At 66.4% G+C, this 110878-nt stretch carries 118 protein-coding genes, 1 tRNA gene and 1 other RNA gene (2 of these 120 running past the window's edge); 42 read left to right on the top strand and 78 right to left on the bottom strand.

Translation table 11 applies throughout. From position 1 onward, the window contains the following. Nucleotides 1-1009, top strand: the 3' portion of a protein-coding gene (locus AC07TU_RS08480; protein ID WP_495187462.1) for a LacI family DNA-binding transcriptional regulator. It extends 44 nt beyond the left edge of the window; only the last 1009 of its 1053 coding nucleotides appear in the window; its start codon lies beyond the left edge, outside the window; it ends in the stop codon at nucleotides 1007-1009. Nucleotides 1010-1032: 23 nt separating this feature from the next. Here the strand turns inward: AC07TU_RS08480 and AC07TU_RS08475 are convergent, their stop codons facing one another. From AC07TU_RS08475 to AC07TU_RS08450, 6 genes are read right to left on the bottom strand one after another with little or no spacing between them, the layout of a single operon-like run. Continuing rightward, nucleotides 1033-1806, bottom strand: a complete 774-nt coding sequence (locus AC07TU_RS08475) for an SDR family NAD(P)-dependent oxidoreductase (RefSeq protein ID WP_495187461.1) — start codon at nucleotides 1804-1806, stop codon at nucleotides 1033-1035. A gap of 22 nt (nucleotides 1807-1828) precedes the next feature. Next, on the bottom strand, nucleotides 1829-3325 hold the full coding sequence (locus AC07TU_RS08470) for a class I adenylate-forming enzyme family protein (protein ID WP_495187460.1): 1497 nt from the start codon (nucleotides 3323-3325) through the stop codon (nucleotides 1829-1831). Further along, nucleotides 3318-4112, bottom strand: a complete 795-nt coding sequence (locus AC07TU_RS08465; RefSeq protein WP_495187459.1) for an SDR family NAD(P)-dependent oxidoreductase — start codon at nucleotides 4110-4112, stop codon at nucleotides 3318-3320. Before AC07TU_RS08465 ends, AC07TU_RS08470 begins: the two co-directional genes overlap by 8 nt. After that, nucleotides 4105-4443: an EthD domain-containing protein gene (locus AC07TU_RS08460; RefSeq protein ID WP_495187458.1), complete on the bottom strand. Its 339-nt coding sequence runs from the start codon at nucleotides 4441-4443 to the stop codon at nucleotides 4105-4107. Before AC07TU_RS08460 ends, AC07TU_RS08465 begins: the two co-directional genes overlap by 8 nt. Before the next feature lie 4 nt (nucleotides 4444-4447). Then, on the bottom strand, nucleotides 4448-5245 hold the full coding sequence (locus tag AC07TU_RS08455) for an enoyl-CoA hydratase/isomerase family protein (RefSeq protein ID WP_495187457.1): 798 nt from the start codon (nucleotides 5243-5245) through the stop codon (nucleotides 4448-4450). A 23-nt stretch (nucleotides 5246-5268) separates the two neighbouring features. Next, nucleotides 5269-5982 carry a carboxymuconolactone decarboxylase family protein gene (locus tag AC07TU_RS08450; RefSeq protein WP_495187456.1) on the bottom strand — a complete coding sequence of 238 codons (714 nt, stop codon included), beginning with the start codon at nucleotides 5980-5982 and terminating at the stop codon, nucleotides 5269-5271. 161 nt (nucleotides 5983-6143) lie between these two features. On the opposite strand from AC07TU_RS08450, the gene AC07TU_RS08445 reads away from it, so the two are divergent. Genes AC07TU_RS08445 through AC07TU_RS08410 form a run of 8 tightly spaced genes read left to right on the top strand, consistent with a single transcriptional unit; the run spans nucleotide 6144 to nucleotide 17186 of the window. Further along, nucleotides 6144-7382 carry an acyl-CoA dehydrogenase family protein gene (locus tag AC07TU_RS08445; RefSeq protein ID WP_495187455.1) on the top strand — a complete coding sequence of 413 codons (1239 nt, stop codon included), beginning with the start codon at nucleotides 6144-6146 and terminating at the stop codon, nucleotides 7380-7382. Next, a complete protein-coding gene (locus AC07TU_RS08440; protein ID WP_495187454.1) occupies nucleotides 7379-8458 on the top strand; it encodes a phosphotransferase family protein in 1080 nt (359 codons plus the stop codon). Before AC07TU_RS08445 ends, AC07TU_RS08440 begins: the two co-directional genes overlap by 4 nt. A 48-nt stretch (nucleotides 8459-8506) precedes the next feature. Further along, nucleotides 8507-10948 (top strand): TonB-dependent receptor, encoded by a 2442-nt coding sequence (locus AC07TU_RS08435; protein ID WP_495187453.1) that lies wholly within the window; start codon nucleotides 8507-8509, stop codon nucleotides 10946-10948. 1 nt (nucleotide 10949) lies between these two features. Beyond that, nucleotides 10950-12293, top strand: coding sequence for an FAD-dependent oxidoreductase (locus AC07TU_RS08430; protein ID WP_495187452.1), 1344 nt, complete (start codon nucleotides 10950-10952; stop codon nucleotides 12291-12293). Further along, a complete protein-coding gene (locus AC07TU_RS08425; RefSeq protein WP_495187451.1) occupies nucleotides 12290-13609 on the top strand; it encodes a spinster family MFS transporter in 1320 nt (439 codons plus the stop codon). Before AC07TU_RS08430 ends, AC07TU_RS08425 begins: the two co-directional genes overlap by 4 nt. Further along, complete coding sequence (locus tag AC07TU_RS08420) at nucleotides 13602-14489, top strand: SDR family NAD(P)-dependent oxidoreductase (RefSeq protein ID WP_495187450.1); 888 nt, start codon at nucleotides 13602-13604, stop codon at nucleotides 14487-14489. The genes AC07TU_RS08425 and AC07TU_RS08420 overlap by 8 nt, the downstream gene beginning before the upstream one ends. Then, nucleotides 14486-15238, top strand: coding sequence for an SDR family NAD(P)-dependent oxidoreductase (locus AC07TU_RS08415; protein ID WP_495187449.1), 753 nt, complete (start codon nucleotides 14486-14488; stop codon nucleotides 15236-15238). Before AC07TU_RS08420 ends, AC07TU_RS08415 begins: the two co-directional genes overlap by 4 nt. A gap of 10 nt (nucleotides 15239-15248) precedes the next feature. Then, the gene (locus AC07TU_RS08410) at nucleotides 15249-17186 is read left to right on the top strand and encodes an oxidoreductase (protein WP_495187448.1); all 1938 of its coding nucleotides are present in this window, start codon (nucleotides 15249-15251) and stop codon (nucleotides 17184-17186) included. Here the strand turns inward: AC07TU_RS08410 and AC07TU_RS08405 are convergent, their stop codons facing one another. From AC07TU_RS08405 to AC07TU_RS08365, 9 genes are all read right to left on the bottom strand, one after another. Beyond that, the gene (locus AC07TU_RS08405) at nucleotides 17187-18206 is read right to left on the bottom strand and encodes an NADP-dependent oxidoreductase (protein ID WP_495187447.1); all 1020 of its coding nucleotides are present in this window, start codon (nucleotides 18204-18206) and stop codon (nucleotides 17187-17189) included. Beyond that, the gene (locus AC07TU_RS08400; protein ID WP_495187446.1) at nucleotides 18203-19195 is read right to left on the bottom strand and encodes an acyl-CoA dehydrogenase family protein; all 993 of its coding nucleotides are present in this window, start codon (nucleotides 19193-19195) and stop codon (nucleotides 18203-18205) included. Before AC07TU_RS08400 ends, AC07TU_RS08405 begins: the two co-directional genes overlap by 4 nt. A 1-nt stretch (nucleotide 19196) precedes the next feature. Continuing rightward, a complete protein-coding gene (locus AC07TU_RS08395) occupies nucleotides 19197-20372 on the bottom strand; it encodes an acetyl-CoA C-acetyltransferase (RefSeq protein WP_495187445.1) in 1176 nt (391 codons plus the stop codon). A 27-nt stretch (nucleotides 20373-20399) separates the two neighbouring features. After that, nucleotides 20400-21581, bottom strand: a complete 1182-nt coding sequence (locus tag AC07TU_RS08390) for an acyl-CoA dehydrogenase family protein (protein WP_495187444.1) — start codon at nucleotides 21579-21581, stop codon at nucleotides 20400-20402. Next, nucleotides 21581-22732: a thiolase family protein gene (locus AC07TU_RS08385; RefSeq protein ID WP_495187443.1), complete on the bottom strand. Its 1152-nt coding sequence runs from the start codon at nucleotides 22730-22732 to the stop codon at nucleotides 21581-21583. Before AC07TU_RS08385 ends, AC07TU_RS08390 begins: the two co-directional genes overlap by 1 nt. After that, nucleotides 22729-23151 (bottom strand): Zn-ribbon domain-containing OB-fold protein, encoded by a 423-nt coding sequence (locus AC07TU_RS08380; RefSeq protein ID WP_495187442.1) that lies wholly within the window; start codon nucleotides 23149-23151, stop codon nucleotides 22729-22731. The genes AC07TU_RS08385 and AC07TU_RS08380 overlap by 4 nt, the downstream gene beginning before the upstream one ends. Nucleotides 23152-23396: 245 nt before the next feature. After that, nucleotides 23397-24170, bottom strand: coding sequence for a helix-turn-helix transcriptional regulator (locus AC07TU_RS08375; RefSeq protein ID WP_495187441.1), 774 nt, complete (start codon nucleotides 24168-24170; stop codon nucleotides 23397-23399). A 1-nt stretch (nucleotide 24171) separates the two neighbouring features. Beyond that, nucleotides 24172-24780: a TetR/AcrR family transcriptional regulator gene (locus AC07TU_RS08370; RefSeq protein WP_495187440.1), complete on the bottom strand. Its 609-nt coding sequence runs from the start codon at nucleotides 24778-24780 to the stop codon at nucleotides 24172-24174. Nucleotides 24781-24848: 68 nt separating this feature from the next. Beyond that, the gene (locus AC07TU_RS08365) at nucleotides 24849-25553 is read right to left on the bottom strand and encodes a carboxymuconolactone decarboxylase family protein (protein WP_495187439.1); all 705 of its coding nucleotides are present in this window, start codon (nucleotides 25551-25553) and stop codon (nucleotides 24849-24851) included. Between the two features lie 119 nt (nucleotides 25554-25672). Between AC07TU_RS08365 and AC07TU_RS08360 the strand changes: the two genes are divergently transcribed. The 3 genes from AC07TU_RS08360 to AC07TU_RS08350 are packed head-to-tail and all read left to right on the top strand — an operon-like array spanning nucleotide 25673 to nucleotide 28736. Next, entirely contained in the window at nucleotides 25673-26425 is a 753-nt protein-coding gene (locus AC07TU_RS08360; RefSeq protein ID WP_495187438.1) for an SDR family NAD(P)-dependent oxidoreductase, read from the top strand. A gap of 59 nt (nucleotides 26426-26484) precedes the next feature. Beyond that, nucleotides 26485-27636 carry an acyl-CoA dehydrogenase family protein gene (locus AC07TU_RS08355; protein ID WP_495187437.1) on the top strand — a complete coding sequence of 384 codons (1152 nt, stop codon included), beginning with the start codon at nucleotides 26485-26487 and terminating at the stop codon, nucleotides 27634-27636. Continuing rightward, entirely contained in the window at nucleotides 27633-28736 is a 1104-nt protein-coding gene (locus AC07TU_RS08350) for a phosphotransferase (RefSeq protein WP_495187436.1), read from the top strand. Before AC07TU_RS08355 ends, AC07TU_RS08350 begins: the two co-directional genes overlap by 4 nt. A gap of 142 nt (nucleotides 28737-28878) precedes the next feature. Here AC07TU_RS08350 and AC07TU_RS08345 read toward each other — a convergent pair. Both AC07TU_RS08345 and AC07TU_RS08340 read right to left on the bottom strand, forming a co-directional pair. Then, nucleotides 28879-28953: transfer RNA gene (locus AC07TU_RS08345), tRNA-Gln, on the bottom strand. Nucleotides 28954-29005: 52 nt separating this feature from the next. Next, nucleotides 29006-30082, bottom strand: a complete 1077-nt coding sequence (locus tag AC07TU_RS08340) for a branched-chain amino acid aminotransferase (protein WP_495187671.1) — start codon at nucleotides 30080-30082, stop codon at nucleotides 29006-29008. A gap of 108 nt (nucleotides 30083-30190) precedes the next feature. Here AC07TU_RS08340 and AC07TU_RS08335 point away from each other — a divergent pair, with 108 nt between their 5' ends. Then, complete coding sequence (locus tag AC07TU_RS08335) at nucleotides 30191-30673, top strand: MarR family winged helix-turn-helix transcriptional regulator (protein ID WP_495187435.1); 483 nt, start codon at nucleotides 30191-30193, stop codon at nucleotides 30671-30673. On the opposite strand, the gene proC is transcribed toward AC07TU_RS08335, so the two are convergent. Next, nucleotides 30670-31473: a pyrroline-5-carboxylate reductase gene (gene proC, locus AC07TU_RS08330; protein ID WP_495187434.1), complete on the bottom strand. Its 804-nt coding sequence runs from the start codon at nucleotides 31471-31473 to the stop codon at nucleotides 30670-30672. The genes AC07TU_RS08335 and proC overlap by 4 nt on opposite strands. 167 nt (nucleotides 31474-31640) lie before the next feature. Here proC and AC07TU_RS08325 point away from each other — a divergent pair, with 167 nt between their 5' ends. Beyond that, nucleotides 31641-32141: a hypothetical protein gene (locus AC07TU_RS08325; protein WP_495187433.1), complete on the top strand. Its 501-nt coding sequence runs from the start codon at nucleotides 31641-31643 to the stop codon at nucleotides 32139-32141. A gap of 17 nt (nucleotides 32142-32158) precedes the next feature. Here AC07TU_RS08325 and AC07TU_RS08320 read toward each other — a convergent pair whose 3' ends face one another. The 5 genes from AC07TU_RS08320 to AC07TU_RS08300 form a co-directional block, all read right to left on the bottom strand. Continuing rightward, entirely contained in the window at nucleotides 32159-32677 is a 519-nt protein-coding gene (locus AC07TU_RS08320; protein WP_495187432.1) for a type III secretion system chaperone family protein, read from the bottom strand. Between the two features lie 111 nt (nucleotides 32678-32788). Then, complete coding sequence (locus tag AC07TU_RS08315) at nucleotides 32789-33097, bottom strand: accessory factor UbiK family protein (RefSeq protein ID WP_495187431.1); 309 nt, start codon at nucleotides 33095-33097, stop codon at nucleotides 32789-32791. A 26-nt stretch (nucleotides 33098-33123) separates the two neighbouring features. Further along, a complete protein-coding gene (locus tag AC07TU_RS08310) occupies nucleotides 33124-33675 on the bottom strand; it encodes a TspO/MBR family protein (protein WP_495187430.1) in 552 nt (183 codons plus the stop codon). Between the two features lie 61 nt (nucleotides 33676-33736). Further along, complete coding sequence (locus tag AC07TU_RS08305; protein WP_495187429.1) at nucleotides 33737-36832, bottom strand: efflux RND transporter permease subunit; 3096 nt, start codon at nucleotides 36830-36832, stop codon at nucleotides 33737-33739. Then, nucleotides 36832-37923: an efflux RND transporter periplasmic adaptor subunit gene (locus AC07TU_RS08300; RefSeq protein ID WP_495187428.1), complete on the bottom strand. Its 1092-nt coding sequence runs from the start codon at nucleotides 37921-37923 to the stop codon at nucleotides 36832-36834. The genes AC07TU_RS08305 and AC07TU_RS08300 overlap by 1 nt, the downstream gene beginning before the upstream one ends. A gap of 212 nt (nucleotides 37924-38135) precedes the next feature. Here AC07TU_RS08300 and AC07TU_RS08295 point away from each other — a divergent pair, with 212 nt between their 5' ends. From AC07TU_RS08295 to AC07TU_RS08275, 5 genes are all read left to right on the top strand, one after another. After that, nucleotides 38136-39242, top strand: a complete 1107-nt coding sequence (locus tag AC07TU_RS08295) for a DUF47 family protein (RefSeq protein WP_495187427.1) — start codon at nucleotides 38136-38138, stop codon at nucleotides 39240-39242. Between the two features lie 8 nt (nucleotides 39243-39250). Next, on the top strand, nucleotides 39251-40264 hold the full coding sequence (locus AC07TU_RS08290) for an inorganic phosphate transporter (RefSeq protein ID WP_495187426.1): 1014 nt from the start codon (nucleotides 39251-39253) through the stop codon (nucleotides 40262-40264). A 37-nt stretch (nucleotides 40265-40301) separates the two neighbouring features. Further along, nucleotides 40302-41168 carry a ThuA domain-containing protein gene (locus AC07TU_RS08285; protein ID WP_495187425.1) on the top strand — a complete coding sequence of 289 codons (867 nt, stop codon included), beginning with the start codon at nucleotides 40302-40304 and terminating at the stop codon, nucleotides 41166-41168. Nucleotides 41169-41268: 100 nt separating this feature from the next. Then, nucleotides 41269-42447, top strand: coding sequence for a GGDEF domain-containing protein (locus AC07TU_RS08280; RefSeq protein ID WP_495187424.1), 1179 nt, complete (start codon nucleotides 41269-41271; stop codon nucleotides 42445-42447). A gap of 286 nt (nucleotides 42448-42733) precedes the next feature. After that, nucleotides 42734-43240 carry a helix-turn-helix domain-containing protein gene (locus AC07TU_RS08275; protein ID WP_495187423.1) on the top strand — a complete coding sequence of 169 codons (507 nt, stop codon included), beginning with the start codon at nucleotides 42734-42736 and terminating at the stop codon, nucleotides 43238-43240. 314 nt (nucleotides 43241-43554) lie between these two features. Here AC07TU_RS08275 and AC07TU_RS08270 read toward each other — a convergent pair whose 3' ends face one another. After that, a complete protein-coding gene (locus tag AC07TU_RS08270) occupies nucleotides 43555-44943 on the bottom strand; it encodes a helix-turn-helix domain-containing protein (protein WP_495187422.1) in 1389 nt (462 codons plus the stop codon). Nucleotides 44944-45134: 191 nt separating this feature from the next. Here AC07TU_RS08270 and AC07TU_RS08265 point away from each other — a divergent pair, with 191 nt between their 5' ends. Next, nucleotides 45135-45293 (top strand): hypothetical protein, encoded by a 159-nt coding sequence (locus AC07TU_RS08265; RefSeq protein ID WP_164513740.1) that lies wholly within the window; start codon nucleotides 45135-45137, stop codon nucleotides 45291-45293. 50 nt (nucleotides 45294-45343) lie between these two features. On the opposite strand, the gene AC07TU_RS08260 is transcribed toward AC07TU_RS08265, so the two are convergent. Further along, entirely contained in the window at nucleotides 45344-46783 is a 1440-nt protein-coding gene (locus AC07TU_RS08260; RefSeq protein WP_495187421.1) for an MFS transporter, read from the bottom strand. Nucleotides 46784-46950: 167 nt separating this feature from the next. On the opposite strand from AC07TU_RS08260, the gene AC07TU_RS08255 reads away from it, so the two are divergent. Both AC07TU_RS08255 and AC07TU_RS08250 read left to right on the top strand, forming a co-directional pair. Beyond that, nucleotides 46951-48111 (top strand): acyl-CoA dehydrogenase family protein, encoded by a 1161-nt coding sequence (locus tag AC07TU_RS08255; protein WP_495187420.1) that lies wholly within the window; start codon nucleotides 46951-46953, stop codon nucleotides 48109-48111. A 65-nt stretch (nucleotides 48112-48176) separates the two neighbouring features. After that, a complete protein-coding gene (locus tag AC07TU_RS08250) occupies nucleotides 48177-48965 on the top strand; it encodes an SDR family oxidoreductase (protein ID WP_495187419.1) in 789 nt (262 codons plus the stop codon). Here AC07TU_RS08250 and AC07TU_RS08245 read toward each other — a convergent pair. The 4 genes from AC07TU_RS08245 to AC07TU_RS08230 all read right to left on the bottom strand — a co-directional run bounded on the left by AC07TU_RS08245 (nucleotide 48962) and on the right by AC07TU_RS08230 (nucleotide 51755). Then, the gene (locus AC07TU_RS08245; RefSeq protein WP_495187418.1) at nucleotides 48962-49285 is read right to left on the bottom strand and encodes a UrcA family protein; all 324 of its coding nucleotides are present in this window, start codon (nucleotides 49283-49285) and stop codon (nucleotides 48962-48964) included. The two genes, AC07TU_RS08250 and AC07TU_RS08245, sit on opposite strands and share 4 nt — an antisense overlap. A 97-nt stretch (nucleotides 49286-49382) precedes the next feature. After that, on the bottom strand, nucleotides 49383-50888 hold the full coding sequence (locus tag AC07TU_RS08240) for a M56 family metallopeptidase (RefSeq protein WP_495187417.1): 1506 nt from the start codon (nucleotides 50886-50888) through the stop codon (nucleotides 49383-49385). Next, entirely contained in the window at nucleotides 50885-51259 is a 375-nt protein-coding gene (locus tag AC07TU_RS08235; RefSeq protein WP_495187416.1) for a BlaI/MecI/CopY family transcriptional regulator, read from the bottom strand. Before AC07TU_RS08235 ends, AC07TU_RS08240 begins: the two co-directional genes overlap by 4 nt. Before the next feature lie 58 nt (nucleotides 51260-51317). Beyond that, a complete protein-coding gene (locus AC07TU_RS08230) occupies nucleotides 51318-51755 on the bottom strand; it encodes a helix-turn-helix domain-containing protein (RefSeq protein ID WP_495187415.1) in 438 nt (145 codons plus the stop codon). Nucleotides 51756-51828: 73 nt separating this feature from the next. Here AC07TU_RS08230 and AC07TU_RS08225 point away from each other — a divergent pair, with 73 nt between their 5' ends. Then, nucleotides 51829-52674, top strand: coding sequence for a class I SAM-dependent methyltransferase (locus tag AC07TU_RS08225; protein WP_495187414.1), 846 nt, complete (start codon nucleotides 51829-51831; stop codon nucleotides 52672-52674). A gap of 7 nt (nucleotides 52675-52681) precedes the next feature. Here the strand turns inward: AC07TU_RS08225 and AC07TU_RS08220 are convergent, their stop codons facing one another. Continuing rightward, complete coding sequence (locus AC07TU_RS08220; protein WP_495187413.1) at nucleotides 52682-54940, bottom strand: NADP-dependent malic enzyme; 2259 nt, start codon at nucleotides 54938-54940, stop codon at nucleotides 52682-52684. 188 nt (nucleotides 54941-55128) lie between these two features. Here AC07TU_RS08220 and AC07TU_RS08215 point away from each other — a divergent pair, with 188 nt between their 5' ends. The 3 genes from AC07TU_RS08215 (at nucleotide 55129) to AC07TU_RS08205 (ending at nucleotide 58642) form a co-directional block, all read left to right on the top strand. Further along, nucleotides 55129-55812 (top strand): hypothetical protein, encoded by a 684-nt coding sequence (locus tag AC07TU_RS08215; RefSeq protein WP_495187412.1) that lies wholly within the window; start codon nucleotides 55129-55131, stop codon nucleotides 55810-55812. Nucleotides 55813-55901: 89 nt separating this feature from the next. Further along, entirely contained in the window at nucleotides 55902-58475 is a 2574-nt protein-coding gene (gene mutS / locus AC07TU_RS08210) for a DNA mismatch repair protein MutS (RefSeq protein ID WP_495187670.1), read from the top strand. Then, complete coding sequence (locus tag AC07TU_RS08205) at nucleotides 58475-58642, top strand: hypothetical protein (protein ID WP_495187411.1); 168 nt, start codon at nucleotides 58475-58477, stop codon at nucleotides 58640-58642. Before mutS ends, AC07TU_RS08205 begins: the two co-directional genes overlap by 1 nt. Here the strand turns inward: AC07TU_RS08205 and AC07TU_RS08200 are convergent. The 4 genes from AC07TU_RS08200 to AC07TU_RS08185 all read right to left on the bottom strand — a co-directional run bounded on the left by AC07TU_RS08200 (nucleotide 58639) and on the right by AC07TU_RS08185 (nucleotide 63455). Continuing rightward, nucleotides 58639-59220 carry an NADPH-dependent FMN reductase gene (locus AC07TU_RS08200; RefSeq protein ID WP_495187410.1) on the bottom strand — a complete coding sequence of 194 codons (582 nt, stop codon included), beginning with the start codon at nucleotides 59218-59220 and terminating at the stop codon, nucleotides 58639-58641. The two genes, AC07TU_RS08205 and AC07TU_RS08200, sit on opposite strands and share 4 nt — an antisense overlap. Before the next feature lie 419 nt (nucleotides 59221-59639). After that, a complete protein-coding gene (locus AC07TU_RS08195) occupies nucleotides 59640-60158 on the bottom strand; it encodes a hypothetical protein (RefSeq protein ID WP_495187409.1) in 519 nt (172 codons plus the stop codon). 49 nt (nucleotides 60159-60207) lie between these two features. After that, nucleotides 60208-62397, bottom strand: a complete 2190-nt coding sequence (gene uvrB / locus AC07TU_RS08190; protein WP_495187408.1) for an excinuclease ABC subunit UvrB — start codon at nucleotides 62395-62397, stop codon at nucleotides 60208-60210. Nucleotides 62398-62744: 347 nt separating this feature from the next. Next, nucleotides 62745-63455 (bottom strand): hypothetical protein, encoded by a 711-nt coding sequence (locus AC07TU_RS08185; protein ID WP_495187407.1) that lies wholly within the window; start codon nucleotides 63453-63455, stop codon nucleotides 62745-62747. A 257-nt stretch (nucleotides 63456-63712) separates the two neighbouring features. Here AC07TU_RS08185 and AC07TU_RS08180 point away from each other — a divergent pair, with 257 nt between their 5' ends. After that, nucleotides 63713-64270 (top strand): DUF3617 domain-containing protein, encoded by a 558-nt coding sequence (locus AC07TU_RS08180; protein WP_495187406.1) that lies wholly within the window; start codon nucleotides 63713-63715, stop codon nucleotides 64268-64270. A gap of 13 nt (nucleotides 64271-64283) precedes the next feature. On the opposite strand, the gene AC07TU_RS08175 is transcribed toward AC07TU_RS08180, so the two are convergent. Next, the gene (locus tag AC07TU_RS08175) at nucleotides 64284-64757 is read right to left on the bottom strand and encodes a hypothetical protein (RefSeq protein ID WP_495187405.1); all 474 of its coding nucleotides are present in this window, start codon (nucleotides 64755-64757) and stop codon (nucleotides 64284-64286) included. 94 nt (nucleotides 64758-64851) lie between these two features. Next, nucleotides 64852-66504 carry a M28 family metallopeptidase gene (locus AC07TU_RS08170; RefSeq protein ID WP_495187404.1) on the bottom strand — a complete coding sequence of 551 codons (1653 nt, stop codon included), beginning with the start codon at nucleotides 66502-66504 and terminating at the stop codon, nucleotides 64852-64854. 124 nt (nucleotides 66505-66628) lie between these two features. Here AC07TU_RS08170 and AC07TU_RS08165 point away from each other — a divergent pair, with 124 nt between their 5' ends. From AC07TU_RS08165 to AC07TU_RS08155, 3 genes are all read left to right on the top strand, one after another. Further along, complete coding sequence (locus AC07TU_RS08165; protein WP_495187403.1) at nucleotides 66629-68749, top strand: S9 family peptidase; 2121 nt, start codon at nucleotides 66629-66631, stop codon at nucleotides 68747-68749. Between the two features lie 177 nt (nucleotides 68750-68926). Further along, nucleotides 68927-71059 carry an NAD-dependent DNA ligase LigA gene (gene ligA, locus AC07TU_RS08160; protein WP_495187402.1) on the top strand — a complete coding sequence of 711 codons (2133 nt, stop codon included), beginning with the start codon at nucleotides 68927-68929 and terminating at the stop codon, nucleotides 71057-71059. Nucleotides 71060-71200: 141 nt separating this feature from the next. Next, nucleotides 71201-74659, top strand: coding sequence for a TonB-dependent receptor (locus AC07TU_RS08155; protein WP_495187401.1), 3459 nt, complete (start codon nucleotides 71201-71203; stop codon nucleotides 74657-74659). Nucleotides 74660-74836: 177 nt separating this feature from the next. Here the strand turns inward: AC07TU_RS08155 and ffs are convergent. The 5 genes from ffs to AC07TU_RS08130 form a co-directional block, all read right to left on the bottom strand. After that, nucleotides 74837-74933, bottom strand: an RNA gene (ffs, locus tag AC07TU_RS08150) — signal recognition particle sRNA small type. A 52-nt stretch (nucleotides 74934-74985) separates the two neighbouring features. Beyond that, on the bottom strand, nucleotides 74986-75852 hold the full coding sequence (bla, locus tag AC07TU_RS08145) for a class A beta-lactamase (protein ID WP_495187400.1): 867 nt from the start codon (nucleotides 75850-75852) through the stop codon (nucleotides 74986-74988). Then, complete coding sequence (locus tag AC07TU_RS08140; RefSeq protein ID WP_495187399.1) at nucleotides 75849-76184, bottom strand: 2Fe-2S iron-sulfur cluster-binding protein; 336 nt, start codon at nucleotides 76182-76184, stop codon at nucleotides 75849-75851. The genes bla and AC07TU_RS08140 overlap by 4 nt, the downstream gene beginning before the upstream one ends. After that, nucleotides 76181-77275, bottom strand: a complete 1095-nt coding sequence (locus AC07TU_RS08135) for a cysteine desulfurase family protein (protein ID WP_495187398.1) — start codon at nucleotides 77273-77275, stop codon at nucleotides 76181-76183. Before AC07TU_RS08135 ends, AC07TU_RS08140 begins: the two co-directional genes overlap by 4 nt. Continuing rightward, on the bottom strand, nucleotides 77272-78342 hold the full coding sequence (locus AC07TU_RS08130) for a cysteine desulfurase family protein (RefSeq protein WP_495187669.1): 1071 nt from the start codon (nucleotides 78340-78342) through the stop codon (nucleotides 77272-77274). Before AC07TU_RS08130 ends, AC07TU_RS08135 begins: the two co-directional genes overlap by 4 nt. Before the next feature lie 114 nt (nucleotides 78343-78456). Here AC07TU_RS08130 and AC07TU_RS08125 point away from each other — a divergent pair, with 114 nt between their 5' ends. Both AC07TU_RS08125 and AC07TU_RS08120 read left to right on the top strand, forming a co-directional pair. Beyond that, nucleotides 78457-79113 (top strand): alpha/beta hydrolase, encoded by a 657-nt coding sequence (locus AC07TU_RS08125; RefSeq protein WP_066574346.1) that lies wholly within the window; start codon nucleotides 78457-78459, stop codon nucleotides 79111-79113. 169 nt (nucleotides 79114-79282) lie between these two features. Then, a complete protein-coding gene (locus AC07TU_RS08120) occupies nucleotides 79283-79843 on the top strand; it encodes a lipocalin family protein (RefSeq protein ID WP_495187397.1) in 561 nt (186 codons plus the stop codon). Between the two features lie 4 nt (nucleotides 79844-79847). Here AC07TU_RS08120 and AC07TU_RS08115 read toward each other — a convergent pair whose 3' ends face one another. Beyond that, nucleotides 79848-80702 (bottom strand): alpha/beta hydrolase, encoded by an 855-nt coding sequence (locus AC07TU_RS08115; protein WP_495187396.1) that lies wholly within the window; start codon nucleotides 80700-80702, stop codon nucleotides 79848-79850. Between the two features lie 90 nt (nucleotides 80703-80792). Between AC07TU_RS08115 and AC07TU_RS08110 the strand changes: the two genes are divergently transcribed. Beyond that, the gene (locus tag AC07TU_RS08110) at nucleotides 80793-81260 is read left to right on the top strand and encodes a GFA family protein (RefSeq protein ID WP_495187395.1); all 468 of its coding nucleotides are present in this window, start codon (nucleotides 80793-80795) and stop codon (nucleotides 81258-81260) included. A 7-nt stretch (nucleotides 81261-81267) separates the two neighbouring features. Here AC07TU_RS08110 and AC07TU_RS08105 read toward each other — a convergent pair whose 3' ends face one another. Together AC07TU_RS08105 and AC07TU_RS08100 are read right to left on the bottom strand one after the other, a co-directional pair. After that, nucleotides 81268-82173, bottom strand: a complete 906-nt coding sequence (locus AC07TU_RS08105) for an ATP-grasp domain-containing protein (protein ID WP_495187394.1) — start codon at nucleotides 82171-82173, stop codon at nucleotides 81268-81270. 23 nt (nucleotides 82174-82196) lie between these two features. Then, on the bottom strand, nucleotides 82197-82370 hold the full coding sequence (locus tag AC07TU_RS08100) for a hypothetical protein (protein ID WP_495187393.1): 174 nt from the start codon (nucleotides 82368-82370) through the stop codon (nucleotides 82197-82199). A 131-nt stretch (nucleotides 82371-82501) separates the two neighbouring features. Between AC07TU_RS08100 and AC07TU_RS08095 the strand changes: the two genes are divergently transcribed. The 3 genes from AC07TU_RS08095 to AC07TU_RS08085 all read left to right on the top strand — a co-directional run bounded on the left by AC07TU_RS08095 (nucleotide 82502) and on the right by AC07TU_RS08085 (nucleotide 84259). After that, a complete protein-coding gene (locus tag AC07TU_RS08095) occupies nucleotides 82502-82933 on the top strand; it encodes a hypothetical protein (RefSeq protein ID WP_495187392.1) in 432 nt (143 codons plus the stop codon). A 4-nt stretch (nucleotides 82934-82937) separates the two neighbouring features. Next, nucleotides 82938-83747, top strand: a complete 810-nt coding sequence (locus AC07TU_RS08090) for a ferredoxin--NADP reductase (RefSeq protein ID WP_495187391.1) — start codon at nucleotides 82938-82940, stop codon at nucleotides 83745-83747. A gap of 74 nt (nucleotides 83748-83821) precedes the next feature. Next, nucleotides 83822-84259, top strand: a complete 438-nt coding sequence (locus tag AC07TU_RS08085) for a hypothetical protein (protein ID WP_495187390.1) — start codon at nucleotides 83822-83824, stop codon at nucleotides 84257-84259. A gap of 24 nt (nucleotides 84260-84283) precedes the next feature. On the opposite strand, the gene AC07TU_RS08080 is transcribed toward AC07TU_RS08085, so the two are convergent. Next, on the bottom strand, nucleotides 84284-84628 hold the full coding sequence (locus tag AC07TU_RS08080) for a hypothetical protein (RefSeq protein WP_495187389.1): 345 nt from the start codon (nucleotides 84626-84628) through the stop codon (nucleotides 84284-84286). Between the two features lie 86 nt (nucleotides 84629-84714). Beyond that, the gene (locus tag AC07TU_RS08075; RefSeq protein ID WP_495187388.1) at nucleotides 84715-85683 is read right to left on the bottom strand and encodes a threonine ammonia-lyase; all 969 of its coding nucleotides are present in this window, start codon (nucleotides 85681-85683) and stop codon (nucleotides 84715-84717) included. A gap of 147 nt (nucleotides 85684-85830) precedes the next feature. Between AC07TU_RS08075 and AC07TU_RS08070 the strand changes: the two genes are divergently transcribed. Together AC07TU_RS08070 and AC07TU_RS08065 are read left to right on the top strand one after the other, a co-directional pair. Continuing rightward, a complete protein-coding gene (locus tag AC07TU_RS08070) occupies nucleotides 85831-87039 on the top strand; it encodes a type III PLP-dependent enzyme (protein ID WP_495187387.1) in 1209 nt (402 codons plus the stop codon). A gap of 152 nt (nucleotides 87040-87191) precedes the next feature. Then, the gene (locus AC07TU_RS08065; RefSeq protein ID WP_495187386.1) at nucleotides 87192-87635 is read left to right on the top strand and encodes a VOC family protein; all 444 of its coding nucleotides are present in this window, start codon (nucleotides 87192-87194) and stop codon (nucleotides 87633-87635) included. A 45-nt stretch (nucleotides 87636-87680) separates the two neighbouring features. Here AC07TU_RS08065 and AC07TU_RS08060 read toward each other — a convergent pair whose 3' ends face one another. Continuing rightward, nucleotides 87681-88649, bottom strand: a complete 969-nt coding sequence (locus tag AC07TU_RS08060; protein ID WP_495187385.1) for a DMT family transporter — start codon at nucleotides 88647-88649, stop codon at nucleotides 87681-87683. 84 nt (nucleotides 88650-88733) lie between these two features. Between AC07TU_RS08060 and AC07TU_RS08055 the strand changes: the two genes are divergently transcribed. Together AC07TU_RS08055 and AC07TU_RS08050 are read left to right on the top strand one after the other, a co-directional pair. Then, the gene (locus AC07TU_RS08055) at nucleotides 88734-89219 is read left to right on the top strand and encodes an Lrp/AsnC family transcriptional regulator (protein ID WP_495187384.1); all 486 of its coding nucleotides are present in this window, start codon (nucleotides 88734-88736) and stop codon (nucleotides 89217-89219) included. A 277-nt stretch (nucleotides 89220-89496) separates the two neighbouring features. Beyond that, a complete protein-coding gene (locus AC07TU_RS08050; RefSeq protein WP_495187383.1) occupies nucleotides 89497-89661 on the top strand; it encodes a hypothetical protein in 165 nt (54 codons plus the stop codon). Between the two features lie 91 nt (nucleotides 89662-89752). Here AC07TU_RS08050 and AC07TU_RS08045 read toward each other — a convergent pair whose 3' ends face one another. The 28 genes from AC07TU_RS08045 to rpsL all read right to left on the bottom strand — a co-directional run bounded on the left by AC07TU_RS08045 (nucleotide 89753) and on the right by rpsL (nucleotide 107408). Further along, nucleotides 89753-90403: an adenylate kinase gene (locus AC07TU_RS08045; protein WP_495187382.1), complete on the bottom strand. Its 651-nt coding sequence runs from the start codon at nucleotides 90401-90403 to the stop codon at nucleotides 89753-89755. Nucleotides 90404-90434: 31 nt separating this feature from the next. Then, nucleotides 90435-91799: a preprotein translocase subunit SecY gene (secY, locus tag AC07TU_RS08040; protein WP_495187381.1), complete on the bottom strand. Its 1365-nt coding sequence runs from the start codon at nucleotides 91797-91799 to the stop codon at nucleotides 90435-90437. Nucleotides 91800-91912: 113 nt separating this feature from the next. After that, a complete protein-coding gene (gene rplO, locus AC07TU_RS08035; RefSeq protein ID WP_495187380.1) occupies nucleotides 91913-92449 on the bottom strand; it encodes a 50S ribosomal protein L15 in 537 nt (178 codons plus the stop codon). 114 nt (nucleotides 92450-92563) lie between these two features. Continuing rightward, a complete protein-coding gene (gene rpmD, locus AC07TU_RS08030) occupies nucleotides 92564-92761 on the bottom strand; it encodes a 50S ribosomal protein L30 (RefSeq protein WP_066574399.1) in 198 nt (65 codons plus the stop codon). A 5-nt stretch (nucleotides 92762-92766) separates the two neighbouring features. Beyond that, nucleotides 92767-93480 (bottom strand): 30S ribosomal protein S5, encoded by a 714-nt coding sequence (gene rpsE, locus AC07TU_RS08025; protein ID WP_495187379.1) that lies wholly within the window; start codon nucleotides 93478-93480, stop codon nucleotides 92767-92769. A gap of 2 nt (nucleotides 93481-93482) precedes the next feature. Next, nucleotides 93483-93839, bottom strand: a complete 357-nt coding sequence (gene rplR / locus AC07TU_RS08020; protein WP_447723956.1) for a 50S ribosomal protein L18 — start codon at nucleotides 93837-93839, stop codon at nucleotides 93483-93485. Further along, the gene (gene rplF, locus AC07TU_RS08015; protein WP_495187378.1) at nucleotides 93839-94372 is read right to left on the bottom strand and encodes a 50S ribosomal protein L6; all 534 of its coding nucleotides are present in this window, start codon (nucleotides 94370-94372) and stop codon (nucleotides 93839-93841) included. The genes rplR and rplF overlap by 1 nt, the downstream gene beginning before the upstream one ends. Then, a complete protein-coding gene (gene rpsH, locus AC07TU_RS08010) occupies nucleotides 94372-94767 on the bottom strand; it encodes a 30S ribosomal protein S8 (RefSeq protein ID WP_495161828.1) in 396 nt (131 codons plus the stop codon). The genes rplF and rpsH overlap by 1 nt, the downstream gene beginning before the upstream one ends. A gap of 10 nt (nucleotides 94768-94777) precedes the next feature. After that, complete coding sequence (gene rpsN, locus AC07TU_RS08005) at nucleotides 94778-95083, bottom strand: 30S ribosomal protein S14 (protein ID WP_066574416.1); 306 nt, start codon at nucleotides 95081-95083, stop codon at nucleotides 94778-94780. A 19-nt stretch (nucleotides 95084-95102) separates the two neighbouring features. Beyond that, nucleotides 95103-95687 carry a 50S ribosomal protein L5 gene (gene rplE / locus AC07TU_RS08000; protein ID WP_495187377.1) on the bottom strand — a complete coding sequence of 195 codons (585 nt, stop codon included), beginning with the start codon at nucleotides 95685-95687 and terminating at the stop codon, nucleotides 95103-95105. After that, the gene (gene rplX / locus AC07TU_RS07995; protein WP_495187376.1) at nucleotides 95680-95997 is read right to left on the bottom strand and encodes a 50S ribosomal protein L24; all 318 of its coding nucleotides are present in this window, start codon (nucleotides 95995-95997) and stop codon (nucleotides 95680-95682) included. Before rplX ends, rplE begins: the two co-directional genes overlap by 8 nt. Continuing rightward, nucleotides 95997-96365 (bottom strand): 50S ribosomal protein L14, encoded by a 369-nt coding sequence (gene rplN, locus AC07TU_RS07990; RefSeq protein WP_066574426.1) that lies wholly within the window; start codon nucleotides 96363-96365, stop codon nucleotides 95997-95999. Before rplN ends, rplX begins: the two co-directional genes overlap by 1 nt. A gap of 78 nt (nucleotides 96366-96443) precedes the next feature. Next, the gene (rpsQ, locus tag AC07TU_RS07985; protein ID WP_066574429.1) at nucleotides 96444-96713 is read right to left on the bottom strand and encodes a 30S ribosomal protein S17; all 270 of its coding nucleotides are present in this window, start codon (nucleotides 96711-96713) and stop codon (nucleotides 96444-96446) included. A 13-nt stretch (nucleotides 96714-96726) separates the two neighbouring features. Further along, complete coding sequence (gene rpmC / locus AC07TU_RS07980; RefSeq protein ID WP_254294779.1) at nucleotides 96727-96930, bottom strand: 50S ribosomal protein L29; 204 nt, start codon at nucleotides 96928-96930, stop codon at nucleotides 96727-96729. Between the two features lie 5 nt (nucleotides 96931-96935). Continuing rightward, a complete protein-coding gene (rplP, locus tag AC07TU_RS07975; RefSeq protein ID WP_066574435.1) occupies nucleotides 96936-97367 on the bottom strand; it encodes a 50S ribosomal protein L16 in 432 nt (143 codons plus the stop codon). Between the two features lie 12 nt (nucleotides 97368-97379). Continuing rightward, on the bottom strand, nucleotides 97380-98087 hold the full coding sequence (gene rpsC, locus AC07TU_RS07970) for a 30S ribosomal protein S3 (RefSeq protein WP_495187375.1): 708 nt from the start codon (nucleotides 98085-98087) through the stop codon (nucleotides 97380-97382). After that, entirely contained in the window at nucleotides 98087-98467 is a 381-nt protein-coding gene (rplV, locus tag AC07TU_RS07965) for a 50S ribosomal protein L22 (RefSeq protein ID WP_066574444.1), read from the bottom strand. Before rplV ends, rpsC begins: the two co-directional genes overlap by 1 nt. Then, nucleotides 98467-98745, bottom strand: coding sequence for a 30S ribosomal protein S19 (gene rpsS, locus AC07TU_RS07960; protein ID WP_331029835.1), 279 nt, complete (start codon nucleotides 98743-98745; stop codon nucleotides 98467-98469). Before rpsS ends, rplV begins: the two co-directional genes overlap by 1 nt. A 3-nt stretch (nucleotides 98746-98748) precedes the next feature. Beyond that, nucleotides 98749-99600, bottom strand: a complete 852-nt coding sequence (rplB, locus tag AC07TU_RS07955) for a 50S ribosomal protein L2 (RefSeq protein WP_066574454.1) — start codon at nucleotides 99598-99600, stop codon at nucleotides 98749-98751. Between the two features lies 1 nt (nucleotide 99601). Next, nucleotides 99602-99916: a 50S ribosomal protein L23 gene (locus tag AC07TU_RS07950; RefSeq protein WP_066574460.1), complete on the bottom strand. Its 315-nt coding sequence runs from the start codon at nucleotides 99914-99916 to the stop codon at nucleotides 99602-99604. Continuing rightward, nucleotides 99909-100523 carry a 50S ribosomal protein L4 gene (gene rplD, locus AC07TU_RS07945; RefSeq protein WP_495187374.1) on the bottom strand — a complete coding sequence of 205 codons (615 nt, stop codon included), beginning with the start codon at nucleotides 100521-100523 and terminating at the stop codon, nucleotides 99909-99911. The genes AC07TU_RS07950 and rplD overlap by 8 nt, the downstream gene beginning before the upstream one ends. A 2-nt stretch (nucleotides 100524-100525) precedes the next feature. Continuing rightward, nucleotides 100526-101284: a 50S ribosomal protein L3 gene (rplC, locus tag AC07TU_RS07940; RefSeq protein WP_495161818.1), complete on the bottom strand. Its 759-nt coding sequence runs from the start codon at nucleotides 101282-101284 to the stop codon at nucleotides 100526-100528. Nucleotides 101285-101649: 365 nt separating this feature from the next. Beyond that, a complete protein-coding gene (gene rpsJ, locus AC07TU_RS07935) occupies nucleotides 101650-101958 on the bottom strand; it encodes a 30S ribosomal protein S10 (protein ID WP_066574470.1) in 309 nt (102 codons plus the stop codon). 96 nt (nucleotides 101959-102054) lie between these two features. After that, a complete protein-coding gene (locus AC07TU_RS07930) occupies nucleotides 102055-102921 on the bottom strand; it encodes a hypothetical protein (protein WP_495187373.1) in 867 nt (288 codons plus the stop codon). A gap of 97 nt (nucleotides 102922-103018) precedes the next feature. Beyond that, entirely contained in the window at nucleotides 103019-104215 is a 1197-nt protein-coding gene (gene tuf / locus AC07TU_RS07925) for an elongation factor Tu (protein WP_495187372.1), read from the bottom strand. Nucleotides 104216-104306: 91 nt separating this feature from the next. Next, complete coding sequence (fusA, locus tag AC07TU_RS07920) at nucleotides 104307-106400, bottom strand: elongation factor G (RefSeq protein ID WP_495187371.1); 2094 nt, start codon at nucleotides 106398-106400, stop codon at nucleotides 104307-104309. 106 nt (nucleotides 106401-106506) lie between these two features. Continuing rightward, nucleotides 106507-106977 (bottom strand): 30S ribosomal protein S7, encoded by a 471-nt coding sequence (gene rpsG, locus AC07TU_RS07915; protein WP_488277729.1) that lies wholly within the window; start codon nucleotides 106975-106977, stop codon nucleotides 106507-106509. A 59-nt stretch (nucleotides 106978-107036) separates the two neighbouring features. Beyond that, a complete protein-coding gene (gene rpsL / locus AC07TU_RS07910; protein WP_346248215.1) occupies nucleotides 107037-107408 on the bottom strand; it encodes a 30S ribosomal protein S12 in 372 nt (123 codons plus the stop codon). On the opposite strand from rpsL, the gene AC07TU_RS07905 reads away from it, so the two are divergent. Both AC07TU_RS07905 and AC07TU_RS07900 read left to right on the top strand, forming a co-directional pair. Continuing rightward, nucleotides 107407-108624 (top strand): hypothetical protein, encoded by a 1218-nt coding sequence (locus tag AC07TU_RS07905; protein WP_495187370.1) that lies wholly within the window; start codon nucleotides 107407-107409, stop codon nucleotides 108622-108624. The genes rpsL and AC07TU_RS07905 overlap by 2 nt on opposite strands. 5 nt (nucleotides 108625-108629) lie before the next feature. Next, on the top strand, nucleotides 108630-109097 hold the full coding sequence (locus tag AC07TU_RS07900) for a bactofilin family protein (protein WP_495187369.1): 468 nt from the start codon (nucleotides 108630-108632) through the stop codon (nucleotides 109095-109097). Here the strand turns inward: AC07TU_RS07900 and AC07TU_RS07895 are convergent. The 3 genes in view from AC07TU_RS07895 to AC07TU_RS07885 are tightly spaced (at most 54 nt apart) and all read right to left on the bottom strand, a layout consistent with a single transcriptional unit that may run on beyond the window. Further along, entirely contained in the window at nucleotides 109094-110371 is a 1278-nt protein-coding gene (locus AC07TU_RS07895) for a Xaa-Pro dipeptidase (protein WP_495187368.1), read from the bottom strand. The two genes, AC07TU_RS07900 and AC07TU_RS07895, sit on opposite strands and share 4 nt — an antisense overlap. 54 nt (nucleotides 110372-110425) lie before the next feature. Continuing rightward, nucleotides 110426-110764, bottom strand: coding sequence for a DUF3140 domain-containing protein (locus tag AC07TU_RS07890; RefSeq protein ID WP_495187367.1), 339 nt, complete (start codon nucleotides 110762-110764; stop codon nucleotides 110426-110428). 13 nt (nucleotides 110765-110777) lie between these two features. After that, a protein-coding gene (locus AC07TU_RS07885) for an MAPEG family protein (RefSeq protein ID WP_495187366.1) crosses the window boundary here: on the bottom strand, nucleotides 110778-110878 show its final stretch. It continues 364 nt past the right edge of the window; only the last 101 of its 465 coding nucleotides appear in the window; its start codon lies beyond the right edge, outside the window; the stop codon is at nucleotides 110778-110780.

Raw genomic sequence — 110878 nt, 5'->3', positions numbered from 1 at the left:
CAGCGACGTGGCAGCGCTGGCGGGGGTTTCGGCCATGACGGTCTCGAATGTGCTGAACGGCCGGAAGAAGGTGCAGGACGCCACCCGCGAAGCGGTCGAAGCCGCGGTCCGCGAGCTTGGCTACACGCCCAACGCGGCGGCACAGGCGCTCGCCAGCGCGGCCCAGCTGCGTGTTGGCCTGATCTACCGCAATCCGCAGAGCGCGTTCCTGAGCGCGGTGCTGGTCGGAGCGCTCAACGCCGCGACCCAATTGGGCGCGCAATTGCTGATCCGCTATTGCGACGACGAGAGCGAGCAGGCGACGCTGGAAACGCTGAACGGGCTGATCCGCAGCGGTGCCGGCGCGCTGCTGCTCCCTCCGCCCTATTGCGAGATCGTCGACCGCTCCCCCGAATTATTCGATCTGGGCGTGCCGATGATGGCGATGTCGTCCGGCCGCGAATTGTCCCGGCTGCCCGGCGTGCGGATCGACGACTATGGTGCAGCGCTCGCGATGACGGAACGGCTGATCGCGCTCGGTCACAAGCGGGTGGCGCTGATCGGCGGACCGAGCCAGCATTATGCAAGCGCAAGCCGGCTCGCCGGCTATCGTTCGGCATTGGACATCGCCGGGATCGCGTTTGACCCCTCATTGGTCGCGGACGGCGACTTCACCTATGATTCAGGCCTGGCAGCCGCCAGCCAGCTGCTCACACTTCCCTCGCCGCCGACCGCAATCTTCGCGACGAACGACGACATGGCGGCCGCGGTCGTCTCCGAAGCGCATCGGCGCGGTCTCGATGTTCCCGGCAACGTGGCAATCGCCGGGTTCGACGATACGCCGATCGCCGTGAAGATCTGGCCGCGCCTCACGACCGTACGCCAGCCCATTGCGGACATTTCAGAACTCGCAACCCGGCGTGCGATCGAAGCGATCCGCAATACAAACCGGCCGGATCCGGAATCCCCCGGAACCACCCATGTCGACTTCGAGATTATCGAACGTGAATCGACCGCTCGAGTAAGCTGACAAGACGGTCATGCTGCCATGCCCTATAGTGTCTGCCCGTCGTCAGCGGTGATGACTGACCCGGTGATCTGGCCGCTGGAATCGGAGGAGAGATACAGGATCATCGGGTCGAGCGCGTCTTCGTCCATGACCCGGCCGCGCGGGAAACCGGCGAGCAACGATTGTCCCGCCGGCGTATCCCAGATCGCGTTGTTCATCTCCGTGGCGACATAGCCGGGGCAGAGGATGTTGACGTTGATCCCCTTCATCGCCCAGTCGCGCGCCAGCGACCTGCCCATCTGTGCCACCGCCGCCTTGGTCGCGCTGTACGGCGCGATGCCGGATGCCGGTTGATGCGCAGTGATCGACGAGATGATCGTGATCCGTCCGTGCCTGCGTTCCACCGAGCCAGCTGCGATCATCCGCCGCGCGCCTTCGCGCACGGTAAGGAACACCCCCCGCAGATTGACCGCGACCATGTGGTCGAACGAGTCTGCTGCAATTCCGAGCGCGCTGCCGGCGATATTCAATCCCGCATTGGCGATCACCGTATCGACCGGCCCGAACCGCGCGTCGGCGGCGTCATAGGCGGCGATGATCGATTCCTCGTCGGTGACATCGAGCGCGACGGGCAGCGCTTCGCCGCCCGCTGCTGCAATCTCGCCGGCGAGATCCTCCAGCATCGCGATGCGGCGCGCGCCGATCACGACCTTCGCCCCGCTCGCTGCCAGAATCAGCGCGAACCGCCGCCCGAGTCCCGATGAAGCGCCTGTGACGAGCGCGACGCGCCCGTTCAGGTTGAACGAAAAGCCGGTCATCATTCCCCTTTCGGTTGCTCGCTCACCCGCGGCCGAGCGTCGCGGCGGCGCGCGCCGCCATTGCCCGCTTGTCGAGCTTGCCCGTTGCTCCCACCGCCATCGCCTCGACGAACAGCAGATGCTCAGGCCATTTCTTGCGCGAGAGTCCCTGGGCGGCGAGGTGCGCGACCATCACCTCGAACGCGATCGGCGCCGCGCCCTCGCGCGCGCGGCAAACTGCGCAGGCTTGCTCGCCGAGCTTGCGATCGGGCACGCCGACCACCGCGACCTCGGCGATCGCCGGATGACGCAGCAGCGCAGCCTCGATTTCGGCAGGATCAATGTTGAGGCCGCCGCGGATGATCTGGTCCTTGATCCGCCCGACCACCGTCACGAACCCCTCTGCGTCGCGCACGATCTCGTCGCCGGTCAGATAGAAGCCGTCGCTGGTCATCCGCTCCTGCCCCGCGCCCAGTCCTTCGGCATAGCCGAGGAACAGCGATGGCCCGCGGACACCGGCCTGGCCCCGCGCGCCGCGCGGAAGCGCGGCGCTCTGCGCATCGAACGCCTCCTCCTCCGTGCCGGGAAAGGGCAAGCCGTCGGTGGCCTGCCGCCTGGCGAGTAGGTCCGACGGCCGCGTGGAGCAATGGCCCATGCATTCGGACATGCCGAACATCCGCAGCGCCTTGAGCCCCAGCAGCGTATCGGCGTCTGCGATGAGCTCAGCGGTCATCGCGCTCCCGCCGACGGCCGCCGCGCGCAGGGGCATCCGGCCGGACCAGGCGCCGGTACGCGCAGCCTCGACCATCGTGTAGAGGTGAGTCGGCACCATGATCGTCCAGCCGCACTGGTGATCGGCCGCGCGGCGCATCGCCGCGACCGGATCCCACGGATCGACCAGGACCAACGTCCGCCCCTGCGACAGCGCGAAATGCGCGGTGAAGGTGAAGCCCGGCGCGCTGTCGAGCGGAACGATGCCGAGGATCGAGTCCGCATCGTCGAGCCCCGCGATCGCGGCGCAGGTACGCGTGGCATAGTTGAGCGCGGCGGCCCCGTGCATCACGCCCTTGGGCACGCCGGTCGACCCGGAGGTGAACCCGATCAGCACCGTATCCGCATCGCGCGGATCAGCGGAGCGGCGATCCCCCGGCGCGGCGATGATTTCCGCGCCGCCCCCGGCATCGGCTACCACTCGCGCAACATGGCCGAGGCGATCCTCGAGCACGCCAAGCTCCGCCTCGGCCAGCTTTGGCGAATAGGGACAGAACACCGCCTCACAGGCTGAAACGGCAAGCGCTACTGCCAGGGTTCCGGCATGCTTGCTCCCCGCGACGAGCACCCGCGCGCCCGCGACGATGCCCGCCGTCTGCAACCGCGCAGCGTGTTCCAGCGCCAGTGCACGAAGCTCGCCCCGCGACCAGCGCCGGTCGTCGCAGTCGATCAGCGCGGTCGCGTCCGGATCGGCCTCGGCCAGCGCCGCGAATTGCAGCCATAGCCGCTCGCCGGTCCAGCGCACACCGTCAGCTTCGAAGCTAGCCAAGCGACTGACCTCCATCGACCAGAAAGGTCTGGCCGGTGATGAAGCTGCCCGCATCCGACGCCAGCAGCGCGAGCGTGCCGCTCACCTCCTCGGGCCGGCCGAACCGGCCGAGCAGGATGCCGGCACGCGTCTTTTCCTGGATCGCCGGATCGAGCGTCTCGGTCATCCCGGTCTCGATCGATCCGGGCGCGATCGCGTTCACGCGGATACCATGCTCGGCCCATTGCGCGGCGAGGTCGCTGGTCAAATGGACGATCGCCGCCTTGCTCGTCGTATAGGGCACCACCTGCCCGTCGGCCGGGCGATAGGAGATGAAGGCACCGACCGACGCGATGTTGACGATCGCGCCGCCGCCCTGCGCGATCATGTGGCGCGCGGCATGGCGGCAGGCAAGGAAGGTGCCGGTGACGTTCACCTCCATCACCTTGCGCCAGCCCTTGACCGGGATGTCCTGCGGCAGCCCCCACCAGGAGGCGCCGGCATTGTTGACCAGAATGTCGAGCCCGCCCAGACGCGCCACGGTCTCGGCAACCGCAGCCTCGACCGACTCCTCGTCGCTGATATCGCAGGCCAGGCCGATCGCGGGCACGCCGAACCGTTCGGCGATGCCCGCCGCCGTCGCCGCGCATTCCTCGCCATTGCGCGACGCGAGCGCGACCGCGCAGCCAAGATCGGCGAGCGTCGCCGCCATCGCCTCGGCGAGCGCGCCGCGCCCCCCGGTGATCAGCGCGCGCTTCCCGTCGAGGCGGAAGCCCGCGGTCGCAAAGCCGGGTGAAAGCTCAGCCATTCGTGCCGCCTGCCAGCAAGTCCATTTCCTCCGTCACCAGGATGATGCGGCGCCCGCCCATCCCCTTGGTCTGCGCGGTCGCCGCCGCCCATTCGGGCGAGGCGAACGCTGCGTCGAGCGCCGCCTGATCGGCAAAGGTCAGCACGGCATGCCCGTCCCATCCCGGCGCGTCGGGACTGTCATAGTCCTTGGTGACGGCGCCGTGCCGGTAAGCGATCAGCCCGGGCACTCGCTTCGCCGCATCGGCATGCGGCCCGCGCCACCAGTCGGTGAAGCGCGCCTGCGTCCAGTCTCCGGGACGGCTGGCGAGAACGACCAGGCTGATCGCCATGACCTTACTTGCCCGTCCAGACCGGCTGACGCTTCTCGAGGAACGCGGCGACGCCTTCCTTCGCATCGGCCGAATGGTGAACGACGTTGCAGGTCATCGTCTCGAGCGTGATCAGCGAATTGGTGTCGGCGTCCATGCCGCGGTTGACCGCCATCTTGGTCATCCACATGCAGAACGGGCTCTTGTCGATCAGCGGCGCGCAGAAATCCTGGATCAGCTGCTCGAGCTGGTCGCTGGGCGCCGAGGCGTTGCACAGGCCCCATTCGACGCATTCGATGCCCGACAGCAGCTTGCCGGTCAGCATCAGCTCCTTGGACTTGCGCATGCCGATATAGCGCGGCAGGCGATAGATCGGGCCGGCGCCGCCGAACAGCGCGCGGCGGATATGGAAATCGCCGATCTTCGCGTCATCGGCGGCGATCCCGAAGTCGCACGAGATGAACAGCTCGAACCCGCCGGCGACGGCATAGCCCTCGACACAGGCGATGGTCGGCTTCTTCATGTTGTAGATCTTGTCGTAGGTGCGGGCCGAATCGATCGCCAGCTGGAGCGAGGTGCTGGTCTCGTGCAGCACCGGTCCGACCAGCTGCCCCAGATCCGCACCGGCGCAGAAGGTGTTGCCGCGGCCGCGGAACACCACCGCCAGCACCGTATTGTCCTCGGCCGCGCGATCGACCGCCGCTTCCAGGTCGCGCAGAAGCTGCGGGCTGACGCAGTTCTTCACATGCGGGCGGTTGAGCCAGATCGTGCAGATGCCGTTGTCTGCAACCTCATACTGGATGACGTCCTTCTCGGGTTCCATTCTGTGTCTCCTTGATTGATCGGTTAGCTGGTGGGTGTGTCGCCGGGCGGAGCCAGCATCGCGCCGACTCCCATCCAGGCGGCGATTCCTGCGGCCGGGACGGCGCACAGCACCGCCTCGGCAATCTCTTCGTCGCTCGCCCCGGCCATCCGCGCGCCGCGGACATGGGTGGCAGCCATCGGGCTGTAGCCCGCGGCAAGGATCGCCAGCAGCAACAGCTCGCCATGCTTGGGCGACAGGGGGTTCGCGTCGATGCTGCCGCGGCGCATCAGATAATAGGCGTCAGCCGCCTCCGGGCTCAGCCGCATCAACTGGGCGAGCGGCACGGGGATCGTGCCGAAATAGGCGGTGAAATTGGCCTCGGCTTCGCCCGGCTGCGCCTCGGGCAGATCCTGGGGCGGCGGCGCGGCGATATCGGTAAAGCTCGCGGCGATCACCTCGGCGAATTCGAGCGCAGCGCCCTCGCCGCGCAGGCTGCTGAGCACGATGAGGCCTGCGGTCGCGTCGCGAACGGTAAGGCCCAGCGCCACGCCCCGGGCAAGCTCGCGCCGCGCCAGGTCGGGATAGCGGCGATCGATCGCCGCGACCGCGGCGAACAGCGCCTTGAGTCGCGCCGGCACCGCGCCATCGCTATCGATTACGGCGCGAAAACGCGCATATCCGGCAAGCGTATAGGGCGCATGGCCGCGCAACAGCGCCACCTCGCCCAACGGCCCGATCTGTCCCGGTGTCGTCATTAGGCCTCTCCTGCCTTTCAATCTGTCGACCGACTGGTCGGACGTCAACCGTTCAGGGCACTGACCAATTTGACAGCCGACCGGTCGGTCGAATAGCGATATACACTCGACCGACCGGACGAACGAATCCGGCGACCAAGAGGATGGAGGGCGTCAACGCTATGGCTTTCGAGCAATCGCCGCGGTCGCGAGAATGGCTTGAACGGGTGCGCGCCTTCATGGACGAGCATATCGTCCCCGCCATCCCCGTCTACCATCGCGAACTCGCCGCAATCGACCGCTGGCGCGAGATTCCGCCCGTGTTCGAAGCGCTCAAGGCAAGGGCCCGCGCCGAGGGGCTATGGAATTTCTTCATGCCGCCATCGGAGCATGACGATGGCTATTTCACCAGCCCGGGGCTCACCAACCTGGACTATGCCCCGATCGCCGAACTGATGGGCCGCGTCTCGTTCGCGAGCGAGGTGTTCAACTGCATGGCGCCCGACACCGGCAATTTCGAGGTGCTTCACCGTTACGGCACGCCCGCGCAGAAGGAGCGCTTCATGGTGCCCCTGCGCGACGGCCTCACCCGCTCGGCCTTCCTGATGACCGAGCCGGCGGTGGCCTCGTCCGACGCGCGCAACATCCAGACCGAGATCCGCCGCGACGGCGGCGACTACGTCATCAACGGCCGCAAATGGTGGTCGTCGGGCGCGGGCCATCCCAAGTGCGACTTCTTCATCCTGATGGGAAAGACCGACCCGGACGCCCCTGCCTACAATCAGCAGTCGATGATCCTGGTCCCGCGCGACACGCCGGGGATCACGCTGCTCCGCCATTTGCCGGTGTTCGGCTACGACCACGCCCCGCACGGCCATTTCGAGGTGCTGCTGGAGGACGTCCGCGTCCCCGCCGAAAACCTTCTGCTCGGCGAGGGGCGCGGGTTCGAGATCGCCCAGGGCCGGCTGGGGCCCGGCCGCATCCACCACACCATGCGCAACATCGCGACGATGGAGGTTGCGCTCGAGAAGATGTGCCGCCGCCTGATCGAACGCCGCGCCTTCGGCAAGACGATCGCCGAACATTCGGTGTGGGAGCAGCGCATCGCTCGCGCCCGCTGCGAGATCGAGATGGCGCGCCTGCTCTGTTTCAAGGCGGCGCACATGATGGACACCGTCGGCAACAAGGCGGCGCGCGCCGAGATCGCGATGATCAAGATCGCCGCGCCGAAGATGGCGCAGCAGATCGTCGACGATGCGATCCAGGCGCATGGCGGTGGCGGGGTGTCGGACGATTTCGGGCTCGCCGAACTCTGGGCGAACACCCGGATCGTCCGGCTGACCGACGGCCCCGACGAAGTCCATGAGCGCCAGCTTGCCCGCATGGAGCTCGACAAATACCGGATGGAGGCCGCGGCATGAGCGCCGCCCCCGCCGCGATGATCGGCCAGACCGAAGCGGTCGCGCCCGGCACCCAGTTCGACGAGGACCGGCTCGCCCGCTACCTTGGCGGCGTCATACCCGGCATGACGGGCGGCATCGCGCTCCACCAGTTCCAGGGAGGGCAGTCCAACCCGACCTTCCTGCTTGAGACCAATGTCGGCAAGCTGGTGCTGCGCCGCAAACCCGCTGGCGTGCTGCTCGCCTCGGCGCATGCGGTCGACCGCGAGTACCGGATCACCCGCGCCTTGTTCGAAGCCGGGTTGCCCGTCCCCGAACCGCTCGTGCTGTGCGAGGACACCGGCGTCATCGGCACGATCTTCTACGTGATGCGCCACGTGCCCGGACGCGCCTTCTGGGATCCGCGCATGCCGGGCCTGTCGCGGGAGGACCGCGCGGCGATCTACGATTCCGCCAACGCTACGCTGGCGCAGCTGCATCGCGTCGACTTCGCGGCACTCGGCCTTGCGGACTATGGCCGTCCGGGCAATTATTTCGCGCGGCAGATCGCGCGCTGGTCACGCCAGTACGACGCGTCGCGCACCCGCGACATTCCCGAGATGGACCGGCTGATCGAATGGCTGCCGGGCGCGATCCCCGAAACGGGCGAGCGCACGACGATCATCCATGGCGACTATTCGTTCCACAATCTGCTGATCCACCCGGACGAGCCGCGCGTCGCGGCGATGATCGACTGGGAGCTTTCGACGCTGGGCGACCCGCTCGGCGACCTCACCTACCACATGATGGAATGGACCCGGCCCGAGGGAGTCGATGTCCGCGGCACGCTGATGGGCAAGGATCTCGGCGCGCTCGGCATCCCCAGCGCCGAGGATTATGCGCGCGCCTGGCGCGACCGCACCGGGTTCGACGTCGATCCGACGCATCCTTTCTACACCGCGTTCAACCTGTTTCGCGTTGCGGCGATTCTTCAGGGGATCGCCGGGCGCGCGCAGAGCGGCGTGCAGACCGCCGCGAACGCGAACGAAGTCATCCAGCGTATCGGTCCGCTCGCCAGTGCGGCGTGGCGATCGGCACAGGAGGCAGGTGCAGCGTAACCAACGACACGTGACCTGGCGCAAAGCTAGGCGCAAGGGAGAGGCGAGATGAAGAACGGCACATTCTATTTGAGCGGCGCGTGCGGCGCGCTGGCCATCGCACTTTCGACCCCTGCAGTTGCGCAGGAACAAGCCGCTCCGGAGACGCCGGCGCAGCAGGCGCCCGCCGCAGGCGAGCCTCCTGCACAGGAAGCTGCGCCCGCCACCGGCAACGACATCGTCATCACCGCCCGCCGGCGCGAGGAGCGTCTTCAGGACGTGCCGGTCGCGGCGTCGGTGGTCGGCGAGGAGCAGATCCGGCTGCATGATCTGACCTCGGTCGCGAACATCCGCATCGCCGCGCCCGAGATCACGCTCGATCGCGGCTTCACCGGCTCGGCCACCTCGATCTCGCTGCGCGGCGTCAGCTCGTCGGCGATCGATGCGGGCGTCGAGCAGTCGGTGCTGCTCGATTTCGACGGCATGGCGATCAGCCGCGGCCGCATCCTCAACGACGCGCTGTTCGATATCGAGAGCCTGACCGTGCTCAAGGGCCCGCAGGCGGTGTTCTTCGGCAAGAACTCGCCCGGCGGCGTGGTCTCGGTCCGCTCGGCCGCGCCGGGGAAGCGGCTCAACGGCTATATCCGCGCGGGCTATGAGTTCACCACCGACAACAAGCAGGTGGAAGCCGCGGTCGGCGGTCCGATCGGCGCCGGCGCCGGCGCGCGTCTCGCGGTCTTCGTGAGCGACAGCGAGGGCTATATCCGCAACCAGAACACCGGCGTCCCCGACCTCGTCTTCGGCGCCAACACGGGCAACGTCATCATGCCGCCTGCGCAGTCGCGGTTGGGCGCAGAGCGCAAGATCGCGGTGCGCGGCACGCTCACCTATGAGGCAGGCGACGTGTTCGACGCGTCGCTCCGGGTCCTCGCCAGCCGCTATGAAGGCCAGGGTCTGCAGAGCTTCAGCGAAGTGATGGGCTGTCCGCCTTCGCGGACCAAGCCGGGCACGGTCGGCGGCCTGATCGATCCCACCGGCGACTGCAAACTCGACGATCGCTCGTCACAGGGCTGGGCCGCTCCCCAGATCCTGGCCAATTGGCCCCAGGTGATGCGCAACAACGACGGCAAGCCCTATTCGCGCAACGACTCCTTCATGCCGGTCCTGACGCTGAACTATAAGGCCGGATCGATCGCGCTGACCTCGGTGACCGGCTATTACGGCTATGACTATGTCAGCCAGGGCAATGCCGATGCGACCTCCTATGCCTATTTCTGGTCGTACAGCAACGAGCAGAACAGCAGCTTCTACCAGGAGCTCCGCGCAACCTCCTCGTTCGACGGTCCGCTCAACTTCGCGGCCGGCGGGCACTTCGAGAGCAACCAGCGCACGCTGTTCGTCGGCGGCATCAACGGCTCGCAACCCCGCGACCCGGCGACCGGCCGCTATCACACCTATGACAATGAGCAGCACAACAAGTCGAAGGCCTGGTCTGTGTTCGGCCAGCTCGTCTTCGACATCACGCCCCAGCTCGAGCTGGCCGGTGGCGCGCGCTATACGCGCCAGACCAACGAGCTCGATTCCTTCACCACCTATCTGAATGCGGCCGTGACCACCCAGTCGCCGGTCGGACGCCACATTGTCGGCCGGAAGACCCAGGACAATGTGTCGCCCGAAGCGACGCTGACCTGGCGGCCGTCCTCCGAACTCACGATCTACGGCGCCTACAAGACCGGCTTCCTGGCTGGCGGATACTCCAATCCGGGCATTTTGAGCTCGATCGCCACGATCGATACGCTGAGCTTCGAGGAGGAGACCGTCACCGGCGGGGAAATCGGCATCAAGACCAGCCTCGGGCGGTTCAACGCGTCGCTCACCGGTTATCGCTACGTCTATGAGGGGTTGCCGCTCACCTCGCTGGTCGCGATCAATGCCACTACGATCACCTATGTGACGCAGAACGCCGCCAATACCGTGGTGAAGGGGCTGGAGTTCGAAGGCTCCTATCGCGGCCCAGGCGGGCTCACGCTGCGCGCGACCGCAGCCTATAATGATGCGAAGTTCGAGAGCTTCGACCGGGCACAATGCTGGACCGGCCAGACGCTGGCGCAAGGCTGTCTCGTCGATCCGGTGACGCGCGGCACCTACCAGAACCTGACCGGGCAGACGGTCTATCGTGCGCCCAAATGGATCGCGACGGCGGGTGCCGTCCAGACCTTCGACCTCGGCAATGCCTATGAGGCGACATTCAACGCCGATGTCCGCTATTCGTCGAGCTATTATACCGGGGTCAACCTCAACCCCTATTCGTATCAGAAGGGCTATCTGCTGCTGAACGCGGGCGCCAAGCTGACCTCGGGCGACGGCTGGTCGCTCGCACTCATCGGCCGCAACTTGACCAATCGCCGCTATGGTACGCTCGGCATCGACAAGCCGGGCGGCGTCGGCGAGGTCTTCACCGTGGCGGGCGAGCCCCGCGCGGTGGTCCTGCAGGCGGAAATGAAGTTCTGACATGACCATGGACGACGACAGCACGATTACCTGCGATCTCCTTGTCATCGGCGGCGGCATGGCCGGCATGTCCGCCGCCGGCTGGGCGGCCGAACGCGGCGCGCGCGTCATCGTCGTCGAGAAGGCGGCGGCGCTCGGCGGATCCGCAGTGCTTTCGGGCGGCGTGTTCTGGACCGGATCGTCGCTCGACAAGATTTTGCTCTATGGCGGCGGCGATCCGGCACTCGCCCGGGTCGTGTTCGAGACCTATCCCGACGCCGTCGCGTGGCTGCGGCGCCGGGATATCCAGATCTCTCCGCGGATCGACGTGTTGCACGGTCAAGGCTATCAGATCGACATCCACGAACACATCCGCGGCTGCGCGGCGCTCGTCGAGCAGCATGGCGGCTTCGTGATCCTCGAAACCGAAACGACCGCCCTCCTCCTTGACGATGCGGGCACGGTGACCGGTGCACGCACCCGGCACGCCGATGGCGACGTGACGATCCGCGCAGCCGCCACGGTGCTGGCGACAGGCGGCTATCAAGCCTCGCCGGCGCTGCGCGCGCGCCATATCCATCCCCAGGCCGAAACGATGCTGTTGCGCTCCAACCCGGTCAGCGACGGCGCCGGCCTCCGGCTCGGCGCGGAGGCCGGGGGCGAGGTCGCGGGTACCAATGCCGGCTTCTACGGCCACCTCGTCAGCGAGCCGCGCGTCTGGGACGACGAGCGGCTCTATGTCGCGCTCTCGCAATATCACAGCGACCATGCGCTGCTGCTCAACGAAGCCGGCCAGCGCTTCTGCGATGAAAGCTATGGCGACCACGCCAATACCCAGGAGGTGGTCCGCCAGCCGGGCGCGCGCGCACTCTGCTTCTGGGATTCCCGCGCGCACGCCGCCTATGCCACCGTCCCGGTCGTGTCGGTGGGCGTGCCGATCGACAAGATGCAGGTTGCGCTGGACAATGGCGGCAAGGGAATCGTCGCGCAGACCCTCGACGAGGTCGCCGCATTTGCCGACGCGCAGGGATTCGACGGGGTCGCGGCGCATCGCACGATCGACGCATTCAACCATGCCGCGCGCCAGGGCTGGGAGCGGATGACGCCACCGCGGACCGAGGACTTCGCTGCGCTCGACAAACCGCCTTTCTATGCGCTGGTGGTGCATCCCGCGATCACCTTCACCTTTGGCGGGCTGACGATCGATCCGCAGGCCCGCGTGCTGCGCGCTGACGGAACGCCGGTCGCCGGGCTGTTCGCCGCGGGAAGCGATGCCGGCGGCGCCTTCGGACGCGGCTATGCCGGCGGCCTCGCGCTCGCCATGACCTTCGGCATCGCCGCTGCGCGAACCGCCGGCTGGGCATGACGACGATGGGTCCGCTCGACGCCGCCAGGGGCGCTTCGGCCGGGACGCGGCGCATGGCGCTGTTCGCGCTCTTCCTGGTCTCCGCATTCAACTATATCGACCGCACCATCGTCTCGCTGCTGCAGATTCCGATCAAGGCCGAGCTTCACCTGACCGATGGCCAGCTCGGCGCGCTGACCGGCCTCGCCTTCGCCTTGTTCTACGCGACGCTCTCGCTGCCGATCGCACGGCTCGCCGACCGGTTCAGCCGGCGCTGGCTGATCGTCATCTCGCTCGCATTATGGAGCGCGATGACGGCATTGTGCGGTCTCGCCACCAGCTTCGCGATACTCGTCCTGTTCCGGATCGGAGTCGCGATCGGCGAGGCCGGGAGCGTGCCGGCCAGCGTATCGCTGATCGCCGACTATTACCCCCCGCAACGCCGCGCGACCGCGATGTCGACCTGGGGGCTCGCGCTGCCCGCCGGACTGATGGCGGGCTATGCCGGAAGCGGCTGGCTTGCCGAGATGCTGGGCTGGCGGCTCACCTTCGTCGTAGTCGGCGGGGCCGGCCTCGTCCTTGCACCGCTGGTATTGTGGATGCTGGCCGAACCACGGCGCGGCGCGTTCGAGGCGCGCAGCGAGCCCCCGCCCGCCGCGCCGCCTTTGCTCGACTCGCTCCGCCTGCTCTGGCGCACCCGCGCGTTCCGCTACGTCGTCATCGCCGGCATGCTGCATGGGTTCAGCCAATATTCGATGATGACCTGGAACGCGCCCTTCTTCGCGCGGACCCACGGCCTGTCGCTCGGCACGGTGGCGCTGCTGATGGCGTTGCTCAGCGGCGGTGCCGGCGCGGTCGGCATGTTCGCCAGCGGCTGGCTCACCGATCGCCTTGCGGCGCGCGACGCGCGCTGGCGGGTGTGGATCATGGCCCTGGTCGTCGGCCTCACCGTTCCGCTCGCACTCGTGCAGTATCTCACCAGTTCGACGCTGGTCGCGATCGGCGCCGCGACGATCGCTGCGGCGACGATGATCGCCTATTACGGGCCGATCCTCGCCGCGACCCAGTCGGCGACGCCGCCGACGATGCGCGCGTTCGGCAATGCCGTGCTGCTGCTGTGCTTCAACCTGTTCGGCCTCGGCCTCGGCCCCTGGCTTACCGGCCTGCTCAGCGATGCACTGGTCCCGCAGGCGGGCGCCGATGCGCTGCGCTTCGCGCTGGCGATCATGCTCGTGCCCTCGGCGCTGGCGGCATTGCTGTTCCTCTACGCCGCGCGCTTCTTCACCCCGGCCGGGCAGTTGCGTGAAACCCATGATGGAGCTGGACGAGATGCGTGAACTCAGGGGCCGGACCGCGGTCATCACCGGAGCAGGCAGCGGCATCGGCGCGGCGCTGGCGCGGCGTGCTGCGGCCGAGGGGATGAATGTCGTCCTCGCCGACATCCAACTCGCCGATGCCGCTCAGCTTGCCGGGGAGATCGGCGCCGATCGCGCGCTCGCGGTGCGTTGCGATGTCGCCGATGAGGCGAGCGTGACCGCGCTCGCCGACGCCGCCTATGCCCGGTTCGGCTCGGTCGACCTGCTGTGCAACAATGCCGGGATCGTGCCCGGCGGACGGCATCGCCGCGTCTGGGAATATACGCCGGGCGACTGGCACTGGTCGATCGGGGTCAATCTCTACGGCGTCGTCCACGGCCTGCGCGTCTTCGTGCCGCGGATGATCGCGCAGGGCACGCCCGCGCATATCCTCAACACCGCCTCCGTCGCCGGCATGGTCAGTGGTTCGGGATCGGCCTGCTACGGTGCCGCGAAGCACGCCGTGGTCCGCGCCACCGAAGCCCTCTACGCCGGCCTGCGCGAAGAGGGAGCACCGATCGGCGTCACGATGCTCTGTCCCGGGCTCGTCCGCACGCGCATCTATGATGCCGAGCGGCTGCGCCCGGCCGAGTTCGCCGATGCAGCCCCTCAAGCCGAGTCCGCCGAGCTCGAGGCGATGCGCGAGGATCTCTACCGCAACGCCACTACGCCGGAGGAAGCCGCCGACATGGCGTTCCGCGGCATTCTCGACGACCGCTTCTACGTTTTCACCACCATTGCCTTCGACGAGGCGATCGCAGCGCGTGCCGACGCGATCCTCGCTCGCCGCAACCCCGAGTTCGAAAGCATCGTCGCGATGAGCCGCAAGGACGCCGATCTGCACGCCGGGTCCGCGGCATGACTCGTTTCACCGGTCGCTGCGCGGTGGTCACTGGCGCCGCGTCGGGAATCGGGCTCGAGACCGCGCGGCGCTTCGCCGCCGAGGGTGCGCGCGTCGCGCTGATCGACCGCGACGGCGAAGCGGTATCGCGGGCGCATGCGGAGCTTGCCGGGGACGACCATCTCGCGATCGTGATGGACGTGACCGATGAAGCCGGCTGGACCAGCCTCGCCGAAACAATCGAGGAGAGCTGGGGCCAGCTCGACGTCCTGGTCAACAATGCCGGCACCGCCCCGTTCCGCGCGATCACCGACACCACGCTCGCCCAGTGGCGCGACACGATCGCAGTCAACCTCGACTCGACCTTTCTCGGCACGCGCGCGCTGCTGCCGTTGCTCGCCCGGTCGGGACGCGGCGCGATCGTCAACGTCTCGTCGATCCGCGGCATCATCGGCGGGGTCGACATCTCGGCCTATTGCGCCGCCAAGGGCGGGGTGCGGATGTTCACCAAGGCGACCGCGCTCGAATGCGCCGCGCTCGGCAATGGAGTGCGCGCCAATTCGGTGCATCCGGGACTGATCGCGACTCCGCTCGCCGCCGCAGCGCTCGCCGACCCCGACGTCGCGGCACGCCGCATGGCCAGCTTGCCGGTGGGACGCGCCGGCGAGCCCGGCGACATCGCCGCCGCGATCCTCTTCGCCGCGAGTGACGACGCATCCTATATGACCGGCGCCGAACTCGTCATCGACGGCGGAACCATCGCCCAATGACCCCCGCCCGATGAGCACGGCGTTCCCGCACCTGTTCAGCCCGTTTACGATCGGCGGGCACCGGCTGCGCAACCGGATCGTGATGCTGCCGCACGGCACCAGCATGGTGGTGCGCGGCGCGCCGACCGAGGACGATATCGCCTATTATGTCCGCCGCGCTGCCGCCGGGCCGGGGCTGATGGTGACCGGCGCCTCGGTGACCTCGCTCGATTCGGCGCGGCGCGGCCGCAAGCTGATCGAGACCTTCAACGAGGAGGCCCTGCCGATGCTCGCGCGCCGCGCCGCCGCGGTTCGTGCGGAGGGCGCGGCGATCGTGGGACAGATCGTCCATCTCGGCCGCGAGGCGATCGGCATGGAGAGCGACTGGCCGCTGCTCGCCCCCTCCCCGGTCCGCTCCCCGCGCGACCTCCAGGCGCCGCGCGAGATGGACGATGCGGACATCCGCCGTGTCATCGCGGACTTCGCCGCCTGCGCGCGCAACCTCGAAGCCACCGGGCATGACGGTGTCGAGATCCACGGCGCGCATGGCTATCTCGTCGGCCAGTTCCTGTCGCCCGCGACCAACCGGCGCGACGACCGCTGGGGCGGCGATCCCGAGCGCCGGCTGCGCTTTCTCGTCGAGGTGATCGAGGCGATCCGCGGCGCGTGCGGCCCGGATTTCATCCTCGGCCTCCGCCTCAGTGCGGACGAGGAGATTGCCGACGGCCTCGAACTTGCCGACAACCGGCGGATCGTCGAGGCGCTCGCCGCGCAGCAACCGGTCGACTATCTCAGCGTCACGCTCGGAACGCGCGGAAGCTACGTCAAGGACGCCACCCAGCCAGGCGCCACCGCCGCCCGCGCCGCGGCGATGCTGCGCGCGGCATCGGGCTTCGTCACCATCGCCGGGCAGCGCTTCACCTCGCCTTCGCTCGCCGAAGCCGCGCTCGACGCCGGTCAGGCCGATGCGATCGGCTTCGCCCGTGCCTTCGTCGCCGACGCTCGCTGGGTCGCCAAGGCGGCCAGCGACACGCCGGAGCGCATCCGCCCATGTATCGGATTGAACCAGGATTGCCGGGCGTTCGCACCGCATCTCCACTGCGCGGTGAACCCGCGCGCCGGTCGCGAGAATGATCCGCGGTTCAAGGACGACGTTCGTACCTCCCGTCCCCGAACGGTGGCGATCATCGGCGGCGGCCCGGCCGGGCTTGAGGCTGCGTGCACCGCCGCCGCGCGGGGGCATGAGGTGACGCTCTATGAAGCAGGCGACGGCCTTGGCGGGCAGTTCCTCTACGCCGCCTCGATCCTGGGACGTGGCGAACTGTCGCGGCTCATCGATCACTTGCGCGGTGAGGCGGTGCGCCTCGGCGTATCGATCCGCCTCAATCACCGCGTCCATGGCCTGGACGACCTCGCCGGGCCGGCGGACGTCGTGATCCTGGCAACCGGCGCGCAACCGCAGCCGCTTCCGGCGCATCTCGATCCGCAGGTGGCGATCGGATGGCTCGACATCCTGCGCGACGGCGCGCCGGAACCGCGGGGCGGCGGCCACGCGCTCGTACAGGATGACGGCACGGGTTTCTGGTGGACCTATGGTGTCGCGAATGCGCTGGTCGATGCCGGGTGGCGCATCACTATCGCGACGCCTGCCAGCGCGATCGCGGCGGCGATCCCGGCCGAGAGCCTGATGCCGCTGCTCGTCCGGCTCGGCGGCCTGGAAACGCAATACCGGCCGCTCACCGCGCTGCTCGATGTTCGCGACGGCGAAGCCCATCTCGCCGATATCGCCAGCGGTGCCGAAACCACACTGCCCTGCGACCTCGTCGTCGTGCAGACCGGGCGCCGGTCCGTCGACCTCGGCGCCGAGCGCTTTCCGGGCGTCCAGTTCCACCGCATCGGCGATTGCGTCGCACCGCGACGCATCTCGAACGCATTGTTCGAGGCACGGCTGGCCGCCGCCGCGCTCTGATCACTCATTCGCGACGATCAGCGTGCCTGCATTTCTGCCCGCGAACAGGTCGACAAACGCCGCCGGAATGGCGGCAAAGCCGTGGCGCAGGTCAATGCGCAGCTTGAGCGCGCCGCTTTCGAGCCAGCCCCTGAGCGCCGTCCGCGCTTCATCCGCCCGATCGACGAAATCGCCGACCACGAATCCTTCCATACGGATCCGGCCATAGACAAGCTTCATCATGTCGCTCGGGCCGGGTGCAGTACCTTCCCGGTCATAGGCGGCAATCTGGCCGCACAGCACGATCCGTCCGTGCGCCGCCATCCGGTCGATCGCGGCGTCGAGGATCGCCCCGCCGACATTGTCGAAGAACAGGTCGATCCCGGCGGGGCACAGCTGGGCGAGGCGCGTTGCAACATCCTCAGCACGATAGTCGATCGCGGCGTCGACCCCGCATTCCTCGCGCAGCCAGGCACATTTGGCCGCACCGCCGGCGATGCCGATGACGCGTGCACCAGCGATGCGCGCGATCTGGCACGCGACCGACCCCACCGATCCCGCCGCGCCCGAGACCAGCACGGTCTCGCCCGCCACGACCCTGCCCACGTCGCGCATGCCGAAATAGGCGGTCAGGCTGTTGAGCGAGAGCGGCCCCAGTGCGTCGGCGAAGTCCATCTCCGCAGGAAGCCGGAATGCGGGCACCGGTGCCGTCTCCGGAGCGATCACGCTCCAGTCCTCCCAGCGTGCCATCGCGATCATCCGCGCACCCGCCGGCCAGTCATCGTGGCGCGAGGCAACCACCTCGCAGCCCGCCATCCCGGCAATCGTGCCGCCGACCGCGATCGCCCCGCGCTGGCGTTGCCCCGACACCTCCAGCCAATTGCGGATCGTTGGTGCGATCGCAAACATCCGGTTCCGCACCAGAATCTCACCCTCGTGCAGTTCAGGCACCGCAAACGGCGCATCGACTGCCGCGAAATCTTCGATCGAAACCCGCCCCACCGGCCGCCGCGCCAGCGTCCACTGGCGGTTGCCAGTCACGCCGCAAGCCTCGCCCGCGCCTCACCCGCGCCGCCGAACAGCCGCGCCAGCACCATCACGCGCCGTAACGCGCGTCCCACCGCAAGCTCGTCGGTGACGCCGATCCCGCCATGGAGTTGCACGGCCTCTTCGGCCAGGCGCTGGGCCGCATCGGCCACATAGGCCTTGGCGGCCCGGGTGGCACGTACGAAGCCCGGATCGTCGCGGCCCAGCGCCGCCGCCCTGATCGTCAGCGACCGCGCCTGCTCAAGCGCGATGAACATCCGTGCGCGCTTGTGCTGCACCACCTGAAAGCTGCCGATCGTCACACCGAACTGACTGCGAGTGCCCACATAGTCGGCGGTAAGCGCACAGAGCTGCGCCATCGCGCCGGTCATCTCCGCTGCGTGCGCCAGATCGACCATCGCAAGCACGGTCTCGGCAGCACCCGGCGGCAACGGGATCGTGGTCGCAGGGACGTCAGAGAGCGTGACGGTCGCGGCGGGCGTCCCGTCGGCGAGGCGATGAGGCGTCATGGCCACACCTTCGGCATCCGTCGGGACGATATGCGCAGCCCCCGCGTCCAGCACGACGATCGCCGCCGCTTGCGGTGCCCAGCGAACAAAGTCGAGTCGGCCCGATATGCCGCTTGCCCCCTCCCGCACCGAACCCGCCGCCAGAGCGAGCAGCGACTCCCCCGCCAGCAGAGGCGCAACAAACCGCTCGATCGACGCAGCACCGCCATGACGCGCGATCAGGCCGCCTGCCCCGATCACCCCCTCCCCCAAAGGCGTGATCGCAAGCGCGCGGCCAAAGGCTTCGGCGGCGATCAAGGCATCGTCGGCGGCACCTTCCACGAGAAATGCAAGCAGCCCGAGCTCGGCAATGCCCTGCCAGTCCGCCGGCGCCATCGCCCCCGCGCCGATCGAGCCGGCGTCGGTCCGATCGGCGAGGAACCGCGACACCATATCGCGCAGCAGAACCTGCTCCTCGCTGGGTGCCAGCAGCATATCAGAGCCGCTCGACGATCGTGACGTTGGCGATGCCGCCCCCTTCGCACATCGTCTGGAGGCCGTAGCGGCCGCCGCGCACGCGCAAGGCGTGCACCAATGTCGCCATCAGCTTGGTTCCCGTCGCACCGAGCGGGTGGCCGAGCGCAATCGCGCCGCCATTGACGTTAAGCCGCGCCGGATCGGCACCCAGTGCCTTCACCCAGGCGAGCGGGATCGAGGCGAACGCCTCGTTGACCTCGAACAGGTCGATGTCCGGCAGCGACAACCCGGCGCGCTCCAGCGCGCGGCGCGTGGCCGGGATCGGCTCCTCCAGCATGATCACAGGATCGCCGGCAGTGACGGTGAGGTTGTGAATCCGCGCGAGCGGCGTCAGCCCGTGCGTGCGCACCGCCGCCTCGGACGCCACCAGCACGCCGCTCGCCCCGTCGCAGATCTGGCTGGCGGTCGCCGCGCTCAGCGTCCCGCCCTCGCTCAGCAGCTTCACCGAAGCGATCCCGTCGAGCGTCGCATCGGCCCGGACGCCCTCGTCGCAATCGTGCAGGTGATGTGTGCCGTCCGGCGCGGTCACCTCAATCGCCACAATCTCAGCGGCGAAGGCGCCTGCCGCCGCCGCGGCGGCGGCCTTGCGATGGCTCTCCAGCGCGAAGCGATCGAGCGCGTCGCGATCGAGGCCATATTTGTCGGCGACCATCTGCGCGCCGGTGAACTGGCTGAATGCCTCGACGCCATAGCGCCGCTGGATGCTCCTCGCGAACGGCCCTTCGCCCATTCCCGCCTGCGCCGCGAGCAGCACCGGCGAGCCCATATGGACGCGCGACATGCTCTCGACGCCGCCTGCGATCACCAGATCCTGCGTGCCCGACATCACCGCCTGCGCCGCAAAATGCAGCGCCTGCTGGGATGAGCCGCACTGGCGGTCGATCGTCACCGCGGGTACGCTGTCGGGCAGCGAGGAGGCGAGCACGACGTTGCGGCCGAGCGCGAAGGTCTGCTCGCCGACCTGGCTGACACAACCGATGATGACGTCGTCGATCGCGGCGGGATCGACCCCGGCCTCCGCCACGATCGCATCGAGCACGGCGGCGCCGAGATCGGCGGGATGGACCCCCGCGAGCCGTCCGTTGCGGCGGCCGCCGGCGGTGCGGCGGGCGGAGACGATATAGGCTTCAGGCACGGGCAGGATCCTTGTCAGATGAACGGGTCATGGCGCGGTGGGTGCCGCGCGGGCGATGAGGTTGAGCTGGATCTCGCTCGTCCCGCCGAAGATCGACCAGGCGCGCGCATTGAGATAGCGCGCGCTGGCAAGGCCCGCTTCGGGCGGCCCGGCGAGGGCTGGCGCATCGTCCGCATGGAATGGGCGCTCGGCGGGAAGCTGGAGCCCGGTGAGTCCGAAGGCATCGACCGCCAGCGCCTCGATTCCCTGACGGATTTCCGACGCGATCAGCTTGACCGCCAGACTGCGCGGATGCGGCGCCTCGCCGGCCTCGATTTCAAGCAAGGTGCGCAATTCGGTCATCTCAAGCGCCTCAGCCTCGAGCCTCAGCCGGACGGCGCGATCGGCCAGCATCGCATCCAGCGCTCCCGTCGCGGCGATCAGCCGGTCGAGATCGGCGAGCAGTTGCGGCGCATAGCCGGTCCCGCCGCGCTCATTCTCGAGCAGGAACTTGGCGATGCCCCATCCCTCGCCCTCTCCGCCGATCCGGTTGACGGCCGGCACGCGCACCGCTTCGAGGAACACCTCGTTGAGCTCATGGTCGCCCGATGCGCTCAAGATCGGCCGGACGGTCACGCCCGGCGATGCCATGTCGATCAGCAGGAACGAGATGCCGGCCTGCGGCTTCACGTCGGGATCGGTCCGCACCAGTGCGAACAGCCAGTTGGCGAACTGCGCCTGCGTCGTCCAGATTTTCTGCCCGGTCACGACATAGTCGTCGCCCTCACGGACGGCGCGCGTGCGCAGGCTGGCGAGATCGGAACCGGCGCCGGGCTCGGAAAAGCCTTGCGCCCAGACATGCGCGCCGGTGCGCAATGCAGGCAGGAACCGCGCTTTCTGCGCTTCGGTGCCATAGGTGTAGAGCACCGGTCCCACGAGCTTCAGCCCCATGCCCGGGATCAGCGGCGCGCCCGCGCGCGCGCATTCGGTTTCGAAGATCCAGCGCTCCACCGCACCCCAGCCGGGGCCGCCCGCACTTGCCGGCCAGAAATAGGTGAGCCAGCCCTTGGCTTCGAGCGCAGCCTGCCAGGGGAGATAGACGTCGGGCTCCGCGAACACACCCGAAGTGAGCGCCGCGCCGCGCCGCATCGCCGGGGTCAGCCCGGCATCGAGAAAGGCGCGGACCTCGTCGCGGAACGCGGCCTGTCCGGGCGAGAGCGCCAAGTCCATCACGCGCGCTCCACGATTGCCACCGCCGACACGCCGGGCGCGCCATAGACGTGACTATAGCCCATCCGCGGATCGCCCGGCACTTGCCGCGCACCCGCCTGGCCCGTCAGCTGGACATAGTTCTCATAAACCTGGCGCAGCCCCGACGCACCGATCGGCTCGCCACAGGCAAGGCATCCGCCATCGGTGTTGACCGGCAGCTCCCCGTCGATCCGCGTCAACCCTTCCGCGATCCACCGCTCCTGCTCGCCATCCGCGCAGAAGCCGTTCTCGGCCATGTGCATGATTTCAGCCCCGCTCTCGGTATCCTGAAGCTGCGCCACATCGATGTCGTCCGGACCGACGCCGGCCATCGCATAGGCCGCGCGCGAGGCGATCACCGTAGGCGAGACGCCACGCTCCATGTCGAGCGCGGGCGCGAACACCTCGAACGATCCTGGCGGGCGGCTGCGCACTGCCGCCGCACGCAGCCGCACCGCCGGCAGGCCGAGTTCGCGCGCCTTGGCCTCACTGGCGAAGATCAGTGCGACCGCGCCTTCGCCGGGCGAGCAGAACATGAACTTGGTCAGCGGGTCGCTGACCATTGCCGATGCGAGGATCGTCTCGGCATCGACGACTTCGCGCCGCCAGGCATGGTCGGTGAGCACGCCGTTCGCGAACGCCTTCTCGGCGACCGCCGCCAGCGTGCCGGAAGTGATCCCGTACATCGCCATGTAGCGCTGGATCTTCATCGCAAAGAACTGCGTGGTGAGCATCAGGCCGGTTTCGCCATACCAGTCAGGAAGGCCCCATTCGGCAGGCTTCGGGTCGAACGCGCCGCGCGGATGCTTGTCGAAACCGACGGCAATGCCGAGGTCGAACTCGCCCGACTTGATCGTCGAATAGGCGCCGAACATCGCCGAGCCGCCGGTCGCGCAGCCATTGGTGACGTTGATGAACGGAAGCCCGGTCAGCCCCAGCTCCGAGACCATCGTGTCGGCCTTGCCCGCCGCATCGGACCCGCCATAGGCGAACTGGATATCGCGCCATTCGAGCCCCGCACGCTGCAACGCCTGCCGCACCGCGAACACGCCCTGCTGAAGACCGGTGCGTTCCGGCGTCCGGCCAAAGGGGTGGATGCCCGCGCCGATGATGTAGACGTCGCCCATCACTGCGCTCCCGCGGCGGGCGCAAAGGCGAAGGTCGTGCGCCGTTCGCCGCTCGCCAGGGTGAAGGGCTCGGCAACGAGCGCCATCGGCATGCCAATCGCGAACCCGTCGAGCGGCGCGCCGGTCAGCCGTCCCTCGACGATGAGCGCCGTGCCCAGCGCGACATAGCCCACGGCATAGGGCTCGAATGACTCGGGCCCGGCATAGGGCGGCGACTTGGGCCGGAAACGCTGGACCGTCCAGGACCATAGCCGCCCGGTCCGCGGCAGCGTCACCGCCTCGAACCGCGCGGGATCGGCATCACCGGGCGCCGGGAACACCAGCCGGCCGTCGCCGCGATCGCGCGCGGCGAGCAGCGTCACCGCCCCATCGGAATCGAGGTGCAGCAGGCGATCGTCCATCGGCGGCGGCAAGTCAGGCATATCCCATCTCCTGCCGCTCAACCTAGATGCACAGCAAAGCGGGCGCCTCTGTCCAATGGGTTAGCCGTGGAGCGCACCGCGGAAATTTGAGCCGCCACCCGTCACCCCGGACTTGTTTCGGGGGCCACGGTGCAACGAGGCGAAGGTCTCGATGTTTCGGCAGAAGCCTCAACCGCAGCCCTTGTGGAGACGCGGATGCCGGAACAAGTCCGGCATGACGATTCAGGTTGTTGGACCGTTCGGGATCAGCGCAGCGTGCTCAGGAATCCGAGCTGCGCAGCCTTGAACAGTGCCTGATCGCGATTGACCGCGTCGAGCTTTTCCGCCGCGACACGGATATGGAAGCGGATCGTGGTGCGCTTGAGCCCGACGATCATCGCGATCTCGTCATTGGTCTTGCCGGCCGCGGCCCAGCGCAGGCACTCGACCTCGCGCTTCGACAGAGTCACATGCGCGATCCGCGCCGAGCGCCGCTCGGTGACCTTGACGTAGCTCGCCACGAACACCCGGGCGAGCAGCGCCAGCGTCTCGCCGACCTCCTCATAGGGCCGGGACAGATCGTGAACCGCGGGATCGGGCGAAAGGAAGCTCGCCGCCGCGATCTGACCGAACGGCAGATGGATCGGCGCAACGATCGCTGCGCTGGTGAGGGCGCGTTCGCGGAAGTTCGAGAGGTCGAGCTCGGCGAGCAGCGCGTTCGGTGTGCGCGTGCGGATGCCATCCGCATTGCACCAGAAGGGCTCGCTCTCGAACCGGCACGCCATCGGGAGGGGGGAGGTCAGCGCCAGCTGCGGGAAGCGCCACCAGCGCGAATCATCGCCAGAGAAACCGAACACGTCACTGGCGAGGATCGCGCCGTCGGCGTCCTTCATGGGTTCGGCGGCGGCGATGTTGTGCGTCGCCGCGACCTTCAGCCCGGCGAGTGCCCACACCGCGTCGCGCAGCGCTTCGGCCGCCGCGCGAATCCCGGCCGGAGAGCCGATCCGCACCGCGGCGAGCGAGGCCTCGCTGACCAGCATGTCAGCCGGCCTTGAGTCCGTCGAAGAAGGGCATGCACAGCGCGTCCGCCACCTCCTCGGGCGAGCGCGTCGCCGCCATCGGCGGGTACCATTTATACGCCCAGTTGCACATGCCGAAGAAGCCATAGGTGGTGATCACCGGATCGACGGCGCGGAAACGCCCGCTCTCGATTCCCTCGACGATGATCGCCTTGACGCCCTCGAAATATGCGTACCGGCGCGCCCGGATCGCCTCGCGCATCTCGCCTTCGAGATCCCCGTAATTGTCCATGAATGCACGAACATAGCCCGGATGGGTGGCGATCTGGCCGAGAATGTCGACACAGGCCGATCGCAATGCCGCGATCGGATCCGTCCCGGCCTGGCGCTTCAACCCGTCGAGCAGCGCACCGATATGCGTGTCGTGGATCGCGTAGAGGATCGACAGCTTGCTCGGGAAATAATGGTACAGTGTCGGCTTGCCCAGTCCGACCTCGTCAGCAAGCATCTGCATCGAGGTATTGTGAAACCCGACCTTGTCGAACAGCGTCGCGCAATGCTGGATAATCTCGATACGCTTGCCGTCATGCGCTTCGGTGGTCAGGCGCTTCCTAGCGGTCTTGGCGGCCATCGATCATCCTCTCTCACCCTGCCTTGCTCTGCCTTGGGCAGGCAGCAAACTCAAGCAGTTGCTCATGGTCAATTCTTGCCTGCATCCATCGCGGTAGCGCCGACCACCCAGGCCGACAGGCCGGCGACCGGCACCGCGCACAGCACGGCCTCGGCGATCTCGGCCTCGCTCGCGCCGGCGCGCCGCGCGCCGTCCATATGGACCGAAGCCCAGTTGCTATAGTCCGCCGCCAGCACGGTCACGAGCAGCAGCTCGGCATGATGCGGCGCAAGCGCGGTGCCCGACAGCGTGCCCTCACGCATCAGATAATAGGCGTCGCCACCCGTCGGCACCAGTTCGAGAAGCTTGCCGAGCGACGGCGGCATCGTGTTGAAATAGGCAAGGAAGTTGGCTTCGGCCTCGCCGGGCGCGACCGTCAGCGGCTGCTCCTCCGCATCGATGCGGGCGATCCCGGGATAGACGTGCGCGAAGATCGCCTCGAACCGCAGCGCGGCCCCTTCGCCCCGCGAGCTCGCCAGGATGGCGATCGCCGCGCCGGCATGCTCGGCATCGAGCCCGGCCGCCGCCGCCGCGCGCAGCTCGCGCTCGGCCATCTCGGCATAGTTTTTCACGCAAGCGGCCGCCGCCACGAACAAATGCTTCAGCGGCGCTGGAAGCGCGCCGTCCTGCTCGATCACCGCACGGAATCGGCGATAGCCGGCCAGCGTCTTGGGCGCCCGGGCGCGGACCCTGCCGATGGCGCCGAGCGTCTCGATGCGTCCGCCTGCTTCCATATCGCGCCCTCTCCTTTTTGATAGACCAACCGGTCGGACGGTTATGCTAACGAAGCAAAGACGAGCACGTCAATCGGCGGCTTTACGATGGACGAGGACGAACGGAAGGAAGCGCGGAAATGGCGAATTTGACGGGCAAGCTGGCGGTGATCACCGGCGCCGCGTCCGGGATCGGGCTCGCCACGGCGCATCGATTCGCCGCGGCGGGCGGGCGCCTCATTCTCGTCGATCGCAATGCCGAAGGGCTGGCACGCGCAATGACCGCGCTCGGCGAGCATGGCCATCGCAGCGTCCCCATGGACGTGACCGACGAAACCGCCTGGGCATCGCTCGCCGCCGGGATCGGGGATGGCAGCGGCATGCTCAATATCCTCGTCAACAATGCCGGATTCGGCGTCTTCCGTTCGATCGCAGACACGACGCTGGAGCATTGGCGCGCGGTCATGGCGGTCAATCTCGACAGCGTGTTCCTGGCGACCAAATATCTGCTGCCGCTACTCGCGCGCTCCGGCAACGGCGCGATCGTCAACATGTCGTCGATCCGCGGCATCGCCGCCTCTGCCAACGCCGGCAGCTATTGCGCCGCGAAGGGCGCGGTGCGGATGTTCACCAAGGCGACCGCGCTCGAATGCGCCGCGCTGCGGAACGGCGTGCGTGCCAACTCGATCCACCCCGGCCATATCGAGACACCGCTCACCGCGGGCGCGCATGCCGACCCGGCGATCGCAGCGCGCCTGCTCGCGGACACGCCGATCGGCCGCACCGGAACGCCTGAGGAGATCGCCGACGCGATCCTGTTCCTCGCGAGCGACGCCTCCCGCTACATGACCGGGGCGGAGTTGGTGGTCGATGGCGGCTCGACCGCGCAATAGTGAGAGAGGATCAGATTCATGCAGATCAACGACATCGGCACGATCCGGAGCACTCCGCAGTGACGGCGGTGGAGATCGCCGGCCGGGTCGAGGCGTTCGTGCGAACGGTAGTAGCGCCCTATGAGCGCGACCCGCGTTGTGGTGCGCATGGCCCCTCTGCCGACCTTGTGCGCGAGCTGCGCGCAAGGGCCCGGGAAGCCGGCGTGCTGACGCCACACATCCTTTCCGATGGCGCCCACCTCCCGCACCGCGATGTCGCGATCGTGCTGCGCGCGGCCGGCCTGTCGCCGCTGGGGCCAGTCGCGGTCAACGTCGCCGCCCCGGACGAGGGCAATATGTTCCTGCTCGGTGCGCGGGCCAATGCCGGGCAGAAGGCGCGTTTCCTGGCGCCGATGATCGCGGGCGAGGCACGGTCGGCGTTCTTCATGACCGAACCCGCCGAGGAAGGCGGCGCAGGCTCGGACCCGTCGATGCTGCGCACCACCGCGGTGCGCGACGGCGATCACTGGCGGATCGACGGCCGCAAGGCGTTCATCACGGGTGCGGAGGGCGCTGCCGTCGGGATCGTGATGGCGAAAGCGGATGAGGGCGCCTGCCTGTTCCTCGTCGACCTTCCCGATCCTGCGATCCGCATCGAGCGGGTGCTCGACACGATCGACAGCTCGATGCCGGGCGGGCATGCGATCGTTGCGATCGACGGGTTGCGCGTTCCAGCCTCCCAGATGCTGGGCGAGCCGGGAGAAGGCTTCAAGCTCGCCCAGATCCGGCTTGCCCCGGCACGGCTGACGCATTGCATGCGCTGGCTCGGCGCCTGTACCCGCGCGAACGAGATCGCCACCGACTATGCCAACCGCCGCCACGCGTTCGGCAAGCCGTTGATCGACCATGAGGGCGTCGGCTTCATGCTCGCCGAGAATCTGATCGACCTGAAGCAGGCCGAACTGATGATCGACTGGTGTGCGGGTGTGCTGGATGCGGGCGCGCCGGGAACGGCGGAAAGCTCGATGACCAAGGTCGCGGTGTCCGAGGCGCTGATGCGGATCGCCGACCGGAGCGTTCAGGTGATGGGCGGCACCGGCGTCAGCGGCGATACGATCGTCGAGCAGGTGTTTCGCGAGGTACGCGCCTTCCGCATCTACGACGGCCCGACCGAGGTCCATAAATGGAGCCTGGCCAAGAAGATCAAGCGCGACTGGATCGCCACGCAATGAGCGGGCCGTCCTTTGCCGGCGTCGGCGAAGTCCGCGCGGCGCATCGCTTCGACCCCGCCCGGCTTGCCGCATGGATGGCGGCGCATGTCGACGGGTTCGAAGGCCCGCTGACGGTCGAGCAGTTCAAGGGGGGCCAGTCCAACCCGACCTACCGGCTATCCACCCCGGCGCGGCGATATGTGCTACGCCGCAAGCCGCCGGGCGTTTTGCTGCCCGGCGCCCACGCGATCGAGCGCGAGGCGCGGGTGATCGCCGCGGTCGAGACGGCGGGCTTTCCGGTACCGCATGTGCATGCGCTGTGCGATGACGATAATGTCATCGGCACGCCCTTCTACGTCATGGCGATGCTCGAAGGGCGGATCTTCTGGGACGCCACGCTTCCTGGCGAGACACCCTCCACGCGCGCAGCGATCTACGATTCGATGAACGCCGCCATGGCGCAGCTTCACCGGATCGATCACGTCGCGATCGGCCTTGGCGATTTTGGCCGCACCGGCAACTATCTCGAGCGCCAGATCGCGCGCTGGTCGCGCCAGTATCTCGAGGACGAGGCGGCGGGCCGCGATCCGCATATGGACCGGCTGATCGAATGGCTTCCCGCGCACCTGCCCGCAAGCGATGAGACGACCCTGGTTCATGGCGATTTCCGGATCGACAACATCGTCTTCGCAAGCGACGCGCCGGACATCATCGGCGTACTCGACTGGGAGCTCTCGACGCTCGGGCACACGCTCGCCGATTTCGCCTACCATTTGATGATGTACCGGATGCCGCCGCTGACCATTCCCGGCCTTGCCGGCGCGGATCTCGCCGCGCTCGGCATTCCTGGCGAGGCGGAGTATGTCGCCGCTTATTGCCGGCGGACCGGGCGCGACGGCATCCCGGACCTTGATTACTATCTGACCTTCAACCTCTTCCGTTTCGCTGCCATCTGCCATGGCATCAAGGGGCGAATCGCGCGCGGCACCGCAGCGTCCAGCGAAGCCAGTCGCCTCGCCTCCGATTTTACCGTGCTCGCGCAGCTTGCATGGGAGCAGACGGTCGGGATGAACGGCTCACCGGGGCGTCATGATCGACTCCAGTCGCCCCCCGCAGCATGAAAGACGGTATACAAATCGGGTTACAATAGAGGTCTGGCGCAGCCATGCGCGGGCGGGCCGAGTCCAACCGGCCAAGACATTCGATTGCGACGATCTGATAGATTTCCGACGCATCAGAGCCGACTCCACAAAGGGATTCGACTGGCTGGGGCGGCTGGATTCGAACCAGCGCATGGCGGTACCAAAAACCGCTGCCTTACCGCTTGGCTACGCCCCAGCATTCGCGGAAGGCACGCCCTTAGAGCGCGCCTTCCGCAAAGAAAAGGGGGTCAGCCGAAACGATGCACCCAGCCATGGCTGTCCGGCGCGTGACCGCGCTGGATCGCGGTGAGCTTCGCCTTGAGCGCTTCGGTCACCTGACCCGGACCGCCCGAACCGATCGTGAACTCGCCGTCGCGGCTCTTCACCTTGCCGACCGGGGTCACCACCGCGGCGGTGCCGCAGGCAAAGGTCTCGACCAGCTTGCCGCTTTCCGCATCGGCCTTCCACTGATCGATCGCGTAGGGGGCCTCGCGCACTGCAATCCCCTGCTCGCGCGCCAGCGTGAGGATCGATTCGCGCGTGATACCGGGCAGGATCGTGCCGCCCAGCGGCGGGGTCGCGATGCTGCCGTCGTCGAACACGAAGAACAGGTTCATGCCGCCCAGTTCCTCGACCCAGCGGCGCTCGGCCGCGTCGAGGAACACCACCTGATCGCAACCCTCACGGATCGCCTCGGCCTGCGCGACCAGGCTCGACGCATAATTGCCGCCGCACTTGGCCGCGCCCGTGCCGCCCGGCGCTGCGCGGGTGTAATGGTCGGAGACCCAGATCGTCACCGCCGGCGCGCCGCCCTTGAAATAGGCGCCCGCGGGCGACGCGATGACGAGGTAGAGATATTCCGCGGCAGGCTTCACGCCCAGGAACACCTCGCTCGCGAACATGAAGGGGCGCAGGTAGAGCGAGCCGCCCTCGATCTGCGGGATCCACTCGCGATCGGCCTTCACCAGCGCCTCGATCGATCCGACGAACAGGTCGTCGGGCAGCTCGGGCATCGCCATGCGCTGCGCCGATTCGCGGAAGCGGCGGGCATTTTCGAGCGGACGGAACAGCGCAGTACCGCCGTCTTCCATGCGATAGGCCTTGAGGCCCTCGAAAATCTCCTGCGCGTAATGGAGCACGGCGGTCGCGGGATCGAGGCTCAGCGGGCCGCGTGCGATAACCTTCGCGTCGTGCCAGCCCTTGGTATCGCTCCAGCGTACCATCGCCATGTGATCGGTGAACAGCTTGCCGAAACCGGGGTTCTCCAGAAGCGCCGTACGCTCGCTGGCGGGAACCGGATTGGGGTTGGCTTCGAACTCGAACATTGCGCTGCTCACGTCACTCTCTCCTGTTCAAGGCGTCAGCACCATCACGCCAGAGGCATCCAAGATGCCGGTTGCGCACGCCTAAGCCCGATGGCAAAACAGGTCAACATGGCTGTCCCAACTGCCTCTCCCCTGTTCCTCCGCGAAGCCGAGATCCGGCGCGGCGTAGAGCTGCTCTATTTCGGCTACAGCCATTTGACGCGCTCGATCGATGAGGGGCTGGCGGCGCAGGGGCTCGGCCGCGCGCATCACCGCGCGCTCTATTTCATCGCGCGCCAGCCCGACCTGACGGTGGGCGAGCTGATCGCGCTGCTCGCCATCACCAAACAGTCGCTCGGCCGCGTCCTCGCCGACCTCACCGAACGCGGCCTGATCGAAACCCGTCCGGGCCGCGAAGACCGCCGCCAGCGCCTGTTGCGCCTCACGCCTGAGGGAACGGCGCTCGAGGCCCAGCTGTTCGAAGCCCTGCGCGACAAGCTCGCCGCTGCCTATTCAAGCGCTGGCCAGGGCGCGGTCGGCGGCTTCTGGGCCGTGCTTGAGGGCCTGATCCCCGAGGCCGAACGCAAGCGCGTCTCCGCGCTGGGCCGCTAACCCGCGCGCGCCGCCGCTGCCATTTCCGCGTCGCGCCGCACCGAAGCCGCCAGCGTCTCCGCAACCAGCCGCTTGAGCGCGTCGTCCGCGTCGAGCACATTGAGCCCCGCACGCGTCGACCCACCCGGGCTCGCCACCTTGTCGGCCAGAGTCGCGGGCGAATCCGCCGACTGCGCCGCCAGCAGCGCTCCGCCCTCGGCCGTCGCCAGCGCCAGCCGCAACGCCTGCTCCGCGCTCAGCCCAAGCGCCGCGCCGCCTGCCGCAAGCGCGTCGACAAAGCGATAGACGAACGCCGGCCCGCTCCCCGCCAGCGCGCCCACCACGTTGAATTGCGAGGCCGCGACCCATTCGACCAGCCCGAGCGGCGTCATCAACGCCTCGGCCGCCGCACGCGCCTCTGCGCTCGCGCCGTCCGAATGCAGCGCCACCACGCCCTTGCCGATCTCGACGGGAAGGTTGGGCATCGCGCGCACGATCGCCTGCGCGTCGAACCGCGCCGCCAGCGCGGCCTCGTCGGCACCGGCAAGGATCGAGACGAGCAGCTTCACCCCGGCAATCCGGCTCGCCATCTGCCCGGCGACCTCATCGATCTGCTGCGGCTTCACCCCCAGCATCACCGCATCGGGCAGCGGCCCATCGGGCAGCACCCGCCCCTGCCGCACGCCTTCGGGCGGGTCCTGCTCGCGCCGGTTGAGCACGAACACGTCCGCGCCCCGCACCGTCCCCGCCGCAACCCAGCGCCGCAGCATGGCGCCCGCCATATTGCCGCAACCGATCAGCCAGAGGGTCTTGGGAGTCATCGCGTCAAATCCCAGCCGTCACCCCGGCCCTGTGCCGGGATCCACCGCGCGTCAGGTGATGCCGCCCGAACCGCAAGCGCAGCCCTTGCGGCAAGCTGGACCCCGGCACAAGGCCGGGGTGACGAGGTGCCAAGAGAGATTACGGCCCGATTGCGGGCATCGACAGGATGCTTCATCCTGCATGGATGAAAAGCTGCGCGATCTTCCCAACATTCGATCTGGAGCAGAATGACGAACGCTCGCGCCTGTGCATCGAGGTCATGACTACGATCGTTGTCGAAGCCCTGCGACAGGGAGGGGATCACTTCCACTATGCCGTAGATTGGCTTGATCCCGGCGCCGCGCCCGATCGCGGCATATTTGATCCCGGCATCGCTCAGCCGCATGTTCGACAGCTCGCCGATGCTGACGCGCTCTATGAGCGCATCAGGAAATCCGTTGATCCGTACAACGCATTGGGTTCAACGGTGCGGTCGATAGCGACATGCCGCTCAGCAACATTCGGCTATGACGGGCAAGCCTTCCTCTGCTTGCGGCTCGAAGACAAGCTGCCGACCACGCCGGACCCATCGCTGGTGGTGGTTGAGGAACGGTGCGAGTACATTACTCAAACCGATTATTTCGATGGTTGGGTGCCAGGCGACGCCGCACTCACGGACGGCAGCTGATCACCCATAGCGATCCCCTACGCCTCGCCCTGCGTCTCGATCAGCGCCGCGGCGATCGCGTCGCGCGGCGATTTCCCGCCCCACAGCACGAACTGGAACACGGGGTAGAAGCGCTCGCATTCGTCGATCGCGCTTTCGACCAGCAACTCGGTCTGGGCGAGCGTCATTGACGCGCCGCTCGTATCGCCGTCGCTCTCGCCCGGGATCATCGCGGCGTGGCGGAACAGCAAGATGCCGCTCGACGACCACAGCTCGAAATGGCCGATCCACAGCTGCTCGTTGACCAGCCCGATCGTCTCGTAGATGTCGCCGCGCCGCTCCTCGGGCACGCGAACGTCGGGGAAGCCCAGGAACTGGAGCACGCCATCGTCCTCGCGCCAGATCGCGCGCAGCTCATATTCGGTCCAGCTCCCCTTTACGCGGGCGACGATCTCGTCATCCTCGCGCTCATGGCTCCAGCCATGCGCTGCGTAATAGGTTTCCAGCATATCGATCGGCGCGGCATCGTCGCGCTCATATTCGCTCTCATCGAGCATCCGGTCGTCCCTCCGCCCGGCCCTTGCCTGTGCGCATGGGTGCCTTGCGGCGCTGCGCCGCACAAGCGGGTTATGGTTACCTACGCCTAAATAGGTGTGGAAAAGCGCGGCTTACGCGCCCGCCGCACCCTTTTTCGGCTTTGCGGTCTTCGGGGCTGCCTTCGGCGCTGCAGCACCGGCGAGCTTCGCCTCGAGCGCGTCGATCCGCGCCTTCAGCGCCTCATTCTCGTCGCGCGCCGCCGCGGCCATTGCCTTCACCGCCTCGAACTCGTCGCGCGCGACGAAGTCCATGCCGCCGACGAAGCCCTTGAAGCGCTCGCGCGCCGCCGATTCACCCTCGCGGGCCATGCCCGCCATGGTGCCGGCCGCGCCGTTCACGAACTTCACGAAATCGTCGAAAATGCGGTTGTCGCTCTGCATCTCAGTCCAGGCCCAAATAAAACAGTTCAGATACTCATTTGGGATGTCGAGGACCCCGGCACAAGAGTTTCCGCATTCGGGTTGAGCTGGTCGATCTGGTAGTTGAGCACGCCCGCGAAGCAGAGCCACGCCAGATACGGTACCATCAACCACGCCGCGCCCTTGCGGATCCGCGCGAATACGAGCGTCGTCGCCAGCGCCAGCACGAAGATCACAGCCAGCAGCAGCAATGCCGCCGACACCTGATGATAGCCGAAGAACAGCGGCGACCAGGCGAGGTTCGCGACCATCTGCACTGCGAACAGAATCAAGGCGGGCCGCCGCAGCCGCGATCCGCGTGCGTTGACGATCATCGCCAGCGCCAGCCCGAGCAGCACATAGATCGCCGCCCACGCCACCGGGAACACCCAGCCCTCCGGAGTCCCCTCGGGCTTGATGAGCATCCGGTACCAGGCGTTCTCATCCCCGCTCGGGAACAGGCGTCCCGACGCGAAGCCCAGCAGCAGGATGAACGGAACCGTGACGATCGCCCAGCGCAGGAAGGCGAGGCGCAACTGACCCTTGGACGCTATCTCCATCGCACCCCTCTACCGGGCGAATTTTACCCGGACGTTACGCGACCGTATCTATTTGCGGCCGTCACTCGGCAGCCTGGGGTTCGCCCATTGCCGCTTCCAGCTCGCGGCTCACTGCTTGGGGCGATCCGGTCCACTTCGCAAGCCTGCTGTAGAGGATCGGGATCAGGAACAAGGTGATCATCGTCGCCAGGATCACGCCGAACACAATGACGACGCCGATCGCCTGCCGCGCCGCCGCACCGGCGCCGCTCGCGACCATCAGCGGCACCGCGCCCGCCGCCGTCGCGATCGAAGTCATCAGGATCGCGCGCAAACGCCGGGCGGAAGCCATGCGGATCGCCTCGGCAATCTCCTTGCCCTCGTCACGCAACTGGTTGGCGAATTCGACGATCAGGATGCCGTTCTTGGCCGCCAGCCCCACCAGCATCACGATGCCGATCTGGCTGTAGAGGTTCAGCGTCTTGCCCATCACCGCAAGGCCCAGCATGCCGCCCGCCACCGCCAGGGGCACGGTCATGATGATCACTCCGGGGTGGACGAAGCTCTCGAACTGCGCGGCCAGCACCAGATAGACGATCAGGATGGTCAGGCCGAACACCAACAGGATCGATCCGCCGGTCTCGACGAACGCCTGGCTCTCGCCGCGATAGCCCACCGCGATCACCTCGGGCGATGCCGCCGCCTGAGCCTGCAGGAAGGCCAGCGCCTCGCCCAGCGAATAGCCCGGCGCGATCGCACCCGACAGAGTGATCGCACGCAGCTTGTTGAAGCGGCCCAGATCGCGCGGCCCCGAAACCTCGCGCGTGGTGACCAGGTTCGACAGCGGCACCAGCGATCCGTCGCGCGCGCGCACCTGGATGGTTGCAAGGTTGGCCAGCGTCGCGCGGCCCGCCGCGTCCGCCTGCACGATCACGCGATACTCCTCGCCACGATCGACATAGGTCGAAACGCGCCGCGAGCCGAGCAGGGTCTGCAATGCCTGGCTGACGTCGTTCACCGACACGCCCAGATCGCCCGCGCGCGTCGTATCGACGTCGATGCGAAGCTGCGGCTTGGTTTCCTTATAGTCGGAATCGAGGTTGATGATCCCCGGGTTCTGCGCCGCGGCGGCGAGGATGCGGTCGCGCGCCTTGACCAGATCCTCATAGGTCGTTCCCGCCAGCACGAAACCGATCGGCTGTCCGCGCCCGCGCCCCAGCGCCGAGCGGACCTGCGCGTTGCCGCGGATCGCCGGTTCGTTGACCAGGATGCGGTTGATCTGCTGCGCGATCTGCTGCGTGGTCGTCGTGCGGTCTTCCCAGGGCTTGAGAAAGACGATGAACATGCCGCTGTTGAAATCGTCGCTCGCGCCGAACCCGCCGGGCACGCGGCTGATCACCGTGCGCACCGCACCCTCGTTGAGCAGCGGAAGCAGCTTCTCCTGCGTCTGGGTGACGTAGCGGTCCATCTGGTCGAAGCCGGTGCCCTCGGGCGCGCTCAGCTGCACCTGCGCCACGCCCTGGTCCTCGGCCGGCACCAGTTCGGACTGAAGAGTCAGGAAGCCGCCCACCGCGACGCCGAGGAACAGCAGCACGCCGATCATCGGGATCAGCGGCCGGTTGATCGCCTTGTCGAGCCAGCGGCCGTAGAAATCCTCGAGCTTCTGGAACTTGTCGTCGATCCAGCCGGTGAACCGCCCGCGCTCCTGCTTCCTGAGCATCTTCGAGCACAGCATCGGCGTCAGGCTGAGCGCGAGGAAGCCGGAAAAGGCCACCGCGCCGATCATCGCCACCGCCAGCTCGCGGAACAGCAGACCGGTCTGCCCGGCGAGGAAGCAGATCGGCACGAACACCGCGCACACGACGAGCGTGGTGGAGATGACCGCGAAGCCCACCTGCCGCGTGCCCTTGAACGCCGCGACCAGCGGCGGTTCGCCTTCCTCGATGCGGTGATAGACATTCTCGAGCACGACGATCGCATCGTCGACCACCAGACCGATCGCCAGCACCAGCGCCAGCAGCGTGAGCAGGTTGATCGAGAAGCCGAACGCCCACAGCACCGCGAACGCGCCGAGCAGACAGATCGGCACCGTCACCGCCGGGATCAGCGTCGCGCGCCACGATCCCAGGAACAGGAAGATGACCAGCACCACCAGCACCGCGGCTTCGGCCAGCGTGTGCCACACACCCTCGATCGCGCGGCCGATGAACAGCGAATCGTCCGAACCAACGGTGATCGACATGCCCTCGGGCAGGTCCAGCTTGGCCGCGGTCTCCTTCGCCGCCTTCGCCACCGCCAGCGTGTTCGCACCGGACTGGCGGACGACGCCCAGGCCCACCGCCGGCTGCCCGTTCATGCGGAAGGTGGTGTAGGGGTTCTCCGCGCCCTGCTCGACCTTGGCTACGTCGCCCAGCTTGACCTGATAGCCGTCCGGCCCGCGCCCGACGACCAGCCGCGTGAAGCTCTCCGCCGACGCAAAGGGCCGGTCGACGCGCAGCGTGACGTTCTGCTGGTGGGATTCGATGCGCCCGGCGGGCAGCTCGACATTCTGCGTACGCAGCGCAGTCTCGACATCGGCCGGGGTCAGCTGGAACGCGACGAGCTTGTTGGCATCCAGCCATACGCGCATCGACGGCCGGGCCTCACCGCCGACGAAGACGCGGGCGACGCCGTCGATCGTGCTGAACCGGTCGACCAGATTGCGGTCAACATAATCGCTGAGCTCCAGCCGCGACCAGCCGGGGCGCGACACGACCAGGAAGAGGATCGGGTTTGAATCGGCATCGACCTTGCGCACTTCGGGCGCGAGCGCTTCCTCGGGCAGATCCTCGGTCACGCTGCCGATACGGTCGCGCACGTCGTTCGCCGCGGAATCGATGTCGCGGCCCGGGCGGAATTCGATCGAGATGTCCGACGATCCGTCGCGCGAGCGCGAGGTGATCGTCTGGATCCCCTCGATGCCCGACAGCACTTCCTCGATCGGCTGGGTGATCCGCGCCTCGACCACGCTGGCCGCCGCACCGGTATAGACGGTCTCGACCGAGACGACCGGCGGGTCGGTATCAGGATATTCGCGAACCGACAGGCTCAGGAACGCGACCGCGCCGACGATCGTCAGCAGGATCGAAAGGACGGCCGCGAAGACCGGCCGCCGGACCGAGACGTCGGAAAGCTGCATCAGCCGGCCTTGCCGCCAGCCTTGGGCTCGTCCGTCTTGGCCGCCTCGCCCGGCTTGCCCTTGGCGTTGTCCGCGGAGCCGGTGCGCACGTCCTGGCCGTTGGCGATCTTGACGACCCCCTCGGTCACGACGCGCTGACCGGCGCGAAGGCCATCGACGATCTCGACCATGCCATTCTGGCGCAGCCCGGTGCGGACCTGTATCCGCTTTGCCTTGCCGTTCTCGACGGTGAAGACGAACATCTTCTCGCCCTCACCCACCAGCGCAAGTTCGGGCACTGCGGGTACGGTGCGTTCGGCGGACTCGATCGTCACCGTCAGCAGCATACCGGGCTTCAGCCTGCGGTCGCCATTGGCCAGCACCGCGCGCACCGTGGCGGCGCGGGTCTGCGGATTCAGCACCGGATCGACCGTATCGACCGTGCCGCGGAACGGCTGGTCGGGATAGGCCGCGGCAATCGCCACGATCGGCTGGCCGGGCTTGAGCTGTGCCAGCAGCGTCTCGGGCACCGGAAAGTCGAGCTTGATGCGGCTGACGTCGCTTACCGTGACGATCTCGGTCCCCGCAGTCACCACCGCCCCGGCCGAGATGTTGCGCAGTGACACCCAGCCGCCGAACGGCGCACGCACCACGCGATCGGCGATTCCCGCCCGCGCCTCTGCCGCCTGCGCATTGGCCTGGCCGGCCAGCGCCACCTGCGTATCGACCGCGCTGCGCGTCGCGAAACCGCGCGCCTTGAGCGCCTCGAGCCGTTCGAGCTGCTGATGCGCCTCACGGGCCCGGGCGGTCGCCTGGGCAAGCTGGGCGTTCTGCGTCGCGGTCTCGAGCACCGCGATCACCTGTCCGCGCGCCACATAGGCGCCGTCGTCGAAATTGAGGCGGACAATCCGCTGGGTCACCGGCGCGGTCAGCGTCACCTGCTCGTTGGCGCGTGCGGTGCCGACGGCATCGATCCGCTCCACGAAGCGCGCAGGCTGCACCGCAGCCAGCGTCACCAGCGGGGCCTCACGCCCCTTCTTGAGCGCCGCATCGTTGCCGCCGCAGGCCGCCAGCATGGTTGCGGACGCCAAAAAGGTCAGAATCATTCGCATGGAGGAACGCGCTATGAATACCGGGGAAGGAAGGCAAGCTTGTCTCACCTATTTGTCGCAAAAGTGTGTCAATATCCTGCACCGCAGCATTGCAACGCCCTGGCGCATCCACAGGCTTTGACGTCACGCAAACGTCACATCATTGTAACATTCGAAAAAATCGGGCATCGGCGCGCGCCATAGGAGCCTCCGCCATTCGCCAGATCGCCGCCTTGCCCTACCGTACCGAAGGGACCGCCATCGATGCGCCCGTGCGCATCCTGCTGGTCACGTCGCGCGGCACGCGCCGCTGGGTGATCCCCAAGGGCAATGCCGCCGCGGCCGGCTCAGCGCCGCACGCCTGCGCCGCGCGCGAGGCAGAGGAGGAAGCCGGCGTCCATGGCGCCGCCTGCCCCACCCCGCTCGGCTCGTTCCGCTACCGCAAGACGCGCGGCAACGGCGCTTCGCTGATGGTCGATGTCGATGTCTTCCCGCTCGCCGTCACGCATGAGCTGCCCGAGTGGAAGGAGCAGCACCAGCGCGAACGGCGCTGGTTCACGCTTGCCGAGGCCGCCGACGCGGTCGACGAGCCAGACCTCTCCGACCTGATCCGCAGCTTCGGCGCGTCCGAATTCAACGCGGCCGCGCGCCGCAGCGGCGTGCTCACCGCCGTCGCCGAAAAATCGAGGATTTCCGACATGTTCGCCTGGTTCCAGCGCCTGCTCCCCAAGACGGGCAATTTCTTCGAGCTGTTCGAGGCGCATGCGGTGACAATCACCGCCTCGGCCGATGCGCTGGCCCGGCTGTTCCAGGGCGGCGGTTCGCTGCAGGACCATATCCGCGAGATCATGGAGCGCGAGCATGACGCCGACGGCATCATCCGCGAAGTGCTGCAGACGGTGCGGAAGACCTTTCTCACCCCGTTCGACCGCAGCGCGATCACCAGCCTGATCGGCGCGATGGACGATGCGGTGGACGAGATGCAGGCCGCGGCCGCCGCGGTCGATCTGTACGAGGTTACCGAGTTCGAGCCGGAAATGCGCGACATGGCCGCGATCATCGTCGATGCCGCGCGCCTGACGGCCGAGGCGATGCCGCTGCTGCGCGACGTCGCCAGGAACGGGCAGCGCCTCCACGAACTCACCGAACGCCTCGTGCGCATGGAGGGGCATGCCGACGACATCCACGACGCCGGCGTCAAGCGCGCGTTCAAGACCTATGGCCACGACCCGATGAAGTTCATCGTCGCGCGCGAGATCTACAAGCATCTCGAACGCATCACCGACGCGCTCGAGGACGTCGCGAACGAGATCGACGGCATCGTCATCGATCACGCATAAGCCGCACGATGCACGAACTCGCCTTCCCGCTCCTCGTCGGCCTGATCCTCGTCGCACTGGCGTTCGATTTCCTGAACGGCCTGCACGATGCGGCCAATTCGATCGCCACCGTCGTCGCGACCCGCCTGCTCGGCCCGGTGCAGGCGGTGGCCTTCGCCGCATTCTTCAACTTCGCCGCCTATTTCCTGACGCTTGGCTTCCCCGAGTTGCACAAGGTCGCAGAAACGATCGGCAAGGGATTGATCGACAAGGATCTCGTTACCCCAGGCGTCGTGTTCGGCGCGCTGATCGGCGCGATGTTCTGGAACGTCGTCACCTGGCTCAAGGGCATCCCCTCCTCATCCAGCCACGCGCTGGTCGGCGGCATCGTCGGCGCGGGCGTCGCGCATGCGGGCTTCACCGGCATCCAGTGGAGCGGCCTCAACAAGACCCTCATCGCCATCGTCCTCTCGCCCTTGCTCGGCATGTTGCTGGCGATGCTCATCATGCTGCTCTCCAGCTGGGCGTTCGCCCGCGCGACCAACCGCACCGCCGAGAAGAGCTTCCGCGTCCTTCACCTCTTCTCGTCCGCTGCTTATTCGGTCAGCCACGGCCTCAACGACGCACAGAAGACGATGGGGATCATCACCGTGCTGCTCTACTCGACCGGCTATCTCTCCGGCGAGTTCCACGTCCCCCATTGGGTCGCCATCGCCTGCTATGTCGCAATCGCGCTCGGCACGCTCAGCGGCGGCTGGAAGATCATCGAGACGATGGGCAGCCGCATCACCAAGCTGTCGCAGCATCAGGGGTTCAGCGCCTCGATGGGTGGATCGATCATGGTGTTCACCGCCTCCTTGCTCGGCATCCCGGTCTCGACCACCCACACGATCACCGGCAGCATCATCGGCGCCGGCACCGCCCGCCGCGCCAGCGCCGTGCGCTGGGGGGTCGCGCGCAACGTCGTCTGGGCCTGGTTCATCACCATCCCCGCCTCGGCGGCGGTCGGCGCACTCTTCTACCTGCTGACGCGCCTGTTCTGAGCGGCTAGGACACGCATCACGCCCTGGGAGAAGTCGGATGCGTCACGTCGCGGCCCTGCTGCTGGTCCTCGCCGCAGGCTCGGCGAGTTCGCGCGAACAAGCCGCTCCGGCACCGCCCAAACGCCTGCTGATCATCGCCGACCATTCGACCGGCAACCAGACCGCACACACCGCCTACAGTCAGGCCGCCGCGACGATCGAGCGGCTGGGGCGTGAGAGCGGTGCGTTCGAGACGACGATCCGCACCGACGTCACGCTGGTCACCAAGGACGAAGTCTGGGGCAAGGGCGCCTATGCCAAGGGCGGCCAGCGCGCCTCGCGCGCCTACACGCTCGATCATTATGACGCGGTGCTCTTCTACACCAATGGCGAGACCGACCTGACCGACGCGCAGAAGCGCGACCTGCTCGCCTTCGTCGCGCAGGACGGCAAGGGCTTTATCGGCGTCCATTCGGCTACCGCCACCGCCTATGGCTGGCCCGAATATGCGAAGATGATCGGCGGGGTGTTCGACAATCACCCGTGGAAGGTCACTCCGGCGCGGGTCATCGTCGAGCGGCCGGACTTTCCCGCGATGAAGGGCTGGTCCACCGGCATGACCTTCACCGACGAGCATTACCAGATGCGCGCCGAGCCCTATTCCCGCAAGGATGTCGATGTGCTCGCGCGGCTCGATCCCGCCAGCCTCGATCTGGCCAACCCAGGCGTCCGCCGCGCCGATCACGACTTCCCGGTCGCGTGGATCAAGCGCTACGGCAAGGGCCGCGTCTTCTATTCCGGGCTCGGCCACACCAATGCCAGCTGGGACGATCCGCGCGTCCAGTCGATGTATCTCGAAGGGATCCGCTGGGCGCTCGGCGGGGCCGACGGGGAGGCCCGCCCGCATCCGCTTCCAGCACCCTGATCTTTCGCCGAATTACCCATAACGGTCTGCGTATTGACGCATTGCCAACCTTTCCCTGCGAACGGCTGACCGAAGCAGAAGCAGGAAGCACCGCCCCGGCATGTTCCAATCGAACGAGTTCAGCAGCAGCAAGCCAGGGGACCGCTACGCGCAGCAGCTGCGCCGCGGCTTCCGCTCGCTGCGGTTCGAACCGGAGATCGAGGCCGAGTATCGCCGCAAGCTGATCGAGACCGAGCGCCTGCCCGCCGCGATCTGTGCCGGCGCGGGTGCGCTTGTCTGGTTCGCCTTCTCCCTGCTCGACCTTCACCGCCTCACGATCCTGGGCCTGTGGGGCCATTTCGATCCGCTGGTCTGGCTATGGGTGGGCGCCCGCTGGTCGGTGCTGGCACTGCTGATCGCCGGGGCGATCGTCATCCGCAAGGGGCGTGGCGACTATGGCTGGCTGTCCTGGGCGATGTACACCGCGATGGGCCTTGCCATCGCCGTCACCGCGATGGTCGTCCACGGCAAAGGCGCGTTCGCCGCGGAGAATGCCCAGATCGTGGTGGTGATGGCGGCCTTCCTCCCGCTTGGTCTCACCTTCCGCCGGGCGCTCGGCGCGGCGCTGCTGGTCGCGATCGTCTCGGCCTTTGTGCTGCTCTTCCTCGATACCCGGCACGGTTTCGGGCATAGTGCCCAGATCGTCGCGATGCTGCTGATGGCGGTGCCGGTCGCAGCAATGGGCGGCTATCTGCGCGAGCATTCGCAGCGCCGCCAGTTCCTGCTCACCGCTATTCTCGACCGGCAGGCGCATACCGATCCGCTTACCGGCCTCGCCAATCGCCGCAGCCTGTTCGCGCATGCCGAACGCGCGGCGCATCTTGCAGCGCAGCAAGACGTCACGCTCGCGCTGGCGATCATCGATGTCGACCATTTCAAGCGGTTCAACGACAGCTACGGGCACAGCGCGGGCGACCTCGCGCTCCAGCAGGTCGCGCACGCGCTGTCCGCAGACCTGTGCCATCCGCTCGACATCGCCGCACGCCTTGGCGGAGAGGAATTCTGCGTCCTGCTTTACGGCGTCACGCCCGAAGCTGCACGCGCCCGGTTCGACGCCCTGCTCGCCCGCATCCGCCGCCTCGCCATCCCGCATGCCGAATCGCCGGGCGGCACCCTGACGCTCAGCATCGGCGCCGCCCCCCTCGCGCGCCGCGAGCGCTTCAACACGCTCGTCACCCGTGCTGACGCTGCCCTCTACCGCGCCAAGCATGAGGGACGGGATCGGGTGCATTGGGCGTAGATGGCCGTGCATTTTGCAATCGCAGTCAGTGCGGAAAACCGCTAAACGAGAAGCATAGAAATCGCATAGTCGAATTTTTGGGGAGACAGATTCTTCTCCCAGACAGAGGCAAATTTGCCTCCCACCTCCCAGGCACCAACGTCTCACTAAGTAGAGTGAGCAATAAGTAGAGTGAGCAAGTGGTCACATGAAGCCGGGATGCACATAAGGAACTATATGGGGCTAGGACAAGATTGCCTCCCCATCGCCTCTAGCAGAGCCCGATTCGCGAGCGTATTTCGGGTCTATGCAGATTATCAAAAGAACTTCGAGAAAGCCGGCCGTCGGAGCGACGGACGCCAAATCTCAATCCAAAGGCATTGAGAAGCCCAGTGCTGAGGCTAAGCCGCCACGCAAGGACCGTTGGCCGGAGTCAGTACTTGCCCGAGGCTTCACACAGATTCCCTCGATCCTGCTGTGGGGACAGGGGAAGCTCGGCCTGAAGCCCGATGAGTTCAACGTCCTCCTTCAATTGGTGAGTCATTGGTGGACGAAAGAGCAGCATCCCCATCCGTCCAAGGAAACAATTGCCCGACGCATGGGCAAAGATCCGCGCACCATCCAGCGCCACCTGACCACACTTGAGAACGCAGGGTTCATCCGCCGAATAGAACGTTTCAAGCTCCACAAAGGGCAAGATAGCAATGGCTATGACCTGCGAGGCTTAGTTCGTAAACTTAAAGAGATTGCGCCGGATTTTGAGAAGGTCAGCGATCAGAACAAACGCCGGCGCGCGAAGGCAGAGTCGAAATGAGTACCCCCATTCAAAAGACCATTTCTTCGAATACGAAGAGTTCGCCAAACTCAACCTTCTTTTGGATAACCCGCGATCGCACACCCTTTGACCGAGCCGTAAGAGGGTCGGTGGGATTCACAGTCGCGCGCGACCGCCAAGGCAGATTTCTCGCCTCAGATTTTGAGGATTGGTGCTACAATCATCTTGAGCACGGGGTACTCGCTGAGTGGTGCGACTTGGATCTTCGCCTTCACTTTGCGTCTGCAGGTGATCAGATGCTGACACTCCTGCGATGGCGCTGAAGATGGGGAGTTGCTTGCAAGCAAATGCTCCTAGTCCCCCGCAAACCCGAACGGCGACACCCCCGCCTCCCGCTCATTGACCAGCATCGCCCGGCCCACGGGCGCTGCACTGCGTTGCGGGCATTCGCGCGTGCACGCCCGGCACCCCAGCCCCACCGGCACCGCCTCGCCGCCGAAGTCCAGCCCGCGCGCCGCCGCGAGGCCCCGCGCCGCATCCGCTGCCAGCCCCAGCGTCACCACGAACCGCGCCTTGACCGCCCCTGCCCAGCCGCCCGGCGGCGACACGCAGCGCGACGAAGTAAACCAGCGCGATCCGTCCTCCAGCTCGACCAGCTGCACCACCCGCTCGTCGGCGCGCTGGAAGGCGGCATAGGCGTCGAGCAATGGGCATGGTGCCGCGGATTCCACCAGCGGCGACCCGCTCGCCCCGGCAAAGCGCTTCGACACCTGTCCCGCCCGGTCGATGCGCAGCATGAAGAAGGGCAGCCCGCGTGCACCCACCCGCTGCAAGGTGGTCAGCCGGTGCGCCACCTGCTCCGCGCTCGCGCCGAAGCGCCGCCGCAGCAATTCCAGATCATAGCCCGTCGCCTCGCACGCGCGCAGGAAGCGGGCATAGGGCATCATCACCGCCGCCGCGAAATAGCTCACCAGGTGCCGGCGGTAGAGGCGTTCCGCGACCCGGTCGGCGAAGCCTGCGCCACGCACCAGCGCATCGATCTCCGCCCGCGCCTCGCCCGCCAGCTGCCTCGCTAGCGCGAACACCCGGCTCGGCGGATCGAGCGCTTCGCTGAGCTGCAGCTGCCGCGCATGCAGGTCCAGCCGCACGCGCAGGCCGCTCAGCACCTCGATCGGCAGCACCCGGATCGACAATTGATGCTTGACCCGCAGCCGTTCGGCCATCGCCCCGAACGGGTCGCTCGACGCGATGCGCAGCTCGTCCGCCAGCGTCTCCGCCGCCGCATCCAGATCGGCGAAATGGTTGCGCCAGCGCTCGACCTCGCGCCGTACCGCCATGCCGGGGTCCTCGCCCTCGCCCGGCATCGCCGTGCCGGCGCCCCCAACCCCGATCCGGTCATAGGCGCGCGCGAACGCCTCCGCCCCGCCCGGCGCGCCCGCCAGCCATTCGGTCAGCTCGGCGCGGTCGATCTCGATATCGGCGAACAGCGGGTCGGCCAGCCGCCGCCGCATCGCCTCCTCGCCCCCGCCCGGCTCGCCCGCCGCCAGCGCGCGCGGGTCGAAGTCGAACGTCTGCGCCAGGCCCAGCAGCAAGGTCGCGGAGAGCGGCCGCTGGTTGCGCTCGACCAGGTTGAGATAGCTCGCCGAGACGCCCAGCATCTCCGCCATCGCCGCCTGGGTCAGCGCCTGCGCGCGCCGCAATCGCCGCACCGCATGCCCCGCGAACAGCTTGCGCTCCGCCATTTTCCTACACGCCCCGTTCCTGTCATGCTCGCCGCGAGAGGCGAACAAATGGTCTTGTCAATTTTTTACAATGTTTCGGATCGCCTGTCATGCGTCAATCACAGCATGACCACGAGAAAAACCCGCCCACTCTGTCGGCTTTGTAAATCACGAGTCACACAGGATGCAGAGAAATTTACAGGAGAAGCCTCATGAAGACGCCCGAACCCGCCAGCGCCCGCCCGGTCTTCTCGACCGCCGACTTCGCGCTGCTCAAGGAAGCGGTCGCCGACTACACGCGCAAGATCGCCGACGATCCCCGCTCGGTCCAGTTCGCGAACCTCTATCACCGCCTCGGCCGCCTCGGCTGACGCAGAATTCCTGGGGAGGAAGGCGCCCGCCGGAGCGATCTGGCGGGCGTTTACGTGTTGGCGGCGTCAGCGATCCGCGCATCATGCTCGGCCTTGCCGAACGGGAAATGCGCATAGAACCACGCCGCGCTCCAGCCGAGCGCGAGGTAGCAGAGGGTGAAGACCAGCGTCAGCCGGTCGACGGTCTCGACCGGGACCTGCCCGGGCTTGGCGCCGTCGGGGAACCCCGCGATCCACAGGACCAGCCCGGCAAGGCCGATGCCGATGCCGCTGGTGCATTTCTGGACGAAGAAGGATCCGGCGAAGAACACCCCCTCGGACCGCCGCCCGGTCTGGGCTTCGGACTGCTCGACGATATCGGCCATCATCGACCCGCCGAGCATGAAGGCCGAGACGCTGCAGGTCGTGTTGACGATGAAGATACCGAACAGCATCGGCAGCATCGCCGGGTCGCCCGGTGGCGGGAAGAGGCCGCTCAGCCGCAGCCAATAGGGCAGGCCCAGCAGTACGGGCGCCAGCGTCATGAACACCGCCGCCGCCTTGCGCTTGCCCCAGCGTCGCGCCAGCCGTGGCGCAATGAAGAAGGCCATCAGCACGCCTGCGAACAGCACCGCGCCCAACGCCATGAAGGCGGAGAGCGGGAACAACCAGACAAAGGTGTAGAGATAGTTGGACAGCGCGAAGCTGATCCCCTGCGCCGAATAGGCGCACAGCCCCGCGATCATCAGCAGCGCGAAGGCACGGTTGCGCACCGTCTCGACCAGTTCGCCGAACGTCTCCCGGAGTGTCGTCTTCTCGATTTCGGGCCGTGGCAGCCGGGCGATCTCGTGATGCGTGCCCAGCGCCGAAATCAGGATCGCCCCGGCCATCGCCGCCGCGCCGACCGCCGCGAACAGGCCATAGCCCTCGCGGTTGAGCAGTCCGTTGGGCTGCCCCTCGCCCGGCACCAGGAACAGGGTGTAGGCCGCAACCAGCATCGCGAGGCCGCCCGCCCAGCCGAACAGATAGCGATAGGCCATGATCCGCGTCCGCTCGTCATAGTCGGCGGTCAGTTCGGGGGTCAGCGCGACCGACGGGACCTCATAGGCCGACACTGCGGTCCGCACGACCACCGCGGTCGCGAACACCCAGCCAAGCATCGCGGCGTGCGGCAGCTCGGGCGGATTCCACAGCAGCAGCCAGCCGAGCGCGATCGGGATCGCCGACGCGTACATCCACGGATGCCGCCGCCCCCAGCGGCTGCGCGTGCGGTCCGACGCCGCGCCGATCGCGGGATCGATCATCGCGTCCAGGATCAGCGCCGCCATGATCGCCGCACCGACCTGGACTGCGGGCAGCCCGATCACCTGATTGTAGAACAGCAGCAGGAAGGTCTGGAAGCCGGCGTCCTTTACGCCATAGGCGACCGCGCCGAAGCCATAGGCCAGCATCGATTGCTTGCCGATCCGCCGCACCTGCGGGGTCGCCGCGGCCTGAGTCATGCCATCCATCACGCTCTCCCGCCGCTGCCGGTCGCATCGTGCACGCCGCATTTTGCAGTTTCGGGTCAGCATATGGCCGCCCTGCAATGCGTCAATCCGTCAATTTTCAAAATCGTGGTATGTTGCGGACCCACGCCCATCGGGTATAGCTGGGGCGGGTTTCAGGAGAGGATGGCATGGCGCTCGACCCCGAGACGTTCGACGCCCTGATCGATACGGTCCGCCGCTTCGTCGCCGAGCGGCTGCGCCCGCTCGAGGGCGAGGTAGAGGCCGCCGACGCAATCCCCGACGCCATCGTCGAGGAGATGAAGGCGCTCGGCCTGTTCGGCCTGTCGATCGCCGAGGACTATGGCGGCCTCGGCCTCACGATGCTCGAGGAATGCCGCGTCGGCATCGAGATGGGACGCACCACCCCAGCCTTCCGCTCGACCTTCGGCACCAATGTCGGCATCGGCTCCCAGGGCCTCGTCATGGTCGGCACCCCCGAACAGAAAGCCGAGTGGCTCCCGCGTATCGCCAGTGGAGAGATCATCACCAGCTTCGCGCTCACCGAACCCGATGTCGGCAGCGACAGCGGTGCGGTGAAGGCGCGTGCGGTCCGTGCCAAGGATAAAAATGGGGACGACGTCTACCGCCTTTCGGGCACCAAGCGATTCATCACCAATGCCGACAAGGCGCAGCTGTTCACCGTGATGGCCCGTACCGGCGACGAACCCGGCGCCCGCGGCGTTTCGGCCTTCCTCGTGCCCAAGGACCTGCCCGGCGTCTCGATCGGCGAGCCCGAGAAGAAGATGGGCCAGAAGGGCGCAAAGGTCGCCGACGTGATCTTCGACGACGTCCCCGTCCCCGCCGCCAACCGGCTCGGCGAAGAGGGCGAAGGCTTCAAGATCGCGATGCGCGTGCTCGATCGCGGGCGCCTCCATATCAGCGCCGTCAGCGTCGGCGTCGCCGAGCGGCTGATCGCCGACTGCGTCGCCTATGCCTCCGAGCGCAAGCAGTTCGGCAAACCGATCGCCGAGCACCAGTTGATTCAGGCGATGCTCGCCGACAGCAAGACCGAATGCCTCGCCGCCCGCGCGCTGGTCCTCGAGACCGCAGCCGCCAAGGACGACGGCAAGGACGTCGTCATGGAAAGCGCCGCGGCCAAGCTGTTCGCGACCGAGATGGTCGGCCGCGTCGCCGACCGCGCGGTCCAGATCTTCGGCGGCGCGGGTTACATCGCCGATTACGGCATCGAGCGGCTCTACCGCGACGTCCGCCTGTTCCGCATCTACGAAGGCACCAGCCAGATCCAGCAGCTCATCATTGCCAGAGAAACACTGAAACGCGGCGGATAGCCCTTAGCCCTCTCCCCCTGGGGGAGAGGGTTGGGAGAGGGGCAGCCACAAGGGAAGACCATCAAATGGACACCAGCAAGTTCTTCGACCTGACCGGCAAGGTCGCGCTCGTCACTGGCGGCAGCCGCGGCATCGGCAAGATGATCGCCGAAGCCTTCATCGCCCAGGGCGCCAAGGTCTATATCTCCTCGCGCAAGGCTCCGGCGTGCGAGGAGACCGCCGCCGAACTCGGCCCCAACTGCATTCCGGTCCCGATGGACGTCTCGACGGTCGAAGGCTGCAAGGCGCTCGCCGCCGCGCTGGCCAGCCGCGAGGATCATCTCGACATCCTCGTCAACAATGCCGGTGCCGCCTGGGGCGTGGCGTTCGAGGAGTTTCCGGAGAGCGGCTGGGACAAGGTCATGGACCTCAACGTCAAGTCGCCCTTCTTCCTCACCCAAGCGCTGCACGATCTGCTCAAGACCAATGCCAGCCACGCTGCTCCGTCCAAGGTGATCAACATCACCTCGATCGACGGCCTGCGCCTCAATCCGTGGGAAACCTATAGCTACCACGCATCCAAGGCGGCTTTGATCTACCTCACCAAGCGCATGGCCGCCCGCCTGATCCGCGACGGGATCATCGTCAACAGCCTCGCCCCCGGCGCCTTCGCCAGCGAGATGAACCGTGCCGCGCGCGACCACGCCGATACCGTCGCCAAGGCGATCCCGATGCGTCGCGTCGGCACGCCCGACGACATGGCCGGCGCCGCGATCTTCCTCGCCAGCCGCGCCTCGGACTATGTCGTGGGCGACACGCTGGTGGTCGATGGCGGGCTCGTCAACGCCTCGCTCGGGATCAGCATCGACGGCTAGAGTTGACGCCCCTTCACCCCGGCTTCCTGCCGCGCAAGGAAATAGGCGCGGCGGAGGTCGGGGCCCATCTTGCCGACAATCCACGATCGGAACATGTCGGTGCAGTAATAGGGGTCGGCACGCGAGGTATGCGGCGTCATCTCCGCGCCATAGGCCGCGCAATAGTCACGCGCCGCGCGGGTCACCCGCTGACGGAGGGCCGCTCGCCCCTCCCGGCTCGCCAGCGTCAGATCGCCATAGGCCAGCTTCGCGACCGGCTCTGCCCGCCCCTCGGCGCAGGCACCCAGCAGCAGGATCGAAATCAGGATCGTCCGTCGCATCATCATTCTCCCTTCAAATTCGCCAGGCAAGCCGCTCCCGTGGCGGGAATCCCGCTTCCGGTCGCAATCCTGGTGATGGTCCGCGGCTAGGCGGCGATCAGCCGCGCCGCGCCCTCAATGCACGTGCCCTCGCCTCGAACTCGTCGGCCTTGGCGCGCATCTCCCTTACCCGTGTAGCGATCTCTGCGCGCTGTCCGGCGCTGACGCCGGGCAATTCCGCAGTCAGCTCGACCTCTCGCGCACCGCCTCTGATCTCCGCGGCCCCCTCGGTCAGCTGGTCCGCGGCATGCTCCGCCCAATCGGGCGTATCCTCGCCAGGGGGTGGCACTGGCAGTCTGACAGGCGGCGGCGCGGTGATCGTCACGCCGTCCGCACTCCTGACCACCGAAGCGCCGGTCTGGCCGACGATCCGCACCGGTTGCGGCATCGGAACCGGCGCGCTGGCCACCTGAACTTCCGGGCCGGGTGCCGCGGACGGTGACGTCAGCGGCCGGCCAGCCGCAGGCAGACTGGCTGGCACCACAGAGTCGCCGTCCGGGTCGGCAACGGCATCGGTGGTACGCACCGGTATCGGGTTTCCAGCAGCCGCAACGTTCGTTGCCGCGGGCGCGGTGACAGGCGGTGCCGAGCGCTCGGCGGGCGCGTCCTTCGCGGGCGCTGCGGGCACCAGCCTTGCTGCCGCCAAAGGAGGCGCAGCGATCGCCGCGCAGCCAAGCGCCATCGCGGGGATCAGCCGGCTTCCGCGGCGATGGCGGTGCATCGCGATATGCGTGATGCGCTCGGCAAGCGCGTTGGGCCACAATGCCATCCCGGTCGCCACGCCGCGCGCAGCGGGAGCCGCGGCGAAGCTGAGCAGCGCCTGGGCGTAATCGGCACGTTCGATCCCGCGAACCGCCGCCTCGTCCGCCGCGGTCTCCCCTCGGCGCGCCAGCGTCCGGTTGAGCAGCCAGACCAGCGGGTTGAACCACAGCAGCGCCACCGCGATCCGCGCCGCGACCAGCATCGGCCAGTCGAAACGGCGGATATGCGCCATTTCATGCGCCACCACCGCATCCGCCTGCCGGGTCCGCGCGAGCGTCACCGGGTCGATCAGGATCCAGGCGGGCGCCATCCCCCAGCTGATCGGCGTTACGACGTCATTGGAAACCAGCAGCCGAACCGGCCGCCGCAGACCAGCTGCTCCCCGGGCAAGCGCGACCTGCCAGCCCGGCTCGCTCGCCTCCACGCCCCGCCGTGTCCAGCGCACCAGCACCGCAATGCCAATCGCCAGATGAAGCAGCACAGCCACCGCGCCCAGCGCGTAGAGCAGTCCCACGGCGTCGATGCGCGCTTCCGCTACGGCCGGCGGGACGGACGCAACCGCCGCCGGGCCGGGTATCCGCGCCGCCGCCGTAACCGCTTCGGGTGCGGGAAGCAGCGCGAGATCGAGCGACGGCAGCAGCAGCATCGCAAGCGGGAGCAGCAACAGCGCCACCACCGCGATCCGCAACACGAAGACGCGCTCCGCTGCCGGCCGCCCGCGCATCGCCCGGTCGGCAAGCAGCGCCAGCGCGGCGATCAGCGCCGATTTCCAGCCAAGCGCGATCAGCATCTCCAGCATCATTCCGCCTCCTTGCGCGCCTGGTCGATGACACGCTGAAGCGCGTCGATCTCATCCGACTTGAGTGCGGGCTGCATCCCCAGCAGCGCCGTTGCCGCGCTCGCGGCCGATCCGTGGAAAAAGGTCTGCACCAGCTTCTGCAACGCAGTCTCCGCCACCGCTTCGGCGCGCGGCGCGGGGGCATAGACATAGGCCTGATTGGCGGTGCGATGGGTGACCAGCCCCTTGCTGACAAGCCGTGCGAGCAAGGTACGGACCGCCGAGTCCGAGGGAGGATCGCTCATCGCATTGCGCACGGCCAAGGCAGTCGCCTCTTCCAGCCCGCACAGGATTTCGAACACCTCGCGCTCACGGCGCGGCAACGACTCGATCATGACCTTCTCCTGCTACACTTGTAGCATGCTACAAATGTAGCAGCAACCGGTTACATGATCATGCCCGATCGAGGCGCGGGATCGTCCCCGCCCGCCTCGCCAGCACACCGCTTGCCGCGGCGCGGACGATCCGGCGGAAGGTCGGGCACTCCATATGGCTCGGCGCCGGACACGCCGCCGCGTGCCGCAGTCCGTCGCGCATCGCGCTCAGCCGCCGGATCAGCGTATCGATCTCATCGGCCCTGGCGATGAGCGTGCCGCGGTCGATCACCGCCATGCCGCGCGGGTCGAACATCGCGGCGATCTTGTCGAGCGAAAACCCCGCCTGCCGCCCCAGCGCGATCAGTGCCAGCCGTTCGAGCACCCCCGGATCGAAGGTTCGCCGCAGGCCACGCCGACCGATCGATTCGATCAGCCCCCGTTCCTCATAGTAACGTAGCGTCGATGCCGGCACGCCGGAGCGTTTCGCGACCTCGGCAATGTCGAGCGGCATCATGGCTTGACCTCAAGTCGGCTTGAAGTGGCACGGTGCAGTTCAAGCACCCCCGAATCAAGCGAAAGGAGCCAATATGAGCACGCAAAAGATCGAGGAAATGAGCCAGGCCCAGCTCTGGAACGGTCCTGCCGGGCAGGCGTGGCTGGGCATGCAGGCGCTGCTCGACGGCCTGTTCGAGCCGTTCGAGGCACTGCTGGTGAATGCCGTCCGCTGGCATGATCCGCGCAACGTCCTCGACATCGGCTGCGGCACCGGGGCGACCACGCTCGCCATCGCCCGCGCGCTTGCACCGGACGGCGCCTGCACCGGCGCCGATCTGTCGCAGATGATGATCGACCGCGCCCGCACCCGCGCCGCCGCCGAGCCGGAGGACGTGCACGCCATCTTCCGCAGCGGCGATGCCTCGCAACTCGACGGCGCAGGTCCGTTCGACATGGCGACCTCGCGCTTTGGTGTGATGTTCTTCGACGATCCTGCTGCGGCCTTCGCGCGCATCCGTGCTGCGATGACGCCCGGCGCACCGCTCGCCGCGATCGCCTGGCGTTCCGCCGTCGAGAATCCGTTCATGACCTGTGCCGAGCGCGCCGCCGCGCCGCTGCTTCCACCGCTCCCGCCGGTGAAGCCCGGCGCACCCGGGCAATTCGCCTTCGCCGATCCCGGGCATGTCCGCGCGATCCTGGACGCGAGCGGATGGCGCGACGTGGCGCTCACCCCCATCGACATCGCCTGCACCATGCCCGAAGCGGCGCTGATGCCCTATCTGTCCAATCTCGGCCGGATCGGCATCGCGCTGCAGCAGGCGGACGCGGCGACCCGCGACCACATCTTCGGCATCGTCCGCGCCGCCTTCGACCCGTTCGTCGATGGCGACACCGTCCGTTTCAACGCCGCCTGCTGGATGATCGAGGCGAAGGCCTGACGCGGGGTTACCGTGTAACCCCGCCTGCCGCGAGCACCGCCAGCGTCACCAGCTCGCTTGCGGTGCTGGTCATCGGCGCGACCTGGACGGGCTTTTCCATGCCCACCAGCATCGGCCCGATCACCGAATCCCCGCCCAGCTCGCGCAGCAGCTTGGCCGAGATATGCGCCGACTGGAGGCCGGGCATGATCAGCACGTTCGCCGGGCCCGAAAGCCGCGCGAACGGGTAGTTGGCGAGCTGGCGCGGGTTGAGCGCGACGTCGGGCGTCATCTCGCCCTCATATTCGAAGCTCACCTGCCGGTCGTCGAGCAGCTTCACCGCCTCGCGCATATTCTCGAGGAACGCGCCCTTGGGATTGCCGAAGTTGGAATAGCTCAGGAACGCGACGCGCGGCTCATGGCCCATGCGGCGTGCGACCTGCGCGGTCTGCTCGGCGATATCGGCCAGTTCCTCGGCGCTCGGGCGCTCGTTCACCGTCGTGTCGGCGATGAACACCGTGTGGCTCTGCCCGACCAGCAGGTGGACGCCGAACGCGGTGCGCCCCTCGCCCACGTCGATCACGCGGCGGATCTCGCGCATGTTCTGCGAATAGGGGCGCGTGATGCCGGTGATCATCGCATCGCCCTCGCCCAGCTGCAGCAGCAGCGAGCCGAAGATGTTGCGGTCCTGATTGACCATCCGCTCGCAATCGCGGCGCAGATAGCCGCGGCGCTGAAGCCGCTTGTAGAGGAAGTCGACCATCGCCGGCACCAGCGGCGAATGGCGGCTGTTGTGCACCTCAAAGCTCTCGGGATCGCTCACGCCCAGCGCCTTCAGGCGATCGTGAACATCGTCGCGGCCGACCAGCACCGGCGTGCCGTAACCGCCCTCGCGGAATGCGATCGCCGCGCGCAGCACGACTTCCTCCTCGCCCTCGGCGAAGATCACGCGCTTGGGATGCGCGCGCGCGCCTTCATAGGCGAGCGTCAGCACCGACGTCGTCGGGTTGAGGCGGCTGCGCAGCGTGTGGCGGTACGCCGCCATGTCGAGGATCGGCTTGGTCGCCACACCCGAATCCATCGCCGCCTTGGCGACGGCGGCGGGCACGACTTCCATCAGGCGCGGATCGAACGGCGCCGGGATGATATAGTCGGCGCCGAAGCTGTGCGCGCGGCCATAGGCCATCGCCACTTCCTCGGGCACCTGCTCGCGCGCCAGCTCGGCGATCGCCTGTGCCGCGGCGATCTTCATCTCGTCGTTGATCCCCGTCGCGCGCACGTCGAGCGCGCCGCGGAAGATGAACGGGAAGCCGAGGACGTTGTTGACCTGGTTGGGATAGTCCGAACGCCCGGTGGCGACGATCGCGTCGGGACGCACGCCCTTGGCCAGCTCGGGCCGGATCTCGGGTTCGGGGTTCGCCATCGCGAAGATGATCGGCGCAGGCGCCATGTCCTTGACCATTTCGGGCTTGAGCGCGCCCGCGGCAGACAGGCCGAGGAACACGTCGGCGCCGACCAGCGCGTCAGTCAGCGTCTCGCGATCGGTGGCGACGGCATGCGCCGACTGCCACTGGTTCACGCCCTCGCGGTCCGGGGTGATCACGCCCTTGCGATCGCACATCAGCACATGGTCGTGCTTGACGCCCAGCGCCTTGATCAGCTCGGTGCAGGCGATCGCGGCGGCGCCTGCACCGTTCACCACAACCCTGATCTCGTTCATCCGCCGCCCGGTGAGCAGGCAGGCGTTGATCAGACCTGCCGCGGTGATGATCGCGGTGCCGTGCTGGTCGTCATGGAAGACCGGGATGTTCATGCGCTCGCGCAGGGTCTGCTCGATGATGAAGCATTCGGGCGCCTTGATGTCCTCAAGGTTGATGCCGCCGAAGCTCGGCTCCATCAGCTCGACCGCGTCGATGAAGCGGTCAACGTCCTCGGTCTTGAGCTCGATGTCGATCGAGTCGACGTCGGCGAAGCGCTTGAACAGCACCGCCTTGCCTTCCATCACCGGCTTCGACGCCAGCGCGCCAAGGTTGCCCATGCCCAGGATCGCGGTGCCGTTGGAGATCACCGCCACCAAATTGCCCTTGGCGGTATAGTCATATGCCGTCGCCGGATCGTCGGCGATCGCCTGCACCGGCACGGCGACGCCCGGCGAATAGGCCAGCGCCAGGTCGCGCTGGGTGGTCAGCGGCTTGGATGCGACGATCTCGATCTTGCCCGGCCGGCCCTCCGAGTGGAACAGCAGCGCCTCGCGCTCGGAAAACTGGACATTGGCTTCTTCTGACATTCTTCTCTCCCGGTCACGATCCCTTTAGGCACGGCTCCGCGCCACCGCAATCTGGCGCTTTGCAAGAGACGTACGGAAGCTGCATCCCGCGTCTGGCCGCAAATCGCGGCATTCTGTGCGGAAATCCGCACACATACTTGCCTGTTCGCGCGATTGCCGCGTTTCGCGCCCTTCGGTATCGAGCGATCATGACAAACGATACGCCCGATCCGGACCGCATCGCCCAGCTCGAAGCAAGGGTCGCCGAGCTCAGCGCCCAGGACAGCGGCGTTGGACCGCGCCTCACCAAGCTGCTCAAGCTGGTGCCCTGGCTGATGGCCAGCCATTTCCTGATCGGCGCGCCGGCAATGCTGATCTCGGTCGGGGTCGCCTATTTCACCTTCGTCCAGGCCGAGGCGACCAAGAAGATGCAGCAGGCCGATGCCTGGCCCTTCCTCTCCTACGGCACCAGCAACAGCGGCGTCAGCGAGAAGGGCGAGCGGATGATCTCGCTCAACCTCTCCAACAACGGCGTCGGCCCCGCGCTGCTCGGCCCGATCGAGATCCGCTATCAGGGCCAGCCGGTGCGCGATCCCCGCGATCTGCTCAGCAAATGCTGCGGCTTTCAGCCCAATGGCGGGCTCAATCTCTCCACCTCGCCCTCGTCCAGCATCGTCGCCCGCCCCGGTGAGACGGTCAAGTTCATGCAGATCGCCGAAACCCCGTCGAGCAAGGTGCTGTGGGACCGCTTCGAGACCGAACGGTGGAAGCTCCAGGTCCGCTCCTGCTATTGCTCGATCTTCGAGGAATGCTGGACGATCGATGGCGCGCAGGCCAAGCCCAAGCCCGTCGCGCAATGCCCGACCGACTGGGTCCAATTCCGCGAGCGCTGATCCATCCACAAGTGTCGCCAAATCCGGGCTTGCCGCCCGCGTCTGAACCCCTATCGAGTCCCCTGATGGCCGACGCCGCTCCCACCCCCATGATGGCGCAATATCTGGCGCTCAAGGCCGAAGCGGCCGATTGCATGCTCTTCTATCGCATGGGCGATTTCTACGAGCTGTTCTTCGACGATGCGAAGCTCGCCAGCGGTATCCTCGACATCGCGCTCACCGCGCGCGGCGAGCATGGCGGCGAGAAGATCCCGATGTGCGGCGTGCCCGCCCACGCGATGGACGGCTATCTCGCCCGCCTCATCAAGGCGGGACAGCGCGTCGCCATCGCCGATCAGATCGAAACACCCGAGGAGGCGAAGAAGCGCGGCGGCTCCAAGGCCCTCGTCGCGCGCGCGATCATCCGCGTCGTCACAGCGGGCACGCTGACCGAGGAATCGCTGCTCGACAGCCGCTCGGCCAATTGGTGCGCGGCGATCGGCGAGGCGGGCGGCGAGACCGCCATCGCCGCCGCCGACATCTCGACCGGCCGGTTCGAAATCCTCGAATGCGCGCCTGAAGCGATCGGCGCCGCGCTCGCCCGGCTCAGTGCCGCCGAAGTGATCGCCGCCGATGGCAGCGAAGCGCTCGACATTACCAGCTACCGCCCGCGCAGCGAGTTCGACAGCAGCGGCGGCGAGACGCGCCTCAAGCGGCTGTTCGACGTCGCGACGCTCGACGGCTTCGGCCAGTTCGGCCGGGCTTCGCTGTCCGCCGCGGGCGGGCTCGTCGCCTATCTCGAACACACCGCCAAGGGCGCACTGCCCTTCCTGCGCCCGCCGCGCATCACCCGATCCGACGCCAGCATGGCGATCGATGCCGCGACGCGCGAAAGCCTCGAACTGACCCAGAGCCAGGCCGGCACGCGCAAGGGCAGCCTGCTCGATGCGGTCGATCGCACTGTCACAGGCGCGGGCGCACGCCTGCTCGCGGCCGACATCGCCGCGCCGCTGATGGATCGCACGACGATCGAAGCACGGCTCGATCTCGTCCAGCGCTTCCATGACCAACCGGGTTTACGCGAGGACTTACGCGCCTCACTCCGTGCGCTCCCGGATATCGGCCGCGCCATCGGGCGTCTCGCCGCGGGCCGCGGCTCGCCTCGCGATCTCGGTCAGCTGCGCGACGGTCTCGACGGCGCGTGGCGGCTCGGCGAGACGCTGGGCAAGCTTCCTGAGCCGCCCGCGCTGCTCGCCAGCCTTGCGCCCGATCTGCGCGGCCATGGCGCGCTGATCGACCTGCTCCAGCGCGCATTGGTTCCCGCCCCGCCGATCGACGCCGCCAATGGCGGCTATATCGCCGAGGGCTATGACGCAGCGCTCGACGATCTGCGCGATGCCGGCGCCGGCGGCCGCCGCGCCATCGCCGCGCTTGAGGCCGACTACAAGCAGCGCACCGGCATCGCCGCGCTCAAGATCAAGCACAACGGCGTGCTCGGCTATCACATAGAAGTCGCCTCCAAACACGCCGACGACCTGATGCGCCCCGACAGCGGCTTCACCCATCGCCAGACGCTGGCGGGCGTGGTCCGGTTCAACGCGCCCGAACTGCACGAGATCGCGATCAAGGTGACCCAGGCCGGCGCGCATGCGCTCGCCGCCGAGGCCGCGCATCTCGAAGAACTCACGACAGCCGCGCTCGACCGGCGCGAAGCCATCGCTGCGACCGCCGACGCGCTTGCCCGGCTCGATGTCGCATCAGGCCTCGCCGAGCGCGCGGCGGAGGGTGGCTGGACCCGTCCCATATTGGTCGACCAAGCCTGTTTCGAGGTCGAGGGCGGTCGCCACCCGGTCGTCGAGGCCGCGTTGGCCCGCGGCGGTGAGCGTTTCGTCGCCAACGACTGCGTGCTTTCCCAAACCGACAGGCTTTGGCTCGTCACCGGCCCGAACATGGGCGGTAAATCGACCTTCCTGCGCCAGAATGCGCTGATCGCCGTGCTCGCTCAGGCCGGCGCCTATGTCCCGGCGGCACGCGCCAGGCTCGGCATCGTCGACCGCCTGTTCAGCCGCGTCGGCGCGTCGGACAATCTCGCGCGCGGCCGCTCCACCTTCATGGTCGAGATGGTCGAGACCGCGGCGATCCTGGCGCAGGCCACCCCGCGCAGCTTCGTGATCCTCGACGAAGTTGGGCGCGGCACCTCCACCTATGACGGTCTTGCCATCGCCTGGGCGGTGGTCGAGGCGATCCATGAGGATAATCGCTGCCGCTGCCTGTTCGCCACGCACTATCACGAGCTGACGCGGCTCGCGGAGCGCTGCGACGCGCTGTCGCTCCACAATGTCCGCGCGCGCGAGTGGAAGGGCGACCTCGTCCTGCTCCATGAGGTCGCCGAGGGACCGGCCGACCGCAGCTACGGCCTGGCCGTCGCACGCCTCGCCGGCCTGCCGCCAGTCACCATCTCGCGCGCCAAGGCGGTGCTGGCGAAGCTGGAGGCCGGCCGAGAGAAGACCGGCGGCATCGCCGCGGGTCTCGACGATCTTCCGCTGTTCGCCGCTGCTGCCGAGCACGAGGAGGAAGCCATCGATGCGCTGCGCGCCGAGCTTTCCAGCCTCGACATCGACAGCCTCAGCCCGCGCGATGCGCTCGACGCGCTCTACCGGCTCAAGGGATTGATGGAGGCCTGATGCGCGAATCCGGCTTTCTCGGGCTGATGCAGGTCATCTTCGACTGCGTCCGCGACGGGTTCGGCCTCCGGCGCGCCTGGACGGTGATGGCCGTGATCGCGCTGATCCTGTCTGCGCCCTTCTTGCTGTTCGCGCTGCTCGTCTATCTGATCGCGCTGATCTTCTAGCCCGCCCTGGCGCGTTGCGCCTTGGCCGCATCGATCCACCACAGGAACTCGGCTGCGAATCGTCCGAAGCCGCGCTGCAACGCCGCGCCGCCCTCGCCCTGCGGAACGTCGTCGGCGTCGAGCGTCTGGCCGATCTGCGCGACGGTGATCGTCGCAGGGACCACTGCCATGCCCATCTCGGTCAGTGTCGGGTGCCACATCGAATTGCTCCGTGCGCCAGCCAGCCGCCCGCCCGAATAGCTCACGATCGCCGCGGGCCGCCGCGCCCATTCGGCCAGAAAATGGTCAGTCAGATTCTTGAGTCCCGGCTGCATGCCCCAGTTATACTCGCCTGCGACGAACAGGAATCCATCGGCATTGCGCAGCTTCTCCGCCAGCGCCTCCATCGCCGCCGGCGCCTCGCCGGGCGCATAGTCCATATAGCGCTTGTCGAGCATCGGCAGCCCGACCGCTTTCGCGTCGATCAGCTCGACGTCGCAGCCCTGCTCCGCAAGCCGCGCCGACATCCAGCGCGCCAGCCGGATCCCCATCCGCGCCTCGCGATAGGAGCCATAGAAGGTCAGAATTCTATGTGTCATGACAGGCCCTTCCGCGCAAACTTCGCGCCCCGAAAATGAAAGAGGCCACCGGGGCCATCTCTGGCACCCGGTGACCTCCGACATGGTCAGCGGCCGGAAGCTCCAGCCCGGGAGACCATGCGGGCCGCTCGTCCGCTGCTGGCGCCGTTGATTGGGGGAGGATACCCCCCGTGCGCCTTACCGGTGGAGGGCTTCCACCGGGTGCAGTCAGAGCTTAGCGGCGCGTCTCCCGAACGAACTGAACCGACCTCACTGCTGAACCATGAGACATCGGATCACCTCCTTTCGCTTGTTAAGACGTCGTACCCGGCCCGGGCACATCGCGACTTTGAATCATCCGGAATCGCAGAACAAGTCTTGTTTTAAATTGCGAAATCGGCGATTCATGGAGGTCTGGGCGTAGCGGATCGAGCCGCACCTCAGCCCCGGCAATCCTCAGCGACACGCAGCACTTCCGCCCAGGCCGGTACCACCAGCGGCGCCATGCCCGGCGTCTCGACGATGAAGCGCCCGCGGCTATAGCCCATCGCATCGACCAGCTGATCATTCGATGGCAGCGTCGCCGAAGCGCTGTCGGTCGCGCCGCTCGTGGTCAGGCTGCGCGCGGTCGAGCTGGTCCGCACCGTCATCGTCCCCGCCGCCGCGCCGCGCCGGGTCAGTTGCAGCTGGCGTGCCGAGCGGTCGCAACGCAGCGTGAACGCCGGATCACCCGCGGCCCCGAACAGCGCGACCGAGCCGCGCGAATCCGGACGATAGCTCCACCCGCCGGGGCTCAGCGGCCAATCGCGCCAGTCGCTGCTCGCCGGAGGCGGCGCGGGAGCAGGTGCCGGCGCGGGTGCCGGAACCGGAACGGGCCGTGCAGGCGCCGGCGGCGGGGCCGAGGGCGCTACACAACCAGCGAGAACGGCGAGCGAAGCGAAAGCAAAAATTACGCGCATGCCGGACCTTATGGGCGAAGGAGTCCGGCGGCTCAACCGCCGGTGCGCTTCAGCGCCGTCCCCCGCCCCACTTGCGCTGCACCTTGCCGTACTTGCCCTTGCGTGTGCCGGGCTTGCCCTCGTTGCTGCGGCCCATCACCGGCGCGCGGTGCTGGTCGTGCGGCAGGCCCAGCTCCTCGGCCTCGAGCGACCGGATCTCGTCGCGCAGGCGGCCGGCTTCCTCGAATTCGAGGTTCGCGGCGGCGTCGCGCATCTTCTTCTCCAGTTCCTCGATATAGGCGCGGAGATTGTGGCCGACCATGTGCGCGGGGCCATCCTCGATCTCTACCGTCACCTGATCCTTCGACGCGACGTGCGCGATGATGTCGCCGATGTTGCGCTTGATCGTCGTCGGCGTGATGCCGTGCTCGGCATTATAGGCCTGCTGCTTCTCCCGGCGGCGGCTGGTTTCGTTGAGCGCGCGCTCCATGCTGCCGGTGATGCGATCGGCATAGAGGATCACCCGGCCCTCGACGTTGCGCGCGGCGCGGCCGATCGTCTGGATCAGCGACGTCTCCGAACGCAGGAACCCCTCCTTGTCCGCGTCGAGGATCGCGACCAGCCCGCACTCGGGGATATCCAGGCCCTCGCGCAGAAGGTTGATCCCGATCAGCACGTCGTACACGCCAAGCCGCAGGTCGCGGATCAGCTCGATACGCTCGAGCGTCTCGACGTCGGAGTGCATGTAGCGGACCTTGATCCCCGCCTCGTGCATATATTCGGTCAAGTCCTCGGCCATCCGCTTGGTCAGCGTGGTGACGAGGGTGCGGTAGCCCAGCTCTGCGGTCTTGCGGCACTCGACGATCAGGTCCTGCACCTGCTCCTCGACCGGCTTGATCTCGACCGGCGGGTCGATCAGGCCCGTGGGGCGGATCACCTGCTCGCTGAACACCCCGCCGGTCTGGTCCATCTCCCACCCGCCCGGCGTGGCCGAGACGCTGACGGTCTGGGGCCGCATCGCATCCCATTCGTTGAAGCGCAGCGGGCGGTTGTCGATGCAGCTCGGCAGGCGGAAGCCATATTCGGCCAGCGTGATCTTGCGGCGGTGGTCGCCGCGCGCCATCGCGCCGATCTGCGGCACCGTCTGGTGGCTCTCGTCGACGAACAGCAGCGCATTCTCGGGCAGATATTCGAACAAAGTGGGCGGCGGCTCGCCGGGCAGACGGCCGGTGAGGAAGCGGCTGTAATTCTCGATCCCGGCGCAGCTGCCGGTCGCGGCGATCATCTCCAGATCGAAATGGGTGCGCTGCTCCAGCCGCTGCGCCTCGAGCAATTTGCCTTCGGCATGCAGTTCCTTGAGCCGCTCGGCGAGCTCATGCTTGATCGCCTCCATCGCCTGTTTGAGCGTCGGCCCGGGCGTGACGTGGTGCGAGTTGGCATAGACGCGAATGTAATCGAGGTTCGCGACTTTGGCCCCGGTCAGCGGGTCGAACTCGGTAATCTCCTCGATATCGTCGCCGAAGAAGCTGATCCGCCAGGCGGTATCCTCATAGTGCGACGGGAAGATTTCGAGACTGTCGCCGCGCACGCGGAAATTGCCGCGATTGAACGCCGCATCGTTGCGCTTGTACTGGAGCGCGACGAGCTTGCGGATGATCTCGCGCTGGTCGGCGACCTGGCCCTTCTTCAGGTCGAAGATCATCGCCGAATAGGTCTCGACCGAGCCGATACCGTAGAGGCAAGAGACCGAGGCGACGATGATCACGTCATCGCGTTCGAGCAGCGAACGGGTGGCCGAGTGGCGCATCCGGTCGATCGCCTCGTTCACCGAGCTTTCCTTCTCGATGTACGTGTCCGACCGCGGCACATAGGCCTCGGGCTGGTAATAGTCGTAATAGCTGACGAAATATTCGACCGCGTTCTCGGGGAAGAAGCTCTTGAACTCGCCATAGAGCTGCGCGGCGAGGATCTTGTTGGGCGCGAGGATCAGCGCAGGGCGCTGAAGATTGTTGATGACGCTCGCCATCGTGAAGGTCTTGCCCGAGCCGGTGACGCCGAGCAGCACCTGATCGCGTTCCCCCGCCAGCGCCGCCTCGGTCAGCTCGGCGATCGCACCCGGCTGATCGCCCGAAGCGGTGTACTCGCTGACCAGCCTGAACGCCTTCCCGCCCTCGCTCTTCTCGGGCCGGTTGGGACGATGCGGGACGAAGCCGGGACCGGTCTCAGGCTCGGCAAGGCTGGTGCGGATCTGAATCGTCATGGCGCGAATATGGGGCCTTCGGATGGGGGTGCAATCGGGTCAAGTTGACAGCCGGTTGACAATGCTGACGGAAATGAGGGGTTTTTCACGGCGTTCCCGGAGAGAGAGAGAGAGAGAGAGAGAGGGAGGGAGGGAGAGGGACGCGACAGGTTGGCAACAGGAAGTGGCATGATCGAGACGCGGGCGTGCCTGGCACGCGACGCGATTGTCAGCGCAAGCCACGAATCATGATCAGTAGAATTTTGCATATGCGCGCCAGTCCCTCGACTTCGCATAGCACAACATACAGAACAAATAAAGAACGCTTAAGCTGATAGCTACCTAGCGGACGGGCGCATTTGGCATTCTCACGCGCGCGGCCACTCGCTCTCGAACTCTGCGCGGTTCACACGCAATTCTGTATAGATAGGATCACCCTTGTGCCTCGAGAGCCGCGCTTCCGTTTGCGCTGACAGAAGGTGCGTGGGCAAGTAGTTCAGTCGGTGCGTCTGCCAATGTTCGGCCGGTACGTTGGTTTCTAATGGCGAAGCGGAGAGACCACTCTCCTGCACCTTCCCCCACACTGAAATCCTCCCATCATGGGCCCCCTGCTCAAACTCATTCAGCACCTTCAACAAGCCCTGATGCCCCGGAAGGGACGTCGCCGCGTCATCCAGGGTTTTCCCCCACTTGCGGAGCACAATATACGCGATGCCCTGTGAGGCTGGAACACGTGCCGGTGGGGAAACTCGAACGAGTTGAGACCGGGCAGCTACGCGATTTTGTTCAGCCACGGCAGCTGCTTTTGCTGTGGGCGCGAGGTTATCCCAGACGGATAAAATCGAGCGTGCGTCTTTAGTATGAGACGCCTCGTAGTCTATCCATAAAAAAGCGGCGAACCACAGCAATACCAACCCGAACACCCAGTAATACAAGTACTCCGCGTGCCACATACCACGCAGCATGATGAACTGGCTATCAAGCCATACTTTTGCAATCGGGTTTCCAGCCTCAGAGCTAGCAGCGAGTAAGCCAATAACGGTAGCATACGCACCTGCTATAGAGGCGGGAATCCACAAGATGAATCTATTAGCGTTCCGCCACATTCGCGCGCAGTCCCCCACACCGACTCATGAGATGATCGCCGGAGGATAGGGGTTAACCCATGAGGCATCACGATATTTGTGCGAAGTTCCATCTTCAACTGTCACGCAGGCGTTGGAAGGTAAAATATGTCCAAAATGCGGCACAATCCGCCACATTGTTGACAAACTTTGTTCTGCATGCGTTATGCGCAACGGGCCGTGCCCCAAGCGTAACGAAGCAGGAGCCAATTATGTCCCGTTTTACCCCGCTGTTGTTGCTTTGCCCCTTCGCCCTCGCCGCTTGCGGCGGCGGCCAACCCGCCGTGAAGGGAGAGAATGTCTCGGTCGCCGATGTCGCCAAGGCGACTCAGGATGCCGTGAAGATGCAGCCCGGCCAGTGGCAGACCCAGATCAAGTTCGTCTCGGTCGAGATGCCCGGCCTGCCCAAGGCTCAGGCCGATGCGATGGGCCAGCAAATGGCCAAGTCATCCGAAACCACCATGGAGACCTGCCTGACCCCCGAGATGGTCAGCAAGCCGCCCAGCGAGATGTTCGGCGGCAAGGCCGGCGGTGGCTGCGTCTACGACAGCTACGAACTGGCTGACGGCAAGCTCAACGCGGTGATGACCTGCAAGCCGCAGGCCGGCGCCGGCGAGATCAAGGCGACGACCACCGGCACGATCGGCAGCGCCGCCTATGAGCTGGCCAGCGACACCGAAATCTCCGGCGGGCCGACCGGCACGATGAAGATGAAGACCCAGGTCATCGGCAAGCGCGTGGGCGAATGTACCGCCCAGACCAAGGGCTGATTCAGGGGCTGAGCTAGCCCCCCTCATCCGCAGGGCGATAGGCCACACGCCACATCGCCAGCGCAATTCCAGCCGCGGCCAGTGCGATCAGCGCACTGGTCGCGGTTGCGCTCAGCCAGCGGAACAACGCGACCCGCCCGTCGCTTGGCGCAGCATCGAACAGGCCGAAGCCATGGGTCTGCGCGGCGACGAACACGACCATCGCCAGCGCCGCGCCCAGCGCCGCGGCGTGCCAGGGCTTGCGCCAGCCCATCACATGAAATCCGAGCCACAAAGGCGCTGCCACCGCAGCGATGCCGAGCGTCACGAACAGCGCGCCCAGCGCCCACGCCGCGAGCAGCGCCGTCGCGTTCGCCTGCCCGCCCGCGAGGACGAGCAGCACCACCAGCACACCGCCCAACGCCCCGCCCGTGGCGAGCGCGAAGCCCACCCGGTCCAGCGTCGTTTCATAGCGGCGCAGCGGCGCACGCGAGCGATCTTCGTCCACCCATCCCCTCCCCGGAGGCGCGCTGCATATCATCGCGGCAGGCCGCCGCTCAAGCGGCGTCGTAAGGTCGCTTCAGGTCAGCGGTGGCATAGGCCTATTTGCGCGTGGCGCCGCTTCGGTCGCGGATCGTCTTGAATTCGCTGCCCGGCTTCCACTGCGGCCATCTGGCCGAACGGGCGAGCTCGTCGCCGATCCTGTAGAAGACCTCAATGTCCTGAACCGCGCCGTCGAGATTCCAGCTCTCGCTCCAGGCATCGCAGGCCTGATGGTAGCATTTGCCGGTATAATCATCGACCCACTTCTGACCCGCTTCCTTGCCGCCGGCGACGAGGTCGGAGGCGCCGGCGATACCCATCATCAGCAGTACGGGCACGCCGCGCTTCGCCATGCTGAAATGGTCGGCGCGGTAGAAGAGGCCGCGTTCGGGCAGGCTTTCGACGGAGACTGTGCGCCCCTGTTTCGCGGCGAAACGGGCGAGATCGTCCTCAAGCGTCCCCTGCCCCTTGCCAACCAGGATCACGTCCTTCGCCTTGCCGGCGGTCTGCAAAATGTCGAGGCCGAGATTGGCGACGGTGGTTTCGACCGGGAAGATGGGATCCTGCGCATAGGCCTCAGACCCCAGCAGCCCGCGCTCCTCGGCGGTCCAGAAGGCGAAGAGGACCGAACGGTCGGGCGGCGGCGCGGCCTTGAACAGCCGGGCGATCTCGAACAGCCCGGCGACGCCCAGCGCATCGTCATTGGCACCCGCGCGATAGATGCGGCCCAGTTCGTCGGGCTTGCCCGCGCCATAGGCATCCCAATGAGCACCGTACATGACGGCCTCAGCCGGGCGTTTCGCACCGGATATCTTCGCGAGCACATTCTGGCTCTGCACCATTTTGTGCGTCACCGGGATCGCAGCCTCGAGCGTCACGCCGCCCAGTTCGACCGGGCGGAAATCGCTGCGCCGGGCGGCGGTGCGGAGCTTGGCGAGGTCGAGCCCCGCGCCTGCGAACAATTTGTCGGCGACGTCGTGCGCGATCCACCCCTGCAGCGCGAGGCTGGTGACTTTCTCGGGCGGGACGACCAGGCCGTAATTCTCGCCGCCGGGGCTCTTGACGACGTTCCAGCCATAGCCGGCGGCGTCGGTATCGTGGACGATCAGCGCCGCGACCGCGCCCTGCCGCGCCGCTTCCTCGAACTTGTAGGACCAGCGGCCATAATAGGTCATCGTGCGGCCGCCGAACTTGCCCGCAACCGGTTCACCCGCCGTCGCCGCAAAATCAGGATCGTTGACCAGGATCACCACGACCTTGCCCTTGAGGTCGGCACCCTTGAAATCGTCCCAGCCGCGCTCGGGCGCGTTCACGCCATAGCCCACGAACACCAGCGGCGCGCCGGAGATCGCAACGGCGTCCTTCGGCTGAAGCGTCGAGACATAGATATCGGTGCCCTGAACGAGCGGCGTGCTCGCCTTGCCACCGAAGGCGAGCTTCGTCGGGGTGCCGAGCATCGTGTGGAGCAGCGGAACGGGCTGCGTCCAGCCGCCGTCCTTGCCCGCCGGCTCAAGCCCCAACGCCTGCAGCCGGCCGATCAGATAGCCGACCGTGCGCTCTTCACCGATCGTGCCGGGCGCACGCCCCTGAAACTGATCCGAAGCGAGGGTGCGGACCGTGTCAACGATGTTGCCGGAGCTGACATCGGTTACGGTCTGGGCGGCCGCGGGCGCGGCGAGCAGGAGCGTGGCGGCGGCAAGGCGTAGGGACACGGCGGACTTTCTGTTCTGTTGCGACGTCAGTCTACGCGGCGGCGGCTGGCCTGTTCAATCGCTTTGGCTTGTCAGCGCGCGCGCTTCGTCGCAGATGTAACAACATAACCTCAGGGAGAATCGCATGTCCCGCTGGCTTCGCCGCGCACTGATCGTCAGCCTCGCCACCACTGCCGCACCGGCGCTTGCGCAGGATGCCCCCAAGCCCCCCGTCGCGGCGAAGAAGCCGCATCAGGTGAAGGCCCCGTTCGGCGCGAGCCGCGAAGACGAATATTACTGGCTGCGCGACGATACGCGGAAGAACCCGGAAATGCTGGCCTATCTCAAGGCCGAGAACGCCTATGCGGATGCGGTGATGGCGCCGACCAAGCCGGTGCAGGAGGCGCTGTACAAGGAGATCGTCGGCCGCATCAAACAGGATGACAGCAGCGTTCCCTATCTCGACAACGGATACTGGTACTACACGCGCTTCGAGACCGGCGGAAACTATGCGATCGTCGCGCGCAAGAAGGGCAGCATGGACGCGGCGGAGGAGATCATCCTCAACCAGCCGGAAATGGCCAAGGGCGCGAACTTCTTCCAGATCGGCGGCCGCCAGGTCAGCCCCGACAACCGCCTGCTCGCCTATGCCGAGGACAAGGTCGGCCGCCGCCAGTACATCCTCAAGGTCAAGGACCTGACCACCGGCCAGACGCTCGCCGACGAGATCCCCAACGCACAGCCAGGCTTCGCCTGGGCAGGCGACAACAAGACGATCTTCTATATCGAGAAGGATCCCGTCACCCTGCTCGGCAAGCGGGTGAAGGCGCATGTGCTGGGCACGCCGGTCAGCCAGGACCGGCTGGTCTATGAGGAGAAGGACGACACCTTCTCGCTCGGCATCGGCGCGACCAGTTCGGAGAAGTTCATCTGCATCTATTCGGGCAAGACCATCAGCGACGAGCAGCGCTGCGCGCCGGTCGACAATCCCGCGACCTTCACCGTGATCGCGCCGCGCGAACGCGACTTCCTTTATGGCGCGGACCATGTCGGCAACCGCTGGGTGATCCGCACCAACTGGCAGGCGCCGAATTATCGCCTGATGACCGTGCCCGACAGCGCGACCGGTGCGGGCAAGGCCGCGTGGAAGGACATCGTCCCGCATAGCGCCGACGTCTTCATCGAGAACGTCCAGCCCTTCGACAACTATCTGGCGATCGAGGAGCGGTCGGGCGGCAACAAGCGGCTGCGGCTGCTGGGCAATGACGGCAAGTCGAGCTTCGTCGAAGCCGACGAGCCGGCGTACAGCATGGGGCTCAGCACCAATGCGGAGACCGGCACCGACTGGGTCCGCTATACCTACAACTCGCTGACGACGCCCACGACCACGATCGAGGCGAACATGAAGACCGGCGAGCGCAGGACGCTCAAGGTCAACCCCGTCCCCGGCTACGACAAGTCGAAATATGTCACCGAGCGCGTCTGGGCGGCCGCGCGCGATGGCACCAGGGTTCCGGTCAGCCTGGTCTATGCCAAGGGGTTCAGGAAGGACGGCAGCGCCGCACTGTTCCAATATGCCTATGGCAGCTACGGCAATTCGACCGATCCCGGCTTCTCGCCGATGATCCCCAGCCTGCTCGACCGCGGCATGGTCTACGCCATCGCGCATATCCGCGGCGGGCAGGAAATGGGCCGCAAATGGTATGACGGCGGGCGGATGTTCAACAAGAAGAACAGCTTCACCGACTTCGTCGACGTCACCGAATATCTGGTGAAACAGGGCTATGCGAAGAAGGGCCGCGTCGCCGCGATGGGCGGCAGCGCCGGCGGGCTGCTGATGGGCGGCATTACCAACATCGCGCCGCAGGATTATGGCGCGGTCATCAGCCTTGTCCCCTTCGTCGATGTCGTGACGACGATGCTCGACCCGACCATCCCGCTCACCACCGGCGAATATGACGAATGGGGCAATCCGGAGAACAAGGCGAGCTACGACTATATGCTCTCCTACTCGCCCTATGATCAGCTGAAGCGGAAGGCCTATCCGGCGATCTTCGTCGGCACCGGCCTGTGGGACAGCCAGGTACAATATTATGAGCCCGCCAAATATGTCGCGCGGCTCCGCACGCTGAAGACCGATCCCAATCCGCTGCTGTTCCGTGTCAACATGGAGGCTGGGCATGGCGGCAAGTCGGGCCGCTTCGAGCGGTATCGCGAACAAGCAGAATATCTCGCCTTCGCCCTGGATCAGTTGAAGGTGAAGTAACGCGGACATTCCTGTCACCCCGGCCTTGTGCCGGGGTCCACTTCGCCGCTCGGCACTTCGCTGGAGCCTCGTGCGTCAGCGCCCGCCGCCCGGTGGCCCCCGGAACAAGTCCGGGGTGACGATCGGGCGCGCGCAGTGGCCGTTGCAGAGATTGAGCCTCGGGCTTAGCGAGAACGCATGACCAAGCTCCCCGCCACCGATATCGACGCCGCCGCTGAACTCGAAACGCTGGCGAGCGAGATCGCGCGCCACAACCGGCTCTACCATACCGACGACGCGCCGGAGATCAGCGACGCCGATTATGACGCGCTGATGCGGCGCAACACCGCGATTGAGGCAGCCTTTCCGCACCTCGTCCGCGACGACTCCCCTTCCAGGCTGGTCGGCGCCGCCCCTGCGGGGAACCTGGCCAAGGTCCGCCACGCCCAGGCGATGATGAGCCTCGACAACGCCTTCTCCGACGAGGACGTGATCGAGTTCGTGCTGCGCGTCCGGCGCTTCCTCAAGCTCGGCGAGGACGATCGCGTCGCGCTCACCGCCGAACCCAAGATCGACGGCCTGTCCTGCTCGCTGCGCTACGAGAACCGCAAGCTCGTCCTCGCTGCCACCCGCGGCGACGGTCAGGTCGGCGAGAATGTCACGCCCAACGTGCTGAACATCACCGACATCCCGGTCGAGCTCCCTGCCGGCGCGCCCGATGTGTTCGAGGTGCGCGGCGAGGTCTATATGGCCAAGGACGACTTCTTCGCCCTGAACGCCCGGCTCGCGGCCGAGGCGGAGGAGAGCGGCAAGGAAGCGCGCCAATTCGCCAACCCGCGCAACGCCGCTGCCGGATCGCTGCGCCAGAAGGACCCTCTGGTCACCGCCTCCCGCCCGCTGCGCTTCCTTGCCCATGGCTGGGGCGAGACCTCGGCGCTTCCGGGCGACACGCAGTTCGCGGTGATGAAAGCGATCGAAAGCTGGGGCTTCCCGCTCCACCCGCTGTTCGTCGACTGTGTGCAGGTCGAACCCGCACTGGCGCAATATCGCAAGATCGAGAAATTGCGCGCCGACCTGCCCTTCGACATCGACGGCGTGGTCTACAAGGTCGACCGGCTCGACTGGCAGGCACGCCTTGGCAGCGTCGGCCGCGCACCGCGCTGGGCGATCGCGCATAAATTCCCCGCCGAGCGCGCGGAGACGACGCTGCGCGATATCGACATCCAGGTCGGCCGCACCGGCAAGCTCACCCCCGTCGCCCGGCTCGAACCGGTGACCGTCGGCGGCGTCACGGTGACAAACGCCACGCTGCACAATGCCGACGAGATCGAACGGCTCGGCGTGCGTCCGGGCGACCGCGTGCTGCTTCAGCGTGCCGGCGATGTGATCCCGCAGATCGTCGAGAACCTCACACGGGACGAGGCGCGCGACCCCTACGCCTTCCCGACTCACTGCCCGATCTGCCAATCCGAAGCGACGCGCGAGGAGGGCGAGGTCGATTATCGCTGCACCGGCGGCCTGATCTGCCCCGCCCAGCGACAGGAACGGCTGCGCCATTTCGTCAGCCGCGGCGCGCTGGATATCGAGGGTCTGGGCGAGAAATCGATCGTCGAGTTCCTCGACCTCGGCTGGATCGCCGAGCCCGCCGACATCTTCCGCTTGCGCACGCACCGCGACGATCTGCTCGGCCGCGAAGGGTGGAAGGACAAGTCGGTCGACAATCTACTCGCCGCGATCGAGGCGAAGCGGACCCCCGATGCCGCGCGGCTGCTGTTCGGCCTCGGCATCCGTCACATCGGGTCGATCACCGCGCGCGACCTGCTCAAACGCTTCGCCACCCTGCCCGCGCTCGCCGCGCTGGCGGACGAGCTGATCGCGTTGCGCGAAAGCATCACCCCCGCGATCGGCGAGACCGACGCCAAGTTCCGCACCCGGCTCGACAAGGCAATCGCCGAGCATATCGGCGTCGAGAATGTCGGTGCCGCGGTGGGACACGCCCTCGCCGACTTCTTCCACGAACCGCACAACCGCGCGGTCTGGGACGATCTCCTCGAGCAGGTCGCTCCGCCGGCCTTTGTCGTCGAATCGCGTGCCTCGGAAGTGACTGGAAAGACAGTGGTCTTCACCGGCAGCCTCGAGACCCTGAGTCGCGACGAGGCAAAGGCGCAGGCGGAGTCGCTGGGCGCCCGAGTCGCGGGTTCAGTGTCGGCAAAAACCGATCTGGTGGTCGCCGGACCGGGCGCCGGATCGAAACTGAAGAAGGCCGCCGACCTCGGAATCCCGGTGATCGACGAGGCGCAATGGGCAGAAATCGTGGCTTCTGCGGGTTAAGCCCGAGTGATGCTTTTTTGCAACGCACAATGGACTTGAATCAATTGTAACAATCCCGCAAAGAATCCTCCCCATGGGGCAGCGCAAGACGGTGAAATCACCGCTGCGCAGGCTTTCCGAGCCGATCCTAAGGGGACACTAATGCGAAATCATCTGTTCATCGGTGCGGCCGTGGCCGCGCTCGCGATTCCGGCTGCAGCAAGCGCGCAGCAGATCACTTCGGGCATCGTCGGCACCATCACCGATGAGAACGGCGCACCGATCAACGGCGCCAGCGTCACGATCACCGACACGCGCACCGGTGCCGAGCGCAAGCTGACCACCGGCGCCTCCGGTACCTTCAGCGCTTCGGGCCTGGTCACCGGCGGCCCCTACACCGTCGCGACGACCGCCGACGGGTATGAAGGCCAGACCGTCAACGACATCGTCACGACGCTTCAGGGCAACACCAGCCTTTCCTTCTCGCTCGCCTCGGGCGGCGGCGAAATCGTCGTCACCGGCAGCCGCGTCCGCGCCACCACCCTCGCGGTCGGACCGGGCACCTCGTTCGGCGCCGAGATTCTGGCGAACGCGCCCAGCTTCAACCGCGACGTGCGCGACGTGATCCGCATCGACCCGCGCGTCAGCCTCGACCGCGACGACGGCGGCTCGGGCCAGGATCGCATCTCGTGCCTTGGCGGCAACGATCGCGGCAACACCTTCACCGTCGACGGCATTGCGCAGAGCGACATCTACGGCCTCAACGACACCGGCTTCTCGGCGCGTTCGTCGACCCCGCTGCCCTATGACGCGATCCGCGAGACCCAGGTCCAGTTCGCGCCGTTCGACGTCGACTATGGCCAGTTCACCGGCTGCGCGATCAACGTCGTCACCAAGTCGGGCACGAACGAGTACAAGGCCGGCGCCTATTTCGAATATTCCGACTCGGGTATGCGCGGCGATACCGTCGCCGGTGCCCGCGTGGCGCCGATCAAGCCCGAAAAGCGCTGGGGCGTGAATCTGGGCGGACCGATCATCAAGGACCGCCTGTTCATCTTCGGTGCCTATGAGCACCATGAAGCCGGCCAGTCGCAGGACGACGGCCCCACCGGCGCCGGCTATGCGAACCCGCAGAACGGCATCAGCCTCGCGCAGTTCAACGAGATCCGCGACGTCCTGAAGACCAGCTACGGCATCGACACCGGCGATCTGGTGACCAGCCGCGAATATAAGAGCGACCGCTATTTCGGCCGCATCGACTGGCAGATCACCGACAACCATCGCCTTGAGGGCACCTATCAGCGGCTCGAGGAGTCGACGGTGCGTCCGGATGACCTGTTCACCGGCAGCTCGCCGCAGGCGATCGGCGCCAACACCTATTATCTGAGCGGCACGGTCTCCGACTATTATTCGGGCCGTCTCTACTCGCAGTGGAACGACAATTTCTCGACCGAGCTGCGCTATGCACGGTCGGAGATCACCGACCGTCAGGATCCGGTCGGCGGCGGCGAAGCGCAGTCGGGCAGCCCGATCCCGCGCATCATCGTCGGCATCGACAATGCGACGGGTAACGACGGTGCGGTCCTGGCCGGCCCGGGCACCTCGCGCTCGGCCAACGATCTGCGCACCAAGATCAGCCAGTACCGCGCGGTCGCAAACCTGACGATGGGCGACCACCGCATCAAGTTCGGCGCAGAACTCAACCAGGCCGACCTGTTCAACCTGTTCGTGCAGAACGCGACGGGCACGCTGGCGTTCGAGAGCGTCGCCGACCTGCGCGCCGGTCTGCTGTCGCGCGGCCGTACGGTTCCCAACACGCCTCCGGCGACCGGCAACCTCTGCTCGTCGACCACCACGACCACCCCGATCAACCTGGTCAACGGCTGCACCTATGGTGCGTTCGGCAACTTCACGCCGACCGGCGATATCAACACCGCCGCCGCCAAGTTCTCGCGCAGCATCTTCTCGGTCTATGCGCAGGACGAGTGGAAGGCGACCGACGCGCTGAAGATCACCGCCGGCGTCCGCGTCGACTGGTATGACGGCGGCCGCCCGGACTTCAATCCGGTCTTCCAGCGCCGTTATGGCATCTCGAACGCGACCGGCTTCAGCAATGTCGATCCGGTGATCCTGCCCCGCGCCGCCATCACCTATGACTTCGGCAATGACGGGATGTTCGGCCGCACCCAGCTGCGCGCCGGTGTCGGCATCTTCTCGGGCGGCGATCCGCTGGTCTGGTTCGGCAATGCCTTCCAGAACGACGGCAGCACCTTCGGAACGGGCCAGAGCACGACCGCGGCTTGCGGTGCCGCGCGCCTCAACGTCCTGAGCGGCGGCAAGTTCACCGGCGTGCCGACCTGTATCCAGGCTTCGGGGCAGGCGACCGCCGCTGCGAGCCAGGGCAATACCCAGTCGATCGATCCGAACATCAAGATGCCGACGGTGTTCCGCGCGAACATCGGCCTGAAGACCGAACTCAATCTGACCGAGAGCGGCTTCTTCAGCGGCTGGAACCTCGATCTCGACTATATCTACAGCAAGTATCGCAACCCGTTCACGCTGGTCGACCTCGCCCAGGCGATCGACACGCGCAACGGCCTGAACGGCTACACGATCGACGGCCGTCCGATCTATCGCACGATCGACCTGCTCGCCACGGGCTGCTCGGGCCGCCTGGTCGATGCGGGCGCTCCGCCGGTCTACACCGGCCTCACGGCAGCCTGCTTCACCGGCAGCCGCGGCGCCGAGCTGATGCTGACCAACCAGAAGGGGTATCGCAGCCACATCGCATCGCTCCTGCTGTCGAAGCACTTCGAGGGCGGCCTGATCACCGAGGGCGGTTCGACCTATGTGAACATCGGCTATGCGTACACCGACTCGCATGACCGCCGGAACATGTACAACTCGACCGCCGGCTCGAACTATGGCCAGAGCGCTGCGTTCGACCGCCAGAACCCGGCCGAATCGACCGGCTTCTATGAGAGCCGCCACAACATCACCTTCTCGGCGAACTTCCGGAACGAGTTCTTCTCGGATCTCGGCACGTCGCTGGGTGTGAGCTTCGTGGCACGTGCGGGCCGTCCGTACAGCCTGACCTGGACCGGGAACAACATCTTCAACCCGACCAATGGCGGTCTGACCACGAACGATAACGCGCTGGTCTACATCCCGACGGGCGCCACCGACCCCAACATCGCGCCGACCTCGAACGCGGCGGCGGTGACGAGCCTCGTCAACTTCGTGAACGGCCTGGAGTGCGCCAAGAAGTACGCCGGCAGCACGATCCCGCGGAATACCTGCCGCAACGACTGGTATTTCGACATGGATCTGACCTTCTCGCAGGAGCTGCCTGGACCGGGCCGCCTGTTCGGCAAGAACGATCGCATGAAGGCGTTCGTGATGGTCGACAACTTCCTGAACCTGCTTGACCAGAACTGGAACGTTCAGCGCCGCCGCAACTTCTTCGGCGTGCAGGACATCGCTGCGACCTCGGGCGTGGACGCGCAGGGCCGCTACATCATCACCAGCGCGGCCGGTTCGACGACCTTCGGGTCGGACAACCAGATCAACGTGTCGTCGTCGGTGTGGCGCCTCAAGGTCGGCGTCAGCTACGACTTCTGATCCTTCGCGATCAGGACAAGACGAAGCCGCCGCTCCGGAAACGGAGCGGCGGTTTTCGTTTGTGAAGCGGAGGTTGGCGGCCGGGGAAGCGGCGTATCGCCGCGATGATCCGGAATTGTCAGCGAATCGCCCAAACGCGCGCGACAGTGCCGCCCGCTAGCCGCCCGACGATGTGAGGAGGTGGGAGCCGGGACGACCCGACACGAAAATCGTTACGGCTGCTTCCTTCCGGACCTGACCGGGTTGGCGACGGCATCGTCCGCCCGACTCCCGCGGCGCATATGGGGGAAACCTCCCGCGATTGCAACGCCGGCGGTTCGCGCCCTTCAGCCGAACAACAGCCCGACCAGTTCCCCCACCTTGGCATGCGCGGCATTGGCCTTGGCCAACGGCAACATCGGCGCATCCATGTAACAGGTGATGAGCAGCGGCTTGCGGCCGGGCGGCGTGGCGATCGCGATGTCGTGGACATAGCCCTCGCCGCTCGTCCCGGTCTTGTCGCCGACACGCCACGTCTTGGGCAGCCCCGCGCGCAGGCGATCCTTGCCGGTCGGTGACGCTTCCATCCAGCCGGTCAGCTTCGCACGCGATGCGGGCGCCAGCGCCTCGCCCAGGAGCAGCGCGTTGAGCAGCCACAGCATCGCCTGTGGCGTGGTGGTGTCGCGTACCTCGCCGTTGCGGACATTGTTGAGCGTCGGCTCGTCGCGGTCCGAGCGGGTGAGCACGTCCCCTGCCGAGCGGATGAACGCGGTCAGCCCGCGCGGCCCGGAAATCTGGCCGAAGACGAGATTGGCGGCGCTGTTGTCGCTCATCACGACCGCGGCCTCGAGCAGTGCCTCGATCGACAGCGCGCCTTTGGCGAGGTTCGCCTTCACCACCGGCGCATAGTCGAGCAGGTCCGCCTCGCTGAAACGGATCTCGCGCGCCAGGTCGATCTCGCCCCGGTCGGCGCGCGCCAGCACCGCGGCAGCGAGCGGCACCTTGAAGGTCGAGCACATCGCGAACCGTGCCTCAGCCCCGTCGAAATAGCGCCGCCCGGTGCCGCTGTCATAGACCGCAAGGCCGATCCGCCCCCCGGTCTCGTCGCGCAGCCTGTCCATGCCGCTCTTCCACTGCGCGAGCGCGGCGGACGGGAATGCGGCGAGTGCTGCGGCTCCGGCGATCATCTGGCGGCGATTGGGTGTCATGTTCATCGTCCCTGCATATCGCGATGTTCTGAAGGCAGCCTGACCGTCAACCCGTCGAGCTCGGGCGTCAGGACGATCTGGCACGAAAGCCGGCTGGTCCGCGTCGCACCGACGGCGAGGTCGAGCATATCCTCTTCCTCCTCGCTCGCGCGCGGCAGCCGGTCGAAATCCTCCGCCGCGACGATGACGTGGCAGGTGGAACAGGCCATCTGGCCTTCACATGTCCCTTCCAGCGGCATGCCCTTCGCCTGCCCGACTTCGAGCAGCGAGTAGCCCTCCTGCCCCTCCGCCTCGCAGGCAAGATCGCCATTGGGATCGAGGAAGCGCACCCGGATCATGCCGCGAACCTTTGTTCGCGCGCCGCCGCGTCGATCCGCTCGACCGCGGCGAGCAGTTCTTCCTCCGTCGTGTAGCGGCCGAAGCCCAGCCGGATACTCGACCGCGCTTCGATGTCGGAGAGGCCCATCGCCTTGAGTACATGACTCGGCCGCCCCGACCCGCTCGCGCAGGCCGACCCGGCGGAGAAAGCGATGTCGCGCAAGTCGGACATCAGCCGCGCCACGTCGAGCCCCGGATAGCGCATGTTGAGATTGCCGGGGTAACGGTCGTCCATCGATCCGTTGAGCGTCCAGCCCGATCCGCCCAGCGCCTGATAGGCCTTGCGGAACAGCTGCGCGACATGCCCGCGATCCGCCCCGAACCGCTGCTTGGCCAGCGTCGCCGCTGCGCCGAACCCAGCGCATAATGCGGGCGAGAGCGTGCCCGATCGCCCGCCCGGCTCCTGCCCGCCGCCATGCAGCAGCGGCTCCAGCTCGACCCCGTTTCGGATCCACAGCGCGCCCACGCCCTTGGGTCCGTGGACCTTGTGCGCCGACACCGCGACCAGATCGCACGCCGCCGGAATGATCTCGCGGCCATAGCCCTGCACGGCATCGCACAGCAGCAGCGCGCCGGCGCCCTTCGCCAGCGCCGCCAGCTCGTCGATCGGCTGGATCGTCCCGATCTCGTTGTTGACCAGCATCACCGCGACGAGTCCCGTGCCCGGCTTGATCGCCTCGCGCGCCGCGTTCAGCTCGACCAGCCCGTCGCTGCCCACCGGCAGCACCGTCACCGCACGCCCGCGCCGCGCCTCGGCCGCGACAGTGTCCAGCACCGCGGCATGCTCGGTCGCGATCGTCACGATCGGGCCGGTGCTGCCCTTGATCGCCCAGTTGAGCGCCTCGGTCGCGCCGCTGGTGAAGCTGACATTGCCGTTGTCGGGCATCAGGTCCGCGACCGCTTCGCGCGCCGCCTCCACCGCCGCCTTGGCCTTGCGCCCGGCCGCGTGCGCCGAATGCGGATTGGCGAACCCGGCGTTGAACCAGGGCAGCATCGCCTCGATGGCTTCAGGTGCGAGCGGCGTGGTTGCCTGATAGTCGAGATAGGTCATCCTGCTTTCGCCGCTGCCCCCATTGCAATGTCGATCCATGTGTCGGTGAACCGCCTTATGTCTTCGGCGGTGGTGCTCCAGCCCATGCTGACCCGGATCGTCCGCGCCGCCACATCCGGCTCCACCCCGAATGCCTCCAGCACCCGGCTCTGCTTCAACGTGCCCGAAGCGCAAGCGCTCCCCGCCGACACCGCGAACCCCTTAAGGTCGAAGCGCACCAGCTGCGCCGCGGCGCTGAGATTGGGCATGGCGATCGCGCGAATCTCGCTGACATATTCGCCATAGCCCATCAGCTGCTCGCCACCGTAGCTCTTGAGCGTGCGGAACATGTCCATCAGTGCCTCGTGCCGGTCCATGTCGGGCGTGGCCGTCCGCTTCGCCGCCCAGCCCTCGACCGCCGCGGCGAAACCCAGCACGGCAGGAAGGTTCTCGGTCCCCGCGCGATAACCGAATTCCTGCCCGCCCGACGGCTCGAGCAGGCCGAGATCGCCGACCAGCAACGCGCCGATCCCGATCGGTCCGCCCAGCTTGTGGGCGGAGATGACCATCATCTGTGCCTGTTTCGGAAAGCGCGTCAGCCCCCAGAGCTGCGACGCGTCGGTCACCAGCACGCCGCCGCCCGCCTCGATCATCGGCGCGTAGCGCTCGATCGGCTGGACCTTGCCCGTCTCGGGATTGACCCACTGGATCGCGATCACCGGCCGGTCACCCGCCGCCAGCGCATCCTCGACCGCATCGGGATCGACGTCCCATTCGCGGTTGACCGGCAGCACCTGCGCCTCGGGCACCGCGCGCAGCACCGCGTCATGCTCGACCGAGGATCGCCAGCGCGTGCCGCCCTTGGTCCGCCGCATCGCGATGGCCAGCGCCTCGCTCGCGCCGCTGGTGAACAGGACATGCCCCTCCCAGCCCAGCGCCGCCTTGATCCGCGCGCGCGCATCCTCCAGCGCCGCACGCGCCGCGCGTCCCTCGGCATGCGGCGAAGAGGGGTTGGCCCAGCGCAGCATCCCCTCGATCATCGCTTCGCGCACCTCGGGCCGGAGCGGCTGGGTCGCGGCATGGTCCAGATAGATGCGGTCGCTCAGGGCGGGACTCGTTTGAAATTGCGTGAAGGGGCTTCACGACTATATAGCCAGCATCACTTTCCGCGCCACCGCGCGTCTTTTCAAGCAGGTAGCATTTTGCCCGAAGTCATCATTCCCGGTCCCGAAGGCCGTCTCGAAGGGCGTTTCGCCCCCGCTCCCCGCCCCCGCGCACCGGTGGCGATGATCCTCCACCCGCATCCCAATGCGGGCGGCACGATGAACAACCGAATCGTGCAGGAGCTGTACAAGACCTTCCAGCGCCGCGGCTTCGCGACCCTGCGCTTCAACTTCCGCGGCGTCGGCAAGAGCCAGGGCGTGTTCGACAACGGCACCGGCGAGCTTTCGGACGCGGCGAGCGCGCTCGACTGGGTGCAGAGCTTCCACCCGGAGGCATCGACCACCTGGATCGCCGGCTTCGGCTTCGGCGCGTGGATCGGCATGCAGCTGCTGATGCGCCGCCCCGAAATCCGCGGCTTCATCTCGGTCGCGCCGCCCGCGAACATGTTCGACTTCACCTTCCTCGCCCCCTGCCCCTCCTCGGGCATCATCATCCAGGGCGAGAATGACGAGGTGGTGACCCCCGGCGCCGTCCAGAAGCTGGTCGACAAGTTGCGCACCCAGAAGCACATCACCATCCACCACGACACCATCCCCGGCGCGAACCATTTCTTCGAGCATGAGATGGACGAGCTGATGGGCAGCGTGGACAAGTATCTCGACATGCGGCTGGACCCGAACTCGCCGATCCGGTGAGGCTGGCAGCGTTTCAAGAATGAACTCAAAGGGCCGGAGTGCGATACTCCGGCCCTTTGTTTTTACCTCCATGTCATCCCGGCAATGGGCCGGGATGACATGGAATCGAATGTCCATGAGCGATGCGCACCCCCTACCCATGTTCCCCGCCCCGCTGCATAATGCCGCCATGAAGCAATCGACCGCGATCAAGATCGCCACCGGCGTCGCCGCCGCCGCCATCGGCGGGCTGTTCCTCTATTCGCGCGCGTCGCGCCCGCCGGTGATCAATGCCAAGGTGCCGCAGCCCGAAAAGCCGGTCGATCTCACCCGCTATGCCGGCAAATGGTATGAGCTCGCCCGGCACGAGAACCGCTTCCAGAAGGGCATGGACGCGGTGACCGCCGAATATTCGCTGGAGAAGGACGGCAAGGTCCGCATCGTCAACAGCGGGCTCCGCGCGGGCGAGAAGGAGCGCGATGTCTCCGAGGGGCATGCCATCGTCGCGGACGAGGAGACCGGCGCCAAGCTCAAGGTCTCCTTCTTCGGCCCGATCTATACTGGCGACTATTGGGTGCTCGATCATGGCGACGACTATGGCTGGTCGATCGTCGGCGAGCCCAGCGGCCGCTATCTCTGGGTGCTGAGCCGCGACCCGCACCCCACACCAGAGCTGGCCCAGATGCTGCGCGACCGGATCGAGGCGCTGGGCTATGATCGCTGGGCGCTGCGCATCACCCAGCACGGCTGAACCGTCAGGGCAGCGCGTCGATCCAGTCGTCGACGACCTTCGTTCCCGGATAGTCCGGATCGCCGAGCGACCGGTTGATCTCCATATGCCCGCGCAGGCCCCGTCCGCGCAGCGCGCGCACCTCCGCCTGCGTCCCCGCCTTCCTCAGCGCCGCCGCCAGCGCCTCGGACTGGCGGCGGCCATCCTCGCGCTCGACATGCAGGATCAGGAAGCGGGGCGCGTTGGGCAGGGCGGCATGAAGCGTGGGCGACAACGCGCGCTGCCGCACCGGATCGGTAGCAAAGGCCTGGCGGTAGGTCGGCCGCATGATCCCCGGTCCCTCGCCCGCCTGCGCCGGCACGTCATAGGCCGCGCCGTCGAGCAGTACGACGCCCCGGAGCCGGTCCAGTCCAACGCCGGCCCGCTTGAGATATTGCGGATCGGTGGCGACCAGCGCCGCGAGATGCGCTCCGGCACTATGCCCGGCGAGGACAATGCGGTTCGGATCGACACCGAGCGTTCGCGCATCGCGGACCAGCCGGACGATCGCGTCGGCGACATCCTGCGCCTGATCCTCGACCTTCGCATCGGGCACCAGCCGGTAGTTGATCGAGGCGAAGGCGTAACCGCGTCCGGTGAAGTGCGCGATCTTCGCCGCGCCGGTCGCGTTGCGCTTGTCCCCGCGTGTCCACCCGCCGCCATGGACGAACACGAACAGCGGCGCCGGCCCCTTGGCGCTGGCGGCCGGATAGAAGTCCAGCCGCTGGAGCGGCCCTGCGCCAAAGGCGATCTCGCGCGGCACCACCGGGCGCTGTGCGGCCACGGGAGCGGCCAGCAGCGCAGCCAGGATCAGTGGCGAGACGATCGATCGGATACGCATGGGCGGCACCTGTCGGTTGGTCGAAAAAACCTATCCCTCACCGTCCGGCGCAGCCATCAAAACAGTGTATCAATTTGTCGCGAGGGAACGATGGAGCGGATCGAGGTCACCGTGACCGGCGGGTGCCAATGCGGCGCAGTCCGCTATCGCACGAGCGCGATGCTCGACAATTCGCATCTCTGCCATTGCCGCATGTGCCAGAAAGCGGTGGGGAATATCTTCGCCGCGCTGGTCGCCGCGCCCAACGACGCGCTGACATGGACGCGCGGCACGCCCGCCGCCTTCCGCAGCTCCGAACATGTCGATCGGGGTTTCTGCGCGGACTGCGGCACCCCGCTCTACTACCGCAACCTGCAGGGCAGCCGCACCAACCTCACCCTCGGCTCGCTCGACGATCCGGCCGCCTTCCCTCCGAAGACGCAGATGGGCAGCGAAGCGCGGATGCCGTGGTTCGGCGACCTCTCCGCGCTCGAGGACATCGGCGCAACCGAAGCGCAGGACGCGAAATGGGCGGCGGCCATCGCTGCCAGCAACCGGCAGGCGCCGGACCGGGACTAGCCGCGCCTCAACCGATGCGTTCGAGCCAGCGCTCGACCGCCGCCACGAAGTTCCGCCCTTCGCTGGCATCGAACCGCGGGAAGAGATACGGCTCGATGAGTTCGCATTCCATCACGGCCAGCTCGCCGTCCGGACGCCGCACCAGATCGACCCGCGCGTAGAGCGCCGGTGCCGGCAGCGCATCGACCACCGCCTGAGCGCTCGCCAGATCCTTCGCCGCCGGGACGAAGGCGTGCTCTTCGCCATCGAAGGCCGACTGGACCCGATAATCCGAGCGCGCCGGGGTCTTTCGCACGGCATGGCTGAACACGCCGTCGAAGAAGATGAGGCTGAGCTCTCCCTCCTCCGCGATGCTGGCCATGAACGGCTGGATCATCACCCTTTGCTGCCAAAGGGCGTGATCGGGCGGTGGCAGCGTGTCCGACGCGCCCTTGAACTGGTTCACGCCGCCCGCGCCGATCACCGGCTTGATCACGATCTGATCGGACGCGACACCCGCATGGATGTCGCCAGGCGTCAGGTCGGCAAGGCGCTCCACCCAGAGGGTCGGGATGGAAGGAACCCCCTTTCCGGCGAGTTCGGCGAGATAGCGCTTGGACAGATTCCATTCGATCAACGCCGGCGGATTGGCGAGCGGGGTGCGCGAACCAATCGTTTTCAGGGTCGCGAGGAAGCGGTCCGGTTGCTTCGCATAGTCCCAGGTCGTCCCGACGATCGCCGCATCGAACGCTTCCCAGGTGACATCCGGCGCATCCCAGGCGACCTCCTCGAGGCTATAGCCACGCGCCTCGAACGCCGGCCCGAAGATGGCCAGCGAGGTGTCGTGCTCGAACGCGTCGTGGCGCCGTGTCGACGAGGTGGTCACCGTGCCGTGGCAGGAAAGATAGGCGATACGCCGGGATTCTCGTGTCATCACCCTTTTCTGGCGCGGTTCCGCTACACCGTCCAGATCAGCACATTCCCCAGTGCCACCAGCGCGCAGACGATCATCAGCACGCCCTTTTGCCGTTCGCCCTTGCGGATGAGCCGCGCGCCACCCCATGCCAGCGCAAAGACGGCGAGCATCAGGATTGCGAGGGTGGTGGCGCCGGCGGTGGGAAGATTATCCATTCGCCACGCATGCCCAAAGCCAGCTTCCGCGTCGAGCGAAGATAGGATTGCGCCCCTTCCGCCAAGCCAAGATATAATTGCGATTGACTCGCAATAGCCAGATGCTAGGAGCGGCGCCGAAGGGAGCGCCCGTGTACCATTATCTCGACCGCACTACCGCTTCGCTCGATCTGGGCGGGCGTTTCATCGTCTGGGCGGTGCGCGGCTGGGTGCAGGCGGTGGGGCGGCGGCATTGCCCGTGCAACGCCCTCATCGAAGGATTCACGCGCTGGAATGCGGCGGAGGCATTGCAGCCCTTTTCCATGGCCATGGCAATTCTTCATTGCGAAGCGCGCGAACCGCTTTATTTCCGCGCTCCGGGCCATAGCCGCGTCAGCGACGACGAGGCGCTGATGCTCGACCTGTTCGAGCAGGCGCCGCGCCGGCCCCAAGCCGAGATGCGGGAGATGCTGGGGATGATCGTGCCCCCGGAGAGCGCACCCGCGCTCCAGATCGCGATCGAAACCGCGGCGGCGGCGTTCGAGGCCATCGGCCTCAGCCCGTCGCAGCAACATGGAAATTGAAGTGATGAGTGACCGGAACCAAATCCCCCTCGCCCCCTCGGCGGCACTGACGGTCGAGACCGTCCTGAGCGTGCGCCACTGGAACGAGCATCTGTTCAGCTTCACCATCAGCCGTCCGCAGAGCTTCCGCTTCCGCTCGGGCGAATTCGTGATGATCGGCCTCCCCGGTGAAGGCCGCCCGCTGCTGCGCGCCTATTCGATCGCCAGCCCGGCCTATGCCGAGGAGCTCGAATTCCTGTCGATCAAGGTGCCCGACGGCCCGCTGACCTCGCAGCTCCAGAAGATCCAGCCGGGCGACCAGATCTTCCTCGGCCGCAAGCCGACCGGCACGCTCGTCACCGACGCGCTGCTGCCCGGCAAGCGCCTGTTCTTCCTGTCGACCGGCACCGGCCTCGCGCCGTTCCTCAGCCTCGCGCGCGACCCCGACGTCTACGACATGTTCAACCAGATCCTGCTGGTCCATTCGGTGCGCCGCGTCAGCGACCTCGCCTTCCGCGAGGAGCTGGAATCGCAGCTCGCCGGCGATCCGCTGGTCCAGGATCAGGCGCTGCTCCAGTTCGGCTATCTGCCGACCGTGACGCGCGAGCCCTTCCCGACGGACCAGCGCATCGGCACGCTGATCGAGAATGGCGCGCTGTTCGGCCCGCAGATGGGCGGCGAAAAGCGCCTCGACCCCGAGACCGACCGCATCATGCTGTGCGGCAGCATGGAGATGATCAAGGATCTCTCCGCGATGCTCGACGGCCTCGGCTTCGAGGAAGGCTCGAACGCCAAGCCCGGCCACTATGTGATCGAGCGCGCCTTCGTCGGCTGACCCGGCACGGCGCCGGTGCAACACCGGCGTCATATTCGCCCGCCAGTTGATCCGGATCATCCGGAGGGCACCCCATGCTGTCGAAACTGCCGCTGATCGCGATCCTCGCCATCCTGCCCGCCGCGGCGCCTGTCCAGCAGGCCGCCGCCACGGCAAGCTTCTGCGAGCGTCTGGCGCCCAAGCTCGGCATGAAGCCGAACTCGAAACGCGGCGGCAATATCCGGGAGGGCGGCTGGGACGTCAGCCTCATGAAGGGCCTGGGACCGGCGCTGTTCGGCGGCTCCTTCAATGCATCCTTCTCGCTTGAGTCACTCGGCGCGAGTTCGGCAGCCGAACAGGCGCGCCTGAAGGATGCCTGCGGGGTAACGCCCAAGGGTGTGCTCTGCAGAGTCGAAGGCCCCGCGCGGCTCACCATCGGCACGAAGGCCGGAAAGGTGGAAACCGAAGCCCTGCCGGGCGAGCGCGCCGAGGTGGAGATGCGGCGCGCCACGCTCAGCTGTCACGACGGCTGAGAGAGCGTAGCACAGGGGCTGGGTTCATTGCGCGACCCACCACGCGACGATTTTCCAGAACACGAAGGCGAGCGGTACGACCGCCGCTGCGATCATCAGCAACATGATCGTTGTCGGCCAGGGTTTGGACCCCATCAGCCTCCCGAGCACGACCCCGCTCGCACCGATGCACGTGAGAGAGGCTAGCGGCAGGGCGATGATCGACGCCAGAACAGCTGCCAGCTGGGCCCCCTCGTAGGCGCCGGTATATGCCAAGGTGAGCGTGGCCAGCCCGAAGGTGAAAGGGGTGCTGAGCATCCCCGCGACCAGGAGCATGCCGGCAGCAATCATGCACAATCGAACTGGCGCGGCTGCGGGTGTGTAGGCCATCTCAATCTCCCGACCGATTGTCGCTCACCCGAATTGCCGAATGGTGAACGGCTACCGATGCGTAACCCCGCCAACCGCCCGGCCGCTCAGTCGCTGGAACCGAGCACCTTCGCATAGGCGTCCGGATCCGCATTGCCGCCCGACAGGATCACCAGCGTGTCGGGCGTCGGATCGACCTTGCCCGCCAGCAGCGCCGCCAGCGCCACCGCGCCGCCCGGCTCGACCACCAGCCTCAGTCTGCGCGCCGCCCAGCGCTGCGCCGCGCACACTTCGGCCTCGCTCACCGCCACGCCGGTTGCGCCACGGCGCGAGAGGACGTCGAAGGTCAGCTGCGCCGGCTGGAAGGTCTGGAGCGCGTCGCACGCCGTCGGCGGCGGCGAATCGCCGATCGATTCGATCCAGCCATTGGCCAGGCTGCGGCACATATCATCCCAGCCCTCGGGCTCGACGATCGTGGTCTGCGCCTCGGGCAGCGCCAGCGTCACCCCCGACGCCAGCCCGCCGCCACCGCACGGCACCACGATCCGGCCCGGATCGGGCAACCGCATCTCCGCGGCCTGCGTCAACACCTCGATCGCCATGCTCCCCTGCCCCTCGATGATCCACGGATCGTCGAACGGCGGAACCAGCGTCGCGCCGCGGGCATGGGCGAGGTGCGCGGCGATCTTCACGCGGTCCTCCGTCATCCGGTCGTAGGCGACGACTTCCGCGCCCATCGACAGGGTCGAGTCGCGCTTCGCCGCCGGTGCGTCGGCCGGCATCACGATCACTGCGGGGATGCCGAGTCGCTTCGCGGCCCAGGCCACGCCCTGCGCGTGATTGCCGGAGGAAAAGGCGACCACGCCCTTTTCGCGATGCTCAGGGTCGATCGCGGTCAGCCGGTGCCAGGCACCGCGAATCTTGAACGCGCCGATCGGCTGCAGGCACTCGGCCTTGAACATCACCGGAATCCCTCGGATTTCCGCCACCAGCAGCGGCGTCGGCGGTAAAATCGCCGCCACCTTCGCCGCTGCATCCCGCACGCCTGCCCGAGTCGGCTGTCGCAATATCGTCACGCATCACCCCGCATCATTAATTCGGTCCCGGAATCACTTTACAAGGGGGGTCCTCGACCCTAAATGACCCCTCCGCTGCCCCATGGGACTTCCACCGCAAGGCAGTGTTTTCACCGTATGCCGCAAGGCAATTGGAGGTCCCTTGAGTTGCACAAGCATCATAGCGCGCTCGGGCTAGCGAAAGCCCTTCGTCCCGTCGAGCCGGTAACGCTCGTTCGTCCGCACGCAGCAAAGCGAGCAGCCCGATTCTTCGTTGAGAAGTTTCCGGGGACGACGATGTATGCCGTCAAGGCCAACCCGTCTCCTGAGCTTCTCCAGATCCTCTGGGATGCCGGAATCACGCATTACGACGTCGCGTCGATCGGTGAGGTGCGCATGGCGCGCCGCGCCCTGCCCAAGGCCACCCTGTGCTTCATGCACCCGGTGAAGGCCGAGGAAGCGATCGAGGAAGCGTATTTCGTCCATGGCGTGCGCACCTTCAGCCTCGACACGATGGACGAGCTGGAAAAGATCGTTCGCGCCACCCGTGGTGCGCAGGATCTGAACCTGTGCGTGCGCATCCGCGTCTCGTCGGATCATTCGAAGCTCAGCCTCGCCGCCAAGTTCGGTGCGGAGCCGGAGGATGTGGCAGAGCTGCTCGTCGCAACCCGCCAGGCTGCCGACGCGCTCGGCATCTGCTTCCATGTCGGATCGCAGGCGATGACCCCGGCCGCCTATGCCGAGGCGATGGAGCGCGTTCGCGTCGCCATCGTCGCCTCGTCGGTCACGGTCGACATCGTCGATGTCGGCGGGGGCTTCCCTTCGACCTATCCGGGCATGGAGCCGCCGCCGCTCGACGCCTATTTCGGCGTGATCCACAACGCGTTCGAGAATCTGCCGATCTCGTACAGCGCGGAACTGTGGTGCGAGCCGGGCCGGGCCCTCTGCGCCGAATACAGCTCGCTGATCGTCCGCGTCGAAAAGCGCCGCGGCGACGAGCTGTACATCAACGACGGCGCCTATGGCGCGCTGTTCGATGCGGCGCATGTCGGCTGGCGCTTCCCGGTCACGCTGCTGCGCGAAGGCGTGGATGCGGAGACCGAGTCGTTCAGCTTCTACGGCCCGACCTGTGACGACATGGATCACATGGCGGGCCCGTTCGAGCTGCCGGCGGACGTCCAGGCGGGCGACTATATCGAGGTCGGCATGCTCGGCGCCTATGGCTGCGCGATGCGTACCGCGTTCAATGGCTTCGGTTCGGACACCGTCCACGAAGTGACCGACGAGCCGATGGCGACGCTCTATTCGGGCATCGCGATCGAGCGCCCGACCAACGTCGTCAGCCTCGACCAGTTCAAGCGCCGCGCGCGCCGCTGAGTTCGAGACTGGACCAGAAACAGGGCCGTCGTCCTCCGGGGCGGCGGCCCTTTTCCTTGCACGGCAGGGCGCGCTGCTGACACCAAAACGCAGCGAAAGCGTCTATAGTGCGGCAGCGCCGCGCTGAGCGGCCGAACCAAGGAGAGCCTGTCATGAAAATCGTGACCAGCCTGAGCTTCCAGGGCCAGTGCCGCGAAGCCTTCGAATTCTACGCCAAGGTCCTGGGCGGCACGATCACCGCAGCCATGCCCTATGGCGACGCCCCGCCCGAAATGCCGGTCAGCGAGGACAAGAAAGACTGGCTGATGCATTGCTGGATGGACGTCGGCGACCAGTCGATGATGGGCGCCGACATGGACATCGAATGGGCCCCCAATATCGACAAGCCCAAGAACGGCTTCGACGTCACCCTGCACAGCGAGGACAAGGACGAGGCGCAGCGCTGGTTCGACGCGCTGTCCGAAGGCGGGCGGGTCGTGATGCCCTTCGCCGAAACCTTCTGGTCGCCGGGCTATGGCGCGCTGGTCGACCGGTTCGGCATCCCCTGGATGGTCAACACCCGTCCTGCGGGCGACTGGACGCCCGGACAAGGCTGACGATCGAAGGAACGGGCCGCTCCCCTAAGGGGTAGCGGCCCTTGTTCAATGCGCTTTGGCGAGCACCTCATGCCGACGATGTGCAGCAATGCACGACAGCACGCTCGCCACCACCAGCCCAAACGCGGCGATCTCCAGCGGGAGCGGTAGCCGCTGCTCCCACAGGAAGCCATAGATCAGCGCGAACAGCGTCTCGAACAGGATCATCTGCCCGACCATCGTCAGTGGCAGCAGCCGGCTCATCCGGTTCCACAGCGCGTTGGCGACGATCGACGCGAGCAGCGCGACCCCGATCGACACCCCCGCCAGCTGAAGCCACGCCGCCGGCTCGTGGTGCATCGGTTCGAAGGACAGGGTCACCGGGATCAACGCTACCGCCTGCACGCCGGTGACGAGACCGATCAGCAGGTTCCAGTCCTGCGCCGAAACCCGATCGAGCCGCGCCAGGCAGCGGCTGTTGCCCACTGCAAACGCCGTCCACGATACGAGCGCGCCGATCGCGCAAAGCAGCCCGGTCAGTTGCGCCGTTCCCGCTGCGGGCACGGCCAGTGCCTGCCAGCCGATACAGACGACCCCGGCAGTGCACAGCAGCAGCGACGGGGCCAGCAGACGCAGCGGAACCGCACCCGACTCGCGGCTGCCGATGATCGTCACCGCTACCGGGAGAAAGCCAATGACGAGCGAAGTCATCGCGATCCCGCCCGTCTGCACCGCGGCCGACAGCAGGACATAGTAGAGCGTGTTGCCCGCCAGCGAGAGCCACACCAGTGAAAACCAGTCGTGGCGGCTGAGGATCGCCGTCAGCACGCGCCAGCGCGGTGCGATCAGCGCAACGGACAACAGGCCATAGGCAAGGTAGCGGCCGATCGCGAGCTGGAGCGGCGTGAACTGCCCCGCCAGCTCCGGCGCCAGGAACACCAGTCCCCATAGGGCGCCGGCCCCCATGCCGAACACAATGCCCAGACGAGTGCGGTTGGACGGCGACACGGCGGGTAGCTCCACAATCAACCTCATGCTTCCAAGATCGGCAGGGAATAGCGGCGAATTGGCGGGTTTTGCGCCCTTGATCGGGGCACAAAATGCAACAAAATCCCGCCTATGGCCCGATCGACCTCCGCAAAGCGCATCCTGGACAGTTTCGACCGTGCGATCCTGCGGATCCTTCAGCGCGACAACAAGACGCCCCAGCGCCGGATCGGCGAAGCGGTGAACCTTTCCGCTGCTTCGGTCCAGCGCCGCATCACGGCGATGGAGGAAGCCGGGATCATCGCGCGCAACGTCGCGATCGTCGACACCCAGTCTGTCGCGATGACGATCACCTCGATCGTCGAGGTTCAGATGATCAACGAGCATCAGCAGACCGCCGCCGCGGCGCGCGCGCTGTTCCAGGCCACGCCCGAGGTCCAGCAATGCTATTATGTCACCGGCGGGATCAGCTTCGTGCTGGTGATCGTCGCGCCCGACATGCCGGCCTATGAAACCCTCACCCGCCGCCTCTTCAACGAGAACGAGGCCGTAGCGAGTTTCCGCAGCCTGATCGCGCTCGACCGGGTGAAGACGGGCAGTGAGATCGTCATTCCGTGATGGTAGCGGCACATCCATTGCGGACTTTGGAACACCCCGTCATTCTCGCCACGTGATCAGCCCCTGGGAGAAAGCGCGAAGAACTGCCGTGCGACGGGCGATTGGCAATCGTCGCGATCCGCAGCCCGTCGTGCTGTCCCGCGGGCCGGCATATCTTGTCGCTCATGCCTGCTTCGATTGCCGCAAATCTTGGAAGGTCAGGGCGGACACGGACCCTCTGTGCCCACAATGCGCTGCCCCGCTCAAAGAAATGGGCCGTGCCTTCAAGGCACCCAGGATGAAGGATGTGACGCAGTGGCAGAAGGTTGAGGCCCTGTGGCGCGCTGGTTTTCGCTTCTGGCCATCGCCCTCAACCGAAGTCGAGCAGCTTCCCGATCGACTGCGCGAGGTGGACGAATTCATCCGGCGAAATCCCGACCACCCACTACGGCTGGTGCGATAGGATCCGCTTCCGGGCTGCGCGAACGGTTGGTCCACGCCCCCAAAGAAAAAGGGGGCCGAAGCCCCCTTCCCTTGCGACCTGACGCTCCGGCTTACGCCTTGCCGTCCAGGATCGCCTCGATCGCCTCGGTAACCTCGGCGATATCGGCCATGCCGTCGACGCGCTTCACCAGGCCGCGCGCCTCGTAGATCGGCAGGATCGGTGCGGTCTTGGCGCGATACTCGGCCATGCGCGTGCGCACCGTTTCCTCATTGTCGTCAGGACGGCGCTTGAACTCGGTTCCGCCGCACTGGTCGCACTTGCCCTCGACCTTGGGCAGCTTGAACTTGTCGTGATAGCCCTCGCCGCATGTGGCGCAGGTGAAACGGCCGGTGATGCGCTCGACCAGTGCGTCCTCGTCCACCACCAGCTCGATCACATGGTCGAGCTTGCGGCCGCGATCAGACAGGATCGTGTCGAGCGACTCCGCCTGCGCGGCGGTGCGGGGATAGCCGTCGAAGATCGCCCCTTTGTCACCAAGGCCGTCGAGGCTTTCGCCGATGATGCCGCTCACGATCTCGTCGGAGACGAGCTCGCCCGCCTCCATCACCGCCTTGGCCTTGAGGCCCACCGGCGTGCCGGCCTTCACCGCGGCGCGCAGCATGTCGCCCGTCGAAAGCTGGACCATGCCACGCTCGTCTTCGAGCCGCGAAGCCTGGGTGCCCTTACCGGCCCCCGGAGGCCCCAACAGGATGATGTTCAACAGATTTTCCCCTCTGTTGCCGCTCCGCCTGTCAGCGGAGTCGGCCGCCCTTCAATTTCGCCTTCTTGATCAGGTCGCCATACTGGTGTGCCAGCAGGTGCGACTGGATCTGCGTGACCGTGTCCATCGTCACGTTGACCACGATTAGCAGGCTTGTGCCGCCGAGATAGAAGGGAATGGCGAGCGCAGAAACCAGATATTCCGGCAACAGGCAGATAATGGTCAGATATGCCGCGCCGATCACGGTGATGCGCGTCAGCACATAGTCGAAATAGGCCTCGGTGTTCTTGCCGGGGCGGATGCCCGGGATGAACCCGCCATATTTCTTCAGGTTGTCGGCCGTCTCCTCGGGATTGAACACCACGGCGGTGTAGAAGAACGAGAAGAAGATGATGCCGGCACCGTAGAGCAGCATGTACACGAGGCTGCCGTGCTGCAGATACTGGTTGAGGCTGATGATGAAGTCGCCCCACCAGCCCTGGCCGGCCTGCTGCTGGCCCGCGAACTGGCTGATCGTCAGCGGCATCAGCAGCAGCGAGCTGGCGAAGATCGGCGGGATCACGCCCGCGGTGTTGATCTTGAGCGGCAGGTGGCTGCGCTCGCTCTGCACGCCGCGCTGGGTCTGACGCTTGGGATACTGGATCAGGATGCGGCGCTGCGCGCGCTCCATGAAGCAGATGAACAGCACCAGCAGCGCCACTGCGCCGAGGATCGCGACCAGCGTCACCGGGTTCATCGAACCGCTGCGGCCGCCTTCGAACAGCTGGACCAGCGTGGTCGGCAGGTGGGCGACGATGCCGGCCATGATGATCAGCGAGATGCCGTTGCCGACGCCGCGGCTGGTGATCTGCTCACCCAGCCACATCAGGAACATGGTGCCGCCGATCAGCGAGATGACCGCGGCGACGCGGAACAGCATGCCCGGCTCGACCACGGGGGCGAGGCCCTGGGTCGCACCCAGCGTCTCGAGGCCCACGGCGATGACATAGCCCTGTACCGCGGTCAGCGCGACCGTGCCGTAGCGGGTATATTGGTTGAGCTTCTTGCGCCCGCTCTCACCTTCCTTCTTGATCGCGGCAAGCGCCGGCGAAAGCGAAGTCGCGAGCTGAACGACGATCGAGGCGGTGATGTAGGGCATCACGCCAAGCGCGATCACCGACATGCGCTCCAGCGCGCCGCCCGAGAAGGTGTTGAAGAAATCGAGCACGCCGCCCTGGGTGCGCTGCGCGAGCAGGCCGAGCTGCGTGGGATCAACGCCCGGCAGCGGCACATAGCTCAGCATCCGGAAGATGATCAGCGCGCCGAGGGTGAACCACAGGCGCTTCTTGAGTTCGGTGGCCTGACCAAATTTGGACAGGTTCAGGCCGGATGCGAGTTGATCGGCTGCGGATGCCATTCAGATATTTCCCGGAAACCAAAGCGGCGGAGAAGCGTCAACCGCTGCCCCGCCGCTCATATAGGTTACTGACGGAGCAGGGCAATGCATGGATCGCCCCGTCCACAGCTAAGTCAGGCCTTACCGGCCTTCTTCGCGGCGATGACCTTCTGCACCGAACGATGCTTCGCGGCATGCTTCTCGGCAGCCGGAACGATCGTCGGGATGGTGACCTTGCCGCCAGCCTTCTCGACCGCCTCGATCGCGCCCTTCGACGCGCCGGCAACGGTGAAGTTCAGCTTCGCCTTGAGCTCGCCCTTGGCCAGCAGGCGGACGCCGTCCTTGCCGCCGCGCGCCAGGCCGACGGCCTTCAGCGCCGCGTGGTCGATGTCGGTCGCGGTCAGCTTGCCGGCGTCGACCAGCTTCTGGATCGCGCCCAGGTTGACCTCGGCATAGTCCTTGGCGTTCGGATTGTTGAAGCCGCGCTTCGGGATGCGCATGTGGAGCGGCATCTGACCGCCCTCGAAGCCGTTGATCGCGACGCCCGAACGTGCCTTGGCACCCTTCTGGCCGCGGCCCGCGGTCTTGCCCTTGCCCGAGCCGATGCCGCGTCCGACGCGCATCCGGCCCTTGCGGGCGCCTTCATTGTCCTTGATGTCGTTCAGTTTCATTGTCTGCACTCGCTTTCGCTTTTGTCGCGCTCGATTCCCGGGGAGTCCGGAAACCGGAAAGGGGGCCGATAGCCCCCTCCCCTTAATCTGTCACCTGGAAAGGTGCCGAAGGCCTTAGCCCTCGATCACCTCGACCATGTGATGCACCTTGCGGATCATGCCGCGAACTTCAGGGGTGTCCTGCAGTTCGCTCACCTTGTGCATCTTGTTCAGGCCCAGACCGACCAGCGTCGCGCGCTGATCCTTGGTGCGGCGGATCGGCGAACCGGTCTGCTTCACCTTGACGGTCTTGGCTGCTTCCTTCTTCGCCATGCGCGTTACTCCGTGATCGCCGCGGCGTCAGCCTCGGCGGTCTGCGAGCCGCCACGGCCCAGCAGATCGGCGATCTTCTTGCCACGACGCTGCGCCACCGCCTTCGGCGAAGTCTGGTCGCCCAGAGCCTCGAAGGTGGCGCGGATCATGTTGTAGGGGTTCGACGTGCCGACCGACTTGGTCACGACGTCCGCAACGCCCAGGCTCTCGAAGACGGCGCGCATCGGGCCGCCCGCGATGATGCCGGTGCCCGGAGGCGCCGAGCGGACGGTAACGTTGCCGGCACCGAAATGGCCGCGGCCATCATGGTGCAGGGTCCGGCCCTCGCGCAGCGGCACGCGGACCATCGCCTTCTTGGCAGCTGCGGTCGCCTTCGAAATGGCTTCCGGCACTTCGCGCGCCTTGCCATGACCGAAGCCGACACGGCCCTTGCCGTCGCCCACGACGACCAGCGCCGCGAAGCCGAAGCGCTTGCCGCCCTTCACCGTCTTCGAGACGCGGTTGATGTGGACGAGCTTCTCGATCAGCTCTTCACCGCCGTCTTCCGCGCCACCGCGACGATCGTCGCGGCGTCCACGGTTGCCGTCGCGGCCACCACGGCCACGGTTGTCGCCACCCGGGCCACGGCCACGGCCGCCACGGCCGCCACGCGGTGCGCCCGCGTCAGGAGCGGCGGCGCCTTCGACCGGCGTTTCGGTCGTGTTGATTTCATCCGCCATGCTTAGAACTCCAATCCGCCTTCACGGGCGGCATCTGCCAGCGCCTTGACGCGTCCGTGGAACAGGAAACCACCACGGTCGAAGACGACCTGCGTCACGCCAGCCTTCTTGGCGGCTTCCGCGATGCGGAGGCCGACAGCCTTGGCGGCATCGATGTTCGCGCCGGTCGTGCCACGCACGTCCTTTTCCAGCGTCGAGGCGGCGGCCAGGGTCTTGCCCTGGGCGTCGTCGATCACCTGCACATAGATGTGCTTGCCCGAACGGTGCACCGACAGCCGCGGACGGCTGCCCGAACGCGCCTTCAGCGCGGTCCGGTTGCGACGGCGGCGCTTCTCGAAGAGAGAGAGACCCTTGCTCATTACTTCTTCTTCCCTTCCTTGCGGAAGATGAACTCGCCCTCGTACTTGATGCCCTTGCCCTTATAGGGCTCCGGCTTCCGCCAGCGGCGAATTTCGGCCGCAAACTGGCCGACCTTCTGCTTGTCGTTGCCCGAGATCTCGACCGTGGTCTGATCCGGAGTCTTCACCTCGACGCCTTCCGGCACTTCAAGATCGACGTCGTGCGAATAGCCGAGCTGAAGCTTGAGCTTCTTGCCCTGCGCGTTCGCGCGGTAACCGACGCCAGTGATGAGCAGCTTCTTCGAGAAACCCTCGCTCACGCCCGTGACCAGGTTCTGGACCAGCGTGCGCTGCATGCCCCAGAACGCCTTGGCGCGCTTGGTGTCGTTCGCAGGCTTCACGTTGATCGCGCCATCCACCACCTCATAGGTGATGTCGTCGGCGGTCGGCATCGTCAGGGTGCCCTTCGGCCCCTTGACGCTGATCTGGCCGCCCTCGACGCTGGCGGTGACGCCGGCGGGGACGGTGATCGGCTTCTTACCGGTGCGGCTCATCAGAACACCTCCGCCAGCACTTCGCCACCAACGTTCTGGTCGCGCGCTTCAGCGTCCGACAGAACGCCGCGGGGCGTCGAAACGATGGTGATGCCCAGGCCGTTGCGGATCTTCGGGAGCTCCTTCGAGCCCGAATAGATGCGACGGCCCGGCTTCGAGACGCGCGCGATCGACTTGATCGCGGGCTGGCCCTCGAAATACTTCAGCTCGATGCGGATGCCGGCTGCGGGGCCCATCTGCTCTTCGCTGTAGCCACGGATATAGCCTTCGCGCTGAAGCACGTCGAGCACGCGGGCGCGCAGCTTCGACGCGGGCGTCAGGACGCTGTCCTTACGCGCGCGCTGGCCGTTGCGGATGCGGGTGAGCATATCACCCAGGGGATCGGTCAATGCCATCTTCTAACCCTTACCAGCTCGACTTGGTGACGCCGGGGATCATGCCCTTATTGGCAAGATCACGCAGAATCACGCGCGCCAGACGGAACTTGCGGTAGTAACCGCGCGGACGGCCGGTCAGCTCGCACCGGTTACGGATGCGGGTCGGATTCCCGTTGCGGGGAATCTCGGCCATCTTGAGACGCGCGATCAGACGCTCGGTCTCGTCGAGCGACTTGTCAGCCGCAATCGCCTTCAGCTTCGCATACTTGCCGGCGTACTTCTTCACCAGCTGCTTGCGACGCTCGTTCTTGTTCACGGAACTCAGTTTCGCCATGACTTAAGTTCTCTTTCCCTTACGCTGCCTGCTTCGCTTCGCCGTCCGCATCGCGCGGGAACGGGAAGCCGAAGAGACGGAGAAGCTCGCGAGCCTCCTCGTCGGTCTTGGCGGTGGTGGTCACGATCACGTCCATGCCGCGCACCTTGTCGATGCGGTCATAGTTGATCTCGGGGAACACGATCTGTTCCTTGATGCCGCAGGCATAATTGCCACGGCCGTCGAACGACTTGTCGTTCAGCCCGCGAAAGTCGCGAACGCGCGGCAGCGCGATCGTGATGAAGCGGTCGAGGAACTCGTACATCCGCTCGCGGCGCAGCGTGACCTTGCAGCCGATCGCCATGCCTTCACGCAGCTTGAACTGCGCGATCGACTTCTTCGCCTTGGTGACGACCGGCTTCTGACCGGCGATCAGCTCCATTTCAGAAGCGGCCTGCTCGACCTTCTTCTTGTCCTGGGTGGCTTCGCCGACGCCCATGTTGAGCACGATCTTCGAGATCTTCGGCACTTCCATGACGTTCTTGTAACCGAACTTCTCGGTCATCGCCTTGGCGATGGTCTCGTCATAGAGCTTCCGCATGCGCGGCGTGTAGGTGTCAGCCATTGATGACCTCCCCGGTCTTGACCGCAACGCGCACCTTCTTGCCATCACGCTCTTCGAAGCGGACGCGGGTCGCCTTGCCATCCTTGGTCACGTGCGCGACCTTGGAGACGTTCAGCGGAGCCTCGGCGCGCTCCAGGCCACCCTGCGGGTTGGTCTGGGTCGGCTTGCGGTGACGCACCGCAATGTTGACGCCCGAAACGACGACCTTGCCGTCCTTCGGAAGCGACTTGGTGACTTCGCCGGTCTTGCCCTTGTCCTTGCCGGACAGGACGATGACCTGGTCACCCTTCTTGATCTTGGCAGCAGCCATCACAGCACCTCGGGGGCGAGCGAAATGATCTTCATGAAGCCCTTCGAGCGCAGCTCGCGGACCACCGGGCCAAAGATACGGGTGCCGATCGGCTCCTCGTTCTTGTTGACCAGGACGGCAGCGTTGCCGTCGAAGCGAATGACCGAGCCATCGGCGCGGCGAACGTCCTTGGCGGTGCGGACGATGACGGCGCGGTGCACGTCACCCTTCTTCACCTTGCCGCGGGGCTGCGCTTCCTTGATGCTGACGACGATGACGTCGCCCACGCCGGCGAAGCGACGCTTCGACCCGCCCAGCACCTTGATGCACTGAACCCGCTTCGCGCCGCTGTTGTCCGCGACGTCGAGATTGGATTGCATCTGGATCATTGATCCGGTTCCTTCTCGTTTGGCCTACCGGGACGTTTCGCCCGGCGGTTCCAGTTGAACTCTCGAGTCCGTGAGGACTTAAGCGATGTCGGCCCGCTCGGGGGTCGCGTGGGTGTTCACCCGCTCGATCACCTTCCAGGTCTTCAGCTTGCTGATCGGCGCAGTCTCTTCGATGCGCACGGTCTCGCCAGCCTTGTACTCGTTCGCCTCGTCATGGGCGTGATACTTCTTCGAGCGACGGATGATCTTGCCATAGAGCGGGTGCTTGACCTTGCGCTCCACGTTCACGACCACCGTCTTGTCGCCCTTGTCGGACACGATCTGCCCGGTCAGCACGCGCTTCGGCATGTTCGTTGTCCTCTTACTTCGCAGCCGAGCGCGAACGCTCGGACTGCAGCGTCTTGATGCGAGCGATGTCCTTGCGGACCTCCTTCACGCGGCTCGGCTTCTCGAGCTGGCTGGTCGCTGCCTGGAAACGGAGGTTGAACGCCTCGCGCTTCAGGTTGCCCAGCTCTTCGCCAAGCTGATCGTCGCTCTTCGCGCGCAGATCGGTTGCCTTGGTCATCTTATTCAACCCTCCAGGTGCGACGTGTCGCCGAGGCGGGCCACGACCTTGGTCTTGATCGGCAGCTTCATCGCCGCGCGCTCGAACGCTTCCGCTGCGAGCGGGCCGGGAACGCCGTCCAGCTCGAACAGGATGCGGCCGGGCTTGACGCGGGCGGCCCAATATTCAGGAGCGCCCTTGCCCGAGCCCATGCGGACTTCGGCCGGCTTGCTCGACACGGGCAGGTCCGGGAACACGCGGATCCAGAGACGGCCCTGACGCTTGATGTGACGCGTGATCGCGCGGCGAGCCGCCTCGATCTGACGTGCGGTGATCCGCTCCGGCTCCATCGCCTTCAGGCCGTACGAGCCGAAGTTCAGGCTCGCGCCGCCCTTGGCCTCGCCCTTGATGCGGCCCTTGAAGGCCTTGCGGAACTTGGTGCGCTTCGGTTGCAGCATTGTCCTTAACCCTTAGCGACGGTCGTCGCGCGCAGGGCGAACGCCCGACGTCTGCGATTCCATGTTCAGGCGATCAGTCGCCATCGGATCATGGCCCAGGATCTCGCCCTTGAAGATCCAGACCTTGACGCCGCACACGCCATAGGCGGTGTGGGCCTGCGCCTCGGCATGGTCGATGTTCGCGCGCAGCGTGTGGAGCGGAACGCGGCCTTCGCGATACCATTCCGAACGTGCGATTTCGGCGCCACCCAGACGGCCGCCGCAGTTGATGCGGATGCCCTCTGCGCCCAGGCGCATCGCCGACTGAACGGCGCGCTTCATGGCGCGGCGGAACGCGATACGACGCTCCAGCTGATCGGCAATGCCCTGCGCGACGAGCTTGGCGTCGACTTCCGGCTTGCGGATCTCGACGATGTTCAGCGACACGTCCGAGCTCGTCATCGAACCGAGCTTCTTGCGAAGCTTTTCGATGTCAGTGCCCTTCTTGCCGATGATCACGCCAGGACGCGCGGCATAGATGCTCACGCGGCACAGCTTCGCAGGACGCTCGATCACCACCTTCGAGATCGCTGCCTGGGGCAGCGCCTTGAGGATGTACTGGCGGATCTTCAGATCCTCCAGCAGCAGGCGGCCATAGTCCTGGCCTTCCGCGAACCAGCGGCTGTCCCAGGTGCGGTTGATCTGCAGGCGCAGACCGATCGGGTTGCTCTTGTGACCCATTATGCTTCTTCCTGCACTTCACGCACCACGATCCGGAGCCGGCTGAACGGCTTCAGGATGCGGGTCGACTTGCCGCGACCACGGGTGTGGAACCGCTTCATGGTGATCGACTTGCCGACCGACGCCTCGGTGACGACGAGCGCGTCGACGTCGAGGTTGTGGTTGTTCTCGGCATTGGCGATGGCCGAAGCCAGCACCTTGCGCGCGTCCACCGCCATCGCCTTCTTCGAGAAGGCGAGGATGTTCATCGCGTCGCCGGCTTTCCGGTTGCGGATCAGCGCCGCCACCAGATTCAGCTTCTGCGCCGAACCACGGATCTGCGTGCCGACCGACAGCGCCTCATTGTCGCCAACGCGACGGGGAGCCTTAGGCTTCGACATTAGCGCTTACCCTTCTTGTCGGCCGCGTGGCCCGGGAAGTACCGGGTCGGCGCGAACTCGCCGAGCTTCATGCCAACCATGTCCTCGTTCACCGACACCGGCACGAACTTGCGGCCGTTGTAGACGTTGAAGGTCAGGCCGACGAACTGCGGCAGGATGGTCGAACGACGCGACCAGGTCTTGATCGGACCAGCGCGGCCCGAATTCTCCTGCGCCGTTTCGGCCTTCTTCAGGAGATGCAGGTCCACGAAAGGACCCTTCCAAACGGAACGAGCCATCGTTTAGCCCTTCTTCTTCGCGTGGCGGCTGCGGATGATGAACTTATCCGTCGCCTTGTTGTGACGAGTGCGCGCACCCTTGGTCGGCTTGCCCCACGGAGTGACCGGATGACGGCCGCCAGAGGTCCGGCCTTCACCACCGCCGTGCGGGTGGTCGACCGGGTTCTTGGCGACGCCGCGGGTCAGCGGGCGGATGCCCTTCCAGCGGTTGCGGCCAGCCTTGGCGAGGTTGGTGTTGCCGTTGTCGGGGTTCGACACGGCGCCAACGGTGCACATGCACTCGCCGCGGATGTAGCGCTGCTCGCCCGAGTTGAGGCGAACGATCACCATACCACGGTCACGACCAACGACCTGCACATAGGTGCCTGCCGAACGTGCGATCTGACCACCCTTGCCGGGCTTCATCTCGACGTTGTGGACGATCGTGCCGACCGGAGCCTGGCCGATTTCCATCGCATTGCCGGGCTTCACGTCGGTCTTCTTGGCCGCGATCACCTTGTCGCCAACGCCGAGGCGCTGGGGAGCGATGATGTAAGCCAGACGATCCTTGCCGTTCTCGTCCGCGCCATAGTTGATCAGCGCGATGAAGGCGGTGCGGTTGGGATCATATTCGATCCGCTCCACGGTGCCGTCGACGTCCCACAGGCGGCGCTTGAAATCGATGATACGATAACGCTGCTTGTGGCCGCCCGCGATGCCGCGCGAAGTCACGTGGCCCTTGTTGTTGCGGCCGCCGGTCTTGCGCTTGCCTTCGGTCAGCGCCTTGACGGGGCCGCCCTTGTGCAGACCCGAACGGTCTACCAGGATCAGGCCACGCCGCGCCGGCGAAGTCGGGTTGTAATTCTTAAGAGCCATCTCAGTTGACCCCCTGCGTCACGTCGATCGAGTCACCATCCTTGAGGGTGACGATCGCCTTCTTGATGTCGCTGCGCGTGTAGGGCTTGCCCTTCCAGCGCTTCGTCTTGCCCTTCTGGACGATCGTGTTCACCGCGGTGACACCGACGCCGAAGATCGCCTCGACCGCCGCCTTGATCTGCGGCTTGGTCGCGTCGTTGGCGACCTTGAAGACCACCGCGTTCGCCTCGGAGACGAGCGTGGACTTCTCGGTGATGTGCGGCGCAACGATCACGTCGTAATGACGGATGTCCACCTGCTTGCCCTGCTTAGCCATTGAAGCGAGCCTCCAGCTTCTCGACGGCAGCGCGGGTCAGGACCAGCGTGTCGTGCTTCAGGATGTCATAGACGTTGGCACCCGCCGCCGGGAGGACGTCGACGCCCACCAGGTTGCGTGCGGCCAGGAAGCCGTTGCCGGCCTCACCGTCGATCACGAGCGCGGTCTTACCGACCTTCAGACCAGCGAACTGATCCTTGAGCGCCGAAGTCTTGCTCGCTTCGAAACCGTCGAGGACGATCAGCGAACCCGCCTTGGCATGGCTCGAAAGCGCCATCTTCAGGCCGAGCGCGCGAATCTTCTTGTTCAGCGAGATGTTGAAGTCCCGCTTGCGCGCGCCGTGCGCCTTACCGCCGCCGATGAAGATCGGGGCCGCACGGTCGCCGTGACGAGCCGTACCGCCGCCCTTCTGGCGACCGAACTTCTTGCCGGTGCGCGACACTTCCGAACGCTCACGCGTCGGACGAGCCGTCTCACGGCGGTTCCACAGCTGCCAGGTGACGACGCGATGCAGGATGTCGGCGCGCGGCTCGAGGCCGAACACGTCGTCATTCAGATCGATGTCGCCCGATGCCTTGGCGTCGAGGGTCTGTACCTTGACCTTCACGTTCAGCCCTCCTGGCCGTCGGTCGCCTCGGGAGCCTCGACCGTATCGGCCGGGGTATCCGCGGGGGCGTCGTTGTTGCTGTTGGCAGCCTGCTTGATGCTGGCCGGGAACGGCGCGTCGGCGTGACGCGCGACCTTCACCGAGTCCTTGACGAACAGCCAGCCACCCTTCGAGCCAGGGACCGAGCCCTTGACGAAGATCAGGCCGCGCTCGACGTCGGTGCCGACGATCTCGAGGTTCTGCTGGGTGCGGTTCTTGTCGCCCATGTGGCCGGCCATCTTCTTGTTCTTGAAGACGCGGCCCGGATCCTGACGGTTACCCGTCGAACCCAGCGCACGGTGCGAGATCGAAACGCCGTGGGTCGCACGCATACCGCCGAAACCCCAACGCTTCATGCCGCCCGCAAAGCCCTTGCCCTGCGTACGACCCTGAATGTCGACGAACTGGCCTGCGACATAGTGGTCGGCCGAAATCTCGGCACCCACGTCAAGCAGACCGTCCGCATCCACGCGGAACTCCGCGAGGATCGCCTTAGGCTCCACTTCGGCCTTGCCGAACTGGCCGCGCTGCGGCTTGGCGACATTCTTCGCCTTGGCGCTGCCAGCGCCAAGCTGAACGGCGGTGTAGCCGTCCTTATCCATTTCGCGACGAGCGACGACCTGAACGCCTTCGAGGCTCAGAACGGTAACCGGCACGTGGCGGCCGTCGTCCTGAAACAGGCGGGTCATCCCCAACTTCTTCGCGATCACGCCAGTGCGCATGATCAGTACACTCCATAACAGAGGCACCCCACGGACCATTCCGAAGGGTGCGTGCCTCAGCCCGTAGATGCGATGCGAGCCCCCGTCCGGGCTGAATTCCCGCCCGAAAGCAGGAAAGACGGGGGACGCAGACCCGGACCGAAGTCCGGCGGTATCCCTATGTCGTTTGAGCGTTTCGCTCTGGCTGGAACTTCGGATCGGGATCGATCCGGCCTGCCCGCGCGACCCCGATGGAATCGCGAATCTCGTATGGGAAGCGGCGCCTTTACGTCAGCTTCACTTCCCTGTCCACCCCTCACCCAGCCTTTTCGGCGAATGCGGAACGGAAACAGCCCCGATCGAGGATCGGGGCTGCGTCAACTGGCTCAGGCCAGCTTGATTTCGACGTCGACGCCGGCGGCGAGGTCGAGCTTCATCAGCGCGTCGACCGTCTGCGGGGTCGGCTGCACGATGTCGAGCATGCGCTTGTAGGTGCGCACTTCGAACTGCTCGCGGCTCTTCTTGTCGATGTGGGGGCCACGGTTGACCGTGAACTTCTCGATCTTGGTCGGAAGCGGAATGGGGCCACGGATGAGAGCGCCGGTGCGGCGCGCAGTGTCGGCGATGTCGCCGGTCGCCTGGTCGAGCACGCGGTGATCGAACGCCTTCAGGCGGATGCGGATGTTGTTGTCCATGTCCCTACCGATGTGAAAGAGCGGACCCCGTTGCCGGGGTTCTTGCTGGTTGAACTCAAACTGAAGGCGGCCCCTTACCGGCACACGCCCAGGATATCAAGCCCCCAGATCACCGCCTGTCGCCGGAAAACGCAGCTCGCGCGCCTGCGCGAGCGAAAGTGCCTCGATCGCCGCCACAGCCCGTTCGGGATCGGGCAGCCCGAACAGGTCATGCTCCTCGACATCGGGGCCCACCTGCCGGGTCACGGAAACCCAACCGCGTTGCCCGTCCTGATCGACCAGCGCCGCGCCGATGATGCTGTCCCCCGCGATCTCGCGATACGCCACGCCGCGCATGGGCGAGAGCCACACGATACGCCTGTCGGTGACGGCCACCGTTCCAAGCGAGTCGAAAACCCAGCTGCTCAGAACCTTGCGGGCAACGAGGATCGCCGGGACGATCGACCCGAAGAGCAGACCGATCAGCAGCAACGCCCAGAAGGCCCGAGGCCAGACGCCGACCCCGGTCAGGATTCTCCAGAGCCACCAGGCGATCAGGACCGGAGCCAGCACCGTCAGCGACAGCAAAGGCGCTCGTGACCCCGTCAAGGTCCGCCAGCCCGGCCGCGCGGCCCACACAACGCGCTCCCCCAATTCCAACCCAGCGCCTGCGGCCGAAGCGGAAGGGTCCGGCGCACGCCAAGCCATACGGAGTCCGCGCGCAAACAGCACCACCAACATCGCCAGAAACAGGATGCCGGAAACGATCAGAACCGGCCGGATCTGCTCGAGGGGAACCGGAATGCGCAAGGCCCCGCCCCGGAAACCCGCCCACCCCGCTTCGCTGGAAGCGGCGATCGTCTGGAAGAGAAACAAGCCGATAAAGCACAGCGGCACGACCATGGCCGATGCGATCAGCGCGATTCGGACCCAGCGCGGCTGGCCGCTTAGAAGGTCGCTGCCATCGTCTTCAGGCTCGCTCATCTTTCTCCCCCGCCAACCCCTTTGCCCGTCACAAACAAAAAGCCCGGCCTCCCCAAGGGAAGCCGGGCTCTTCGTTCTCAGCCCTTGCGGGCGTCGATTACTTGTCGATGCTGCTGACGACGCCTGCACCGACGGTGCGGCCGCCTTCGCGGATCGTGAAGCGCTGGCCCACGTCCATAGCGATCGGCGCGATCAGCTTGATGCCGAGAGCGACTTCGTCGCCCGGCATCACCATCTCGGTGCCCGAAGGCAGCTCGATCGTGCCGGTCACGTCCGTGGTACGGAAGTAGAACTGCGGACGATAGTTGGCGAAGAACGGCGTGTGACGGCCACCCTCGTCCTTCGACAGGACGTACACGCTCGACTGGAAGTCGGTGTGCGGGGTGATCGAACCCGGCTTCGCGAGCACCTGGCCACGCTCAACTTCTTCACGGCCAACGCCGCGGATCAGCGCGCCGATGTTGTCGCCGGCCTGGCCCTGGTCGAGCAGCTTGCGGAACATTTCGACGCCCGTGACGGTGGTCTTGCGGACTTCCGGATGGATGCCGACGATCTCGACTTCCTCACCAACCTTCACCACGCCGGTCTCGACGCGGCCGGTCACGACGGTGCCGCGACCCGAGATCGAGAACACGTCTTCGATCGGCATCATGAACGGCTTGTCGAGCGGACGCTCCGGCTGCGGGATCGACTCGTCGACAGCGGCCATGAGCGCGAGGATCGCATCCTTGCCGAGCTTGTCGTCCGAACCCGACAGAGCGGCGGTCGCCGAACCACGGATGATCGGAATGTTGTCGCCGTCGAACTCACGACGCGACAGCTCTTCGCGGATTTCCATCTCGACCAGCTCGAGGATTTCCTCGTCGTCGACCAGATCGACCTTGTTGAGGAAGACCACCATGGTCGGCACGCCGACCTGCTTGGCGAGCAGGATGTGCTCCTTGGTCTGCGGCATCGGGCCGTCGGTGGCCGACACGACCAGGATCGCGCCGTCCATCTGCGCCGCGCCGGTGATCATGTTCTTCACATAGTCGGCGTGGCCGGGGCAGTCGACGTGCGCATAGTGACGCGAATCGGTCTCATACTCGACGTGCGCGGTCGAGATGGTGATGCCGCGCTCACGCTCTTCCGGAGCCTTGTCGATGTTGGCGAAGTCGACAGCCGCGTTGCCCGCGACGTTCTCTGCCAGAATCTTGGTGATCGCGGCCGTCAGCGAGGTCTTGCCGTGATCGACGTGACCGATGGTGCCGATGTTGAGGTGCGGTTTAGTCCGCTCAAACTTTGCCTTCGCCATTGTTTCCTACCTTCTGATTCAATTTTCCCGGACCGCTACGGGACTCGCGAGAACGCGGCCCCATAGCGGTTCAATTCACGTAACGCCAGCCTTAGGCCAGCTTGGCCTTCACTTCGTCAGCCACGTTCGGCGGCACTTCGTCATAGTGCGAGAACTGCATGCTGTACTGCGCGCGTCCCTGGGTGAACGAGCGGAGCTGGTTCACGTAACCGAACATGTTGGCCAGCGGGACCATCGCCTCAACCGTCTGCGCGTTGCCGCGGCTGTCGGTACCCTGGATCTGGCCACGGCGGCTGTTGATGTCGCCGATCACGTCACCGAGATAGTCCTCGGGGGTCACGACCTCGACCTTCATGATCGGCTCGAGCAGCTTGATGCCGGACTTCTGCGCCGCTTCGCGCATTGCGGCGCGGGCGGTGATTTCGAAGGCGAGCGCCGACGAGTCGACGTCATGGTACGCGCCGTCATACAGCAGCACTTCGAAGTCGATGATCGGGAAGCCAACCAGCGAACCGGTCAGCGCGGTCTCGCGGAAGCCCTTTTCGATCGCGGGGATATATTCCTTCGGAATGTTACCGCCCTTGATCTCGTCCTTGAAGACGAAGCCCGAACCGCGCTCACCCGGGGTCAGCTTGACCTTGACGCGGCCGAACTGGCCAGTGCCGCCCGACTGCTTCTTGTGGGTGTAGTCGATGTCCACCGGCTTCGCGAGATACTCGCGATACGCCACCTGCGGTGCGCCGACATTCGCCTCGACCTTGAACTCGCGCTTCATGCGATCGACCAGGATTTCCAGGTGAAGTTCACCCATGCCCTTGATGATCGTCTGGCCCGACTCATGATCGGTCGAAACGCGGAACGAAGGATCCTCGGCGGCCAGGCGGTTGAGGGCGATGCCCATCTTCTCCTGGTCGGCCTTGGTCTTCGGCTCCACCGACAGCTCGATCACCGGCTCGGGGAATTCCATCCGCTCGAGGATGATCGGGTGCGCGCTGTCGCACAGCGTGTCGCCGGTCGTGGTCTCCTTGAGACCCGCGATCGCGACGATGTCGCCCGCACGCGCCTCATCGATGTCCTCACGCGAGTTCGCGTGCATGAGGAGCATACGGCCGATCTTTTCCTTCTTGTCCTTCACCGAGTTCAGGTAGCTGCCCTTCGACAGCGTACCCGAATAGATGCGGGCGAAGGTGAGCGAGCCGACGAACGGGTCGTTCATGATCTTGAACGCCAGCAGCGACATCGGGGCATCGTCGGCGGGCGGACGCGAGTCCGGGGTCTCGCCGTCGAGCTTCACGCCCTGAACGTCGGGAATGTCGAGCGGGCTCGGCAGATAGTCGACGACCGCGTCCAGCAGGGGCTGCACGCCCTTGTTCTTGAACGACGAGCCGCACAGCACCGGCACGAAATCGAACGCCAGCGTGCCCTTGCGGATCAGCGCCTTCAGCGTGGCGATGTCGGGCTCGTTACCCTCGAGGTACGCGTCCATCGCCGCGTCGTCCTGCTCGACGGCGATTTCGATCAGCTCGCCGCGGGCAGCCGCAGCCGCAGCCTTCAGCTCGTCCGGAATCTCGCGATATTCGAACTTCGCGCCCAGCGACTCGTCGAGCCACACGATCGCGCGGTTCTCGACCAGGTCGACAAGGCCGACGAACTGGCTCTCGATGCCGATCGGCAGATACAGCACGGCGGTACGCGCGCCCAGACGATCCTTGATCATGTTGACGCAACGCTCGAAGCTCGCACCGGTACGGTCCAGCTTGTTGACGTAGCAGAGGCGCGGCACGCGATACTTGTCGGCCTGACGCCACACGGTCTCCGACTGCGGCTCGACGCCGGCAACGCCGTCGAAGCAGGTGACCGCGCCGTCGAGCACGCGCAGCGAACGCTCGACTTCAATCGTGAAGTCGACGTGGCCCGGCGTGTCGATGATGTTGATCAGGTGCTCTTCACCCTTGCCCTCTTCGGCGCGCCACTTGCACGTGGTCGCCGCGGACGTGATCGTGATCCCGCGCTCCTGCTCCTGCTCCATCCAGTCCATCGTCGCAGTGCCTTCGTGCACTTCGCCGATCTTGTAGGACTTGCCGGTGTAATAGAGGATGCGCTCGGTCGTCGTCGTCTTGCCGGCGTCGATGTGCGCCATGATGCCAATATTGCGATAACGCTCGAGCGGATGGCTGCGGGCCATGATCGGGGTTCCTTAGCGATGTGGGGAGCCGCTTGCGACGGCTCCCCGGAATATAGGTGCGAAAATTACCAGTGCCAGATCATCGGCTTTCGCCGATGGTCCAGGCTTACCAGCGATAGTGGCTGAACGCGCGGTTCGCTTCCGCCATGCGGTGCGTGTCTTCGCGCTTCTTGACCGCGTTGCCACGGTTGTTCGAAGCGTCCAGCAGCTCGCCCGACAGGCGGCCCGACATGGTGTTCTCGCTGCGATTGCGGGCCGAAGTGATCAGCCAGCGGATCGCGAGCGCCTGAGCACGCTCGGGACGGACTTCGACCGGAACCTGATAGGTCGCACCGCCGACGCGGCGGCTGCGGACCTCGATGCCCGGCTTGATGTTGTTGAGCGCTTCGTGGAAGACTCCGATCGGATCCTTCTTCGCGCGCTGCTCGACAACCTCGAGTGCCGAATAGACGATGCCTTCAGCGACGGACTTCTTGCCGTCCAGCATCACGCTGTTCATGAACTTCGACAGAACCTGATCACCATAGACGGGATCGGGCAGGATTTCCCGCTTCTCGGGACGACGACGACGTGCCATCTTGAATTTCCTTCTAAAACTTCAGCCGGTTCCGGAACACGTCCGGGGCTTACTTTGGCTTACTTCGGACGCTTCGCGCCGTACTTCGAACGGCTCTGCTTGCGGTCCTTGACACCCTGGGTATCGAGAACGCCGCGCAGGACGTGATAGCGCACACCGGGAAGATCGCGCACACGGCCGCCACGGATCAGGACCACCGAGTGCTCCTGCAGGTTGTGGCCCTCGCCGGGGATGTACGAGATGACTTCGCGGCTGTTGGTCAGACGGACCTTGGCCACCTTGCGAAGCGCCGAGTTCGGCTTCTTCGGGGTCGTGGTGTACACACGGGTGCAAACGCCGCGCTTCTGCGGGTTCTGCTCCATCGCAGGGACCTTGCTCTTGGTCTTCTGCGGTTCGCGGCCCTTGCGGACCAGCTGGTTGATCGTCGGCATGAAGCCCTTCACCTTTTTCGTTACCGGTTGCCCGGCGGTTACTGTGCGGGAGCCCTGGTTGTGCAATACAAAAGGGCCTGGCGGGCGTACCCCCTGGCCCCAAGTCTCCGACACCGTTCAGCTCTGCCCCACCCGGAACGGCGAAAAGCCGACAGAATCGACTCTCTGCCCCGGTGCGGAACGCGCGGCCTATACGCTCGCGGCCCTGGCCGGTCAATGGCAGCGCAGAAGGCGGTTCAGCGCGCCGCGCATTGACCTGCTCCCGGGCAATCCGCCGGCGATCCTTAACCCGATTTTCAGGCCCGTCCTTCACTGGCAGATCATGCCGCCGCTGCCGCTCCGCCCAGCAATGCCCACGCCCATGACAGGGCTGGCCATGGCCGCTATCCCCTTCGCCGCGCTCACGGCTCTGCTCTCGGGATGGAGCGCCGCCGCGGCCACCGCCGCCTGTATCATGGCCGTCGCCGCCGCAATCGGCCGGCAACATCTCGTCATGAGCCTCTGGTTCGGCATCGCCATCGCGTTCGGCGGCCATGCGTTGCTCCTCGCCCCCTTCTTCGTCGCCATCGCCATCCGGCACCGGGCCGGCATTCGCGCCTGGCTCGCCGCGCCGTCCATATGGCTGGCGGCGACACTCCCCTGGCTGATCGCCGGATGGCGGCCCGCGGGACTCGATCTGAGCACAGCGGGTGCACCCGCCATCTGGTCGCTCGCTGCCGCGACCATGCCCGATCACCTGCTCCAGCTTCTTGGTCTCGCCCTTGCCGCCGCGCTCGGCGCCATCGCCGCTTTCGCCGCCCGAATGCAGGTCGTGCCTATGGACCGCGCCGGCATGATCGGCATGGCGGGCCTTTCGGCGCTTCTGACCGCGGGCCTGCTGCCCGGCATGCGGCCGGACGCATTCATTCTCGCCGCGACCCTCACTCTTGCCTGCGCCGCCATCCGCCCGAACCGCTCCACGCTTCTTGTCGCGGGGCTGGTTCAGGCTGGATTCTTCATCGCGATCAGCGCAGCCCCCGGATCCGGCGTGCCGGCGATCGCGATCTCTGCGCTGTGCATGATCGCGGCGACATGGATCGCAGCGCAGCCACTGATTACCCCCCACGCGAATGATAATCGCGACGGATCGCATCGAATCCCGCCCGCATACGGGCTGCACGGCACCCTGTCCTTTGATATGGTGAGTGCGCGGCCCGCACGGCCGCGGGGGGAGTAACATCGATGTTCGGAAGCAAGACGCGTGATGACCGGCCGGCGATGCCGCTGGCGACCGGAGGCAACGGCAATGGCCGGCGTGGCATGTTTTCCGTGATCGGCGCCGATGTCGTGATCGCCGGCAACATCAACGCCAGCGCCGAATTGCATGTCGAGGGCCGGATCGAGGGCGATGTCGACTGCGCCGCGCTGATCCAGGGTGCCGAGAGCCACATCGTCGGTGGCGTCACCGCCGAAAGCGCCCGCATTGCCGGTGCGATCGAGGGTGCGGTCCGCGTCCGCCAGCTCACCGTCGAGCGCAGCGCGCGCATCACCGGCGACGTCGAGTATGAGAATATCACGATCGAGAATGGCGGCCATATCGACGGCCGGATGCGCCGCATCGGCGCCACCACCGTGACGATCACCCCGCTGATCGGCAGCGACGCCCCGCGCGCACCGCTCGCGACGACGGTCGAAGCCGCGACGGGTTAGTCGCCCGATACCAGTTTGCCGCCCTTGATCACCGCCTTCACCGCGGTGAGCACGCGCACGTCCTTGAGCGGATCGCCCTCAACCGCGACGATGTCGCCATAGCGGCCGACAGCAATCGCGCCGACATCCTTCTCGCGCCCCAGCGCCTGCGCAGCGTTGACCGTCGCCGCGCGGATCGCCTCGAGCGGCGTCATCCCATATTCGACCATCACCCGGAACTGTCCGGCCGCGGTACCGTGCGGCATCACGCCGGCGTCGGTACCGAACACCATCTTCACCCCGGCGGCATGCGCCTTGCGGAAATTGTCGCGCTGGATCTGCGCCACCTCACGGTCCTTGCGCAGATTGTCCTCGAGCACGCCATTCTTCTTGCCCTCGGCCTGGGTATAGTCCGTGTTGAAGATATCCATCGAGAACCAGACCGGCTGCTTGCGCGCCGCAGCAAGCTTGATGCCCTCGTCATCGACCAGGCTGGCATGCTCGATCGTGTCGATCCCCGCGCGGATCGCCGCCTTGATCCCCGCCGCCCCATGCGCGTGCGCGGCGACCCGCAGCCCCCATTGATGCGCTTCGTCGGCGATGGCGCGCATCTCTTCCTCGGACAGCTGCTGCTGCCCCGGCTCGGTGTTGCGCGAGAAAACGCCCCCGGTCGCGCAGATCTTGATGACCTCAGCACCGTATTTGCGCTGCTCGCGCACCTTGACCCGCAGTTCCTGCGGCCCGTCGCCCACCGCCACGCCCTTGGCCTTGAACGAGGGCGGCAAATAGGTCTGATCGCAATGCCCGCCGGTCGCCCCAAGTGCATGCGCCGCCGGCACGATCCGCGGCCCTTCGATCAGCCCTTCCTCGATCGCCTGCTTGTAGCCGACATCGGCATAATTCTCGGACCCGACATTGCGGATCGTCGTGAAACCGGCCTTGAGCATCGCGCGTGCGTTGGCGACGCCCTGGATCGCCCAAAAGCTGTCGGTGAACTGCAGCCCGGTATAGCCACCATAGAGCGGGTTGGCGTCGAGATGCACATGCATGTCGATCAGGCCGGGCAGGATCGTCTTGCCGCTGAGGTCGATATGCCGGACGTCGCTGCCCCAGCGCACGGTGCGCGCATCCGCAATGTTCTTGATCCGCCCGTCCTCGATGAACACGGCAGGATGCTCGACCACCGTCCCGGCGACGACATCCACCATGCGGTCGGCGGTGACGACGACGGTCTCGGCACCGGCAGGCGTGGCGGCGAGCGCGGCTGCAGCCGCGAAGATCAACTGGCGCTTCATGGAATCCCCGTTTGGCGTTTTCCCGACGCTCGCCGCGCCCGCGCCAAAGGTCAATCATTTCAGCGGATCATGCCCCCAGTTCATCAGCGAATAGCGCCATCGCGAGACCGGAATCCGGAATTCATCGTGCGGCCCCTGCCCGCGGTGCCGCCGCACGAAACCCACGACTTTCCGCATATGCGCATAGTCGGCGCCATCGAGTTCAGCCTGCTTCCGGCGCAGGATCTCGACGATCCGCCGGCCCGAAGCGCGACCGACGCTCTCGCTCTCGCCCGGCCGCGTGAAGCCGACCTTGCGGCTCTGCTCGGTCTCCAGCCATTCCTCGATCTCGCCGGCGGTCATGTTCACCGCCTCGTGAAAATTCCGCCACACCTGTTCGTGGTCGTCCCGCATCTCGCCCCGACGCTCAAACCCTGACCGGGTTCTCCAATATCCCGTCCGGCATCGGCTTCACGCTCGCGATATCGATCGCAAAGCCGATCCACATCGCCAGCAGGACAAGCGCAG

This window comes from Sphingomonas sp. GW821-FHT03E12, assembly GCF_059420685.1.
This window is presented reverse-complemented; position numbering and strand designations above follow the sequence as displayed.

Coding starts and splice junctions, on each gene's coding strand:
- AC07TU_RS08475 (WP_495187461.1), bottom strand. CDS start 1,806: ATGACCGGCTTTTCGTTCAACCTGAACGGGCGCGTCGCGCTCGTCACA.
- AC07TU_RS08465 (WP_495187459.1), bottom strand. CDS start 4,112: ATGGCTGAGCTTTCACCCGGCTTTGCGACCGCGGGCTTCCGCCTCGAC.
- AC07TU_RS08460 (WP_495187458.1), bottom strand. CDS start 4,443: ATGGCGATCAGCCTGGTCGTTCTCGCCAGCCGTCCCGGAGACTGGACG.
- AC07TU_RS08455 (WP_495187457.1), bottom strand. CDS start 5,245: ATGGAACCCGAGAAGGACGTCATCCAGTATGAGGTTGCAGACAACGGC.
- AC07TU_RS08450 (WP_495187456.1), bottom strand. CDS start 5,982: ATGACGACACCGGGACAGATCGGGCCGTTGGGCGAGGTGGCGCTGTTG.
- AC07TU_RS08445 (WP_495187455.1), top strand. CDS start 6,144: ATGGCTTTCGAGCAATCGCCGCGGTCGCGAGAATGGCTTGAACGGGTG.
- AC07TU_RS08440 (WP_495187454.1), top strand. CDS start 7,379: ATGAGCGCCGCCCCCGCCGCGATGATCGGCCAGACCGAAGCGGTCGCG.
- AC07TU_RS08435 (WP_495187453.1), top strand. CDS start 8,507: ATGAAGAACGGCACATTCTATTTGAGCGGCGCGTGCGGCGCGCTGGCC.
- AC07TU_RS08430 (WP_495187452.1), top strand. CDS start 10,950: ATGACCATGGACGACGACAGCACGATTACCTGCGATCTCCTTGTCATC.
- AC07TU_RS08425 (WP_495187451.1), top strand. CDS start 12,290: ATGACGACGATGGGTCCGCTCGACGCCGCCAGGGGCGCTTCGGCCGGG.
- AC07TU_RS08420 (WP_495187450.1), top strand. CDS start 13,602: ATGCGTGAACTCAGGGGCCGGACCGCGGTCATCACCGGAGCAGGCAGC.
- AC07TU_RS08415 (WP_495187449.1), top strand. CDS start 14,486: ATGACTCGTTTCACCGGTCGCTGCGCGGTGGTCACTGGCGCCGCGTCG.
- AC07TU_RS08410 (WP_495187448.1), top strand. CDS start 15,249: ATGAGCACGGCGTTCCCGCACCTGTTCAGCCCGTTTACGATCGGCGGG.
- AC07TU_RS08400 (WP_495187446.1), bottom strand. CDS start 19,195: ATGCTGCTGGCACCCAGCGAGGAGCAGGTTCTGCTGCGCGATATGGTG.
- AC07TU_RS08390 (WP_495187444.1), bottom strand. CDS start 21,581: ATGGACTTGGCGCTCTCGCCCGGACAGGCCGCGTTCCGCGACGAGGTC.
- AC07TU_RS08380 (WP_495187442.1), bottom strand. CDS start 23,151: ATGCCTGACTTGCCGCCGCCGATGGACGATCGCCTGCTGCACCTCGAT.
- AC07TU_RS08375 (WP_495187441.1), bottom strand. CDS start 24,170: ATGCTGGTCAGCGAGGCCTCGCTCGCCGCGGTGCGGATCGGCTCTCCG.
- AC07TU_RS08370 (WP_495187440.1), bottom strand. CDS start 24,780: ATGGCCGCCAAGACCGCTAGGAAGCGCCTGACCACCGAAGCGCATGAC.
- AC07TU_RS08365 (WP_495187439.1), bottom strand. CDS start 25,553: ATGGAAGCAGGCGGACGCATCGAGACGCTCGGCGCCATCGGCAGGGTC.
- AC07TU_RS08360 (WP_495187438.1), top strand. CDS start 25,673: ATGGCGAATTTGACGGGCAAGCTGGCGGTGATCACCGGCGCCGCGTCC.
- AC07TU_RS08350 (WP_495187436.1), top strand. CDS start 27,633: ATGAGCGGGCCGTCCTTTGCCGGCGTCGGCGAAGTCCGCGCGGCGCAT.
- AC07TU_RS08340 (WP_495187671.1), bottom strand. CDS start 30,082: ATGTTCGAGTTCGAAGCCAACCCCAATCCGGTTCCCGCCAGCGAGCGT.
- AC07TU_RS08335 (WP_495187435.1), top strand. CDS start 30,191: ATGGCTGTCCCAACTGCCTCTCCCCTGTTCCTCCGCGAAGCCGAGATC.
- proC (WP_495187434.1), bottom strand. CDS start 31,473: ATGACTCCCAAGACCCTCTGGCTGATCGGTTGCGGCAATATGGCGGGC.
- AC07TU_RS08325 (WP_495187433.1), top strand. CDS start 31,641: ATGCTTCATCCTGCATGGATGAAAAGCTGCGCGATCTTCCCAACATTC.
- AC07TU_RS08320 (WP_495187432.1), bottom strand. CDS start 32,677: ATGCTCGATGAGAGCGAATATGAGCGCGACGATGCCGCGCCGATCGAT.
- AC07TU_RS08315 (WP_495187431.1), bottom strand. CDS start 33,097: ATGCAGAGCGACAACCGCATTTTCGACGATTTCGTGAAGTTCGTGAAC.
- AC07TU_RS08310 (WP_495187430.1), bottom strand. CDS start 33,675: ATGGAGATAGCGTCCAAGGGTCAGTTGCGCCTCGCCTTCCTGCGCTGG.
- AC07TU_RS08305 (WP_495187429.1), bottom strand. CDS start 36,832: ATGCAGCTTTCCGACGTCTCGGTCCGGCGGCCGGTCTTCGCGGCCGTC.
- AC07TU_RS08300 (WP_495187428.1), bottom strand. CDS start 37,923: ATGCGAATGATTCTGACCTTTTTGGCGTCCGCAACCATGCTGGCGGCC.
- AC07TU_RS08290 (WP_495187426.1), top strand. CDS start 39,251: ATGCACGAACTCGCCTTCCCGCTCCTCGTCGGCCTGATCCTCGTCGCA.
- AC07TU_RS08285 (WP_495187425.1), top strand. CDS start 40,302: ATGCGTCACGTCGCGGCCCTGCTGCTGGTCCTCGCCGCAGGCTCGGCG.
- AC07TU_RS08280 (WP_495187424.1), top strand. CDS start 41,269: ATGTTCCAATCGAACGAGTTCAGCAGCAGCAAGCCAGGGGACCGCTAC.
- AC07TU_RS08275 (WP_495187423.1), top strand. CDS start 42,734: ATGCAGATTATCAAAAGAACTTCGAGAAAGCCGGCCGTCGGAGCGACG.
- AC07TU_RS08270 (WP_495187422.1), bottom strand. CDS start 44,943: ATGGCGGAGCGCAAGCTGTTCGCGGGGCATGCGGTGCGGCGATTGCGG.
- AC07TU_RS08265 (WP_164513740.1), top strand. CDS start 45,135: ATGAAGACGCCCGAACCCGCCAGCGCCCGCCCGGTCTTCTCGACCGCC.
- AC07TU_RS08260 (WP_495187421.1), bottom strand. CDS start 46,783: ATGGATGGCATGACTCAGGCCGCGGCGACCCCGCAGGTGCGGCGGATC.
- AC07TU_RS08255 (WP_495187420.1), top strand. CDS start 46,951: ATGGCGCTCGACCCCGAGACGTTCGACGCCCTGATCGATACGGTCCGC.
- AC07TU_RS08250 (WP_495187419.1), top strand. CDS start 48,177: ATGGACACCAGCAAGTTCTTCGACCTGACCGGCAAGGTCGCGCTCGTC.
- AC07TU_RS08245 (WP_495187418.1), bottom strand. CDS start 49,285: ATGCGACGGACGATCCTGATTTCGATCCTGCTGCTGGGTGCCTGCGCC.
- AC07TU_RS08240 (WP_495187417.1), bottom strand. CDS start 50,888: ATGATGCTGGAGATGCTGATCGCGCTTGGCTGGAAATCGGCGCTGATC.
- AC07TU_RS08235 (WP_495187416.1), bottom strand. CDS start 51,259: ATGATCGAGTCGTTGCCGCGCCGTGAGCGCGAGGTGTTCGAAATCCTG.
- AC07TU_RS08230 (WP_495187415.1), bottom strand. CDS start 51,755: ATGATGCCGCTCGACATTGCCGAGGTCGCGAAACGCTCCGGCGTGCCG.
- AC07TU_RS08225 (WP_495187414.1), top strand. CDS start 51,829: ATGAGCACGCAAAAGATCGAGGAAATGAGCCAGGCCCAGCTCTGGAAC.
- AC07TU_RS08220 (WP_495187413.1), bottom strand. CDS start 54,940: ATGTCAGAAGAAGCCAATGTCCAGTTTTCCGAGCGCGAGGCGCTGCTG.
- AC07TU_RS08215 (WP_495187412.1), top strand. CDS start 55,129: ATGACAAACGATACGCCCGATCCGGACCGCATCGCCCAGCTCGAAGCA.
- mutS (WP_495187670.1), top strand. CDS start 55,902: ATGATGGCGCAATATCTGGCGCTCAAGGCCGAAGCGGCCGATTGCATG.
- AC07TU_RS08205 (WP_495187411.1), top strand. CDS start 58,475: ATGCGCGAATCCGGCTTTCTCGGGCTGATGCAGGTCATCTTCGACTGC.
- AC07TU_RS08200 (WP_495187410.1), bottom strand. CDS start 59,220: ATGACACATAGAATTCTGACCTTCTATGGCTCCTATCGCGAGGCGCGG.
- AC07TU_RS08195 (WP_495187409.1), bottom strand. CDS start 60,158: ATGCGCGTAATTTTTGCTTTCGCTTCGCTCGCCGTTCTCGCTGGTTGT.
- uvrB (WP_495187408.1), bottom strand. CDS start 62,397: ATGACGATTCAGATCCGCACCAGCCTTGCCGAGCCTGAGACCGGTCCC.
- AC07TU_RS08180 (WP_495187406.1), top strand. CDS start 63,713: ATGTCCCGTTTTACCCCGCTGTTGTTGCTTTGCCCCTTCGCCCTCGCC.
- AC07TU_RS08165 (WP_495187403.1), top strand. CDS start 66,629: ATGTCCCGCTGGCTTCGCCGCGCACTGATCGTCAGCCTCGCCACCACT.
- ligA (WP_495187402.1), top strand. CDS start 68,927: ATGACCAAGCTCCCCGCCACCGATATCGACGCCGCCGCTGAACTCGAA.
- AC07TU_RS08155 (WP_495187401.1), top strand. CDS start 71,201: ATGCGAAATCATCTGTTCATCGGTGCGGCCGTGGCCGCGCTCGCGATT.
- bla (WP_495187400.1), bottom strand. CDS start 75,852: ATGAACATGACACCCAATCGCCGCCAGATGATCGCCGGAGCCGCAGCA.
- AC07TU_RS08140 (WP_495187399.1), bottom strand. CDS start 76,184: ATGATCCGGGTGCGCTTCCTCGATCCCAATGGCGATCTTGCCTGCGAG.
- AC07TU_RS08135 (WP_495187398.1), bottom strand. CDS start 77,275: ATGACCTATCTCGACTATCAGGCAACCACGCCGCTCGCACCTGAAGCC.
- AC07TU_RS08120 (WP_495187397.1), top strand. CDS start 79,283: ATGAAGCAATCGACCGCGATCAAGATCGCCACCGGCGTCGCCGCCGCC.
- AC07TU_RS08115 (WP_495187396.1), bottom strand. CDS start 80,702: ATGCGTATCCGATCGATCGTCTCGCCACTGATCCTGGCTGCGCTGCTG.
- AC07TU_RS08110 (WP_495187395.1), top strand. CDS start 80,793: ATGGAGCGGATCGAGGTCACCGTGACCGGCGGGTGCCAATGCGGCGCA.
- AC07TU_RS08105 (WP_495187394.1), bottom strand. CDS start 82,173: ATGACACGAGAATCCCGGCGTATCGCCTATCTTTCCTGCCACGGCACG.
- AC07TU_RS08100 (WP_495187393.1), bottom strand. CDS start 82,370: ATGGATAATCTTCCCACCGCCGGCGCCACCACCCTCGCAATCCTGATG.
- AC07TU_RS08090 (WP_495187391.1), top strand. CDS start 82,938: ATGAGTGACCGGAACCAAATCCCCCTCGCCCCCTCGGCGGCACTGACG.
- AC07TU_RS08085 (WP_495187390.1), top strand. CDS start 83,822: ATGCTGTCGAAACTGCCGCTGATCGCGATCCTCGCCATCCTGCCCGCC.
- AC07TU_RS08080 (WP_495187389.1), bottom strand. CDS start 84,628: ATGGCCTACACACCCGCAGCCGCGCCAGTTCGATTGTGCATGATTGCT.
- AC07TU_RS08065 (WP_495187386.1), top strand. CDS start 87,192: ATGAAAATCGTGACCAGCCTGAGCTTCCAGGGCCAGTGCCGCGAAGCC.
- AC07TU_RS08060 (WP_495187385.1), bottom strand. CDS start 88,649: ATGAGGTTGATTGTGGAGCTACCCGCCGTGTCGCCGTCCAACCGCACT.
- AC07TU_RS08055 (WP_495187384.1), top strand. CDS start 88,734: ATGGCCCGATCGACCTCCGCAAAGCGCATCCTGGACAGTTTCGACCGT.
- AC07TU_RS08050 (WP_495187383.1), top strand. CDS start 89,497: ATGAAGGATGTGACGCAGTGGCAGAAGGTTGAGGCCCTGTGGCGCGCT.
- secY (WP_495187381.1), bottom strand. CDS start 91,799: ATGGCATCCGCAGCCGATCAACTCGCATCCGGCCTGAACCTGTCCAAA.
- rplO (WP_495187380.1), bottom strand. CDS start 92,449: ATGAAACTGAACGACATCAAGGACAATGAAGGCGCCCGCAAGGGCCGG.
- rpmD (WP_066574399.1), bottom strand. CDS start 92,761: ATGGCGAAGAAGGAAGCAGCCAAGACCGTCAAGGTGAAGCAGACCGGT.
- rpsE (WP_495187379.1), bottom strand. CDS start 93,480: ATGGCGGATGAAATCAACACGACCGAAACGCCGGTCGAAGGCGCCGCC.
- rplR (WP_447723956.1), bottom strand. CDS start 93,839: ATGAGCAAGGGTCTCTCTCTCTTCGAGAAGCGCCGCCGTCGCAACCGG.
- rplF (WP_495187378.1), bottom strand. CDS start 94,372: ATGAGCCGCACCGGTAAGAAGCCGATCACCGTCCCCGCCGGCGTCACC.
- rpsH (WP_495161828.1), bottom strand. CDS start 94,767: ATGGCATTGACCGATCCCCTGGGTGATATGCTCACCCGCATCCGCAAC.
- rpsN (WP_066574416.1), bottom strand. CDS start 95,083: ATGGCGAAACTGAGTTCCGTGAACAAGAACGAGCGTCGCAAGCAGCTG.
- rplE (WP_495187377.1), bottom strand. CDS start 95,687: ATGGCTGACACCTACACGCCGCGCATGCGGAAGCTCTATGACGAGACC.
- rplX (WP_495187376.1), bottom strand. CDS start 95,997: ATGGCTGCTGCCAAGATCAAGAAGGGTGACCAGGTCATCGTCCTGTCC.
- rplN (WP_066574426.1), bottom strand. CDS start 96,365: ATGATCCAGATGCAATCCAATCTCGACGTCGCGGACAACAGCGGCGCG.
- rpsQ (WP_066574429.1), bottom strand. CDS start 96,713: ATGCCGAAGCGCGTGCTGACCGGGCAGATCGTGTCCGACAAGGGCGAC.
- rpmC (WP_254294779.1), bottom strand. CDS start 96,930: ATGACCAAGGCAACCGATCTGCGCGCGAAGAGCGACGATCAGCTTGGC.
- rplP (WP_066574435.1), bottom strand. CDS start 97,367: ATGCTGCAACCGAAGCGCACCAAGTTCCGCAAGGCCTTCAAGGGCCGC.
- rpsC (WP_495187375.1), bottom strand. CDS start 98,087: ATGGGTCACAAGAGCAACCCGATCGGTCTGCGCCTGCAGATCAACCGC.
- rplV (WP_066574444.1), bottom strand. CDS start 98,467: ATGTCGAAGCCTAAGGCTCCCCGTCGCGTTGGCGACAATGAGGCGCTG.
- rpsS (WP_331029835.1), bottom strand. CDS start 98,745: ATGGCTCGTTCCGTTTGGAAGGGTCCTTTCGTGGACCTGCATCTCCTG.
- rplB (WP_066574454.1), bottom strand. CDS start 99,600: ATGGCTCTTAAGAATTACAACCCGACTTCGCCGGCGCGGCGTGGCCTG.
- AC07TU_RS07950 (WP_066574460.1), bottom strand. CDS start 99,916: ATGGCTAAGCAGGGCAAGCAGGTGGACATCCGTCATTACGACGTGATC.
- rplC (WP_495161818.1), bottom strand. CDS start 101,284: ATGCGCACTGGCGTGATCGCGAAGAAGTTGGGGATGACCCGCCTGTTT.
- rpsJ (WP_066574470.1), bottom strand. CDS start 101,958: ATGGACAACAACATCCGCATCCGCCTGAAGGCGTTCGATCACCGCGTG.
- AC07TU_RS07930 (WP_495187373.1), bottom strand. CDS start 102,921: ATGAGCGAGCCTGAAGACGATGGCAGCGACCTTCTAAGCGGCCAGCCG.
- tuf (WP_495187372.1), bottom strand. CDS start 104,215: ATGGCGAAGGCAAAGTTTGAGCGGACTAAACCGCACCTCAACATCGGC.
- fusA (WP_495187371.1), bottom strand. CDS start 106,400: ATGGCCCGCAGCCATCCGCTCGAGCGTTATCGCAATATTGGCATCATG.
- rpsG (WP_488277729.1), bottom strand. CDS start 106,977: ATGGCACGTCGTCGTCGTCCCGAGAAGCGGGAAATCCTGCCCGATCCC.
- AC07TU_RS07905 (WP_495187370.1), top strand. CDS start 107,407: ATGAAGCCCTTCACCTTTTTCGTTACCGGTTGCCCGGCGGTTACTGTG.
- rpsL (WP_346248215.1), bottom strand. CDS start 107,408: ATGCCGACGATCAACCAGCTGGTCCGCAAGGGCCGCGAACCGCAGAAG.
- AC07TU_RS07900 (WP_495187369.1), top strand. CDS start 108,630: ATGTTCGGAAGCAAGACGCGTGATGACCGGCCGGCGATGCCGCTGGCG.
- AC07TU_RS07895 (WP_495187368.1), bottom strand. CDS start 110,371: ATGAAGCGCCAGTTGATCTTCGCGGCTGCAGCCGCGCTCGCCGCCACG.
- AC07TU_RS07890 (WP_495187367.1), bottom strand. CDS start 110,764: ATGCGGGACGACCACGAACAGGTGTGGCGGAATTTTCACGAGGCGGTG.